The organism is Streptomyces abyssomicinicus (assembly GCF_008974245.1).
In the GTDB taxonomy this organism is placed as follows: domain Bacteria; phylum Actinomycetota; class Actinomycetes; order Streptomycetales; family Streptomycetaceae; genus Streptomyces; species Streptomyces abyssomicinicus.
In genome coordinates this window covers 434,370-549,146 of sequence record NZ_BBZI01000009.1, presented here as the reverse complement: position 1 = coordinate 549,146, position 114,777 = coordinate 434,370, and the positions used below count along the sequence as shown (strand labels likewise).

Sequence of the window (114,777 nt, the reverse complement as noted above, 5' to 3'; positions counted from 1 at the left end):
ACGGGCCGAAGACCGCGATGCCCACCGCGCGCACGGCGTCGGCGACGCCGGCCACCAGCGGGGCCTCCGGGCCGACGACCACCAGGTCGGCGTCCAGCTCCTGGGCGAGCGCGGCGACGGCGGGGCCGTCGGTGGCGTCGACCGCGCGCAGCTCCGCCACCTCGGCGATTCCTGCGTTGCCGGGGGCGCAGTGCAGCGCGGTGACGGCGGGATCGAGGGACAGGGAGCGGCACAGGGCGTGTTCGCGGGCACCGCTGCCGATGACGAGGACCTTCACGTGCTCAGCCTAACGGGCGAACCGGCCGCGCCTTGTAGGGCCCGCCCAGCATGGACGGCGGGCCGGCTCGTAGCTTCCTCCGAACCGGCCCGGGCCGTCACTCGTGGACGACCTCCTCGACCACCGTGGCGCCGAGCTCACGCACGATCAGCTCGTGGCCGGAGAGGGCCGACTCGTCCAGGTCGGGGTCGTCCGGGGCCGGCATGTCGTCCTCCGGCGCCACGATCCTCCGCGGCGCGGGAGCGGGCTCGGGCGCCTGCTGCCGCGGGGACGAGGACGGGCGGTCCTGCCGCGGGGCGGGCGCCGGGGACTGCTGCGCGGGGGACGCGGCGGAGGCGTGCTGGGGCGGCGCGGAAGCCTGATGGCCCGTGGCCCCGCCCCCGCCCGCACCGGCGCCACCGCCGAAACCGCCACCGGGTCCGCCGCCGAAACCGCCGCCCGGTCCGGCTCCGTGGCCGCCGCCCGGGCCTCCACCGCTGTGGCCCGCGCCGCCGTGACCACCACCGCCGTAACCGCCGCCCGCGGCCGGCGCCGCGGAGCCGCCGCTCGGGTCGACCACGGCGTCGATCCTCCACTGGACGTTGAACTCCTCGGCCAGCGCCGCCCGGAGCACGTCCTCGCTGCCGCTGCCGGAGAAGTTGTCCCGGGCTCCGGCGTTGACGAAGCCCACCTGGAGGGTGGTGCCGTCGAAGCCCGCCACGTGCGCGTTCTGGCTGAGCAGGATCCAGGTGAACCGGCGGCGGTTCTTCACCGCCTCGAGGATGTTGGGCCACAGGTTCCGCGGGTCGAGTCCGCCCGTCGGCGCGGTCTGCGCCGGTGGGGCGGCGGGGCCGCCGGAGGCCGCCGCGGCGGGAGCATGGGCGGGGCCCGGGGCCTGGGCCGGAGCCTGTGCGGGCGCGGACGGACGGGCCGCCGGGGCACCGCCCCCGGCCGCGGCCGCGGTGGGCCAGCCGCCGGGACGACGACCGCCGCCCGCCGGGGCGGCCGTGGGCCACGCGCCGGGCGCGGCGGAGGGCGCCGCCGCAGAAGCCGGGGCCGCGGGGGCCTGCTCCGGGGCGGGTGCCGGCACCGGCGGGGCGGCGGGCGAGGGCTGCGGGGAGACCGGCGAGGCCTGCGGCGCCGCGGCGGGTGCGGGGGCGGGTGCGGGTGCGGGAGGCGCCGCCGGGGCCGGGCCCGGTGCGGGGCCGCCACCGGCCTGCGGGCCGGCCCCGCCCGGCCGGACCGCCGCCCGGGCGGCGGCGGGACCGTGCGCGTCCGGCCCGGGGGCGTACCCCATGGCCGGTGCTCCCCCGCCGGCGGCGAAGCCGCCCCCGCGCTCTATCCGGTCCAGCCGCGCCATCAGCGACCGCTCGTCCCCGTACGCGGCCGGCAGCAGCACCCGGGCGCAGATCAGTTCGAGCTGCAGCCGCGGCGAGGCCGTGCCCCGCATCTCGGTGAGGCCCTCGTTGACGATGTCGGCCGCCCGGCTCAGCTCGGCCGGGCCGAACACCGATGCCTGGGCACCCATCCGCTCCAGCACATCGGCGGGGGCGTCGATCAGTCCCTTGTCCGCCGCGTCCGGCACCGCGGCCAGGATCACCAGGTCACGCAGCCGCTCCAGCAGGTCCGCGACGAAACGCCGCGGGTCGTTGCCGCCCTCGATGACCTGGTCGACCACCTCGAAGGCCGCCGCGCCGTCCCCGGTGGCGAAGGCCTCGACCACGGAGTCCAGCAGCGAACCGTCGGTGTAGCCGAGCAGCGAGGTGGCCATGGCGTACGTCACGCCGTCCTCGCCGGCGCCGGCGAGGAGCTGGTCCATCACCGACATCGAGTCACGCACCGAACCGGCGCCCGCGCGCACCACCAGCGGCAGCACGCCCTCCTCCACCGGGATCCGCTCGCGGCCGCAGACGTCGCCGAGGTACTCCCGCAGCGTGCCGGGCGGGACCAGCCGGAAGGGATAGTGGTGCGTCCGGGAGCGGATGGTGCCGATGACCTTCTCCGGCTCCGTGGTCGCGAAGATGAACTTGAGGTGCTCCGGAGGCTCCTCGACCACCTTCAGCAGGGCGTTGAAGCCCTGCGGGGTGACCATGTGCGCCTCGTCGATGATGTAGATCTTGTAGCGGCTCGACGCCGGGCCGAAGAACGCCTTCTCCCGCAGCTCACGGGCGTCGTCCACACCACCGTGCGAGGCGGCGTCGATCTCGATGACGTCGATGGAGCCCGGGCCGTTGCGCGCCAGGTCACGGCAGGACTGGCACTCGCCGCACGGGGTCGGCGTCGGGCCCTGCTCGCAGTTCAGGCAGCGGGCCAGGATGCGGGCGCTGGTCGTCTTGCCGCAGCCGCGCGGACCGCTGAACAGGTACGCGTGATTGACCCGGTTGTTCCGCAGCGCCTGCTGCAGCGGGTCGGTGACATGCTCCTGCCCGATGACCTCGGCGAAGGACTCGGGGCGGTAGCGGCGGTACAGCGCGAGAGACGACACGCATACGAGGTTATAGGCGAGCGCCGACATACCGGAGAGCCTGTGGACAGCCCCACAGAGACCCACAGCGGTCCACAGCGGTCCGGCGGGAAACCCGGGAACGCAAGCGCCCCCCACGCACCCGCCAGAGCCGACCTACCCTTGCTGCCTTCCGGCCCTGGGGGGTTTCAGTCAGATAGCGCCACGTGAGGGGCTCCGCACAGAGTACCTGATCCGACCGGGGAGAACGAGTTCGCGAGCACCCTTCGGAGTCATGTAATGTTCTTCCCGGAGGATTCGCCTAGAGGCCTAGGGCGCACGCTTGGAAAGCGTGTTGGGGGCAACCCCTCACGAGTTCGAATCTCGTATCCTCCGCAGCCGCCTGAACAGGCGAAACGAAGCGCCGGACCGTAATTCACGGTCCGGCGCTTCGGCGTGCCCTGGTCTCAATTCTGGTCTCATTCAGTTCAGGCATTCAACTCATTTCGCCCATCCCGCGCTCCTGGAGGAGCATCACCAGTCAAGGGCGGCAACGCCTTGCCCGGATAGATCCTCCCGCCGTGCAGGACGGTAGGGAGCATCGTGCACGATCGTCTGCGCCTGCTCGACACCGATCGGCACCGATCGACGACTGACGGTGCGCGAAGTGCGACCAGTACGAGCGGGCTCGCGTCCCCGGCGCCGGCTGAGCGCCCACTGGACAGCGCGAGCTGCCGACAGCCAGATGCGCCACTCGGGTGGGAAACGCAGTCCTGCCTTGAGATGGGGCCGGGCTGCCCGACACCATGCGGTGGTCGTCCCACTGTGAGTTCGGAGCGCCCATGCACTGTCGTGCCGCAGGAGTCGCCCTGACCTTGGCCGCAATGGCCGCCACCGTGGCAGCGACCCCGCCGCCCTCGACTCCGCCAGGTGTGAGTGACGCCGGCGTGTTCACCACCATGGCGGACCATGTCCACGTGTCGCGCACGTCCGGGCTGCCCGAGGCTTCGGCCCATGGCTGGTGGATGGGGAGGTCCGGCCACGCCGCAAAGCCCGGCGTAAGGGCTGTCGTAGCGGTCTGGCTCCAGGCCAAGAGCACACACGGCGGGTGGAAGCAGGTGGCGAAGGGCAGGAAGGCGGTGTTGTCAGGTGGTGGCAGCGGCAAGCGCGCAACGGCCAGAAAGGCATGCCGAGGAGCCGCCCGCACGGCATGGCGCAGCGTGATCGACGTTGATGTTCTCGGCGGAGCCGATTCATCACGGAAACTGACCACCGCGGCACAGAACCTCTCTTGTGGCGCGGGAATCTGAGGGCCGGGACCACCCCGGCCATGACCGGGCAGAGGCCCCGTCCGAAGAGTTGCTCGTGGCTCTGTACGGCCGGCACATGCCGCATCCCTGGCTGCCGGAACCGTCCGAAGATCTGTATTCGTTGGCGTTCAAACAAGCCGCGGCCTACGGCTGGTCGTTTCCCCTGAGCTCCGACCATGCACCCCCTGAAGGGCAGCGCTGGGCGCAGCACGAGGCCGGTGACGCCGCCCCCACCAATTCGGCAGGAACCAGCGAACTGGCCTGGCTCCAGGCATCGGCGCACTCGTTGCCCGGCCAGTCACTGCCCATCGTGCCCATGGCCGACGTCCTTCTGCGTGCCCTTGAGAGGCTCGGCGTCACCGTCCCGACCGGGCTCCTGGTTCTCGCCCCGCTGGGGAGCGGCGCATCGCACCCCGCCGGCCCCGGCTGCGGCACGCTTCTGCACGCGGACATCCTGGCCCTCGCGGATCCCAGCGCGGAGTCCGACCTCACCGTCAGTCTGGCTCTTCAGGACCCCGGCGCGGGCCCCGGCGCACTGTCGGCGATCAGGGAATGGGCACCGAGCGGGTCACAGGCCCTGCTCGGCGTGGCACCCCGGACAACCGGTGCCGGTCTCACACCGGCAGCCTGCTCGCGTGCCCGTACGTATGGGCTTGAGCCTGCCCTGACCTGCCGTATGCGCCTGACCGAGTGGTCCCTCGAAGCCGCTGCATGGCTCACCACTCATCTGGCCGAGTCCCTCCGCCCCGCAGATGTCGGAGAGCAGGTCTTGATCGAGGTGATCAAGGAGGCCGGTTGACAAGCCGCGGCCACTCGGAGCTGAGGAGCACACCAGAAACTCACCGGTACGGGGACGAGCACCCGGAGTATGGTGTCAAGTATGGCTACCAAGAAGGTGACCGTCACCATCCCCGAGGACCTCCTCGACGAGATCCGCAGCGAAGCATCGGAGCGGGGCCTGTCCGCCTACGTCGCCGAGGCCCTGCGGTTCAAGCGCGATCGCGACCGGCTGAGGGAATTGGCCGACTGGCTCCAGGAAGAGCACGGTCCCGTCACCGAGGACGAGCGCGCCGCCGCCCTTGCGGAGCTCGATGACCTCGACGCCGAGCACCTACGGCGCCACGGCGCCGGGCACCGGTCCGGAGAGGCCGCGTGAGCAAACTAAACAAGGCGAGCAAGCAGCAACAGCCACGCGTCTTCGTCCTGGACTCCGAGGCGCTGTCCTTGGCCGTGCGTGGCGATCGCAGGATGATCGCCTGGCTCGACCTCGCTGCCGGCGGAGAGGCAGAGGTGGTGACGTCGCCGTTGACGCTGGTCGAAGCCCATGACGGGCGCGTCACCGAACAGCGCTGGGACTGGGTCCTCTCCCGGCTCACCGTCGCCGACGTGGGCAAGGACGAGGCCCGCCAGGCACGCAGACTCCTCGCCGACGCCAAGCTGCACGGCCACAAGTACGCGATCGATGCGGTTCTCGCTGTCATCGCGCGGCAGCAGAAAGGGCAGGTCACCGTCTTCACCTCGGACACGGACGACTTGGAGCGGCTGGTCCCGGACACCATCGTCGTCAAGAAGGTCTGAGCAGGGGCCTTGGTCTCGCTTCTGGTCTCATTCGGCCCCGTCCGCGCCCGTCCGGACGAGGTCGCAGTGAAGTCTCCCCCGCAGGTCGGAACGCCCACGGCCTCCCCTGGACCATCGGACGAACACTTGGAAAGCGTGTTGGGGGCAACCCCTCACGAGTTCGAATCTCGTATCCTCCGCCAGTGCCTCACCGGGCACGATGTCGAAGGGCCCCGCTGCTTGCAGCGGGGCCCTTCGACGTGCCGCGGGGTGGTCAGGGCAGTGCCCTGAGCCGGCGCGGGCTCTCGCGCAGCAGCCGGTCGACGCCGGTGGCGGTGGCCTCGTCCGCGGGCAGGTAGACGAGCAACTGCTGGGCTTCGGCGGACAGTTCGAGCGTCTCGCGGGTGAACCGCAGCTCCTGCCCCGACGGGTGGTGGAGACGGAGGACACCGCGTGCGGGGACCAGGTGGCGGTTCAGGCGCCGGGTGAACTCCGCCCCGGCGAGGGGAGCGAGTTCCGCGCCGAACCACTCGGCGCTCTCGACGGACGGCCCGAACCACAGGTCGAAGGCCTGCTCGTCGGCGACGCCGTCCCAGTCGGCGAAGAAGGTCCTCGCGCGCGGGTCGGTAAAGACGTACCGGGTCAGGTTGGGCTCGTCGGCGTCCAGCAGTCCGCCGGCGCCCAGGACGGCCCGGTAGCCGGTGGTGTGGGCGAGGACGTCGCCCAGCCGGTTGGCCACCGCGGCGATCCCGGGTTCGAGCAGACGGAGCGTCTCCAGGACGGCCGGCCGGACCGTGCGGGCCGGTGGCGCGGGACGGGACCGGGCGGAGCACTCCCCTCCGGTGATCTTGGTGAGGTAGCGCAGGTGCTCACGCTCCGCCAGGTCGAGGCTGAGCGCGTCGGCCAGTGCGTGCACCACCGCGGGCGAGGGGTTGCGGTCACGCCCCTGCTCGAGCCGGGTGAGGTACTCGACGCTGATGCCGGCCCGCGCCGCCAGGTCCGAACGGCGCAGGCCGGGCGACCGCCGGCGCCCGTGGTCGGGCAGCCCCAGCGACTCCGGCTGGATGCTGTCGCGTTTGGCGCGGACGAAGTCCCCCAACGGTGTCCCCATGCCGAGGAGCCTAGGACGCGCAGCGCCGGCCGGGGAGTGCCGAAGGTGGCCCTGCAGGGGCCAGCCTGGGCACGGTCTGGCTCGGCCCCGGCGACGGGCCGATGGTGAGCGGCATGGAGAACACGCAGAAGCACAAGCTGGTGGTCGTCGTCGGAAGCGTCCGGGAGGGCCGGTTCGGTCCGGTCGTGGCCTCGTGGGTCGCCGAACAGGCCCGTGTCCACGGAGGTTTCGAGGTGGAGACCGTCGACCTGGCCGACGTCGACCTCCCCCTGGCGCTCCCCGCGGAGTCGCCGAGGTCCGCCGGGGCGTCCTACCCCCGCCCGGCCGGGATGGCGCCGCTGACCGCCGCCCTGGAGAGCGCGGACGCGTTCGTCGTCGTCACACCCGAGTACAACCACAGCTATCCCGCGTCGCTGAAGGCTGCCGTCGACTGGCACTTCACCCAGTGGACGGCCAAGCCCGTGGCCTTCGTCAGCTACGGAGGCGTGGCGGGTGGCCGGCACGCCGTCCAGCACCTGGAGAACGTGTTCGCCGAGCTGCACGCGGTGACCGTCCGCGACGGACTCGTCTTCCCCTCCTACTTCACGGCCTGGCGGGACGGCCGCCCGCTCGACCCCGAGACCCCCGGCCACGCCAGGACCATGCTCGACCAGCTCCGGTGGTGGGCGCACGCGCTGCGGTCGGCGCGCGACGCCGTTCCCTATCCGGCCTGAGACGCGGGAAGGGCCGCACGGCCCGTGGCGGGAGGCGGGAGGCGGAGGGCAGCGGGCAGCGGGCAGCGGGCAGCGGGCAGCGGGCGGAGCCGGCAGACGGAGGGCGGCAGGCGGCAGGCGGGTCGAGGGGCGGATGATCGGATCGGACCGCAGCGATCGGGTGCGGGAGGCGCGGCCCCTGCGAGGGTCGTAGGCGGAAGGAGGCCTCGTGATCTCGGCACTCAACAAGCTGGTCGACCTGGTCGAGGAGCACCTCGCGGACGAACTCGACGTCGACGCACTGGCCCGGCGGCTCGGCACCACCGGCTACCACCTGCGGCGGATGTTCTCGTCGCTGGCCGGAATGCCGCTGTCGGAGTACGTGCGGCGGCGCCGCATGACGGTCGCCGCGGCCGACGTCGTCCGGGGCGAGGGCGACCTGCTGGGCATCGCCGTCCGGCACGGGTACGGCTCGACCGAGGCGTTCGGCCGGGCGTTCCGGGCGGTGCACGGCGCAGCCCCCGGTGAGGTACGCCGCGACGGAGGCCCCCTTCGTACACAACCGCAGCTCAGGTTCCGCCTGACCGTCGAAGGGAGCACCCCCATGGACACCCGCCTCACCGACCGCCCCGCGTTCCGGCTGGTCGGCCACGCCGCCCGGGTCCCACTCATCCACCAGGGCGTCAACCCGCACATCCAGCGCCACATCGCCTCGCTGCCGATGGAGGAGCACGGCCGTCTGAAGGCCCTCTCCGCCACCGAGCCGGAGGGCCTGCTGCAGGTCACCGACGACGTCTCCCCCGACGCCGCGGAAGGCAGCGAGCTGACCTACCTGCACGGGGTCGCCGTCCCCGAGGGCACGGACGTCCCGGACGACCTCGACGTCATCGAGGTGCCGGGCGGCCGGTGGGTGGTCTTCCGCAGCTCCGGGCCGTATCCGCAGGCGCTCCAGGAGACCTGGGCGGCCACCGCGACCGACTGGTTCCCGTCCAACCCCTGGCGGCTGCGGCCGGGGCCCTCGATCGTCGCCGTCCTGGAGCGGGCGGACGACTTCTCCACCGCCACCTGTGAGCTGTGGATGCCGGTCGAGCCCGCCTGACGGACCGGCGGCGGCCGGGGGACCGGGCGGCCGAGGGACCGGGTGCCCGGGTGCCCGGGTGCCCGGGTGCCCGGGTGCCCGATGAGCTGGGCATCCTCTACAACCATCGGGTGAGGGCGCGTGTCGAACAGCCGGAACGCACCACACGCGCCCCCACAGACAGAGGAGCCCCTTTGCGCCCCACCCGCACCGCCGTCGCCGTGACAGTCGTCGCCGCGGCACTCACCGGCCCGTTGCTCGTCTCCGCCCCCGCCGCGGCGGCACCCGCCAAGCTGGCCGACGACTTCAACGGTGACGGTTACCGGGACCTGGTCCTGGCCGGCGGCTCCTACGGCCAGGACAGCCGGGTCACGGTCGTCTACGGCACCTCGACGGGCCCGGGCACCCGGGTCCAGACGATCCACCAGGCGTCGGCCGGCATCCCCGGCGCCGTGGAGGCGGGGGACGGCTGGGGCGACAGCGTCACCACCGCCGACCTCGACCGGGACGGCTACGCGGACCTGGTGGTCGCGTCGCCGGGCGAGAAGGTCGGCGATGTGGAGCTGGCCGGCGGCCTCACCGTCGTCTGGGGCGGCTCCGGCGGCCTCGGCTCCGGCACCGTCCTCCACTCGCCGATCGCCCCGGAGTACGCGAACTCCGGTGACTCCTTCGGCGAGCAGGTGGTGACCGGCGACTTCGACGGCGACGGTGACGCCGACCTGGCCGCGACCAGCAGCAGCACGGCGGGCGTCGTCCTGCTCAAGGGCCCGTTCACCCGGGCCGGCGGGCACGGCGGCTTCCAGTCGCTGGGCGGGAGCTACGGCTACTTGCACGCCTGGCGGCTGGCGGCCGGCGCGGTGAACTCCGACGGCGCCACCGACCTGTACGTCGTGGGCATGGACCTCACCGCCTCCGACATCAACCTGCGGGCCTTCTACCACCGCGGCGGCAGCGGCTTCGCCACCCGCGCGGCCTCGGTCGCGATCCCCGACGCCAGCCCGGAACACGGTCCCGGCCCCATCAGCGCCGCGATCGGCGACTTCGACAAGGACGGCTTCGGCGACCTGGCCGTCGGCCGGGGCGGCGAGACCAACGACGACAACGCCGGATACGTGGCCGTGCGGTACGGCGGCTCGAGCGGCCCGGACACCGCGCGCAAGCCGGTGAAGTTCACCCAGGACACGGCGGGCCTGCCGGGCGCCAGGGAGAGCGACGACCTGTTCGGCTACGCGGTGACGGCCGGGGACGTCAACGGCGACGGGTACGCCGACCTCGCGGTCGGAACCCCCGGGGAGGACCTGGCGGACAAGCGGGACGGCGGCGCGGTCACGGTGCTGCTCGGCCGGGCCGGCGGCCTCTCCGGCACCGGTGCGAAGGCGTACGACCAGAGCACCTCCGGCGTGGCGGGCTCGATCGAGACCGACGACAACTTCGGCGTCGACCTCAAGCTCACCGACTACACCCGCGACGGGCGCGCCGACCTGATGGTGGGCACGGACGACTGGGCGGGCGAGACCCTCGGCATGGCGCACCTGCTGAAGGGCTCCGCCACCGGCATCACCGGCACCGGCTCGAAGTCGTACACGGTGGGCTCCCTCGGCCTGTCCTACGGCGACCTCGGCACCCGGTTCTCCGCCTGACCGGCACCGCCCGTACCGTCCGAACCGCTCACCCCGCCCACACCGTCCACACCGCTCGCCCCGTGACCGGCGCCGTCCGCCGGTCACGGGACAGCCACAGGCCCGACGCCCCCGCGATCAGCAGGCCGAGCAGCATCGCCCGAGCCCCAGGGCGGGACCGGACGACCAGCGCACCGCGTCGCCACCGGCCGCCGGCGCCAGCGCGGCGGCCACCGCAGCGCCGGGCACCGAGAGGATCGCGGCACGGCTGCGGCGCAAGGTCGTCCTCGGCCAGGATGCCCAGCACGCCGACCCCGAGGGCCGACGCCCAGACGCCGCGCGCCTGGGCGTCGGCCCGGTTCATCTCCCACGGCACGAACCCGCCCCAGTAGCCGGGCAGGGACAGCAGACCGGCGCCGACGCCGGACCAGGAGGAGCCGAGCACCGCCGGCGCGGGCTCGGACCAGGCCGCAGCGGAAGCCGCACGACGCCCGGGAGGGTACGCGGCCGGCGGGCGTGCGGCAGCGCGGTGGCCACCGCCCACAGGGCGGCACGGTGACCACCACCCAGCCCGGGGAGTACAGGAAGCTGACGATCCCGCCGCCCCGGACCATCACCAGCGGGCGCCAGTTGAGCAGCGTCACCGCGCTCAGGCCCACCAGCGCCACCACCGTCGGCCACATCATGGTGCGCGCCTCCTCCCACCGCCGACAGCGGGCCGGCGCGAACAGGCCCGGTGCGGTGCCGAGCATCGCGGCGCCGGCCATGCCCTGGCCCAGCGGTTCGGGGACACCCAGGGCCCGAAGAGGGTGCCGGTGGCGTTCACGGCGACCAGCAGCAGCCCGTTGAGCAGGCTCACCACGGTCCGCGTCCGGCCGCGGCCGGTCCGCGCCCGACCCCCACTCCTACCTCCACCCCCGCTCGCGCCCCAACCCGCGCCCGCGCCCGCCCGACGGCACCATCCCGGCATTTGCGCACGGTCCCTTAAGGTGGCGGAGGCGGTTTTTACCTGCCCATTACACATACCACCCGGTACAAACCCGGACGAGCATGAGCGAAAGGGACTGCCGTGGGAATTCCACGTCTCAGCAGCACCCCCCTGCCAGGGATCGGAGTGCGGTACGACATGACGACGCGGGAGCACCGCTGCGTCTCGGTCGTGGCGCAGCGCGACGGCAGCCGCACCATCACCGCCTACCGCCAGGACGACCCGGACGCCGCCGAGATGTCGGTGCACCTCACCGCCGGTGAGTCGCAGGCGCTGGTCGACGCGCTGATGCCGGCCCACCACAGCCCCAGCCTGCTCTCCGCCAGCGACCTCGGCCTGGTCGCCGAGCGCATCGAACTCGCCGCCACCGCGCGCTGGAACGGCCGGCTGCTCGGCGACACGCAGATGCGTACGCGCACCGGGGCGTCGATCGTCGCGGTGATGCGCCGGGCCGAGGCGATCCCCTCGCCGACGCCGGACTTCCGTCTCGCGGGTGGCGACATCCTCATCGTGATCGGCACCCGCGAGGGCGTCGAGGCCGCCGCGACGATACTCGGACAGGAGTGATGTGGTGCATTCGACCGCGACGTTCCTGATCGAATTCGGCGCCATCATCCTCGGACTGGGCCTGCTCGGACGCTTCGCCGGGCGCTTCCAGTTCTCCCCGATCCCCCTCTACCTGCTGGCCGGACTCGCCTTCGGCGAGGGCGGGCTGCTGCCGCTGGGCGCCAGCGAGGAGTTCGTGGCGATCGGGGCCGAGATCGGCGTGATCCTGCTCCTGCTGATGCTGGGCCTGGAGTACACCGCCACCGACCTGGTCACCAACCTGAAGACGCAGTACCCGGCCGGTCTGGTCGACATGGTGCTCAACGCGCTGCCGGGCGCCGCGATGGCGCTCCTGCTGGGCTGGGGCCCGGTGGCGGCGGTGGTCCTGGCGGGCGTCACCTGGATCTCGTCCTCCGGCGTCATCGCCAAGGTGCTGAACGACCTCGGACGGGTGGGCAACCGGGAGACCCCGGTGATCCTGAGCATCCTGGTCCTCGAGGACCTCTCCATGGCGGTCTACCTGCCGATCATCACGGCCCTGCTGGCCGGCTCGGGCCTCGCGGCCGGCAGCGTGACGCTGGCGATCGCCCTGGGCGTCGCCGGGCTGGTGCTCTTCCTGGCGGTCCGGTTCGGCCGGCACATCTCCCGGTTCGTGTCGCACCAGGACCCGGAGAAGCTGCTGCTGGTGGTGCTGGGTCTGACCCTGCTGGTGGCGGGCGTCGCCCAGCAGCTCCAGGTGTCGGCGGCGGTCGGCGCGTTCCTGGTGGGCATCGCGCTGTCCGGCGAGGTCGCGGAGGGCGCGCACCATCTGCTGTCGCCGCTGCGGGACCTGTTCGCCGCCGTGTTCTTCGTCTTCTTCGGCCTGCACACCGACCCGGCCGAGATCCCGCCGGTGCTGCTGCCCGCGCTGGCGCTGGCCGTGGTCACCGCCCTCAGCAAGATCGCCACCGGCTACTGGGCTGCCCGGCGGGCCGGTGTCTCGGTCAACGGCCGGTGGCGCGCCGGCGGGACGCTGGTGGCGCGCGGCGAGTTCTCCATCGTGATCGCGGGGCTGGCGGTGACCTCCGGCATCGAGCCGCGACTGGGTCCGCTGGCCACGGCGTACGTGCTGATCCTGGTGATCGTCGGCCCGCTCACCGCGCGCTACACCCAGCCGGTGGCCCTGGCGCTGACCCGGGCGTCGGCCCGCCGTCGCGCGGCGGGCGCCAAGGCCGTGGCGCAGGGCGGCTCCGCGGAGGCGCCCGCGGCGGTACGGCTCGAGGCGGACCCCGTCGAGCGGTCCTGAGCGTCCCCCGCGGGGGCGGGGCGGGGGCCGGGGAGCGGGAAGTTCCGGCTCGCGGGATCATCGTCTGCATGGACGTCACCCTCCGCCTCGCCCAGGACCCCCCTGCCGACGAACTGCTCGGCCGCAGCCCGCTCGCCGCACTGGTCGGCATGCTGCTCGACCAGCAGGTGCCGATGGAGTGGGCGTTCAAGGGACCCCGCACCATCGCCGACCGGATGGGCGCGGAGGACCTGGACGCCCACGACATCGCCGCGTACGACCCCGAGGCGTTCGCGGCGCTGCTCTCGGAGAAGCCGGCCGTGCACCGCTACCCCGGCTCGATGGCCGGGCGCATCCAGCAGCTCTGCCAGTACCTGGCGGAGCACTACGACGGCGACGCCGAGGCGGTCTGGCGGGACGTCGCGGACGGCGGGGAACTGCTCAAGCGGCTGAAGGAGCTGCCGGGGTTCGGCGCCCAGAAGGCGCAGATCTTCCTGGCCCTGCTCGGCAAGCAGCTGGGGGTCGCTCCCCAGGGGTGGCGCGAGGCGGCCGGCTCGTACGGGGAGGAGGGCTCCTTCCGCTCGGTGGCGGACATCACGGGGCCGGAGTCCCTGGTGAAGGTGCGGGCCCACAAGCAGGAGATGAAGGCCGCGGCGAAGGCGGCGAAGGCCGCCAGGAACGCGTAGTGGCCGCCGCCCGGACCGCCACCGCGAGGTGGCCCCGCCGCAGGCCCGCCACCTTCGGGTGACCGCGCGGCCCCGTGACGGCGCAGCCCGGTGGCCGCGCCGCCCCGTGACCGCGCCGCCCCGTGTCCCGCAGCCGTGCCGTACGCGAGGGCGGCCCGGATGCGGGTGTTCGGGTCCCGGTGAGCGGTCCGCGCGGGTGCCGTCCCAGGGGCACCGGCGCCGCGCCGTCCTCCACGGGGCGGCGCGGGCCGGGAGGCCCGGTTCGTCGTCAGTGGCTGCGCCGAGGACACCACTCCCGGTAGGCTTTCCGTGTGATCTTCAAGCGCATCGGAAACGGCCGGCCGTACCCCGATCACGGCCGGGAAAGCACCCGGCAGTGGGCGGACGTCGCGCCGCGCCCGGTCCGCCTCGATCAGCTCGTGACGACCAAGGGGCAGCTCGACCTGGAGACCCTCCTCGCCGAGGACTCCACCTTCTACGGGGACCTCTTCGCGCACGTCGTGAAGTGGCGGGGCGACCTCTACCTGGAGGACGGCCTGCACCGCGCGGTCCGCGCCGCGCTCCAGCAGCGCCAGGTGCTGCACGCCCGCGTGCTCGAGATGGACTGATCGGCGGCACCCGTTGCCCCTTTCGGGTTGATTCCCGCCGGGATGATGATCGTCTTGTATGCATCACCGGCCGGGCGCACTACGCTGCGCTCATGAGCATGCTGACCCCACCCGGCATGGGCGGCCGGTACCGCGTCACGGGGAAGACCTACCCCCGCATGCGACGGCCCAGGAAGCGCGGCAGGATCGTCGCGCTGACCGCGCTCCCCGTCGCCCTGCTCGGTGTGCTCGGCTGGGGCACGCTGCAGCTCATCGACGTCTTCACCGGCGGCGACGAGGCGTCGGCGGCCGGCTCGAGCGCGGAGTGCGCCACCCGCCCGAGCCCCTCGCCCACCCCCGCCAAGGCATATCCCCGGCCCGACGGCATCACCGTCAACGTGCTCAACGCCACCACTCGCGGGGGTCTGGCCAAGAAGACCGCCGACGAGCTGAAGAAGCGCGGCTTCCGGATCGGCGAGGTGGGCAACGCGCCCGCGGAGTACGACAAGAAGGTGAAGGGCGCCGGGCTGTTGATGGGCGCGCCGGACACCGCCGACACCGTGCTGCCGGTGCTGGGCACTCAGCTCGCCGGAGCCGAGGTCAGGCCGGACGCCGCGCGGCGGCCGGACGGGAAGGCGAAGACCCCGGTGGTCGACCTGATCATCGGCGACGCCTTCAAGGACCTCGCCACGCCCGTCGACGCCGACAAGGCGCTCACCGCCCTGACCGCGCCGGCGCCGGACCCGAAGGCCACCAGGAAGGGCTGCTGAGCCCGCACGCGCACCGCGGGCCCGCAGGCACCGCAGGCCCGCCCGCAGGCCCGCCCGCGGGTCCGAACGCCGGAGCGCGCACAGCGCGACCCGCCCCCCGGGGCACGCCCGGAAACGACCTCGCCCTCCGGGGCGGCCCCGGCTCAGGCCAGGTCCGCGCCGGAGGGCGAGGTCGCCCCACCCGCCGAGCGGGCGGCCGTCACTCCGCCGAGCCGTACATGCGGTCGCCCGCGTCGCCCAGGCCGGGCACGATGTAGCCGTTCTCGTTGAGCCGCTCGTCGATCGAGGCGGTGACCACGGTGACCGGCACGTCCGCCAGCTCGCGCTCCATGACCTCCACGCCCTCCGGCGCGGCCAGCAGCACCACGGCCGTCACGTCGTCGGCGCCGCGCTCGATCAGCTCGCGGATGGCCGCGACCAGCGTGCCACCGGTGGCCAGCATCGGGTCCAGGACGTACACCTGACGCCCGGACAGGTCCTCCGGCATGCGGGTGGCGTAGGTGGACGCGGTCAGCGTCTCCTCGTTGCGCACCATGCCCAGGAAGCCCACCTCGGCGGTCGGCAGCAGGCGGACCATGCCGTCCAGCATGCCCAGGCCGGCCCGGAGGATCGGCACCACCAGCGGGCGCGGGTGGGACAGCCGGGTGCCGGTGGTGGTGGCCACCGGGGTCTCGATCTCGACCTGCTCGGTACGTACGTCACGGGTGGCCTCGTAGGCCAGCAGGGTGACGAGCTCGTCGGCGAGCCGACGGAAGGTCGCGGAATCGGTGCGCCGGTCGCGCAGGGTCGAGAGCTTGTGGGCGACCAGCGGGTGGTCGACGACGTGGAGACGCATTGCTCCACAGTAACCGGGCCCGGAAGCACGGTTCACCAGGCCGTCCGGTCCCCGCCGGCGCCCCGTCGCGGCATCCGGGCGGCATCGAATCCGTCGTCCGAGGGAAGGTGGAAGGAACACGGACAGACCGGACCGGGGTGGTGATGCTGTGCCCGACCGCCGCAGTTCCCGAGAGCAGGCGGCACGACGGCAGCCGTCCGGTGGACAGGCGCGGAAGCCACAGGTGGAGGAGCCTCCGCCGCCGCCTCCGCTCACGTCCGCCACCACGCGCCGCCGGAGCGCCGAGCCGCCTCCCCCGCCACGCCCGGCCAGGCCGCCGGAGACGGACGAGGAGCGGCGCCGCCGCCGGGCCCAGTTCCTGCGCGACCTGGCCGAGGCCCGGGAGCTGCGCGACCGCGTACAGCCCCGCCGCGCCAAGGCGGCGCGCCTGCGCCACGCCATGCGCATGCGCACCTTCCGCTGGTAGGAGCACCACGACGCGCCGTGCGCGGGAAGGGCTCCGGGGCCGGTCACGATCAAAAGAGCCAGACACAGGGAGTCGAAGACATCCCCTGCGAGCGAGGTTTCTGCCACGATTCCGAGTGGGCGGGAACCTCGGACACCTCGGTCCCCCGCCCGTGACCCCGCCGGGGGGAACCCCAACCGGCACACCTATGACCAGTGGGAGAGTCACGGTGTACTTCGCCGCACTGCTCGCGCGCACCGAAGACGGGTGGGAAGCGAGCGACACGGAGATCGACGATGTGGAGACCCTGGCGGACCTGGCCGATCTGGCCCGCGAAGCCTCGCCCGACGACGACACGGTTCTGGTGCTGATCGAGCAGGAGGACGCCTGGTTCGGCGTGGTGCGCGTGGACGGCGAGGACGACCCTCGCATCTACGTGTCCAACGCCGCGGCCGCCCGCCGCAGCTCGTACGGCGAGATCCTGCTCACCGACGATGTGCTCGGCCGCGAGCCGGAGGAGGACGACACCACCGACCTGGACGCGCTCGACCTGGACGGCACCGAGGACGGGGAGCCGCAGGACCTGCTCGACGATTCCGACGACGACGACGGCGTGGCCGGCGCCGGCGGCCCGGTGCCGCACGGACCGGTCGGCGACGGGGAGGTCCTCGAGGACCTCGGCGTCAGCGAGAAGGAGCTCCGCTCCCTGGAGCCGAACGACGCGCTGAACACCATCGCCGAGGCGGTCGGCGCCTCCGAGGTCCTGGAGACGGTCCGCTAACGTCCCCGTGTGACCACCGACCCCACCGCCCCGCGCCCCCTCCCGGGTGCGGGGCGGAGCCGTACCGACACCCCCGGCCCCGACACGCCCGGCCCCGGCGGCCCGGCCAGCCCCACCGGCCCTGTCGACCCCGTGCGCGACCCCTGGCGGCCCGTCATGGGCCTTGCGCTGGACCAGGCGCGGGCTGCGCTGCCGGGTGGCGACGTCCCGGTGGGCGCCGTCGTGCTCGCCCCCGACGGCGCCACGGTGCTGTCCGTCGGCCACAACGAACGCGAGGCCACGGGTGACCCCACCGCCCACGCCGAGGTGCTGGCACTGCGCCGCGCCGCCGCCGCGCGGGGTGAGTGGCGGCTGCCCGGCTGCACGCTCGTGGTGACCCTCGAACCGTGCGTGATGTGCGCGGGGGCGCTGGTGCAGGCCCGCGTCGACCGGGTCGTCTACGGCGCCCGCGACGAGAAGGCCGGCGCCGCCGGCTCGCTGTGGGACCTGGTCCGCGACCGGCGCCTCAACCACCGCCCCGAGGTGGTCGAAGGCGTCCTCGCCGACGACTGCGCGCGCCTGCTCACCGACTTCTTCCGCACCCGCTGAGCGCCTGCGGGGGCCCCCGCCCAAACGGATTTCTGCGCAGCGCCCACCGTGCTGTAAAGTCTCCCTCGGTAGCGTGTCCGAGCGGCCGAAGGAGCTCGCCTCGAAAGCGAGTGTGGCGCAAGTCACCGAGGGTTCAAATCCCTCCGCTACCGCTGGTAGATGAAGGGCCCGGTCCGTTGGACCGGGCCCTTCGTCCGTCTTCGTCTCCGTCTCGGTTTCCGTCGCAGCCGGCCGGTTCGGCCGACGAGGCCGCCCCGGTTCCTGCCGCCCGAGGAGATCGACACCCTGCCGATGCATCACTGTCGGAAGTGGGGTCTAGGTTCGGCCTGTGAACCACAGCCGTTCCCACGCCGGGGCACCCCATGAGCCCGGCCTGCCGCCCTACCAGGTAGTCCTGGCGGAGACCGATTGGGATGCGCTCGAGACGGCTTTCGGGAACGGTGGGGACCTTCCCAGGGTTCTCGCACGGCTGCTGGAACCCGATCCGAGGGTTCAGGTCTCCGCCCTGTCGGAGCTGGGTGAGCTGGTCCACCACCAGAACACCCTCTACGAAGCCACCGCCCCCGTCGCCGTGTATGTCGCCGGCATCCTCACCCACCCGGCGGCCATGACCCTCCGGCCCTATCGCAACGTCCCTGTCCGCGCGACGCTGTTGCACTGGTTGGCTTCCACGGCCTACGACGCCTCCGACGAGGCCGTCGGCCGCATACAGCAGTACGTTCCTGGCTTCCTCGCCCACGGCGGCCCCACGGGAGCCTTCCGGGACCTGCGCCCGATGCTGTACCGGGCCGTCGCGCCCTTCCTCCAGGACAGCCACGAGGACGTGCGCGAAGCCGCCGTCGTCGCCGCGCTCATCCTCGCCGAACACCCCGCGCTCGCCGGGCACCGGGACCGCCTCGCCGTGCACGCGCGCGCCATCCTGGACACCAGCGGCCACGCCACCGACCGGCGCGTTGCCTGGAAGGCACTCGAAGCATGGGGCCACGACGTCCCCGATCCTGAACCCCTCCGGGAGGAGCCCTGGGACGGGGGGCCACACAGCGATGTCCGTGGCGATCTCGAACCTCCCTTCTGACCGATGCGCGTGCGGCCCACCGGCACCCACGTGCCGTCTCGCCGAAGTCCTCACACCTCGCGCCGAGCCCACCCCCACTCGGCCAGCGCCTCCTCCTCCGCCCGACAGGCAGCAGCGGCCATGAGGGCGGACACCGCGAAGAAGAAGGTTGCTGCGGCGTCGAACCCTCGCACCCCTGACTTGAGTGCCGACTCGTACGTTGCGCGGCTCACCGGTTGCCGGTCCCCGTGATGGTTGAGGTAGTAGCCCTCCGCCGTGCGCTCCGGCTGCCCGCCGGCCGCACCTCCGCCGAGGGCGACACACAGCACCACGCCGGCGGTGAGAGTCCCTGCCGCAACCCGCACCCATCGGGGGGTGTCCCACAGCACGACGAGAACCTCTGGGCCCCGGGCCTGAACACCCGCTCGGTAACACCGCACCATCGCGCTCCCGAATACCGGGAACACCAGCCCGAACAGGGTGAGGCCGACAGCCTCAGGCACCACCGGCCTTCCTGGCAGCAGGGTCAGGACCACTGCGATCGCGGCCAGCCCGGCGAGGAGCATCGACACGCCTATCTGGACTTTGTAGCTGGTCGGCACGGCCATCCCTCTCATGCTGCGTGCGAGCAGTCTCGCTGATGGCACGCCGCTGGAGGAGTGCCGGTCACAGCGGGCAGGGGCGTCCGCCGGGCCGCCGCGGCGGGGCGGTCCGTGCGTCACCGGCAGTCCAGCGTCTCCACCGTCGCGGGGAAGTAGGCCCGCATGAACCGCTCGATGTCCGCGCGGTGACCGGCGTCCGGCGGGGCCACCTGCGGCAGGTACAGCTTCAGCGTGAAGTGCTTCCCACCCGCGGTGCGGCACGGCGTGGTGACGACCGCCCCGTTCTTCCCCACGACCGCCCCGTCACCGAGGTGCACGGGCTTCGTCCCGGTGAGCGCCTGGAATCCGGACGGGTCGTAGTCGGGCTCGGTCACCTGGGGTGCCCCGTCGGTCCAGTAGAAGAACAGGGCCAGTACCTGCTTGCCCTCCGCCCGGAGCGTGCAGGGCGCGGAGACCGCTTCCTTCCGGTCCACCCGGCTGTACTCGTCGAGGCCGTCCGTCGACGCCAGCAGCGGACGGACGAGACCAGGAGCGATCCGTGTCCCGCACACCGTCTCCGGCACGGCTCCGTCCTTCGGCCCTCCGGCGCAGGAAGTCGCCAGAACACCCAACGCAAGCAGCCCGATCCGCGCCAGCCGTCTCGCGAGTCTCACCCGCCCTGCTTTCCGGACACGCCTCGGGCGTGCTTGATCCCGTCCTCCGCGTACGCGTTGATGAGGTTCTTCACGCCCATGTCGCCGTCGGCCCCGAAGTCGTGGCCCTCCTCCCACTGCTCCGCGAGCGCCATCAGTTGCCGGTTTCTCGCCTCGTAGGCCGCGATGTCGCCCTCGGTCCGCTGTTCCTCCAGCCGCTTCTGCTCGTCCCCGAGCCACTGCTCGGTGACGTAGTCCACGGCCTGCTGGGCCGGTGTACTGACCACCGGCAGGTAGCCGATCGCCGTGTCGAGCACCGGCTTGCCGGCGAACTCCGCGACCTCCGGGTCGCCCTGGGCCTGCGTGCGGGCCTCCTCCAGGAAGCCGACCGTGCGGCCGGCCCGGATCAGGGACTCCCTCGACCCCGACACCCCGCTCGCCGCGTCGCTCTGCATGTCGGACACGATCGCCTGGTTCATCCCGGCGTTCAGCACGCTGTACGCGTCACGGTCCTTGGAGACCTGCTTGGCGACCTCGACGAGCTGGGTCTGGTCCAGCGGCGCCGCGCCCATGTCGACGTCGCTCATGGCCCGGTGCACGGTGTCCCCGTGGTTGGCCAGCATCGTCGCCATCGGTTCCCGCAGGGATGAGGGGAAGTCGTCCCCGCGGTCCGCGAAGTGCCTGAGCGCCGTCCTGAGGACGTCCTCGTTCCGGCCGGTGTGTTCGACGTGTCGCCCGTTCGGGTCGGACGGATCGATCCCGGTCGCCCCGGCGAGCAGCGCGGCGCCGAACCCGCGGCGGTCGTCGCCGTCGAGGCCGGACGCGTACGTGCTCGACTTCGCTCCCTCACGTTCGTGGAGGACGACGTCCCAGTCCCGTTCCTTCACCAGGTACGTCATGTTCCCGTCGTCGCTCAGGTACTGGGCCGCGGTCTCGGGGTCGCGGCTCATGATGCCGAGCATGCCGTCGACGGGGTCGTTGGCGAACCAGCCGTCCCGCTCACCGCTGTACTCGTGCTTGAGCTGCCAGATGCCCGGGTCCTTCCTCTCGGCCGCGATCATGTCGTCGGTGAGGTCCGACAGCATGCCGGCCGAGTAGCCGTCGCCCTGCCGCATCAACGTGACCAGCGACTGGTACCCGACGGCCTTGTCGAGACGAGCGCCGTGGAAGTCCGTGGCGTGGCGGTCGGCCCCCGCTTCGCGCAGGTCCGCGCGCCACTCCTCGTACCACCGCGACCCGGTGTCCCGCGTGGCCGAGGCCAGCGCGTTCGCCAGGCCGCTCCCGATCGCCTCGTAGTCCCCGACGCGGTCCCCGCCCCGCACGTGGACGAGGTCGTTCACCTCGTTGGCCAGCGTGACGGTCCCGCGCGCCCCGAGCCCGTCCAGGAGGGCGCGGGAGAACGCCGGGTCGTCCTGGTTGTCGCGGAAGGCGCGGTGAAGGCCCGCGATCTCCCCCGCGGACAGCCTCTCGCCCCTGCCCAGCCGCGCCAGCACCCGCTCCGCCGCCCGGCCCTCGTACGTCTCGACGTCGCCCCGCGCCTGCCCGTTGAAGCCGTTGCCTCCACGGACCGGGTCCGGGTCGACCATCACGGCGTCCAGAGCGACACGGACGCCCAGGTCGGCGTCCGTCGCGTGCCGGACGATCGTGTGCAGGCGTTCCTGCCATGAGCGGACGGTGTCCGCGGAGCCGGGGTCGTCGCGGGACGTCCCGTGCTCCCGGTCGGTCGTCCGCTCGGCGTCGGGGCTCACCAGGCCCTGGTCGGAGACCCTCATGCCCGCCTCGACGGCCTCCTGGCGTGCCGCCCCGAGCCGTCCCCGCACCTCGGCGAACTGGGTGTGCGCGTCCCTCAGCAGCGAGGCCACCGCCTTCGCCTCGGTCTGCGCGTGCCGGAACTCCTCCAGGGTGACGCGGAAGCGGCCGTTCGCGGCCTGGGCGCTCAGGCCCGACCAGCCCTTGCCCAGGGAGATGCCCTCCACGTCGCGCCGGTAGGCCTCCTCCTGCTCGGCGAACTCGGCGGCCATCGCGTCCCAGCTCTCCGCCGCGGTGGTGAGCGACGCGAGGTCGGTGTCCATGATCTCGTGGTAGGTCGGCATTCCTCTTCTCCTCCGGTTCCCCTGCGGCCGCTCAGAACCGGTCCAGTACGGAGATCTCCCGGGCCGTGCCGCCCACCGCGAGATCGGTGCCGGTCAGGACGTTGTCGCCGGCGCGCAGCGCGTCCTTCTCGGAGGCCAGCCGGTCCATCAGGTTCTTCAGCTGATCGCCCCAGACGGTCAGGGCCTTGGCCAGCGCCGTCGCGGTCGCCCAGCCGTCGCCGTCCTTGGCGCCGAAGGCCGTGACGGCGGTGCCGGTGTCCTCCGCCGCGCGGCGTCCGGCCCGCTGCGTGCCGGGCTCGATGTGCTGCTCGATGGCCCGTGCGGCGGCGTTCTTCTCCGCCGGGGAGGAGGCCAGGTCGGGGCTGCCCGGCCCTCGGCCCGATCCGGCCGGAGGCCGCCCCGGTCCCGTACCGACGGGTTGATCCGCCATCGCCCACGCTCCTCGTCCACGCCCGGTCCCGCGCGGGAGCCGGTCACGCCCCGCACCATCCTGTCGCGCAGCGTACCGGCCCCACTACACATGGTGACGCGCCGTTGACAGGGACGGGTCGCCCGCCGGGACGCCTCTGCGCGCGACGGCGGAAGGCGCGGGAAGCACGGTGTGCCGTCGGGGGAAGGCCCAGCTAGACTCCCCCGCGGCAGCAGATCGGCCGGCGGCACGGGGGAGGGACCGCGATGGCGGCGAACGCGAAGACGATAGTTCTGGGCATCGTCGTGGTGTTCGCCCTCTACGTCATCATCACCGATCCACACACCGCTGCCGGCTATGTCGAAATGGGCTTCGAGGGCATCTCCGCGGCCGCCTCCGCCGTCGGCGACTTCATGACGTGGGTCGCGCGGGGCGGCGGCGACAGCTGACGGCGAAGACCCTCGCGGCCCCCGCGCCCCGGGAGTTCCCGTGATCCGCCACCTGGTCCTCTTCAAGCTGAACGACGGCGTCGAGCGCGACGACCCGCGGGTCGTCGAGGGAGCGCGCGTCTTCGCCGCGCTCGGGGACAAGATTCCGGAGCTGCGCTTCTGGGAGTGCGGCTGGAACATCAGCGACCGCCCGATCGCCCACGACTTCGCCATCAACTCCGCGGTGGAGGACGCCGAGGCGCTCCGCACCTACATCGAGCACCCGGAGCACCAGGCCGGTGTCGCCCTGTGGCGCGAGTTCGCCACCTGGGTGATCGCCGACTACGAATTCTGACCGTTTCAGATCGCTTCTGGAGCCCCTCGCCGACCGCGGCGAGGGGCTCCTTCGCGGTCCGGGGAAGGCCTCACGAAGCCTCCGGAGGCCACCACGCCCGCCAACACGGCAAGGGGGGCGGTGCTTGCACCGCCTGTTCCGTCTTGTGATGCTATGACCGCTTTTGACGGATGTGTTGATGGATGACGAGGTGGAGTTGACCGTGCCGGCCAGTACTGCGCCTCCCGTGCCGTCCCAGGAACCCGCCCCACGCGCCGAGAGCACCGAGCGGTGCGCTCCCGTCGAACGGAGCGCTCCCGTGGAACGGCCCCGGCCCGCCGAACGGGCCGAGCCCGCCGAGCGCGCACGCGGCACCCGGGGGGCCGACACCAGGGCCCTGACACAGGTGCTCTTCGGGCAGCTCAAGCAGCTCCAGCCGGGCACCCCCGAGCACGACCGCGTGCGCGGCTCCCTGATCGAGGCCAACCTTCCCCTGGTCCGCTACGCCGCCGCCCGCTTCCGCAGCCGCAACGAACCGATGGAGGACGTGGTCCAGGTCGGGACCATCGGCCTGATCAACGCCATCGACCGCTTCGACCCCGACCGCGGCGTCCAGTTCCCCACCTTCGCCATGCCCACGGTCGTCGGCGAGATCAAGCGCTACTTCCGCGACAACGTCCGCACCGTGCACGTCCCGCGCCGCCTGCACGAGCTGTGGGTCCAGGTGAACGCGGCCACCGAGGACCTCACCACCGCCTTCGGCCGCTCCCCGACCACCTCCGAGATCGCCGAGCGCCTCCGGATCTCCGAGGATGAGGTCCTCACCTGCATCGAGGCCGGCCGTTCCTACCACGCGACCTCGCTGGAGGCCGCCCAGGAGGGCGACGGGATGCCCGGCCTGCTGGACCGGCTCGGCTACGAGGACCCCGCGCTGGACGGCGTCGAGCACCGCGACCTGGTCCGCCACCTGCTGGTGCAGCTGCCGGAGCGGGAGCAGCGCATCCTGCTGCTGCGCTACTACAACAACCTCACGCAGTCGCAGATCAGCGCCGAGCTGGGCGTCTCCCAGATGCATGTCTCCCGGTTGCTGGCCCGTTCCTTCCAGCGACTGAGGTCCGCAAACAGGATCGAGGCATAGCCCTCAAGGGGGATTCGACGGTGCGCCCCCCTTTGCAACGGTGAGCCGTGACGTGCCGTCACATGACCTCTGTGCTGCGCCGATTCACCGTATCCATGTCGACAAGTCACTACGGCGCGTTGCCGACTTGTGACATTCTTCGGGAAGCGTGTTTGCCGGGACTCAGGCTCCGGTATTCAGGTGAAGGCTGCGCTCCCCGACGGGGCGTCGGCCGCGACCGTCCGCGACCCAAAAGGGGGTGGCATGTCCGCAGACCAGGGCAGCTCGAAGGTGCTCACGCTCACGAAGAGCGCGTCCGCGCCCGACTCGCTCGACCATGTCCCGGGCCTCGACGAAGCACCGGTCCAGGCGCCCGCCGCCGCCCCGGCCGCCATCGACACCCGCACGCTGTCCCGTTCCCTCTTCCTGCGGCTCGCCTCGCTCGACGAGAACAGCCCGGAGCGCGCCTACGTCCGGGACACCCTGATCGAGCTGAACCTCCCCCTCGTGCGGTACGCGGCGGCCCGCTTCCGCAGCCGCAACGAGCCGATGGAGGACATCGTCCAGGTCGGCACCATCGGTCTGATCAAGGCGATCGACCGGTTCGACTGCGAGCGCGGCGTGGAGTTCCCGACCTTCGCTATGCCGACGGTCGTGGGCGAGATCAAGCGGTTCTTCCGTGACACCTCCTGGTCGGTGCGGGTGCCCCGTCGCCTCCAGGAGCTGCGCCTGGCGCTGACCAAGGCCGGCGACGAGCTCTCCCAGAAGCTGGACCGCTCGCCCACCGTCTCCGAGCTCGCCGCGGTCCTCGGCGTCTCCGAGGAGGACGTGGTCGACGGCCTCGCGGTGGGCAACGCCTACACCGCCTCCTCGCTGGACTCCCCCGCCCCGGAGGACGACGGCGGCGAGGGCTCGCTGGCCGACCGCCTCGGGTACGAGGACACCGCGCTGGAGGGCGTGGAGTACCGCGAGTCGCTGAAGCCGCTGCTGGCCAAGCTGCCCCCGCGGGAGCGCCGGATCATCACGCTGCGCTTCTTCGCCAACATGACGCAGTCCCAGATCGGCGAGGAGGTCGGGATCTCGCAGATGCACGTCTCCCGGCTGCTGACCCGCACGCTGGCGCAGCTGCGGGAGGGTCTGATCGCGGACTGACCGCCGGCCCGCGCAACCCGTCCGGCCCCGAAGCGGGCCACCGGGCAGCTGGGCCCCCGGGCAACTGGGCGTTCCGCCTCGGGCCGGGGGCCACCGCGAGCCACCCCGGTCCGGGCCTCCGGATCCGCCTCCGCGATCCGGTCCACCGGGCCGCCGAGGCTTCCAGATCCGGACCGGGTCGCCCAGGCCGTCCCGGTCCGGTCCGCCAGGGTCGGCCCACGGCACCCAGCCCGCACACCGGCGCACCGGGCCGTCCGGGTCCCGGTCCGCGAGCCGGTCCACCGGGTCCGGTCCAGGGGCCCGTCCGCCAGGTCCACTCCACGAACCGATCCACCGGACCCCATCCGCAACCGCAACCCGGCACCGGACCGGTCCACCGGGCCTCGCCCGCCGGGTCCGGTCCGCGGGCCGATCCGCGGGCCGATCCGCGGGCCGAGTCCGCAGGCCGATCTGCCGGACGCCGTCCGCACGCCGGTCCGCCGGACCCGATCCACGGGCCGATCCGCGGACCCCGTCCGCACTCCGTCCGCCGGGTCCGGTCCGGCCGATTCGCCGGGCCCCGTCCGCACTCCGGGCCATCGGGCTCCGAATCCGGTACGCAAGCCGGTACGCCGGACCCAGACCGCGGGCGATCCGCCGAACGCTGTCCGCACGCCGGGCCACCGGGCTCCGAATCCGGCCCGCAAGCCGGTACGCCGGACCCAGACCACGGGCGATCCGCCGAACGCTGTCCGCACGCGCCACCGGGCTTTCCGGATCCGGCCCGCGAGCCGGTCCGCCGGGCCCGGTTCACGGGCGGATCCACGGGATCTCATTCGCACACCGGTCTGCCGGCTCCAGTCCACGGGTCGGTCCGCCGGATCCGTCCCGCATGCCGAGCTGCCGGGTCCGGGCCGCCCGGTGCCGGTGCGCCCGTGCCGGTGCGTCCGGGGCCGGGCGCCCGGGCCGTGGGCCCGATCCGTGGTTGCGGGCCGTGACGACGACAGGCCGCCGGCCCCGGCGAAGGGGGTCGGCGGCCTGCTTGTCGTACGCGGCGCCCCGGGCCGCCGCCCGGTGCACCGTGTGTGTTCCTAGGAGAGCGCCAGCCACGCCACCGCGGCGACGACCACCACGACGGCGACGACGCCGAGGATCAAGCCGATCCGGGGTCCCGCGGGAGCCGCCTGCTGCTGACGCGCCTGCGGCGCCTCGTCGACGAACGCGCGGAACATCTGAGTGCTGCCGGCCGGGTCGTAATTGCCCTGGGGGCCCTGGGTGTTAGCCATGGTCCACGACCCTAGCGAATGGCGGGCACTCCCCCAAGTGCTGTCCGCAACCGGCCCGGAACCGACCCCCGGCCTGCCCGGAACCTCCCTCGGGCCCGCACGGCGCGCCCACCCGCCCGTCCGCCGACCGGGGCGGCAAGATCCGACGCGCACCCGGCCCGGCACCCGGCACCCGGTTCCGCCCCCGGCCCGGCACCCGGCAGCCGGTTCGGCACCCGGTTCCGCACCGGACCCGGGACCCGACCCGCCCTCGGATCCACCACCCGCCCCGGCCCCCGAAACCGGTGCCAACCCGCCCGAACCGGCCGTGACCTGCACTCTTACCGAACCTTCACTTTCGCCAATACTTGCCTTTGCCAAGTTTTGATGTAGGTAACACCGATTTCATTTGCCTACTGCAACCAACTACTCCTACGGTTGCGTATGGCAACGAATCGGCAGGGTCCCCGGGAGGCTGGATGGCCAGGCAGGCGCAGTTCGAGGAGCTGCTGAGACAGCTCAGCGCCGTCGGCGCCGTCAAACGGGAACTGGGGCGGCAGCTGCCCCCCGAGTGCCCGTCCGGATCGGCCGCCGTGCTGACCCTCCTGGACCGCCACGGGGACATGCGCCTGAGCCGGCTCGCCGAGCTGCTCGCGGTGGACATCTCCGTGTGCAGCCGGCACGTCTCGCACGTCGCCGACCGCGGATGGGTCGAGCGGCTGCCCGACCCGGACGACAAGCGGTCACGCCTGCTGCGTCTCACCGACGCGGGCCACGACCAGATCGCGGACCTGTCCCGCCGGTCGACCGCGCTGCTCTCCGAGTGGCTCGACGACTGGAGCGACGAGGACGTCACCCGGCTCACCGAGCTGATGACGCGCTTCCGGCAGAGCTTCGGCGACTGCCGTCGCACCACGACCACGCAGCACACCCAGTAGACGACCACCCAGTAGACGAAGGAAACGTATGGCAACCACCACACCAGCCGGTGTGCGGGCCAGCGCCGAGCACGGGGGAGGGACCTCCGGCGGCGTCCAGATGACGCACCGGCAGATCTTGGAGGCCCTGTCGGGCCTCATGCTCGGCATGTTCGTGGCGATGATCTCCTCCACCATCGTGGGCAACGCGATGCCGCGGATCATCGCCGACCTGGGCGGCGGGCAGTCCGCCTACACCTGGGTGGTCACCTCCTCGCTGCTGGCGATGACGGCGTCCACCCCGCTGTGGGGCAAGCTCGCCGACCTCTTCAACAAGAAGCTGCTGATCCAGATAGCCCTGGTCATCTTCGTGGTCGCCTCGGCGGGCGCGGGCTTCTCCCAGAACCCCGAGACGCTGATCGCCTTCCGCGTCTTCCAGGGCATCGGCGGCGGTGGCCTCGCGGCGCTGTCCCAGGTCATCCTGGCCTCGATCATTTCCCCGCGGGAACGCGGGAAGTACGCCGGCTACCTCGGCGCGGTGTTCGCGGTCGCAACCGTGGGTGGTCCGCTGCTGGGCGGTGTCATCACCGACACCGAATCGCTGGGCTGGCGCTGGTGCTTCTACGTGGGCATCCCGTTCGCCGTGGTCGCCCTGATCGTGCTGCAGAAGACGCTGAACGTCCCGACGGTCAAGCGGAAGGTGAAGGTCGACTGGCTGGGCGCCACCCTGGTCGCCGCCGCGACCTGCCTGCTCCTGCTCTGGGTCACCTTCGCCGGTGACAAGTACGAGTGGATCTCCTGGCAGACCTACGCCATGGTGGGCGGTTCCATCGCCCTGACCCTGCTCTTCCTGCTGGTCGAGTCGAAGGCCTCCGAGCCGATCATCCCGCTGCGGCTGTTCCGCAACCGCACCGTCGCGCTGTCCGCGTTCGCCTCGCTCTTCGTGGGCATCGGCATGTTCGCCGGCACCATCTTCTTCGCCCAGTACTTCCAGCTGGCGCGGGGCGAGTCGCCGACCATGTCCGGCGTGCTGACCATCCCGATGATCGGTGGTCTGTTCGTCTCCTCCACAGTCTCCGGCAACCTGATCACCCGGACCGGCAAGTGGAAGGCCTGGCTGGTGGCCGGTGGCTTCCTGCTCGCCGCGGGCCTGGGCCTGCTGGGCACCATCCGCTACGACACGCCGTACTGGCACGTCGCCGTCTTCATGGCCGTGATGGGCGTGGGCGTCGGCATGATGATGCAGAACCTGCTGCTCGCGGCGCAGAACCAGGTCGCCCCCAGCGACCTCGGCGCGGCCAGCTCGGTGGCCAACTTCTTCCGCTCGCTGGGCGGCGCGGTGGGCGTCTCCGCCTTCGGCGCGGTGCTGGCGAACCAGGTCACCGACTACGTCAAGGACGGCCTGGCCGACCTGCCGCCGAAGTACGCCGCGGCGATGGGCTCCGGCAACGCGAGCGACTCCATCCCGGACGTCTCCGCCCTGCCCGCCCCGCTGCGTGAGGTGATGGAGAGCGCCTACGGCCACGGCATCGCCGACATCTTCCTGATCTCCGCGCCGATCGCCCTGCTGGCGTTCATCCTGACGATCTTCATCAAGGAGGTCCCGCTGAAGACGCACTCCGCGATGGAGGAGGCCTCCGGTTCGGTCACCGCCGACCAGGCCGAGGCGCCCGGCACCGCTCCCGCGGGTCCGAAGCACGCCGCTCCGTCCGCCGGAGCCGTCGCCGCCACCACGGCCAACGCGGTCGCCGCCACGGCGGCCCCGGAGCGCCCGGGGCTTCCGGTCCACGGCCACGTCCGCAACGCCGACAACGCCCCGCTGCCGCACGCGGCGGTGACGCTGATCTCCCTCGAGGGCCGTCAGCTCGGCCGGGCCATCGCCCAGGCCGACGGCGCCTACGCGGTGGACGCCCCGGGTGTCGGCTCGTACGTGCTGATCGCCTCGGCCGACGGCTTCCAGCCGCAGGCCTCCACCGTCACGGTGAACGGCGAGCCGCTGTCGTACGACATCCTGCTCAGCGGCACCAGCGGCCTGACCGGCGTGGTCCGCTCGGCCGCCACCGGTGAGCCGGTGCCGGACGCCATGGTGATCGTCACCGACGTGCGCGGCGACCTGATCGCCACCGGCGCCACCGACGCGCAGGGCGAGTTCGCCTTCGGCGCGGTGGTCCCGGGCGACGTGACCGTCGCGGTCAACGCCGCCGGTTTCCGGCCGAGCGCGCTGCCGGTCCGGGTCGCCACCACCGGGGTCACCCGGGTGGAGGCCGCACTGGACGCGGGCTCGCAGCTCAAGGGCGTCGTGCGGTCCCCGCGCGGTCCGCTGACGGACGCCCGGGTCACCCTCCTGGACGCGGCCGGCAACGTGGTCTCCACCGCCACCACCGGCGAGGACGGCGCGTACGCCTTCGCCGACCTGGACAGCGGCGAGTACACGGTCATCGCCACGGGCTACCCGCCGGTGGCCACCACGCTGACCGTCCGGCAGGACGTCGAGGACCACACCGTCGAGCTCGCCCACCCCGGCGAATAGACGGTCCCGGCCGGTGGCAGGTCTCCTCGTGAGGCCTGCCACCGGCCGGTTCGTTTCCGCCAAGCAGACAACCTCTGTCTCTTTATGGTCAATTTGTAAGCCTTTTTAGGGAGAAAACGGGATGGCTTTGACCGCACGAGTCCGGACGCGGGACGGATGGGCCGTGTCGCACGCGGTCGTCACGCTCACCGACGCCCGGGGCGCGCAGGTGCTGCGCGCGGAGGCGGACCGGGAGGGCGCGGTGCGGGACGCGACCGTGCTGTCCCCCGGCGCGTACACGGTGATCGTCACCGCCGTCGGCTACGCCCCCGCGGCCGCCAGCGCCATCGTCACCGCCACCGGGAACGCCGAGGTCGGCTCCGTCACGCTGGCCCGCCAGGGCGGGGAGGAACTCCCGCCGCCCGGCCCGTGGACCATCGACCCGGCACACTCGACGGTCGGAGCGGTCGCCCAGCACCTGGGCATCTCCAGCGTGCGCGGCCGGTTCACCGAGTTCGCCGGCACGGTCGAGATCGCCCCCGACGACGTCGCCCGCTCCCGCGTGGACGCGGTGATCCGCGCCGGCTCGATCGACACCGGCAACCGGATGCGCGACGACCACCTGCGCTCCGACGACTTCCTCTCCGTCGAGAAGTACCCGGAGATCACCTACCGGTCCCACGCCCTCACCCCGGCCGGGCCGGACCGCTGGACCGTCCACGGCGAGCTGGCCATGCGGGGCGTGGTCCGCCCGGTCGACCTGGACCTCAGCTACCTCGGCACCGGCGCCGACCCGTGGGGCGGCACCCGCGCCGCCTTCCGGGCCACCGCGGAGCTGCGGCGGGAGGACTTCGCGATGAACTACAACCAGATCGTCCAGGCGGGCATCGCCGCCATCGGCACCACCCTGCGGGTGGAGCTGGACGTCCAGGCGGTGCACGGCACAGGGCTGCCGGCCGCCTGACGGCCTCCCGCGCCCTCGTTCCCGTTCTCCTCCTCGTCCACTTCCGACCGCAGCGGCGGCGGCGACGCGCACCGTACGGTGCGCGCGCCGTCGCCGTCGGCGCGTCCCCGCCGGGGCGGCTCCCGTCCGCGCGTCCCTCGCCCGGCGGCTTCCGTCCGCGCGCGTCCTCGCCCGGGCGGCTCCCGTCCGCGCACGTGCCGGAGCGTGTCCGCGGCCCCCGTCGGCCCCTAGGCTGCGGACCATGGCACCGAAGAACATCGCGACCAACACCTCCGTCTCGCTCGAGGAACTGCTCGACTTCGTCCGCCCCCGCCACCGCGCGATCCTGCTCACCCGCCGCGCCGACGGCGGCCCGCAGGGCTCGCCGCTGACCTGCGGGGTCGACGACGCAGGCCGCATCGTGATCTCCACGTACCCGGAGCGGGCCAAGACCCGCAACGCCCAGCGCGACGAGCGGGTCTCGGTCCTCGTCCTCAGTGACGACTGGAACGGCCCCTGGGTGCAGGTCGACGGCACCGCCGAGGTGATCGACGCCCCGGACTCGGTGGAACCGCTGGTGGAGTACTACCGGAACATCGCGGGCGAACACCCGGACTGGGACGAGTACCGGGCCGCCATGCTCAAGCAGGGCAAGTCCCTCATCCGCGTCACCCCGGTCAGCTGGGGCCCGGTCGCCACCGGCGGCTTCCCCGCCCGCCTGGCGGAGCAGGACTGACCGTCGCGCCCTGCGGACGGCCCGGCCGTCCGCAGGCGACGCCCCCGCGCCGGCCGCCGTTCAGAACAGCCCCGGCTGGTCCGTGGCCGGTCCACGGGCCGGGGCCCGCAGCGGCAGCGGCTCGCCCGCGCCGCGCTCGGGGGCCGCCGTGAGGGGCCACCCCGGCAGCAGCCGCGTGTCCAGCACCACCACCCCCCGGTCGGTGTCCAGGTGCAGGTCCGGTCCGGCGGCGGCCAGCAACCGCCCCTCCACCACCCCGCCCGGGACCAGCTCCCGCACCGTGCCCCGGGCAGCCGGCAGCCCCTCCAGCCCGAACACCGCGGCGTGATCGACCGGCGCCGACGGCTCCCGCTCCAACGCCTCCGGCCACCCTGTCAGCTCCGACGCCCGCGAGTGCAGCGCGGCCACCTCGACGGCCCGTTCCCCGGGCGTCGCGGGCAGCACGGCCCGCACGGCCCGTTTCGCGTCGTACGGGATCCGGTCCGGCACCCGCAGGGCCGCCCGCAGCAGTTCCTCGGTCCGCCGGGCCGCCATCAGCGGACCGCGTCCCAGCCAGGTGAACACCACCGCGCCCTGTTCCAGCAGCCGGGCCGGACCTCGTCGCACCGCGGTGATGCCCACCTTGGTCATCCCGGGGCCGAACCACGCCAGATAGACGTGGTACGGCTGCGGATCGTCGGCCCGGGTGTCGGCCGCCACCGAGTGCGCCCGCTCCAGCCGGGCGCACTCCTCGCAGCGCGCGGACGCCGACCGTGCGGGGACGGCGGCCGTCGTCGGGCACGGGTTGCCGCGGGCGCCGACGCAACGGCGGACCGCGTCACCGGGGACCGCCAGCACCACCCGCTTGCCCTGCGGCAGGGCGCTCTCCCGGCCGCCCTCCCAGCGCAGCAGCGGTCCGCCGGTGGTCCAGCGGAGTCCCTCGCTCCGCCAGGTGCGCGTGGTCAGGACGCCCGCTCCCCGTCTCCGCCGCCGCCCGGCACCGGCCCTTCGCCCGCCCCCGGGACGCGGCCCGCGCCCGCCGCCCGGCCCGTCCCCGGTCGCTTGCCGTCGTCGAAGCTCGCCCAGTACGCGGCGGCCATGTCCTCCCGCCCGCGCCCCTGCTCGACGGCACGGCGGAACCGCTCGGCGCTCGCCTCGGCGACGTCCAGCCGCACCCCGTGCCGCTTCCCAGCGCTCACGATCAGCCGCGCGTCCTTGGCCGCGGTCTCCACGGCGAAGGCGGCCGGGGTGAGACGGTCCTCCAGGATGAGCCCGGCCTTCGCCCGCAGGTACCCCATGTCGAGCGGACCGTCCGCGATGACGTCCAGGAACGCGCCCGGTGCGACGCCCAGCCCCTTGGCCAGCGCCAGCGTCTCCCCGGTCGCGCCGGTGACGGCCAGCACCCAGCTGTTGGCCACCAGCTTCAGCCGGGTCGCGTCACCCCGCGCGCCGTCCTCACCCGCCCAGACGGTGCGTGCGCCGACGGCGTCGAAGACCGGCGTGACCAGTTCCCGGCGGTCGGCCGGACCCGCCGCGAGGACGGTCAGCGTGCCCTCCTCGGCGGGCTGCCGGGTGCCGAGCACCGGGGCGTCGAAGAACACCAGCCCGTGCTGCTCGGCGAGACCCGCGAGCTCCGGCAGCGCCTCCAGCCCCGCCGTGGTCGACTGCGCCCACGCCGTGCCGGGCCGCAGCGCCGGCGCGGCCTGCCGCATCACCTCCAGGGCGGCGGGACCGTCGTACAGCATGGTCACGACGACGTCGGCGCCCTCCACCGCCTCGGCCGGGGTCGCGGCCACGCCCGCCCCCTCGGCGGCGAGCGGCTCCGCCTTCTCCCGGCTGCGGTTCCAGACTCTCAGCGGGTGCCCGGCCCGGGCGATGTTCCGGGCCATCGCGGCCCCCATGATCCCGGTGCCCAGCACGGCCACGGTGCGTGTGTCGGTCATGACCTCGGCTTCCTGTGCGGTGAACCTCTGCGTCGGTACCCGCCCCCACTATGACCCGCGGACCGCCCCCGCCCGGCCGGACCGCGCGAGAACCATTGACCTCCTCGATCGCCGGCCTCCACGATCACCCGATGATCACTCTTGCCGCTGGTTCGCCGACGTTCACGGCCTCGTTCGCGCTCGTGATCGGCCTGGTCTTCGTCGCGCTCGGCGCCTTCACCCGGACGGCCCGGGGCTCCGCCTGGCTCCGCGGCCGCGGGGGACCACCGCTCACCCGGTTCCTCCCGATCGGCTGGCTGGTCGGGGGGACCCTGTTCGCCCTCGCCGGTCTGACCGTGCTCGTCCTGGTGGATGACGATCCGGTCAGGGACCGCTGGGAGTCCAGGACCCCGTACGCCGGCTGCGGCGAGGTGCGCCTGCGCCAGGGGGAGCGGATGGAGACACACGCCGCGCGGGAGATCGACTGCCTGCGCCGGGCCGTGGAGGAGACCGCCACGGCGGAACTCGCCGTCACCTTCCCCACCGTGGAGGGCGACCCGATCCGCGAGTACTACCGCCTGACGCCGCAGGGCCGCCTCGAGGTCTACACCGACAGCACGGACGACCCCCACTCGGACCGGACGTGGTCGTTCTCCGCGTGCCACGCCCCCGAATGGCTGCCGGAGATCTCCTGCCCCCGACGCTGACACCCCGGCGCAGACCCCCCGGCGGTCACCGGGGAAGCCTGCCGGAACCAGGGCAAGGCCCGCCGACAACGCGAGAGGCCCCGGGATCATCTCCCGGGGCCTCTCATCTGTGTGCACTCGGCAGGATTCGAACCTGCAACCTTCTGATCCGTAGTCAGATGCTCTATCCGTTAAGCTACGAGTGCTTGTTCTGTTGTTGTCTCCGTTTCGGCTTCCTTTCGGCCCGTCCCGGCGACAGGAAGAACATTACATGACTGCCGCCGACATGTGAAATCCATTCGGCACACCCTGCCTGACCTGCGGAAACGCGGAATCTCCCGCACCCGGTCCTGGGTCCGTGAGCCGGCGTCCGGGCCGATCGACGGGAGAGCGGCACACGGCTCCCCCGGACCCGGTGAGGTGCGGAAAACACCTCGGGCCCCTGTTCCAGGAACAGGGGCCCGAGCGGGGCGGAGGCGGAGGGATTTGAACCCTCGATGGGCTTGAAGGCCCAAACCGCATTAGCAGTGCGGCGCCATAGACCGGACTAGGCGACGCCTCCAGCACAGCTCTCGCGCAAGCGCGAGCGGTGTGTGCAGATGATGACACAGACGAACGCCGCCTCACCAATTGGCCCCCACGGTACTAGGCGCGCGGCCCGCAGGGCAAAGGGCTTTCGGCGTGCCGGAGGAACGTGCCGGACGAATCGGCGGCGGAGGCGGGCCGACCGCACCCGCACCCGCACCCGCACCCGCACCCGGCGTACCCGCTACCGGCGCGCTCCCCCGCGCGTTGGGCAGGGCATGCCTCACGTGACCTCCCGCACCGCCGCCCGGCCCGCCGCCGCCTCCCGGGCCTCCCGGACCGTCCTCACCGTGGTCGGCGCGGTGACCGCCCTGGCCGCGGCCGCCGGGCTCGCCGTCCCGGCCGCCGGGTCCCCGCTCGGTGACCACGAGGTGCGGGACCGGCTGACCATCACCGTCCGGGACGCCGGGGTGGGCCTGGACGGCACGTTCCGGCTCCGTTGCCACCCCGGCGGCGGCGACCACCCGGACGTGGCGGCCGCCTGCGCCCGGCTCGACGAGCTGGGCCGGGCCGCCCGACCCGCCCCCGCCGGCCGGCCCGGCCGGCCCGGCCCGCCCGACCCGTTCACCGCCACCTCCCCGGCCGCCCCGCGGGAGTTCTGCACGATGCTGGACGGCGGCCCGGCCACGGCGCGGATCACCGGATGGTGGGACGGCCGCCGGGTGCACGTCTCGTACGACCGGCGCGACGGCTGCCGTACCGCGCGGTGGGACGCGATGGTGCCGGTCCTGCCGGGAATCCGGGCCGTTCGGTAGCCGCCGGGGCCCCGGTCGCGGAGCGGGAGGCTCCACATTTCCCTCGCACTCCGCGTCAACCTCTTGTGCGACCTCCCTCTCATCCGGCGCCGCCGGGGCGCACGGTGCCCGTAGACTCTGCCCGTGACACGTGCCGGGCCGGTTGGCAAGATGGCCCACACGGTCAGCACGGTGCGGTAACAGGGAGGAATGCGTCTCGTGAGCAGCAGGCCATCCCGAGGCGCTGCTCGCCTCGCAGCCATACTGGACGCGCTTCCCGACGCGCTGGTCCTGGTCAACGCCAACGGCACCGTCGTCAACGCCAACACCATCGCCCTGGACGCCTTCGAGACCCCGGGGACCGCGCTGGTCGGCCGTGGACTGCTCGATCTGCTCCCGGAGTTCGACTCCCGGCTGATCCCCGGCTCGATGCGGCGGCCCGGCGACTCGCTGCAGGCCGACGCCCGGACCAGGCCGACCCGGATGATCGCCCGCCGCACCGACGGCAGCGAGTTCCCGGTCGAGGTGACCAGCGCCAACCTGGAGAACGGCGGCCAGGCCCACGACGGCCACTCGCCGGCCTACACCGGTGACGAGCTGCTGATGCTGGTCGTCCGCGACCTCACCGGGACCGTCGACACCGAGGCCGAACTCGCCCGCTCGCAGCGGCAGACGGAGATGATCCTGCGGGCCGCCTCCGAGGGCGTGGTGGGCACCGACACCGACGGCCGCATCGTCCTGGTCAACCCCGCGGCCGCGCAGATCCTGGGCTACCGCGCGAGTGACCTCGGCGGTCGGGAGCTGCACGAGCTGATGCTCCACTCGCGCCCCGACGGCGCCCCGTTCCCCTACGACGAGTCCCCGCTCGCCGACACGCTGCGCTCCGGCCGGAAGCACCGGGTGCGCGGGCAGGTCGTGTGGTCCAAGAGCGGCGACAAGGTGCCGGTCGACCTGACCACGGCGCCGGTGCGCGACGGCGACCAGCTGGTCGGCGCGGTGCTGACGTTCACCGACCGCCGGCCCTTCGACAAGCTGGTCAAGGAGCGCGAGAACGCCGGGAAGCGGCACGAGGAGGAGCTGGAGAAGCTCTCCGAGGACCACGCCTCCGAGCTGACCGCCCTCCGCCAGGAGCACGTCGGCACGGTGGAGAAGCTGACCGAGGCGCACGCCGAGGAGGTCCGCGGGCTCACCGAGGCGCACGCCGAGGAGGTCCGCGGGCTCACCGAACAGTCCGCCGAGGCCGCCGCCGCCGCGCAGGAGCGGTACGCCGCAGCCGAGGAGCGGTACGCCGAGCTCGCCGAGCAGGACAAGGCCCGTCACGACGAACTGGCGGCCCGTCACGACCAGTTGCTGATGCTGCTCGGGCGCTCGCTGCGCGGCCCGCTGGACGAGCTGCGGCGGGAGCTGTCGGTCCTCGCGGCGGACGACGCCGGGCAGCTGTGGCCGGAGGCCAACCAGGTGCTCCACCACCTGTCGGCCGGCTACTCCCGGATCACCCAGATGATCGACAACGTGCTGGGCTACCAGTCCCTGGCGGCCGGGCAGACGGAGCTGAACCGGGCCAGGGTCATGCTGGACGCGGTGGTCGCGGCCGGCGTCGACGGCGCGGTGGAGCTGATCGGCCCCGGCCGGGTGCAGTTCGCCGTGCACGCCCCGCCCATCGAGGCGGAGGTCGACCCGCAGCGCCTGGCCACCGCGCTGGCGCACCTGGTGGCGGACGTCGCCGGGGTGGACGCGACCGGCAACGCGCCCGTCTCCACGGGCGGTTACATGGACAACACGGTCGTCGTGGCGGCCGCCCAGCGCGGCGAGGTGGTGCGCATCGAGGTGCGCGGCCCCTACTCCGGCGGGGACCCGGTCCACGGGCCGGTCGTGCAGGGCATCGTCCGGGCCCACGGCGGCGTGCTGCAGACCCACGAGGTGCCCGGGATGAGCGGCAGCGCGTTCGTGCTGGAGGTGCCGCTGGGGGCGGGCGCGGGGGTCGTCGAGGTCCCGGCCCCGGCCGACACGGCGGCTCCCGCGGCCGCCCCGGCTTCCGAGGCCGCCCCGGCCTCCCCGGGCAACGGCACCGGCCGGCGGCGCGCGCGGCGGTCCTCGGTGGACGCCTTCCTCGACGACTCGCGCGGGCCCGCCGCGGCCCCGGAGGGCACGGAGGCCACGGCCGCCGCCGCGGCCGCCGCGGCCGCTGCCACGGACGGCTCGGTGGCCGCCGAAACAGCGGTGACCGCAGGGTCCGCGGAGCCCACTGGGGCCGATGGGGCCACCGAGGCCGCGGGCGGGGAGCAGGCGTCCTCCGCGGCGCCGACCGGGCGCCGGAGGCGCCGGGCCGCCGCGGCGGACGACTCGGCGGACATCGCCGTCCCGGTCCAGGGCACGGCGGCGGGCGTCGAGGGCTCCGGCACCCCGGTTCCGGCCGCCACCGGGACGGGCCGCCGCCGGCGCGGACGGCCGAGCCCGGAGGAGAACGGCGCGGCGCCGGTCGCGCCCGGACAGCCGGGGTCCGCGGTGCGGGCCGTGGCGACCGGCGCGATCGTGACGGCTGCCGAGCACGCGGCGGGGTCCGCGGCCACCGCCGAGGGACTGGGCGGGACGGTGCCGCCGCAGGGCGTGCCGGTGCCCGCCGCGGGGCGTGCCCCCGAGGCGCAGGCCGCCGCGGCGCTGCCGGCCGCGCTGCCCGCGGCGGCGGGCGACGCCGCTCAGGGCGACCGGACGGACGCGCAGCAGCCGTCCGGGAGGCGTCGCCGTGCTCTGGCCGCCGCCGAGGCGAACGCCGCCGCGCAGGAGGCCGCGCCGCGGTCCCCCTTCGCGCTGCCGCCGGCCGACGCGGACCGTACGACCGAGGGCGCCGGGCGTGACCTGGCCTCGGCGGCCGGTGCGGGCGGTGCTGCCACTGGGGCTGACGCGGCCGGTACGGCCGGTGCGGCGCAGGCGGCGCCTCGGCCGGTTCCGCAGCAGGCTCCGCAGCCGGTGCCCCCGGCCGCCGCGCAGCACGCTGTACGGCCGCTGGGCGCGCCCGGTGCCGTGGCCTCTCCCGTGCCGGGCCGGTCGGCCGTGCCACCCGGTGCGGCGCCCCAGGCCGCCCCGGCGGGGACTCCCGCGACGGGGGCGCAGCCGCTGCCGGTGCCGCCGCAGGGCACGGCGCCCGCCGCGGCGCCCGCCCAGCCGGTCCCCGCGCAGCAGCCTCCCGCGCAGCCGGTGCCGCCGCAGCAGGCCGTGCCCGGGCAGGCCGTGCCCGGGCAGGCCGTGCCCGGGCAGGCCGTGATGGTGCCGGCCCAGCAGCCGATCGCCGCCGCGCCTGCCGCCACGCCCGTCGCCGCGCAGCCGGTTCCGCCCCAGCAGCCCGTGCCCCCGCAGGTGGCCACGGTGCCGTCGCAGGGCGGCCCGCAGGACGTTCCGCAGCCGGTGCCCGCGCAGGTCCCGGCCGGCGCGGCCGTGGCGCAGGTGCCCGGGCCCGCTCCGGTGTGGCCGGGCGCCGCCCTGCCCGGCGCCCCCGCCTCGCCCGCGCCGCAGGCCCCGCAGGCCCCGCAGGCCACGGAGGGAGCGGTTCCGGCAGCCCCGACGGCGGCGCAGCCCGCGGCCCCCGTGGCGGCGGGGACACCGGCCGAACCCCCGGTGCAGCCCGCCGCGGCCGCGCCGACGCCGGGGGCGGGCACCGCGCTGCCGCCGGAGCAGCCCGCGCAGCCGTCCCGGCCGCAGACCCAGCCGCCGCAGCCCATGCTGGCCCAGCCGCTGCCCGCCGAGTCCACGCCCACGCCTGCCCAGGCCGCCCCCCGGCCGCCGGCACCGCAGCCGCCTCAGGCACCGCAGCCGCCGGCGCCCGCGCAGCCCGCCCCGGCGCTCCCGCCCGCGGCCGCGATCCCGGGGGAGAGCACCAACAGCACCCAGGGCCGGGCGTTCAGCGTGCGCACCCTCGGGCAGGGCGTGCCGTTCGCCCACCGTCCCGGTCAGGGCCAGCCGACGCCCCCGCCGGCCGGGGCGGCCGCCAACGGCCGACGCCGCAAGCTCGGCAACCGTGCCGCCGAGGCCGACGCCACGCCCGCGGCTCCCGCGCCGGGTGGCGTCCCGGCGCTGCCTCCGGTGCCGTCCGTCGGCCTGCCCCGGCCGTCGGCGCCCGCCGCACGACCGGGCCCGGCCCCCGACCACACCGTCGGCCGTTCCTACGCCATCGGCGCGCCGGACGCCGACGCCGCCGAGGGTCCGGAGCCGCTGGACGGTCCGGGCGGTGCCGTGGAGATCTCCGACCAGCCGCAGCCGCGCCCGATGGACGACGAGCTGCCCCCGGAGCCCTTGGACAACCCGCGCCGGCTGCTGGTCTGGCCCGCACCGGACCCGACCACCCAGCAGGCGCTGAACGACCGCGGCTACCGCCCGGTGGTGGTCAACTCCCGCGAGGAGGTCGCCGCCCAGATCGCGGCGTTCCCGGCCGCGCTCTTCGTCGACCCGCTGACCGGACCGATCACCCGGACCGCCCTGCAGTCGCTGCGGGAGGCCGCGGTGGCCGCCGAGGTGCCGGTGATGGTGACGGCGGGGCTGGCGCAGGCGTCCCGTGAGGAGGCGTACGGGGCCGACCCGGCGGTGCTCTTCAAGGCGCTGGCGCCGCGGGACAGCGAGCAGCACCCGCCGCGGGTGCTGCTGATCGAGGGGCGCGACGAGATCGCCCTGGCGATGACCGCGTCGCTGGAGCGGCGTGGCATGCAGGTCGGGCGGGCCGTCGACGACACCCAGGCCGCGGCGGTCGCCGCGCAGATACTGCCCAACCTGGTGGTGATGGACCTGATGCGGATGGACCGGAGCCGGGCCGGCATCCTCGACTGGCTCCGGGCGAACGGCCGTCTCAGCCGCACCCCGCTGGTGGTCTACACGGCGCCCGTGGAGCCGGCCGCGCTGCCGGGGCTGGCCTCGGGGGAGTCGGTGCTGTTCCTGGCCGAGCGGTCCACCGAGGAGGAGGTCCAGCAGCGTCTGGTCGACCTGCTGGCGCGCATCGGCACCAATTGACCCGAGCGGGCGGAAGGGGCTCCCCGCGGCCGGTCCGCGGGGCGCCCCTTCGCGTCGTGTGCTCCGGACGTCAGAGGGTGGTCACGTCCAGCTCGCCGTCCGCGTACTGCTTGCGCACGACCTTCTTGTCGAACTTGCCGACGCTGGTCTTGGGCACCGCCGTGATCCGCGTCCACCGCTCCGGCAGCTGCCACTTCGCGATGCCGCCCTCGGCGCCCAGGAAGTCGCGCAGTTCCTCGAAGCCGGTCGCGGCTCCGTCCTGGAGGACCACCGCGGCCAGCGGGCGCTCGCCCCACTTGTCGTCCGGCACGGCCACCACGGCGGCCTCGGCGACCTGCGGGTGGGCCATCAGCGCGTTCTCCAGCTCCACCGAGGAGATCCACTCGCCGCCGGACTTGATGACGTCCTTGGCCCGGTCGGTGAGGGTCAGGAAGCCGTCGGCGTCGATCACGCCGACGTCACCGGTCTTCAGCCAGCCGTCCTCGCTGAACTTGTCGTCGGGGCGCAGTGGCGCGCCGTCGGGGCCGTTGTAGTAGGCGCCCGCGATCCACGGGCCGCGCACCTCCAGCTCGCCGGCCGAGACGCCGTCCCAGGGCAGGCGCTCGCCGTTCGGGCCGGTGAGGCGGGCCTCCACGCCCGCCGGGAAGCGGCCCTGCGTGGTGCGGTAGGCGAACTCCTCGTCGGAGCCCGGCTCGACGTGGGCCGGCGGGCGGGCGACCGTGCCCAGCGGGGAGGTCTCGGTCATGCCCCAGGCGTGGACGACCCGCATGCCGAACTCGTCGAAGGCCTTCATCAGCGCGGGCGGACAGGCGGCGCCGCCGATGGTGACCTGGGTGAGCGTGGAGACGTCGCGCGGGTTGGCCTTGAGCTCGGCCAGCAGGCCCTGCCAGATGGTGGGGACGGCGGCGGCGTGGGTGGGCCGGACCGTCTCGATCATCTCGGCGAGCGGGGCGGGCTGCAGGAAGCGGTCCGGCATCAGCATGTTGACGCCGGTCATGAAGGTGGCGTGCGGGATGCCCCAGGCGTTGACGTGGAACTGCGGGACGACGACCAGGGAGGTGTCGCTGTCCGTCAGGGCCATCGACTGGCTCATGTTGACCTGCATGGAGTGCAGGTAGATCGAGCGGTGGGAGTAGACGACGCCCTTGGGGTCGCCGGTGGTGCCGGAGGTGTAACACATGGCGGCGGCCTGCCGCTCGTCCAGCCGGGGCCAGTCGTAGCTGCCGGGCTTCCCCGCGATCAGCGCCTCGTACTCGTGGACCCGGACGCCCGCGCCGTCCAGCACGGAGGTGTCGCCGGGGCCGGCCACCACGACGTGCTCGACGGTGGGGAAGTGCGGCAGCAGCGGGGCGAGCAGCGGCAGGAGGGTGCCGTTGACGATGATCACCTTGTCGGCGGCGTGGTTGACGATCCAGGCCAGCTGCTCGGCGGGCAGGCGGAGGTTGAGGGTGTGCAGCACCGCGCCCATCGACGGGATGGCGAAGTAGGCCTCCACGTGCTGGCAGTTGTTCCACATGAGGGTGGCGACCCGGTCGTCGTCGCGGACCCCCAGGTCGTCCCGCAGGGCGTGGGCGAGCCGGGCCGCCCTGCGGCCCACCTCGGCGAAGGTACGGCGCTCCGGGGCCCCCTCTCCGGTCCAGGTGATGACCTCCGAACGACCGTGGACGGTCGTGCCGTGGGCCAGGATTCGCGAGACCGTCAGCTCGACGTCCTGCATCGTGCTCTGCACCGGTGCCTCCCCGGGGAACGCGCGTCATTACGCGTGGGTAAGTTTCCGCAGATTCTGCCTAGCGGGAGGCGCTCCCGTCACTACCCGGCGGGATGCAATTCGGGGTCTTTCCGCAGCTTGACCAGTGCGCGGGAGAGTGCGGACTTCACGGTGCCCACCGAGACACCGAGCAGTTCGGCCGTGCGGGCCTCGCTGAGGTCCTCGTAGTAGCGGAGCACCACGATGGCGCGCTGCCGGTCCGGGAGGCGCAGGACGGCCCGCCACAGGGCGTCGCGCGTCGCCTGCCGTTCGGCCGGGTCGACCGGTCCGGCCGCTCCGGCGATGGCGTCACGGGGCTCGGGCAGGGTGTCGCTGGGGAACTCGTCGACACGGCGACGGCGCCACTGGGAGGTGCGGGTGTTGACCAGAGCACGGCGGACGTAGCCGTCGAGGGCCCCGTGGTCGGCGATGCGGTCCCAGTGGAGGTAGGTACGGGCGAGGGCGGTCTGGAGCAGGTCCTCCGCGTCCCCGGGGTCGTTGGTCAGCGACCGGGCGGTGCGCAGCAGCACCGGCCGACGGGCCTGGACGTACGACGAGAAGGAGGCGTAGGAGGTCGCGCGCGGCGGTGGCGGTGACGTCCTGGCGGTCATGTACTCACGCTAGGAGCGGACGGCACGCGGCGGATCGGCCACAGGGCCCGGGCATCGTCCCCCGCAGGGCGGAGAGAGGGGGGCGGCCCACCTCCTGAAGACTGAGGGTGCTCTAAGGGTTCCCCCAGGGATGCCGGGCGCGGGCCCATGGGCGGGCGGGCCGGTGACGTCGCCGTCCGCGCGGCACAGGTGCGGCAGACGCGCGTCACGTCCGGCGGTGTGCGGCACGTAGGGCACACGCAGGGCGGACAGACGGCACACGCGGGGCGGGCGGACGGCACACGTGCGCGCGACGGTGTCCGAGGCACCGTCGCGCGCACGCGAATCCCCATGAAGCACGCTCCGTCCGCGACCGCCGGGCCCTAGCGCTCCGGCGGCCGCGGCACCCTCACCACAGACCTCCCCGGCCGGCCTCGTATCCCTCGGTGGACCGCGTGCCCACCGGGGGACCGCCGCCGCGCGCCGCCGCGTCGCATACGCGGGCCGTGCGGGTGGATGCCATCTGGTTCCTCCTTAGTGGGTGGGCCGACACGAACACCGAGTCACGAGAAGGGCTGATTCCCTCCGGGCCGGCGAACCGCCCCGTCGGACGGGGCGGTTGACCGGACCGTCCCGCTGCTGCGTTCCTCGCCCCCAGACATGCCCAGCACATCCCGGGCGAACCGCCCGGTGCGGGCGGTTCGCTCGCAAGCGTGACGGGCCGCCGATAAACCCCCGAGCGGGAACATTCCTCCGTGGCCGCACCGCTCCGCCGACCGTCACGTGCGCCCATGCCGCGTCCCCCGCGGTCCACGGGACGGGAGGGGGGTTCGCCGGCGGGCGCCGACGGGTGCTGCCCCCACCCGAAGTGTCGCGTCACCACCAGTGAGGCCGCGCGTGCGGACCGCTTGGCTACAGGGAAGACAGGACGTCCTGGGAGGGGCCATGCATCGCACGCGGAGAACCGCAGCCGTCCTACTCGCCGCCGCCGTCGCCGTGGTGGTCGGCATCGCGCCCGCCGGCGCCGCGGCGGGGGGCCGCACCGGGGGCGACCCGAGCCCCGTACAGCGGGAGTTGACGGCCCTGGTGACCGGGACGGGGGTGCCGGGGGCGGTCGCGCACACCGGGCACGGCCGCCGGGGTGAGACGTACACCGCGGGGACCGCCGAACTCGGCAGCGGGCGGCCGATGGTGGGGGCGGAGGGGCGTTTCCGGATCGCCAGCGTCACCAAGTCGTTCACCGCCGCGGCGGTGATGCGTCTCGTCGCGGACGGCGACCTGCGGCTCGACGACCCGGCGGGGCGCCACGTCCCGCAGCTCGCGGAAAGCGGCGTCACCGTGCGGCAGTTGCTGAAGCAGACCAGCGGTCTGGCGGACTTCGGTGAGCTGGTGGACTGGACCCGGCCGGGTGGCTACACCCCGGAGGAGTTCCTGGAGCTCTCCCTGCGCCTGGGACAGGAGTTCGCCCCCGGGACCGACTGGGGCTACTCCAACACCAACTACCTGGTGCTCGGCCTGGTGATCGAGCACGTGACGGGCGAGGACTTCCGCGTCCACGTCGAGCGGACCGTCATCGAGCCGCTGGGCCTGCGCGACACGTACTGGCCGGCGCCCGGCGAGCTGGGGCTGCGCGGCCCCCACGCGCGCAACTACGGGTACCACCCGGCCCGTCCGCAGGACGGCGTGGTGGACGTCACCGAAATGCCGGGGTACGAGTTCGGGGCCTCCGGCGGTCTGGTGTCCACCCCGGAGGACCTCAACACCTTCTGGGACGGGCTCCTCGGCGGTCGGCTGCTGCCCGGCTGGGCGGTCCGGCTCATGACGCGGGACACGACCGACGTCAGCGACCACGGCTATCCGGAGGGCAGCCGTTACGGGTACGGGGTGCGGAGCAATCCGCTGAGCTGCGGCGGCGAGTACTGGGGCCACCTGGGCGACCTGCCGGGCGACTCGGTGGTCGCGGGCCGCGCGAGCGGTGGGCGCGGCGCGGCGACCGTCTACATCACCTCCCACCATGCCCTGGACCCCGCTCGCGGTGAGCACCTGCTGGCGGCGGTGGACGCGGCGCTGTGCGTCAAGGGCCACCCGAACCGCCCCTGACGCGGTCCGTCCGACGCCGCGCCCCGCCAGGGCCGTACGGCACGCCCCCGCGGTGTCACCGCGGCGATCACCCGGCGGAGCCGCCGCGGGCGCACCGCGAGGCCGCCGCCACCCTCACCGCATGGCCGCCTACCTGTTCAAACTCCTGTGGGGACTCGCGGTGTTCGTCGGCGGCAGCCTCCTCGCCTCGAACGTCGGCGGGGTGGCCGACCGCTACCGCACCGAGTTCCATCTCTACGGTCGACTTCCCCCGAGTTCGTTCGTCACCCGCGTCCTCGGGGGCGTCTTCTCCCTTGCCGGTGCAGCTGTACTGATCTCCTGTACGTGACCGACAGCCGACCGCAGGGCCGGTCGAGGCCGCCCCTGCCGGTGCCGGTGCCGGTGGGCGGGGACGGTCATGCGCGGCGCGGTCGCGTGCCGGCGGGCCCGCGCGCGGACGACCGGCCCCGTCGGCGCAGGACCACGCCGGTACAGGCCGCGACGACGGCAAGGCCGGCCAGCACGCGGACGAGCGCGTCGACCGACGGGGAGAGGTACTCCGACGTCGCGCCGTCCGCGTAGACGCAGGCGTTGCGCAGGGGCCAGTACTCCTGCTCGATGCGTGCCAGGCCGGCGCCGGAGGCGCTCCGGCTCTCGCACATCTCCGGGAACGGGCCGCCCAAAGTGACGGACAGCCAGCCGTAGCAATACACGGCTGCCGCCAGGGAGCCGAAGACGACGGTGAGAGCCGCACAGAGCCTGGACGGGGGCAGGGGCGGGAACCTCAGCATCACGACGACGACCACGATGCCCGCCACCGCGGCAGCCAGACCGATGAGCAGCAGCACGCCCGCCGAAGGCACCATCACCCTGCCCCCTCCTCGTCCGGATCACGAAGCCTGTCGATGCAGGCGATCGTGCCCCACCCGCGCCCGGTCCGACGGAGAATCACGAAGAACACCGGATGACCACGGACCACGGACCACGGCCTGCGGACATGAGAGCGGCCCCCGACCCGGGATATCCGGGTCGGGGGCCGCTCTCGCTGTCTCAGCGCGAACACATCAAGGAGTTCGGCACAGCCGAGGACGGCCGCCTCTTTCGCGCCGCGGGGCGGCCACCTGCTGTCGAAGGAGTACGGCGACCTCTGGAAGGCCGCGCGACGCACCGTCCTCAGCGAACCCGAGGCCGCCTCACCACTGGCGAGCGTGCCGTACTCCCTGCGCCATGCCGGCGTCTCCCTGTGGCTGGAGTCCGGCGTCTCCCCGGCCGAGGTCGCCCGCCGCGCGGGCCACAGCATCGCGGTGCTGTTCCGCTTCTACGCCAAGGCCATCCACCGCAGCCAGGACCAGGCGAACTGGCAGATCGAGCAGGCGCTCGCGTCGGCGCATCGACCGTGAGGCCTGTCAGGCATCTGACCGAAGCTCTTCCGCTGAGCTCCAGTCCGAGGCCGACATCACTGGGCAGTTGGCGGATGTGTACTCGTCCGCGACGCTGAAGACACTCCCGCAGCGCGGGCATTCCGCTCGGCCGAAGAGATGGGTGATGCCCTCGGCCAGAGTGGCCTGCGCGTCGCGGACGCATATGTCGTGCATCCATCGGCCGGTGCCCGAAAGTTCTTCAGCAGGCGCCGGCCTCAGGTCGCGCCGGTCCACGTCGCCCAGGTCCCAGTCCCTGATCGCGGAGTAGCGCCCGTAGCCGCCGATGGCGATCGTCACCGCCACGGCGCAGTGCGGGCACACCACCTCGTAGAAGTCGTCCGCGAAGTCGCCCACGACGGCACTCCAGTGGTACTGCCCTTCCGTCGCGAGCAGGCCGAGGAAGGTCACGAGATAGTCGTCCGGCCGTGACCGCAGGTGCCGGTCCAGCACGCCCCGAAGTTCAGCGATCGCATCGGCACAACCTTCCAGCAGAGCGTCACAGCCATAGCTCCCCGCCGCACACCGGACGATCACCGCGGCCAGACTCCGTGCCCGCGCGTTTCGCTGCGCGAGACGGATTAGGCGGGGCAGCGCGGCAAAGCTGGCGGGGAACACCATGCTGTCCTCGAGGACGAGCCGGCGGTCCAGCTCTTCCCATGCCTCCGCGTCGTCCTCGCGCTCCACTCGCGCCAGCAGTTCGGGGACGCGATCGACATCCCCGAAGCAGTCATGCACCTGCGCCCAGTTCACCACCCGCGCATTCAACCGCCACTGGACCGTCTGCGGGCGCGGGACCGAGATGTGGTCCACTCCTGGTCCACCAGCCCTGGTCAACGCTGGGACACCGGCGGATCACGGTGAGACAGCCCGCACGCAGAAGGGGTACCCCGACGACCGGGACACCCCTTCTGACCTGTGCTGTCTATGACCTCGGCGGAGGCGGTGGGATTTGAACCCACGGTGACATCGCTGCCACGACGGTTTTCAAGACCTTTCGCGCCTCAGCGCCCCGCAGGACATCAGGCGAGGTCAGGCGCCTGCCGGAGCCTCCACCGGGCCGTCATCGTCACCATCGTGCCCCTTGCGTGCCCCAAGGTCATCGCCGTGCCCGTTGAACCAGGCGTCCGAGGCTACCGCCACCTGGTCGTCGCGGCCGGCCACCGGGCGAGCGTAGTGTCGGGTCGTCACACTCGCGTTGGAGTGGCCGAGGCGGCGAGCCGCGGTCATCACGCCGTACTTGTCCGCCACCCATGTGCCGTGTGAGGCCCGCAGGTCATGCGGAGTGATGTCGGTGAGGCCAGCTGCGGCAACGGCCGGATCGAAGTACGCCTTGCGCCACTGGTTGTACCGCAACGGCTTCCCGGCCGTGGTGGTGAACAGCAGGACGTCCTCACCGGGAGGCAGAGTCACCAGGTAGGCGGTCAACCGTTTGATGAGCGAGGGGGCGACCCGGATCAGCCTCTTCTGGTGAGACTTCGGGGTGTCGAAGACGAGGGAGCCGTTCGCTTCCGACAGGTTCTCGTCCACCAGGACCAGGCCGCCGGCCTCGTCGACGTCTCCCCGTCTCAGCGCAAAGGCTTCCCCGACCCGCAGACCGGCGAAGGCGAGCAACGCGATCAGCAAGTCATGCGGAGGCCGGGCGCTCCGAATGATCCGGAGAGCCTCGACCGGGGTCACAATGTGCGGCTCGGTCTGCGGCATGCGCGGCAGGCGCACTCCCCGACACGGAGACTGCGTGATCAGACCATTGTCGACCGCAGCGGTCATGATCTGCGATAGGACTCGGTACGCCTGGCGGATACGCGAGGCACTGAGCCCCTTGGTGCGCATGCTCGCTACCCACTCGGTCACCGTGATCGGCCGCAGGCTGGTCAACGCCCTGTCCCCTAGGACGGGCACGATCTGCGACCGGATCAAGGAGCGGTACGACGCCTGAGTCTTGTGCTTCAACTGCGGAGCCACGGCGGCCAGCCATCGGTCCGCCCAGTCCCGAACGACGGTTTGGCCGGCCTCAGGATCGATCCAGCGGCCCTCCTCGATCTCGATGCGCTTCCTGGCCAACCAGAGATCTGCATCCGTGGAGGTGGCGAACGTCCGGTCGGCCGGACGCAGGATGCCGTCAGGCCCCGGGTAGCGGGCCTGGTAGCGGCCCGAGGGGAGCTTTCGGATCCGCCCAAAGCCACGGCGTCCGGCGCGTCGACGTGGAGGCATCAGGCAGCCCTCCTCAGCCCGGTACGGCCCAGGGTGACCGGCTGGACAGTGTGCTCGGTGATGAAGGCCGACACCGCACTCTCGGGGATGCGGACATGGCGGCCCACCTTCACGAAGGTGATCCGCCGTTCTTCGATCAGCCGTCGTGGGAAACGCACGGTGGTGCCGAGCCGTTCGGCCACTTGCTGGACGGTGAGCAGTCGGTCCACGGGTCACCACTCCCCTTCGGTGTGGTCGGGCAGGTTGGCGAGTTCTTCGCGGGCTGTCGTGCGGTTGTCTCGGATCTCGTGGGCGATGGATGCGGCGAGCCACGACTCACCGGGGGTGTGGCCCTGCCCGGCGTAGGTCCAGTGGGCGAGGACGAGCGTGGAGCCCTCCGAGTCGTCGCCGAGTTCGGGCAGGCCGCGTTCGCGGCGTTCCTGCCGGGCTCGGTAGTCGGCGCGGGTCTGGCGCAGGGCGCCGAGGGTGGTGGAGTAGCGGCGGGACTTGGTGGAGAAGTGGCCGCGGAAGCCGAGCATGTGGGCCCAGCGGGCGAGGAGCCGGTCCGGGTAAGCGGCGTCGAGCGTCCAGCAGGCTTCGATCAGCCGCCGCGTGTGCAGGGGCAGGCCGGGAAGCTTGTCCAGCTCCGCCAGCTCGCCGATGCGGCGGTCGACGGTGCCTGTGGTCTCGGCGGCTTTGGTGGCGTACTTGGCGACGTAGGAAGCCACGGCCTCTTCGGTCAGTTCCTCCCGACCAAGAGCACCGATGGGCTGCACGTCCACCTGCGATCCCCACCGCAGGGACCGGGCAGGCTGGTCATCGGCAGCGGGGACCAGGACCACGACGCGGGCAGCCGCAACACGGATCGCGGCATCGAGGAGGGCGACCGTCGCCCACACCGGCGGAGGCGAGTCCGGGCCGCCGGGGCCGTCGAGGCGGACGACCGCATGGAAGTGCACCGCCCCGCGCTTCTGGAACTCGGCGACCTTGCCGAAGGAGACCCGGCACAGCTCCCGCAGCTCCGCCTGGGTGATGCCAGCGAGGCGGGCGACCTCACGGCGCAGGTAGATGGTGAAGCGCCGCCACAGGTCCCCGGCGTGGTTGTTCCATAGCACCGCCGACGCGTAGTCGTACCGGCCGGGGTCGAGGGCGGTGCCGAGGAGCGGGTCACCCTCCGGATGGGCAGCACTGCAGCGGCAGCGGCCGGAGTCGGGCCGGTTGTGGACCGGACCGAACGAGGGGGCGGTGAGCGTGGCGAAGACCCGCGGATGCTCCCTCACCCCGACAGACACGTACTTGCGCTCGTCGCCGGTGATCCCGGCCCGGATCAGGTGGTAGGTGTCCCCTGCGTAGGTCCAGGCGCAGGAGGGGCAGCGGGAGGCCCGCCGGTTGCCGCAGGCGACCCGAAGGCGTCCGCCGGGCTCGTCCTGCGTGCTGTAGGAGTACAGGACATCGCCGGTCTTGGCGTCGCGAGTGACCGTCGAGCCCGTCAGATGGATCGGATTGGAGCAGCCGCCGGTACGGCGAATCTGCTCCTGCCAGCGGTCGAAGCCCGGAGTGTTCACCACCCGCAGTAGATCGGCCAGGGTGAGCGGATCGGTTCCCACGGCCGCCGCCACATCAGCGACGGCAGCCGGGGGAACGGGCAGGTGGGTCACGCGGCCACCGCACCAGCGAGCGCGGCCAGCGGCTTACCCGTCTCCCAGTCGAAGGGCACCGCCACCGGGCAGCACTCCTGACCGCGGGCGTTGTGGACCAGGACACCAGTCCCGTCGATCTTGGCCCAGTGGGCACCACCGGGCACACCGCACGCCTGGCACGGCGAGGGGACGACTACGGCGTCATCACTGCGGGACAGAGGGGCGGACAGCGGAGCCGGATGCGAGACAACGAGCGTCACGGGCATGATGGAAGTCCCTTCGTGGGAGCGAAAGCGGCGACTTGACTTGGCGGTTGGGCGCCGCTTTCTGCTGCGCGAAGAGGGGATGACCCTCTTGCTCAACTTGTTGGTACAAGAAGTCTGAGGGGCGCCGAGGTCAGCGTCAAGCGATTCGGCGACACATGTACCAACAAGTTGACCGAGTAAGTCATGATGGAGGCATGAGCAAGCAGCCGAAGTACCAACAAGTGGCCGACGCCCTGCGCCGGGAGATCGACAACGGCACCTACGGGCCCGGCTCGCGGCTGCCCTCTGAAGCCGAGCTGTCGGCCCGCTTCGATGCCTCGCGGAACACGGTCCGCTCAGGACTCAACCTGCTAGTGAGCCAGGGCCTCATCTCCTCGAGCCAGGGACTCGGGTACGCGGTGCGGAAGCACGAGGTCTTCAAGCTCAACGCCTCCCGCTTCGAGAACCTGAACTTCCCGCAGAACGGCGACGCGTACTCGACGGACGTCACAAGCGCCGGCCGCCGTCCTCATCAGACGTTCCGCGTGGAGGTGACCACCACTCCAGGGCACATTGCCGAGCAGCTGAAGGTGGAGCCGGAATCCCGCGCCGTACTGCGGTTCTGCCACCGCTTCGTGGATGACGTCCCGTGGTCGACCCAGGCGACCTACTACCCAGACTGGCTTGTCCAGGAGGCCCCGCGGCTGACCGAGCCCGGAGATATAGCGGAGGGCACCACCCGGTACCTCTCCAGCCTCGGCATCGAGCAGGTGGGTTATGCCGACGAGATCCTTACGCGGATGCCCACCCCCGAAGAGGCCCGCTTGCTGGAGATCGGCGCAGGCGTGCCAGTGCTCATCTGGACCCGCACGGGCTACTCAGGAGAGCAACCCATCAGGTACACGATCACGACCTTCCGTGGTGACCTCAACCGCATGAACTACGAGATCGGCGATCTTTCCGCCCGAGACGAGAACGAAGCCAAGTGAGGATCACCAGCGCCACACCTGCCGACCTTGACCGACTGCTGTCCTTCCGCAGGGAGGCAGCGTCCTGGCTCAGTACGCTCGGCAGCGACCAGTGGAGCCGCCCTTACCCGGCGGATCGTCTGCTGGCCACGATCAATGCGGGGACGGTCTTCATGCTCCGGGACGGAGAGCACACCGCCGCGACGATCACCCTCACAGCAGAAGCCGAAGACGGGCTGTGGTCGGAGGCCGAGCTGGGAGAGCCGTCGATGTTCGTCAACAAGCTGACCGTGACTCGGGATTACGCCGGCCGGAACCTCGGCGGCAGGCTCTTGGACTGGGCCGGTGATCGTGCCTACCGGGCCTCCGCCAAGTGGCTTCGCCTGGATGCATGGACGACCAACACAGGGCTTCAGCAGTACTACTTGGATCAGGGCTTCGAACATGTGAGGACTGTCCTCGAAGGCAACGCCGTCAACGGCGGACCGAGAGTCTCCGGGTGGCTTGCCCAACGTCCTACACGGCCAGCCGAGCACGGTTTCACCGACGAGACGCCCAGCCCCGAAGCGCTGACCATTTGAGCTGTTACGGGTTTCTCTACCTCATCAAGCACCCGCGCACAGCGCGGGCGCGCGCCGCCTTTGCGGCGCGGCCTGCCTCCTGTCTTCGCCCCGGCTGGCCGCGCCCGGCGGCGCGCTGCGTGCATGCGGGCAAGTTGAGGAAGTCATCCGTAGCTAAAAGACATGCCTCCGGCGGGGGATCGGCCGACGCCGGGATGGCGGGGGCGCCGCTGCCGAGTGCCGGCCGAGTGTGGCGAGCGTAGGGAGCTCCCATCCCGTGTGCCGTCGACCCAGGCAGAGCCGAGCAGACACGGCACCTGGCGTCCAGGTCGTTCGTACAGTGGCGCGCTCCACCTGGACGCCAGGCACCGCGCCTGCTCCACGGAGTGTGGGTCGACGGCACACGGGATGGGAGCTGGAGGTAGTGGGTGGTTGAGGAATCCACGCGTCGAACGCACGCTGCTGGAGAGCGAGTTGGCCCGCACGTTAGCGCTAGCTGCTACGCTTCTCATCAGCCAAACACAGAAACGCCGAAATACCGTGGAGTGTTCACCCGGCCAAGGGCTCCACGGTTCGGCTTCATCCCCAGGAGATCAACATGTGCGATCACGCACCTGCCGACAAACCCGGAAGTGACTACAACCTACCCGCTAACATCTTGCAGTGCAATATGGATGAGAGTGGGGTGTGCTTTTCTTGCCGGCACACAGCCGAAACGGCAGGTCCGACCCTCAACCCCCGCACTCAGCGGGCTGTGGCGATCCTTCGAGTGGTCGGAACAGTCGCTGTGCCACTCCTCCAGTGCGCTGCACTCGTGATCCCGCTGCTGTAGTCACCTAGATCGTGTGCCCCCTCCGTGCCCCAACGGTCGGGAAGCCACGGGGAATGGCAGTCACCTACGGGTGTACGAGCAGAGCAACGGCCCCTGACCGTACTTGCTGGTCAGGGGCCGTTCTCACTGCTCATTGGGCGGAGGCGGTGGGATTTGAACCCACGGTGACATCGCTGCCACGACGGTTTTCAAGACCGTTCCCTTCGGCCGCTCGGGCACGCCTCCCCGCGTCGGGCACGCCCGGCGCGGGGACAAGAGTAACGGGTCCGCGAGGGGGCCGTGTCAGGTCAGTTGTCCCCGACGCGGGAGCCGAGGGTGACTTCGACGGTCTTCTCCCTGCCGTCGCGCTCAAAGGTCAGCTCGACCTTGTCGCCCGGCTTGTGGGTCCAGATCTCGCCGATCAGGGCCGGCCCGCTGTCGATGGCCTTGTCGTCGAAACGGGTGATCACGTCGCCGGGCTCCAGGCCCGCCTTGGCGGCCGGGCCGCCGGGCTCGACCGCGCTGTCGCTGTCGCCGACGATCCGCGCGCCGCCCTCGCCCTCGGTCATGGTGACCGAGGCGCCGATCTTGGCGTAGACCGGCTCGCCGGTCTTGATCAGCTCCTGGGCGACGAACTTGGCCTGGTTGATCGGGATGGCGAAGCCGAGGCCGATGGAGCCCGCCTGGCCGGTGCCGAAGCCGCCGCTGGCCGACTGAATGGCGGAGTTGATGCCGATCACCGCGCCGTCCGCGTTGAGCAGCGGGCCGCCGGAGTTGCCGGGGTTGATGGAGGCGTCGGTCTGCAGGGCGCTCATGTAGGAGGCCTTGCTGCCCGCGCCGCCGTCGCTGGAGGCCACGGGGCGGTTCTTGGCGCTGATGATGCCGGTGGTGACGGTGTTGGACAGGCCGAAGGGCGCGCCGATGGCGATGGTCGGGTCGCCGACCGCCACCTGGTCGGAGTCGCCCAGCGCCAGCGGCTTCAGGTCGGACGGCGCTTCCTTCAGCTTGATGACCGCGACGTCGTAGCCCTGGGCGTGGCCGACCACCTCGGCGTCGTACTTCTTGCCGTCGGGGAAGGTCGCGGTGACCTTGCCGTTGTCGACGGCCTCGGCGACGACGTGGTTGTTGGTGACGATGTGGCCCTCGGTGTCGAAGACGAAACCGGTGCCGGTGCCGCCCTCGCCGCCGGAGTTCTGGGCGTCGATGGTGACCGTGCTGGGCAGTGCCGCGGCGGCCACGCCGGCCACCGATTCGGGGGCGCGCTGCACGCTGCCGCCGCCCGCGGAGACGACGGTCGAGCCGCTCGAGTCTGAGCCGGCGAGGCCGAAGCCGATGCCGCCGCCGATGCCACCGGCGACCAGCGCGGCCACCAGCACGGCTGCGATCAGGCCGCCGCGGCCCTTCTTGCGGGGCTGCTGCGGGACGGGCTGCTGCAGGGGCGCGGTACCGCCCCAGCCGCCGTCGTTCGCGTAGCCGGGAACGGCCGGCGGGGGCCAGGCCCCGACGGCCTGCTGCGTGGGCGCGGGGTACGGCTGGCCGTCCTGCGGGTGACCGGGGTGCGGCTGGCCCGCGTACGGGTGACCGGCCTGCGGGTGAGCCGCTGCCGGCTGGCCTGCTGCCGACTGACCCGCTGCCGGCTGGCCCGCGTGCGGCTGCGCCGCGTACGGGTGACCGGCCTGCGCCCCCTGAGCGCCCTGCGCCGCGTCGGGCGCGGGCGGAGGCGGGGAGGCGGGAGCCGCGGCGGGCTGCTCGGTGGGGACCGGCGGCAACTGCTCCGTCGGGGCGTTCGCCGCGGGCGGGGCCGCCGGGACGGGCGGCACGGGCCGGTCGGCTGCCGGAGGAGCAGCGGGAGTCTCCTCCGACGCCGGCGGGGCGGACGGGACCGGCGAAACCGCAGTGCCCTCGTTCTCGCTGCTCACAGCTCTTCTCCTCGATCCAGGCTGGTGTTCGGGTGGGATGCGTGGCATCCATCCGTCAGCTTTTCCCACAGGGCGTCAGAGCACGATAAGCCGTGCTCGGCCTGGGCCCGGCATTCTTTACCACGGACATTCGTCACAAATGGGATGAGCATTCCATATGTATGCCTGATCGCGCTCCTCCGAGCGGCTCCCGCCCGCCCGCCGGGGGTGTCACCATGGCGCCGTGACGAACGCATCGCAGCAGCGCATCCAGGTCGTCGCCCACCGCGGCGCGTCCGAGGCGGCACCCGAACACACCCTGGCGGCCTACCGTAAGGCCATCGAGGACGGCGCCGACGCGCTCGAGTGCGATGTGCGTCTCACCGCCGACGGTCACCTGGTCTGCGTGCACGACCGCCGGATCAACCGCACCTCCAACGGCCGCGGCGCGGTCTCCGCGCTGGAACTGGCCGATCTGGCCGCCCTGGACTTCGGCTCCTGGAAGAACCCCGAACAGTGGCACGGCCACCCGGAGGCCCCCGAGTGGGAGCACCGGCCGGAGGACCGGGAGGCCACCTCGGTCCTCACCCTGGAGCGCCTGCTGGAGCTGGTGAGCGATGCCGGGCGGCGCGTGGAGCTGGCGGTCGAGACGAAGCACCCGACCCGCTGGGCCGGGCAGGTCGAGGAGCGGCTGCTGCGGCTGCTCAAGCGGTTCGGTCTGGACGCCCCGGCCTCCCCGGAGGAGTCGCCGGTGCGGATCATGAGCTTCTCCGCCCGGTCGCTGCACCGGGTGCAGGCCGCCTCTCCCACCCTGCCGACCGTCTACCTGATGCAGTTCGTCTCGCCGCGACTGCGCGACGGCCGGCTGCCCGCCGGGGTGGGGATCGCGGGGCCGTCCATCCGGATCGTCCGCTCCCATCCGTCCTACGTCGAGCGGCTGCGGCGATCCGGTCACCGGGTGCACGTCTGGACCGTCGACGACCCCTCCGACGTGGCACTCTGTGCCGATCTCGGGGTGGACGCGGTGATCACGAACCGGCCGCACGCCGTGCTGCGACAGCTCGGCCGCTGACCCGTTCCCAGGCCCGGGAACGGCCTCCGGGAACCCGTGGCGGAGGCCTTCCGGGGAGTGCACCGGCGCACCCGTCATGTCGCCGGTCGGGATGAATGCGTCGCCCTGGACGTACCGGGCGGTTTCCGCCGCAGATCAAGGGGGCATCCACACCCTGGCGTGGGGAGAAGGAGGTCTCGGGGGTGGCGTTGATGGTGGCACAGGAGGTGCCCACGTCGTCGAGCATGGCCGTTCCGCACGGTCCGGCCGGCGTGGGCAGGGCCAGACACCGGATGCGGGACCAGTTGCGCCGGGGCGGAGTACCCGAACCGGTCATCGACGACGCGGTGCTGATCCTGTCGGAGTTGTTGAGCAACGCCTGCAAGCACGGGCGGCCGCTGAGCGGTCCCGCGGACGGCCAGGTGCGGGTCTCCTGGCGGATCGACACGAGCGGCGGACTGACGCTGGAGGTGACCGACGGCGGCGGCCCGACCCGCCCCCGTCCGGCCACACCGTCGGTCACGGCCCACGGCGGCCGGGGGCTGAACATCATCACCTCGCTGGCCGACGACTGGGGTGTGCGGGACGGGATGGCCGGCGAGGTCACGGTCTGGGTGGTGGTCCACCGGGACGTCCACGATCCCGACGCGGGCCGTCACCGGGAGGACTTCGCCGCCCGGGTCGCCGCGCCGCGCCTTCCGGCGGTCGCCGGGCTCGCCGACCTCGACCTGGCCTTCCCGGACCCCTTCGACGAGCTTCCCTGAGGCACTGTGCCACGGCCATCTGCTACGCGCGTCGACCAGTGGCATATGGCATGCGGGGGTGCAGGCGTGCCGCGTACGGGCCATGACGCCCCGTCGGCGGCCGTGGCGGGACGGAGAACGGTTAGGCTCGCGGCCGAAGCACGAGCAGACCAGCCGCACCCGGGAGACACCCCATGGCCAAGAAGCGTCCCCAGACGAAGGGCGCGCGCCCGCAGCGCGCGGCCGGATCCCAGGTCGACGACGGGAACGTCCCGGTCGTCGGCGCCCGTGAACCCTGCCCGTGCGGCAGCGGCCGCCGCTACAAGGCCTGCCACGGCCGGGCCGCGGCCCAGGCGGTGACCGAGCTGGTGCAGCGTCCGTTCGAGGGACTGCCCGGCGAGTGCGACTGGGTGGCGCTGCGCGAACTGGTGCCCGCCGCCACCGTCGAACTGACCCTCAAGGGCGGCCTGCCGGAGGGCGTCCCGTCCGTCACGCTGGCCACCGTCCTGCCGATGGCCTGGCCCGCGCTGCGCCGCGACGACGGCTCGGTCCTGATCGGCCTGCAGAACGACACCTCCTCCGGCGACCTCAGCCGCGACCTGGCCGATGTCCTCGGTCAGGCCCTGGAGACCGCGCCGGGCAACCCGGTCACCGGCCGTCGCGCCCTGGCCGGCGGTCCGCGCCTCCAGGACCTGCTCGACCTGGACGCCCCGTTCGAGCCGGTGGTGCACACCGGCTTCGAGTTCTGGGTGCCGGACGCCTCCGCCGCCACGACCGAGGTCAAGGCATCCCTGGAGCGGGCCAACGAGGCCGCCGTGCCGACGGTCAAGCTGACCGGCGTGGACGCGGCCTACTGGTGCGAGACCCCGGACAAGAACCACCTGCGCTGGGTCATGCCGCACGAGGAGGAGCACCTGCTGGACGCCCTGGCCCGGCTGCACGCGGCCCGTCGCACCGACATCGGCGAGGGAACCCGCCTGGTCGGCTCCTTCCGCGCCCACGGGCTGGTCGTACCGGTGTGGGACCTGCCGACCGGGGTCACCGCGGAGGACGTCGAGAAGCCCGCCGCCGAGTTCGCCGAGCGGCTGGCCGAGGCGCTCGCCGACGACTCGCCGCTGAGTGCCGACGAGCGCCGGGCCCGCGGTGGACTGACCAACCGTCAGGTGACGCTGAGCTAGCGCGGTACCGCGCCGTCGCGGGACGCCCGGCCGGGCGTCCCGCGGCATTTCCGGGGCGGCCGAAAGCACCGCGACCGAATTTGCCAACGGGCGATCTCTTGTTAACGTTCGAGTAGCCCGGTTGCTGGTGCATCCCCCGTCGCCAGCAACCGGGTCTTCGCATGTGAGGCCCGCTCCAGGAGCACCGCCGGGGCGGCGCCCCGCGAGGGCGGACCCCGGGCGCCTACGCGTCGGGCGCGCCGACACCCGGCCGGGTGAGCGCGGTGACCGCGGCCCCCACCACCCGCTCCACGTCCGGCAGCCACGGCGCGGCATCGCCCGGCTCCGGTTCACGCACCCAGCGCACCCGGCCCTGACCGGTCACCGACGGCGGCAGCGCCAGGTAGCCGCCGTGCCCGTGGAAACGGAGCGAGCCGGGCACCATGTCCTGGGCGTAGAGGAGTTCACCCAGCCGCTCCAGCGAGTACGGCCGCACCAGCAGCGCCCACCGGGTGGGCGAGGCGACGACGGGACCGAGCCGCACCCCCTCGCGGTCCAGCTCCGCCACCGCACGGGCCGCCGCCACCGCGGGAAGACTCACCGCGCAGGGCGCCGCGCCCTGCCCCGTGGCCAGCAGCACCGGGGCGTTCGGCCGCTCACCCCACCACCAGCCCACCATGCGCGCGTCGTGAGTGGCCGCCAGCAGCCCGGGCTCGAAGGGGTGCGCGCCCGGGAACGGGCAGTCCGGGTCGGGGCAGGAGCATCCGCCGCGGCCCCGCGGGCCGGGAACCGCACCGGGGACAACCGGCCAGCCCCAGCGGGCGAGGCCGGCGGCCGCTTCGGCCGTCGCGGCCTTCCCGCCCGTGGCGGCGGGCCGTCCGGCGCCGTTCCCCCCACCGCCACCCGGCCGGCGTCCCGCCGCGGCCGGGCCGCTCCCGGGGAGCAGGCCGGACAGGAGCGACAGAAGCCTGCGTCGCTTTCCGAGGATCTCGCGCATGGGCGCTCGTTCCTTTCCGTTGCACGCTGGCAACACCGAGGACTGCATCACACCATGTGTCGATCACTGCACTGTGCTTACGTAACCGCCGTGCTTACGCAACTGCCGTGCGCACGTGACTGCCGTGCATACGTAGCTGCCGTGCATGCGTAACTGCCTGTGCACACGTAACTGCCGTGCTCGCGTACCTACCGCGCGTTCGTTCCCGTGCGTGCCTGCGGCACCTCACCGGCCCTGGCATGGGCAGGGAGCGCACGCCGAGCAGTTGCTGCTCCGCGGCCGTGGTGCGCCCATCACAAGCATGGGCATGGCGCGGGGTGGCGAATGTCGGTTTCGCCGTTCCTCGTCGCTTCGGTTACGCGCCTGTCGGTCGCGCACGTACGGGTGTTGCTCCGCCGCGGCGAATGCCACGGCAACGCCACTTTCGGACACCGGTTCGACCGTCAACCATGACCACGCGAAGAACGGGTCACCGGGTTCCACGCCGCCCGCTCCGCGCCTCCGGCTCTCTCACCAGTAGGTACCCCACAACTCCGAGGTGACGCGCCGCGGGGCGCATCCCTATACGACCGCACCCCTGGAGGGCCACGGCGTTTTCCGGACAGAGTTCCTCATGACCCCTCCCGTCACGCCCGTAGCAGGCGCACCACGGGCACCATGAGGGCTACGGCAGGACACCGGCACTCCGAGCGGGACAATACTGGACATCTCGTCATGAGTCCGTTACTTGTGGGGGGACCGTCGGCTGCGCGGAACCACATGGGGGTTTGCGATGCTTTTGCACGCTACGCACCGACCCGAGAGCCGGACGCCATGAGCGCCCCTCATCTGCCGAAAGTGGCCGGAATCGATTCACCCGTGCCCCCGACCTGTCCCGCGCCCCCCACAGTGCCGCCCGCGGCGGAGGCACCGCCACCCTCACCGGTCTCCCGCACCGTCACCGCGCCCGCGGCCGGCCTCGCCCCGCTGCACGAGGTCACCGAACGCCTGATCCGCGCCGGAACCGTCCCCGAAGCGCTGCGCGAGCTCCTGGGCGCCGGCGCCCGTCTGCTGGGCGCCCGGCGCGGCATGGCCGTCCTCCACCCGGCCGGGGCCGAGGACCGGTGGTGCTCCGTCGGCCCGCACACCCCCCTCGGGCTGGGCCTGACGCACGAGGAACTCGGCCAGCTCGACACCGTGCCGCCCGCCGACCGCCCGCAGGACCCGCTGGCCGCGGACCTCTCGCTCACCGAGGTCGTCCGCCCGGACCTGGCCGCCGAACCCGGCCTCGCCCCGCGCCACCGCGAGGTGGCGGAACGGCTGGGCTACGCCGCCGCCTACGCCCACGCCCTGGACCCGCTCAGCGGCCCCCGGCTGGGCGCGGTGGTCTGGTTGTACGACACCCCCGCCGCGCCCGACCGGGCCGCCCGCCGGACGGTCGCGCGCTACCTGGGCCTCGCCGCCGACCACCTGGCCCGGCTGCTGGAGGTGGAGCGGGCCCGCGCCCGCCTGGCCTCCCTCACCGAGGGCCTGCTGCCCTGCCGCCTGCCCCGGGTGCCCGGCGTCCGCCTCGCCGTACGTCACCGCACCGGCCCGCTCGGGGGCGGCGACTGGTACGACGCGCTGCCGCTTCCAGACGCCGCGCTGGGGCTGTCGGTCGGCTCGGCGGGCGGGTCGGGACCGGCCGCCGTGGCCGCGATGGGGCGGCTGCGGGCCGCGCTGCGCGCCTACGCGGTGATGGAGGGCGAGGACCCGGTCGCCGTCCTCTCCGACCTGGAGCTGATGCTGCGCCTCACCGAGCCCGGCCGCGCGGCGACCGCCCTGTTCGCCCACTGCCGCCCCGCCGGGCGGCGGATCACGCTGGCCGGAGCGGGGCACAACCCTCCGCTGGTGGTCGGCGACCGGCGCGCCGAGTTCGTCGAGACCGGACTCTCCGCGCCGCTGGGCGTGCTCGGCTGCTGGGAGGCGCCCGGCGCCGAGGTCCGCCTGGAGCCCGGGGAGACGGTGCTGCTGTGGACCGACGGGCTGCTGCGCCGTACCGGTGACCCGGTCGACCGGGGCTACGCGCGGCTCCACCGCGCCGCCGCGGGCGTCCCGCGGCGGCTGCGCGACGATCCCGAGGCGCTCGTCGACCACGTGCTGGACGCGGTGCTGCCGGGCGGGCGGGACACGGCGGACAGCCCCGACGACGTGGTGCTGCTGGCGGCCCGCTTCGACTGAGCGGCCGTCCGCCGCACCGGGGCGAAGAAGGGCGGGCGGCAGGGAGGCCGCGCGGCAGCGACGGACCGGCGACAACGACGGACTGCCGGACTGCCGGACTGCCGGTCAACGACGGACGGCCGGCAGCGACGGACGGCGGCGCGGTCACCGGGCCGCACCCGCCGCCGAAGGCCCCCCGCTCCGGCACGTGCTCCGCGTCACCCGCTCCGGACCGTCCGCCCCTGGGGGCGCGTTTCCCTCGAAACGTACGATGGTGAATACATCTGTACCTGAGGAGGACGACGTGGCCGAAGAGCTGCCGGAGACCCCGGACACCGAAGCCGAAGAGCCGATCAAGCAGCGCAAGAACGGCCTGTACCCGGGCGTGTCCGACGAGCTCGCCGAGAACATGAAGTCCGGCTGGGCCGACACCGAGCTGCGCGACCTGGAGCCGATCGCCCAGGCCGGGGAGACCGCCCGCCGCCGCGCCGCCCTCTCCGCCCGCTTCCCGGGCGAGCGCCTGGTCGTGCCCGCCGGCAACCTCAAGACGCGCTCCAACGACACCGAGTACGCCTTCCGCTCCTCGGTGGAGTACGCCTACCTCAGCGGCAACCAGACCGAGGACGGCGTCCTGGTCCTGGAGCCGACCGCGGACGGCCACCGGGCCACCCTCTACCTGCTGCCGCGCTCCGACCGGGAGAACGGCGAGTTCTGGCTCTCCGGCCAGGGAGAACTGTGGGTCGGCCGCCGCCACTCCCTCACCGAGGCCGAGCTGCTGTACGGCGTCCCCTGCTCCGACGTGCGCGAGCTGGCCGACCGGCTGCGCGAGGCCACCGGCCCGGTCCGCGTGGTCCGCGGCTACGACGCCGGCGTCGAGGCGGCGCTGACCGACAAGGTCACCGCCGAGCGCGACGAGGAGCTGCGGGTCTTCCTCTCCGAGATGCGCCTGGTCAAGGACGACTTCGAGGTCGCCGAGCTGCAGAAGGCCGTCGACTCCACCGTCCGCGGCTTCGAGGACGTGGTGAAGGTCCTCGACCAGGCCAAGGCCACGTCCGAGCGCTACATCGAGGGCACCTTCTTCCTGCGCGCCCGCGTCGAGGGCAACGACGTCGGCTACGGCACCATCGCCGCCTCCGGTCCGCACGCCTGCACCCTGCACTGGGTCCGCAACGACGGCCCGGTCCGCTCCGGCGACCTGCTGCTCCTCGACGCCGGTGTGGAGACGCACACCTACTACACGGCCGACGTCACCCGCACCCTCCCGGTCGACGGCCGCTTCAGCGAGATCCAGCGGAAGATCTACGACGCGGTGTACGAGGCCCAGGAGGCCGGCATCGCCGCCGTGAAGCCGGGCGCCAAGTACCGCGACTTCCACGACGCCGCCCAGCGGGTGCTCGCGGAGAAGCTGGTCGAGTGGGGCCTGGTCGAGGGCCCGGTGGAGCGCGTCCTGGAGCTGGGCCTCCAGCGCCGCTGGACGCTGCACGGCACCGGCCACATGCTCGGCATGGACGTCCACGACTGCGCGGTCGCCCGCACCGAGACCTACGTCGCGGGCACCCTGGAGCCGGGCATGTGCCTCACGGTCGAGCCGGGCCTCTACTTCCAGGCCGACGACCTCACCGTGCCGGAGGAGTACCGCGGCATCGGCGTGCGGATCGAGGACGACATCCTGGTCACCGAGGACGGCAACCGGAACCTGTCCGCCGCCCTCCCGCGCCGCGCCGAGGACGTCGAGGCGTGGATGGCGCGCCTCAACGGCTGACGCCTGCCCGTCCGAGGGCCCCGGACCGCTGGAACCGAGTCACCGGTCCGGGGCCCTCGTCGTGCTCCGTTCAGACCGCGGCGGTCAGCGGGGCGTTCTCGCGCCACTTGAGGAGCTTGTCGAAGCTGACGACCGCGCCCCCCGCGCCCGGCAGGTTGTCGACGCGCACGTGGTCGGCGAGCTTCTGGATCAGCATCAGCCCGCGCCCGCTCTCCGCCTCCGCGCCGGGCTCGGCGACGAACGGGTACAGCGCGCCGCCCGCGAAACCCGGGCCCGAGTCCGACACCTCGATCCGGCAGCGCTCGCCGTCCAGGTAGGCGGTCACCTGGTAGGCGGCCGCCGCGCCGGCACCCTGGCCGCCGTGCTCCACGGCGTTGGCACAGGCCTCGCTGAGGGCCACCGACAGGTCGTAGCAGATGTCCGGGTCGACGCCCGCGGTCTCCATCGCACCCAGCAGCAGGCGGCGGGCGAAGGGAACGCTGGCAGCCTCACGCCGCAATTGGAGTGACCACAAGATGCTCATGCTCCTGCCTCCAGGCCGCGGCTCGGCTCGACATACCGTTACGTATTGCCCTCGCTGCGTCCGCGTAAGCGCTCGGTTGACGTGAGAACGCCCATACGGCGGCGGACCATACGGCAGTACTCGGCGCATTACGGACCTGGTCTGGGATGAGGAAGGGACCAGTGGGATGATGGGGCGGCCATGACTGCCCTCCACCAGCGCACGGTGCACACCGGAGACTCGCTCCGGTATCCGCGGGCCGCGGCCTTCGCCGCGGTCTGCGTCGTGCTGGCCGGCGGGGGCCACGTTCTCGCGTCCTCGTCCTCGGTGCCCTCGGTGCCCGCCGCAGCGGCCTCCGTGGCCGCCGCGGCCGCGCACCCCGCCGTGCCGCCCTGGTGGACCTGGGTCGCGGGCTTCGTCGTCGTCCTGGCCGCGGCCCTGCCGCTCGCCGGGCGCAGCCGGTCGCTGCCCGGGATCGCCGGACTGCTGATCGCCTGCCAGTTGGTGCTGCACACCCTCTTCGTCCTGGGCCCGCAGGCCGTGGCGGCCGCCGTGGCCCACGCCCCCGCGGGTGCCGGAGCGGACGGGACCGGCGTCTCCGACGCCGCCCTGATGGCGCGGGCCTCGCAGTTCGTCTGCGGGGCGCACCTGCTGAACGCGGAGCAGGCCCGGCAGATACTGGTCGACGCCGGCGTCGGCATCGACCTCACGGATTTCGGGCGGGCGGGCACCGTCGCGGCCGGGGGCGGTTCCCCCGCCCACGGACACGCGGCCTCCGCCGACGCCTGGCTCGCCGTGCTCCCGTCGCTGCCGATGCTGCTGGGCCACGCCCTCGCCGGGCTGGCGGCGGGCTGGCTGCTGCGCCGGGGCGACCTGGCGCTGCTCCGGCTGGTACGGCTCGCCGGACAGGACCCCGCCGACGCCCCGGCGGTGCTGCGCCCGCTGCGCAGCGCCCTGACACTGGCGCGGGCGCTGTGCGCGGGGCTGCCCGGGACTCCCGGGCGTCTGCCGGCCGTGCCGCGCGCCGCCTTCGGCGACGTACCGGCGCCGCCGACGGCGCCTCTCCTGCACACGGTGATCAGGCGCGGCCCGCCCGCCCGCGCGCACGTCTTCGCTCTCGCCGCCTGACGCGACGTCCTCTCCGTCTTCCGCCGGGTCCCGCCCGGTCCGCTTGGATCCCTGGATCCGCCGGGACCACGGGCACCCGGACCCTTGAGGTCTATCAGGACCTGACGACCTGACGGGCCTCAGCGCCTGAAGGGCCTGAAGGGCCTGAAGGGCCTGCCCTTCCGCACCACCGGAACCGGACCGGACGCCGCCGTCGCGCGGCCCGGCGCGCCCGCGCGCCGTCCGACCGAATCCCCGTGTGACATCCGGAAGTGGAGTCCCCCATGAAGGCAACCCGAATCGCCGCCGCCCTCGCCGCGGCCGGCGCGTCCGTCCTGCTCCTGTCCTCCCCGTCCTTCGCGCACGTCAGCGTGCAGCCGGAGGGCGCCGCGGCCAAGGGTGGCTACGCCACCGTGGCCTTCAAGGTCCCCAACGAGCGGGACAACGCCTCGACCACCAAGCTCGAGGTCAACTTCCCGGCCGACCACCCGCTGGCGTCAGTGATGCCCCAGCCGGTCCAGGGCTGGGACGTCGAGGTGACCAGGAGCAAGCTCGACAAGCCGCTCGACCTGCACGGCCGCAAGGTCGACGAGGCCATCACCAAGATCGTCTGGACCGCCGAGGACGAGAAGAAGGGCGGCATCCAGCCCGGCTTCTTCCAGAAGTTCCCGGTCTCGGTCGGCCCGCTGCCCGAGGACTCCGACGAACTCGTCTTCAAGTCGCTGCAGACGTACTCGAACGGCGAGGTCGTACGCTGGATCGAGCTCCAGGAGGGCGAGGAGGAGCCTGAGAAGCCCGCCCCGGTGCTGCAGCTCTCCGCCGCGGCCGAGAACGGGCACGGCACCGCCAAGGACGACGACTCCGCGGCCTCCGGCAAGAACGCGGAGGAGGCCCACGAGGACGACGTCCACGAGAGTGCCGCCGGCGCCACGGACACCGCGGCCCGGGTGCTCGGCGTGGTGGGCATCGTGATCGGCGTGGCCGGTGTCGCCTTCGGCGTCCTCGCCCGTCGCCGTACCGCCTGACCGACCCATCCAGCCCTACGGCCGTCGCCGGGACGCGTCCTGACGCGTCCCGGCGACGGCCGGGTCCACCCCCCTGGGACACGAAACTCCATGCGCAACAAGATCTGCACCGCGGCCGCCCTGCTCGCCGCCGCCTTCACGCTCTCCGCCTGCACGTCCGGTGAGCCCGCTCCCGACAAGCCGGGTACCGCGGTGACCGAGGTGACGCCCGACGACAAGGCGGCCACCGTGCTCGACACGCCGTTCGAGAAGCCCGACCTGGTGCTCACCGACACCCACGGCAAGGAGTTCGACCTCCGCGAGCAGACACAGGGCAGGCCGACGCTGATCTACTTCGGCTACACCAACTGCCCCGACGTCTGCCCGCTGACCATGAACAACCTCGCCGTGGCCAAGAAGCAGCTTCCCGAGGAGCAGCAGGACGACCTGCGGATCGTCTTCGTCACCACCGACCCCGAGCGGGACACCGCCGGGGAGCTCGGCGCCTGGCTCAAGGGCATCGACACCGACATCATCGGCCTGACCGGCGACTTCGCCACCATCCAGGCCGGCGCCCGCACCCTGGGCATCACCATCGAGGAGCCGGTGAAGGAGAAGGACGGCACCGTCGTCTCCACCCACGGCACCCAGGTCGTCGCCTTCTCCCCCAAGACCGACCAGGGGTACGTCCTCTACGGCGAGGACACCACCGTCGACGACTACACCGCGGACCTGCCCGCGCTGATCAAGGGCGAGAAGCCGTGAGCGGACCGGACCGGGGGCGCGCCCGTACGGCCCGGGCGCGCCGGGGCCGTGGGCGCCTGACGTCCGCCGTCGTCGCCGTGCTCGCCCTGCCGCTCGCCGCCTGCGGCGGGCCGGACGGGCCCGAGCTGTCGGTGCGGGACGCCTACATGCCCCAGCCGGTCTCCGACTCGCTGGCCGCCGGTTTCCTGACCGTGGTCAACGAGGGGGACCGGCCGGCCGAGCTGACCGGCGTCTCCAGCGACCTGGCCGCCTCGGTCACCGTCCACGAGACGGTGGACGGGGCGATGCGCCCGACGGACTCCGTCGACGTGCCCGCCGACGGGCGGCTGACGCTCGAGTCCGGCGCCACCCACCTGATGTTCGAGGGCCTGACCCGCAGGCCCATGGAGGGCGAGACGGTCACCGTCGAGCTCCGCTTCGAGGACGCCGATCCGGTCACCGTCGAGATGCCGGTCGAGTCGGCCACCTACACACCGTCGCACCAACGGCACTAGGGAGGGACCACCGTGACGCCGACCATCGCACCCCGCGCCGCAACCGCCGCGAGTACGCGGACCGCTCGTGTCCTGGCACTGCTGCTGCTCGCCGTGGCCGCGCTGATGCTGGCCGGGGCCGGTCCGGCGTCCGCGCACGCCGCGCTCACCGGCAGCGACCCCCAGCAGGGAGCGGTGGTCGAGCAGGCCCCCGAGCAGGTGACGCTCACCTTCTCCGAGAAGGTCGCCGTCTCCGCCGACTCCCTCCGGGTGCTCGACCCCAAGGGCAACCGCGTCGACACCGGCAAGGCGCCCTCGGTCGAGGGGACCACGCTCACGGCGGAACTGACGCCGGGGCTGCCGGAGGGCACCTTCACGGTGGCCTACCAGGTGGTCTCGGAGGACAGCCACCCCGTCTCCGGCGCGTACACCTTCTCGGTGGGCGCGCCCTCCAAGACCTCGGTGACCGTTCCGGAGGAGACCGCGGGCGGCGGGGTCGTCGGCACGCTCTACGGCGTCGCGCGGTACGTCTCCTACGCCGGGTTCACGGTGCTGGTGGGCGGCGCGGCGTTCGTGCTGGTCTGCTGGCAGCGGGGCGCCGGGGTCCGCGCACTGCAGCGGCTGGTCGTCGGCGGCTGGCTGGCGCTGACCACGGGAACCCTGGCGCTGCTGCTTCTGCGGGGTGCGTACATCGGCTCCGGCAAGGTGGGCGACGTCCTCGACATGGGCCGGCTCGCGGAGGTCCTGCAGAGCCGTACGGGTGCGGCACTGGTGTGCCGGCTGCTGCTGCTCGCGGTGGCCGCGCTCTTCGTGGCGGTGCTGTTCGGCACCTACCAGCGGCGGGCGGACGGCGAGGAGAAGCGGGACCTGTCGTTCGGGCTGGCACTGGGCGGTGTGGTCGTCTCCGCGGGCCTCGCGGCCACCTGGGCCCTCTCGGAACACGCCTCCGCGGGGCTCCAGCCGGGGATCGCGATGCCGGTGGACGTGGTCCACCTGCTGGCCGTGGCCCTGTGGCTGGGCGGGCTGGCGGCCCTGCTGGTGAGCTTGTACCGGGGATCCGGGCAGGACGCGGTGGATCGCCGGGCGGTAACCCGGTTCTCCCGGGTGGCCTTCGCCTCGGTGGCGGCGCTGGCGGTCACCGGCCTCTACCAGTCCTGGCGGCAGGTCGGCTCGTGGGACGCCCTCACGGGCACGTCGTACGGCCGGCTGCTGATCGTCAAGGGAGGCCTGATCGCCGTCCTGGTGGGCGTCGCGTGGATATCCCGCCGGTGGACCCAGCGGCTCGGCGACGCGACGGCGGACGGCGCGCCCGCCGGTGCGGAACCGGACGCGAGCGGTGCGGTGACCGCCGCCGGTACCGCGCCGGCCGCCGAGGCCGACGCCACGGTCGGCACGTCGGCGGCTGCCGGGAGCCGGACCTCCGCAGGCGAGGCCGTCGGGGCTGCGACGGGCCCCGGCGGACCGACCGCGGCTTCGGACCGCACGGGAGCGGGTCCCACGGCGGACGGCGGGACGACCTCCGGCACCGGCGGCACCACGGCGGGCGCCGCCGCGGGTGCCGCCGGTGAGGCCTCGGCTGCGGACACCGGGGCCGGTGTCCGGGCCGGGGACAAGGCCGAGGCGGGGGCCAAGGCCGAGACCGGCACCAAGGCCGAGGCCGGGGATGCCGCGACCGAACTGGGGTCCACGAGCACCATGGGGTCCGTCGGCGCCGCGAGCGCCGCGGCAGCCGTCGGATCCGCCGGTGCGGCCGCCGCTGTGGCCCACCTGGCAGGTGCGGTCCCCGCCCAGAGCACGGGCGGTGGCGACGAACCCGGCGACCCGCGCCGTGCCGCACAGCTGGCCCGGCAGCGCGCAGCGGTCGATGCCGCCCGCCGCCGCAAGGAACGTGACGCCGACGCCCCGCGGGCCGGGCTGCGCCGCTCGGTGCTCACCGAGGCCGTCATCGCCGTCCTCGTCCTGGCCGTCACCACCGCACTGACCGGCAGCGAGCCCGGACGCACCGAACGGGAGGCCCGGGCGGCGGCCACCTCGCTCCCGGCGATCACGACGGGCCCCGTCACCCTGGAGCTGCCCTTCGACACCGGCGGCCCCAACGGCAAGGGCGCGGTGCGCCTGGAGTTCGAGCCCGGCCGGGTCGGCGACAACTCCGTGCACATCTTCGCCGAGGACCCGCAGGGTGCTCCGTACGACCTCCCGGAGATCAACGTGGCACTGACCCTGGAGGCCAAGGACCTGGGCCCGCTGCCTGCCGCGCCGGTGCATGCCGCCCCCGGTCACTGGTACGCCGGAAGCCTCCAGGTGCCCATCGCGGGTGACTGGAAGGTCTCGGTCACCGTACGGACCTCCGACATCGACCAAGCGACCGTCCACAAGAACGTAAAGATCGGCTGACGTTCAGATGCACGACCTGATGCACGACCCTGCCTCCACCGAGGAACCCGCCCGCACCGTCTCGCGTCGGCGCCTGCTCGGCACGGCCGGTGCCACCGGCCTGGCGCTGGGTGTTGGCGGCGCGGCAGCCGGCTACGCGGCCGGGCACACGGCGGCCGCGGGGGCCGCGGGAGACCACGCCCCCGCGGCCCTGCTGAGCTCCCTGGGGACGAACCGGGCAAAGTTTCACGTGAAACATCAGCCGGGCATCCTCCAGGCGGCCCAGGCGCACGGCCACCTGGTCGCCTTCGACCTCGCTCCGGGCGGGGGTCGCACGGAGGCCGCCGCACTGCTCCGGCGTTGGTCCGCGGTGGCCGAACGGCTGATGGCCGGGGATCCCGCCCCGCACCAGGACACCGGGGTGGCCCGCGACGCGGGCCCCTCCGGTCTGACCGTCACCTTCGGCTTCGGCCACAGCTTCTTCGCCCGGACGGGTCTGGAGAAGCAGCGCCCGGCGGCCCTGGACCCGCTGCCCGAGTTCTCCTCGGACCGGCTGGAGAAGGCCCGCAGCAACGGTGACCTGTGGGTCCAGATAGGCGCCGACGACGGCCCCGTGGCCTTCCACGCCCTGCGCGCCGTCCAGAAGGAGGCCGGAACGGCGGCCCGCGTCCGCTGGCACATGAGCGGCTTCAACCGCTCGCCGGGCGCCACCGCCCGCACGATGAGCGTCCGCAACCTGATGGGCCAGGTGGACGGCACCAACAACCCGAAGCCCGCCGAGCCGGACTTCCAGGGGCGCGTCTTCGTCCCGTCCGGCGGCGAACCCGCCTGGATGGCCCACGGTTCGTACGCGGTGGTGCGCCGCATCCGCATGCTGCTGGACGACTGGGAGCAGCTTCCGCTGCGTGACCAGGAGGCGGTGATAGGGCGCCGCAAGTCCGACGGGGCCCCGCTCAGCGGCGGTACCGAGACCACCGAGATGGACCTGGAGAAGACGGACGCCTCGGGCGGACCGGTGGTGCCCATGAACGCCCACGCCAGGATCACCCGCCCCGATCAGAACGGCGGCGCCGCCATGCTGCGGCGCTCGTTCTCCTACCACGATGGCTTCGCCGACGACGGCGCACCGGACGCCGGCCTGCTCTTCGTCAGCTGGCAGGCCGATCCGCTGCGCGGCTTCGTGCCGGTGCAGCGCAAGCTGGACCGCGGAGACGCCCTTTCCGCCTTCATCCGTCATGAGGCCAGTGGTCTCTTCGCGGTACCCGGCGGGGCGTCGCAGGGCGAGTACGTGGGGCAGGCGCTCCTGGAAGGGTGACGTCCTGGGGGCGCGGCCAAGGCGTCGTCACGGCGTCCAGGCGGCCGACCGGGACGCCGTCCAGGAGGCCGGGCCGTCCAGGAGACGCCCGGAAGTCCGTCCGGGAGACGCCTGGGAGGCGGACAGGACGGTCGGTGAACCCATGGCCATGCGGGTCCGCGATCCGGACCGGGCCGGGGCGGTGCCGTCCGAGGACTACTGTGGGCTGCATGCCAGCGAGTTACGCCTATCTCGGCCCCGAAGGCACCTTCACCGAAGTCGCCCTGCGCACCCTGCCGGAGACGGCCACCCGGGAGCTGCTTCCCATGGTCTCCGTGCCGGCCGCGCTGGACGCCGTGCGCGCCGGGGAGGCCGAGGCCGCGTTCGTGCCGATCGAGAACTCCGTCGAGGGCGGGATCACCACCACCCTGGACGAGCTGGTCGCGGGCGAGCCGTTGATGATCTACCGCGAGGTCCTGCTCTCCATCGCCTTCGCCCTGCTGGTCCGGCCGGGCACCCGGCTGGAGGACGTCAAGACGGTGACCGCGCATCCGGCCGCCCAGCCGCAGGTCCGGAACTGGATGAAGGCACACCTCCCGGATGCCCTCTGGGAGTCCGCGGCCTCCAACGCCGACGGCGCCCGGCTGGTGCAGGAGGGCCGGTACGACGCGGCCTTCGCCGGAGAGTTCGCCGCCGCCCGGTACGGCCTGGTCCCCCTGGAGACCGGGATCCACGACGCGGAGAACGCGCAGACCCGGTTCGTGCTGGTCGGCCGCCCCGCCCGCCCCGCCGCACCCACCGGCGCGGACAAGACCTCGGTCGTGATCTGGCAGCGCGACGACCACCCGGGCGGCCTGCGCGATCTGCTGGGCGAGTTCGCGGTGCGCGGCGTCAACCTGATGCTGCTGCAGTCCCGCCCGACCGGAGAGGGAATCGGCAACTACTGCTTCGCCATCGACGCCGAGGGCCACATCTCCGACCGCCGGGTGGCGGAAACCCTGATGGGCCTCAAGCGTTCGTGCCTGAAGGTGCGCTACCTGGGCTCCTATCCGCGTGCCGACGCCTCTTTCAAGGCGGCCCGGGAATCCCTGCCGGGCACCTCCGACCCTGAGTTCGTCGAGGCCGCGGAGTGGGTGGTCCGGTGCCAGGACGGACGCTTCCCGGGCTGACCCCGGCCGAGGGCCTTCACCGAAGCCTTGACCAGAGTTATCCACAGAACTTGTCCACAGGCTGACACAGCCTCGGTGCCACACTCTGGGGACAACTCGTCGTCAATGCGGGATGCCGTCGACGAATCAGCCGCGCGGGGATCTTCCGTCGTAGTTTCGGGCAACCCACCCTCATTCACCCTTTTCCATGGAAACTCTCATTGACGTGTCCTCTTTTCGCTCGAAAGGGGGAAACATTGCTCCGCCCGACCCCATTTCCCGGGGTTCCGAGACGTCGAATGTCCCATTCGGAGCGATCCGCTCCGTTGTCCACAGACTCGACCCGCAGCCTGTGGATAAACAGGCCCCCAGGGTGTGGATTTCTGTGGACAACCCAGGTCCCGGCCGCCACCCGAATGCCGGGGAATACTGGGTCGTGACCGCTCCGCGCGCACCGGTAGCCTGGTGCCGTGATTGACCTTCGCCTGCTTCGTGAGGACCCTGACCGAGTGCGCGCCTCCCAGCGCGCCCGTGGAGAGGACGTCGCCCTCGTCGACTCCCTCCTGTCTGCCGACGAGCGGCGCAGGTCGTCCGGCGTCAGCTACGACGAACTGCGCAACGAGCAGAAGTCGCTCGGCAAGCTGATCGGCAAGGCCTCCGGCGAGGAGAAGGCCGAACTGCTGAAGAAGGCCGGCACGCTCGCCGCGGACGTGAGGGCCGCCGACGCCGAGCGTGACGAGGCCGCCGCCGAGACGCAGCGCCTCCTCCTCCAACTGGGCAACCTGGTGCACCCCGAGGTCCCGGTCGGCGGCGAGGAGGACTTCGTCACCCGCGAGACCCACGGCACCATCCGCGACTTCGCGGCCGAGGGCTTCGAGCCCCGCGACCACCTGGAGCTCGGCCAGCTGCTGGGCGCCATCGACGTGGAGCGCGGCGCCAAGGTCTCCGGTTCCCGCTTCTACTTCCTTACCGGCGTCGGCGCCCTGCTGGAGCTGGCCCTGGTCAACGCGGCGATGGCCCAGGCCACCGCGGCCGGTTTCACCCCGATGCTGACCCCGGCGCTGGTCCGACCGCAGTCGATGGCCGGCACGGGCTTCCTCGGCCAGGCCGCCCAGGACGTCTACCACCTCCAGGACGACGACCTGTACCTGGTCGGCACCTCCGAGGTGGCGCTCGCGGCGTACCACATGGACGAGATCCTGGACGCCGACCGGCTCCCGCTGCGCTACGCCGGCTTCTCGCCCTGCTTCCGCCGCGAGGCCGGTTCGCACGGCAAGGACACCCGCGGCATCTTCCGGGTCCACCAGTTCGACAAGGTGGAGATGTTCTCCTACGTCGCTCCGGAGGACTCGCAGGCCGAGCACCAGCGCCTGCTGGAGTGGGAGAAGCAGTGGCTGACCTCGCTCGAGCTGCCGTACCGGGTGATCGACGTGGCCACCGGCGACCTCGGCTCCTCGGCGGCCCGCAAGTACGACTGCGAGGCGTGGATCCCGACCCAGGGCAAGTACCGCGAGCTGACCTCGACCTCGGACTGCACCGAGTTCCAGTCCCGCCGCCTGCAGATCCGCATGCGTGACGAGAAGGGCACCCGCCCGCTGGCCACGCTGAACGGCACGCTCTGCGCGGTGCCGCGCACCATCGTCGCCATCCTGGAGAACCACCAGCAGGCCGACGGCTCGGTGCGCGTCCCCGAGGTCCTGCGCCCCTACCTCGGAGGCCGTGAGGTCCTCGAGCCGGTGGCCAAGTGACGAGGTCGTTCCCCTACCGGCTGATCGCCACCGACCTGGACGGCACGCTGCTGCGCTCCGACGACACGATCTCGGAGCGCACCCGTGACGCGCTCGCCGCGGCCACCGCGGCGGGCGCGGCCCACATCGTGGTGACCGGGCGCGGCGTGCCGTGGACCCGGGACGTGCTCGACGACCTGGGCTACCGGGGCATCGCCGTGTGCAGCCAGGGCGGCCAGGTGTACGACGCCGGCGCGCGTCGCCTCCTGACCTCGGTGACGCTGGACCGCAGGATCGCCGAGCTGGCACTGGCGAAGATCGAGGCGGAGACCGGGCCGCTGTTCGTCGCCGCGGCCCGCGACGGTCTCGACGGGAACGTGCTGGTCGCCGACGGTTACCGCTCGGTGGGCAACCTGCCGGCCGTTCCGCTCACCGACCCCGCCGACCTGTGGGCGGCGCCGCTGAGCAAGCTGTACATCCAGCACCCGACCATGGGCGACGACGAGCTCACCGAGACGGCCCGGAGGATCGCCGGCGGGTTCGTCACGGTGGTGATGGCGGGCGCGGGCATCGTGGAGCTGCTGCCGCTGGGGCTGACCAAGGCCACCGGCCTGTCGCTGGCCGCCCGGCGGCTGGGCGTGAAGGCCGCCGAGACCATCGCGTTCGGGGACATGCCCAACGACATACCGATGTTCCGGTGGGCGTCCTGGGGAGTGGCCATGGCCGAGGCGCACGCCGAGGTCAAGGCGGTCGCGGACGAGGTCACCACGTCCAACGACACGGACGGCATCGCGGCCGTCCTGGAGCGCCTGCTCGGCTGACGTCACCCCGTGCCGCGGGGGTGGTTCCGGGCGGGGCGGCCCGCGCGGGGCTGTGCACCCGCGCGCTCGAAGCGGCCGCCCCGGGCGGCTCCCGGCGGCACGTACGCGGCGGGGTAACGAATCCCACCGGCGTCGGCGCGGGCCTGCCATGTCGGGGGCCGGGGCCTTTCCTCCCCGTCCCCGCTCCCGGACCACGGCGCGCCCGAGATGTCCCGGCGCGCCGTCCTTCACTGTGCCCGGTCGGGCCACCGTGCCGCCACCGAATTAGCGGGCCGGCGCGCCGCCCTGGACGCTCACTTCCGCCGCCACCTGCGGCGTCGGGCCTTGCTGAAGAACCAGCCGGCCGGCGGCTCGTCCGCCCGCCAGGGCTCCGGCTCCGGCGGCTCCCGCCGCCAGCGCGCCGCCAGCATCCTCGCCCGCCCGGACGGCTCCTGGACCGTCGCGCCGCGGACGAAGTCCTCGTCCAGGACCAGCCCGTCCCAGTCGTCCGACCCCGCCGTCCCGTCCGGCTTCGCCGCCATCTCCCCGTACCTCCCGGACCGGCTTCCCGGCTCCCCCGAATTCCTCTGACGCCCAGTGTGCCGGGGCGGAGGGGAAACCGGAATCCAGTTCGAGAAGAAGGGCGGCGGTTCGGCAGTCGCCCCGGCGGACCCCCGCGCCGTGACCGGAGCGGGGCACGGACCGACCGCGACGCGCAGGCGCGCCCGCCGCGTCGCGGTCAGCGTGGCGGGCGGCCCCGCCCGCCACGTGCCGAGGACGTCACTCCTCGGTGGCCGGCGTCAGGCTGCGCAGCCGGCGGACCCCGTACCAGGTGGCCACGACGGTGACCACGGTCAGCAGCACCGCGCCGGTGCCCATGTCGACCTCCGAGGTGATCAGCTTCCCCTCGGCCAGGTCGCCGCCGACCGCCAGCGCCCACTGCTGGACGCTGAGCGAGCGCGCTCCCGCCACGTAGGAGCCGAGCAGCGTCTCCCAGATCAGCGTGTACACCAGTCCGACGACCACCGCGTGCCGGGTGAGGGTGCCCAGCATCAGGAACAGCGAGGCGTAGGCGACCGAGGCCACCAGCGCCGCCACCGTGTAGGCGACGGCGATCCCGTCCGCGGTGCCGACGAGGATCAGTGCGGCGATCAATGTGGGGACGGCCGAGAAGACCATCGTGACCGCGATCGCCACCACCAGCTTGGTGAGCAGCACGGTCCGCCGCTGCACCGGCTTGGCCAACAGGTACATGACCGAGCCGTCGTCGATCTCCGGACCGATCGCCCCGGTCCCGGCGATCACGCCGATGATCGGCACCATCGCGGCCAGCGCGAACCGGCCGAGCACGTCGGTGGAGCTCCGCGGGTCACCGTCGGCCAGCAGCCGCACGGCGACGGCGATCAGCACCAGCAACGACGGCAGGATGCCCAGGACGAGGGCCCGGCGCCGGCCGAGCAGGGCCCGGTAGGTGAGCCGGGCCACCGTGGGATGGAACACTGTGAACATCGTGAAGCCTCCTAGGCCGCTTCGCCGCTACGCCGCGACAAGGTACGAGAAGACGGACTCGAGGGACTCGTCCGACGGCGACACCGTGTAGAGCCGGATGCCGTGTTCCCGCGCCACCTTGGGCAGCAGTTCGGTGAACCGGCCGAAGTCGGCCGCCTGGATCACCAGGGCGTCCTCGGCGGCGTCCACCTCGATGCCGGAGGTCGACGGATCGGCGATCAGCGCCGCCGCCAGCGCCCGGTCGTCGCTGGAGCGGACCAGGTAGCGGTGCGGGCGGTCGGTCATCAGGCGGCGGATGGAGCGGAAGTCGCCGCTGGCCGCGTGACGTCCGGCGACCACCACCTCGATGTGCGAGGCCACCTGCTCGACCTCCTCCAGGATGTGCGAGGAGAACAGGACGGTGCGGCCCTCGTCCCCCATTCGGCGCAGCACGTCCATCAGCTGCATCCGCTGGCGCGGGTCCATGCCGTTGAACGGCTCGTCGAGCAGCAGCACCGAGGGGTCGTGCACCAGCGCGGAGGCCATCTTCACGCGCTGCCGCATGCCCTTGGAGTAGGTGCCGATCTTGCGGTCCTGCGCGTGCTCCATCTCCACGAGGGCCAGCGCCCGCTGCGCCTCCGCGGCGCCCAGCCCGTGCAGCTCGGCGTTGGCGACGACGAACTGGCGGCCGGTCAGGAAGTCGTACATCGCCTCCCGTTCGGGCACGATGCCTATCTCCCGGTAGACGCTCTCGTTGCGCCACACCGGGCTGCCGTCGAGGGTCACGGACCCGGCGGACGGGGCGAGGAAGCCCGCCATCATGTTGATCAGGGTCGACTTCCCGGCGCCGTTGGGCCCGAGCAGGCCGGTGACGCCCGGTCCGACGTCCACGGTGATGTCGTTGACGGCGACCACGTTGCCGAACCAGCGGGAGACGTGGTCTAGCTGGATGGTGGTCACAGCCCGGCCTTTCGGTAGCGGCGGATCAGGAGGCCGTAGGAACCGGCGATCAGCACGGCCACGACCAGCAGGTAGACGATGCCCTGGGTGGTGGACGGCCCGGCGTCGCCCGGGAAGGGTGCGCCGTCGCCGAGGAACGCGTGCTGCAGTCCGTAGATCAGCGTGCTCGGCGAGAACAGGCCGAGCCAGGACACCGCTCCCTTGGCGTCGTTGAGGTCCGCGGCCACCTGCAGCGTGGAGACCGCCGCGAAGGACAGCATCATCACGGCGATCACGGCGGCGACGCCGAAGCCCCGGCGCGGCGTGAGGGCGGCGACGACCAGGCCGATGCCCGAGTAGAGCAGGGCGAGCACGGCCGCCCCGGCGAGGCCCTCGGCGAAGGCCGAGGTCTGGTTCGCGAAGTCGAGCTTGGCCAGCAGCGCACCCGCGTAGAGGACCACCTGCGGCAGCGCGGTGAGCATGAAGACCGCACAGGCCATGGCCAGGTACTTGGCGCGGACGTAGTCGGAGAATGCGATCGGGCGGGAGAAGTACAGGGGCATGGTCCGGTACCTCAGGTCCAGGGAGACCGCCTGGGGAGCCTGCGCGGCGAGGAACAGGGTGATCACCATCTCGAAGCCCGCCGTGTACTCCACGTAGGTCATCGGCAGTTCCGCGGCGCCGCTCATCATGGTGACCGCCACCGCGATCACGGCGGGCAGCGTCATCACGCAGGTGATGAGCACCGGCACGATCTTGGAGCGGGCGGAGCGGCCGAGGCCGAAGGCGCCGCGCAGCGACTGCGCGAACAGGGAGCGGCGGGCGTAGGCACGGCCCAGGCGGGGGCCGTCGTAGCCGCGGTAGCCGATGTCGTGGATCCGGCTCTCAGGTGCGGCGCCGTTCCCGGGACGCGCCGTCCCTCCGGGCCCGCCGGACGGCGTGAGGCTATCGGTCGTCATGGCGGAAGACCTCCGAGATGTGGTGCCGGCGCTGTTCCATGCGCACGAGGCCGAGGCCGAGGCCGGCGACGGTGTCGCGGATCAGGTCGTAGGTGTCGTCGCCGTCCGCGGTGAGCAGCAGGATGCGGCCCGCCCCTGGCAGCCCGGCGCCGCCGTCCTCGGTGCGCACGCCACGGGCTCCCAGGGCCTTGCGGAGCGCGTCGATCCCGTCCGGGTGCTCGTCGCTGTCGGTGACCTCCACGGCGAGGGTGGCGGTGGACCGGGTGAAGTCGGTGGTGGAACTGGAGCGCAGCAGGGTTCCGCCGTCGATGACGACGACGTGGTCGCAGGTGCGCTCGAGCTCGCCCAGCAGGTGCGACGTGACCAGGACCGAGATGCCGAAGTCGCTGTGGATACGGCGGATCAGGTCCAGCATGTCGTCCCGGCCCGCCGGGTCCAGGCCGTTGGTCGGCTCGTCCAGCAGCACCAGGTCCGGGTCGTGGACGAGGGCCTGGGCGAGCTTGACCCGCTGCTTCATGCCCGTGGAGTAGCCGCCGATGGGGCGGTAACGCTCCTCGTACAGACCGACATGGCGGAGGGTGTCGGCGGTGCGCTCACGGGCGGCGGTCGGCGGCAGGCCGGACATGCGCGCCATGTGGACGACGAACTCGGTGGCCGAGACGTCGGGCGGCAGGCAGTCGTGCTCCGGCATGTAGCCGACCCGGGCGCGGATCGCGGACCCCTCGGTCCCGACGTCCAGGCCGAGCACCTCGGCGCGCCCCTCGGTGGCGGGGGCGAGACCCAGCAGGATCTTGATCAGGGTCGATTTGCCGGCGCCGTTGGCGCCGACCAGACCGGTCACACCGGACCCGATGTCCAGGGTGAGCCGGTCGAGGGCGGTCACCCGGGGGAACCGCTTGCTCAGGCTTTCGGTCAGGATCACAGTCACGGAGATGACGGTAGGGGCATGACGCGCACACGTCGTCCACCAGGAGGGGTCTCCCCGCTCAGCCTCCAGGTGTAGGGGACGTATAAGGGTCATCCCCGAAGGGGAGACGCGGGCCACGTCTCCTCCGGGGACGGGGCGTTGACGCGGTGTCCGACGGCTGCCAGATTCACAGGCCTGGGCGGCGGCCACGGCGACGGCGACGGCGGCTTGGGCGACGGCCACGACGGCGGCGGGCGGGACGGCGGCCGCCAACGACGACGGTCGGTGGCAGCAGCAGCCGAACGACGGCAGGGGTGGAGGACGGATGGCACTCAAGGGCGCGCGCGAACGCATGGTGCGGTCGGGGAAGGTCGACCTGTGCGTCGCGGAGCTGGGACCGGCCGACGGCGAGCGGCCGACGATCGTCCTGCTCCACGGCTATCCGGACACCAAGGAGATATGGAGCGAGGTGGCCGCGCGGCTCGCCGAGCGGTTCCACGTGGTGGTCTACGACGTCCGCGGACACGGCGGTTCCACCGCTCCGCGCCCACCGCGCGGCGGCTACACCCTGGAGCGGCTGGGCGACGACTTCCTGGCCGTCGCCGAGGCCGTGAGCCCCGGCCGCCCGGTGCATCTGGTCGGGCACGACTGGGGATCGGTGCAGAGCTGGGACTTCGTGACGCGGCCCCGGACGGCGTCCCGGATCGCCTCGCTCACCTCGATCTCGGGCCCATCCCTGGACCACTTCTTCCTCTGGATACGGCGAGGGCTGACCCGGCCGGCCCCGCGCCGGACCGTCCGGGTCCTCGGCCAGGCGGCCAGGTCCTGGTACATGGCCGCCCTGCACGTCCCCGTGGTGCCCGAACTGCTCTGGCGGGGCACGCCTGCGCTCACCCGTACCTGGCGGGCGATGCTCAAGAAGTTCGAGGGGGTGGAACCCGAGGGGTATCCCACGGCCAGCCTGGGCACCGACGGCGCCCGAGGAGCCTGGCTCTACCGGGACAACGTCCCGTCCTCGCTGCGGACGCCGCGCGTCGACGCGTACACCGATCTGCCGGTCCAGCTGGTCGTCGCCCTGCGGGACCCGTTCCTCTCACCTGCCCTCTACGACGGCCTCGAGCGCTGGGCTCCGAAGCTGGTGCGGCGCACCCTGCCTGTCGGGCACGCGGTGCCGCTGACCCGGCCGGACCAGCTCGCCCGGTGGGTCGACGGCTTCGTCACCGACGTGGAGGCCGGACGGACGCCCACGCCCCGGCGGCCCGGGCCCGCGGCGGAGCGCTTCGCCGGACAGCTGGTCCTGGTCACGGGCGCGGGCGGCGGGGCCGGGCGGGCCACCGCGCTGGCCTTCGCGCAGGCGGGCGCCCGGGTGGTGTGCGTGGACGCGGACGGCGAGGACGCGGCAGCCACCGCGGCGGCGGCCCGCGCCGCCGGCGCACCGAGCGCCTGGTCGGAGACGTTGGACGTTGCGGACGCCGACGCGGTGGGACGGCTGGCCGAACGGGTCCGGGCCGGGCACGGCGTGGTCGACGTCCTGGTGCACTCCTCGGCCGCCCTGCCGGGGTCGCTGCTGGACACTCCGCCCGGCATGTGGGAACGCGCCCTGGGTGCCGGGATCGGCGGCGCGGTCCATGTGGCGCGGGCCTTCGCGCGCCACATGGTCGACCGGGCTCAGGGCGGCCATGTGGTGCAGCTCGCCGGAGTCGGTGCGGGCGCGGCCGGGACGGCGGCGGTGAGCGAGGCGCTGCGGACGGAAGTGGCGGTGCGCGGCGGCGGCATAGGCGTCTCCACGGTCCTCCCGGCGCGGACCGGCCGTCGGATCCCCCCGGAGCGGCTCGCCGCGGCGGTGCTCGACGCGGTGCTCCAGGGACGGCCGGAGGTCGAGGTGGCTCCCGAGCCTCCTGGTGCGCGTGTGCTCGCACGGGTGGTCAGGCGGGTGCGCCAGGACCGCTCACCGTCCGCATAGCGGCGAAGTTGTCCACAGGTTGGTCGCGTTTTCCTGTGGAGAACCGTAATTCGCTGTGGATCAAACCCCGAATACGTGAGACTTGGCCCACATGAACACCTCTTCGGAAGGCGCCGGCATCGACGACCGGCGCATGGTCAAGGTCTCGAAGTACCTCTCCCGCCATCTGCGACATCAGCCCGACCGGATCGGCATCACCCTCGACCCAGGCGGCTGGGTGGACATCGAGACTCTGCTGACGGCCGCCGCGGCCCACGGATTCCCGATCGGCCGGGACGAACTCGACCACGCCGTCTCCGCCAACGACAAGCGCCGCTTCGCCATCGACGGCACCCGCATCCGCGCCAGCCAGGGGCACACCGTGGAGGTGGATCTCGGCCTGGCACCGGTCGCACCGCCGCCGTTCCTCTACCACGGCACGGTGGCCCGGAACCTGGAGCCGATCCGCACCGAAGGGCTGCGGCCGATGGCCCGCCACGACGTCCACCTCTCGGCGGACCGTGAGACGGCCACCCGGGTGGGGGCCCGCCGGGGCCGGCCCGTGATCCTCACGGTCGATTCCGGAGCGATGCACCGGGACGGGCACGTCTTCCACCGCAGCGCCAACGGCGTCTGGCTGACCCGTGCGGTACCGCCGGAGTACCTGCGCTTCCAGGAGGGCCGAGCAGGCGAGGGGTGAGAGGGAGCGAGGGGCGGGGTTGAGCGGAGGTGGCATGTTTCACGTGAAACGTCCCGGCCTTAGGCTCGCTTCATGAGCTTGCGTCTGAGCACCGTGATTCTGCCCTACCGTCGCTGGCACGAGGGTGGGCGAGCCGCCTGGGAGCGGGCCGAGGGGCTTGGCTTCCACACCGCCTACACCTATGACCACCTGTCCTGGCGCAGCTTCCGGGACGGCCCGTGGTTCGGCGCCGTGCCCACCCTGACCGCTGCCGCCGCCGTGACCTCCCGCCTCCGGCTGGGCACCCTGGTCACCTCCCCGAACTTCCGCCACCCGGTGACTCTCGCCAAGGAGCTGATCTCCCTGGACGACATCTCCGAAGGCCGCATCACCCTGGGCATCGGCGCCGGAGGCACCGGTTTCGACGCGACCGCCCTGGGCCAGGAGCCCTGGACACCACGTGAGCGGGCCGACCGGTTCGCCGAGTTCGTTCCGCTGCTGGACCGGCTCCTCACCCAGGGCTCGGTCTCCTTCACCGGCGACCACTACTCGGCACACGAGGCCCGCAACATCCCGGGCTGCGTCCAGCGACCCCGGCTGCCCTTCGCGGTGGCGGCCACCGGCCCCCGGGGGATGCAGCTGGTCGCCCGCCACGGACAGTCCTGGGTGACCACCGGCGACCCGACGATCTTCGAGACCGGCACGCCGGAGGAGTCCGTGGCCGCCATCCGCCGCCAGACCGAGCGCCTGGCGGACGCCTGCGCGGCGATCGGCCGGGACGCGCAGGAACTCGGCAAGGTTCTGCTCACGGGCTTCACCCCTGACCGCAACGTCCCACTCGAGTCCGTGGACGCCTTCGTGGACTTCGCCGGCCGGCACGCGGAGCTGGGCTTCTCCGAGCTGGTGATCCACATGCCGATCCCCGACTCGGACTTCGACGTGGACGAGAAGGTCTTCGAGCGCATCGCCACCGAAGCACCGGCGCAATTGAGCTGACGCCTGGCCGGGGGCTGACCGCAGGCGCCCCCGGCCAACCCGGCATATCCGGGGGAATCGAGCATTCAGTGGTCGATTCTCACTCAGATGTGCGGGCATCCGCACGCACGTGCTGGCATATGCGCGAGAATGGCGGGGTGACCTCAGCTCTCGAAGCGCCCGCGACCCGGGCCCACGCTGCAGTTCCGCCCCGGCTGATCGCCACCGACCTGGACGGCACTCTGCTGCGGGACGACAAGTCCGTCTCGCCCCGCACCGTCGCCGCGCTGGCCGCCGCCGAGGCCGCCGGGATCGAGGTCTTCTTCGTCACCGGCCGGCCGGCCCGCTGGATGGAGGTCGTCAGCGATCACCTGCACGGGCACGGGCTGGCCATCTGCGGCAACGGCGCCGCCGTGGTCGACCTCCACGAAGGCCCGGGCCACCACCGTTTCACCATGGTCCGCGAGGTCGGTCACGCCAATGCCCGGGAGACCGTGCGGCTGCTGCGCGAGGGGGCCCCCGGCACCGTCTTCGCCATCGAGCAGACCTACGCCTTCCACCAGGAGCACGCCTACCCGAGCATCCACGTGGAGCGGCCCGACTCCTACGGGGACGCCGACGAGCTGCTGGCCCCCGGTGGGGCCGCCGCCCGGTTGCCGGTGCTCAAGCTGCTCGCCTTCCACCCCGCGCTGGAGCCGGACGCCTTCCTGTCCCTGGCCCGCACCGTGGTCGGCGACCGGGTCACGGTCACCCGGTCCAGCCCCACCGCCCTGGTGGAGATCAGCGGTCCCGGCGTCTCCAAGGCCAGCACCCTCGCCATGTGCTGCGCCGTGCGCGGCATCTCGCCCGAGGAGGTCGTGGCCTTCGGGGACATGCCGAACGACATCGAGATGCTCACCTGGGCCGGCCAGGCGTACGCCATGGGCAACGCCCACCCCGACGCCCTGCGTGCGGCGGGCCGCCGGACGGCGGCCAACAACGAGGACGGGGTGGCGGTCGTCATCGAGAAGATCCTGGCCGAGCTGCCGTAGCTCCGCGGCGCGGCTGCGGCCGACGGGTCAGCCCAGCGGGACACCGCGTGCCGACAGCCAGGGAACGGGGTCGAGCGCCGAGCCCGTCCCGGGGCCGACCCGCACCTCGAAGTGCAGGTGAGGTCCCGTGGAGTTGCCGCTGGTCCCCGACTGAGCGATCCACTGCCCCGCCGCCACCCGCTGCCCCTGGTCCACGCCGACCGCGGCCAGGTGGGCGTACTGGGTGAAGTGGCCGCCAGGGTGCTCGAGCACCACCTCGATGCCGAACGGGCCTCCGCAGGACACCTTCACCACCCGGCCCTCACCCACCGCGCGTACCGGGGTGCCGATCGGTACCGCGAAGTCCTGCCCGGTGTGCCGGCTGGCCCACCGGGCGCCGCCCTGCCCGAACCCGGCCGACAGCGTGTAGCTCTCCACCGGCGCCACCCACGGTCCCGCGGCCGGCCGACCGGGCTGTTCCAGCGGCACCGCTCCCCGGCAGGACCCGGCAGCGACCGAGGCGTCCGCCCGGCTCTGCAGCAGTCCCTGGGCCTCCTCCAGCGTGCTCTGGATCTCCCGGCGCATCCCGGCCAGCTCGGTGGACCGTTTCTCCAGCCGCTGCCGCCGCTCCGCGGCCTCCCGCCGCTCCGTGGAGAGCCGCCGTTCCACCCGGCGGCTCCTCTCGATGACGTTGTTCACTGCCAGGTCCGCCCGCCACACGGCGCGGTGACTGTTCATCAGCGCCTCGGGATCGTCCGCCAGCAGCAACTGGGCCGAGACCGGAAGGCCCCCGCCCGCCCGGTACTGCGCCCTGGCGTACCGGCCGAGGTCGGCACGCAGCACCTCGGCCTCCCGCCGGTTCACGGCCAGCAGGCGGTCCAGCGCGCCGGCCCGTACCCGCTCCTTCTCCAGCCGGCGGGTACCGGCCTCGTACTGCGAGGTGGCCCGGGCAGCCTCCTGGTAGAGGTGCGCCACCCGGGTACTGAGGCCGCCGTCGTCGGGTGGCGCGGCAAGCGCCTGCTCCCCCTCGGCGGCCGCGGGACGCACGGCCAGCGCGACCAGGGTGCACAGCAGGACGGGAAAGAGGGGCAGGGAGCGGCGAGGTGAGGGCATGTCAGTGATCGTCGTGCCGTCACCGGCGCACGGCCCGTCGAGGGCGTACGGCCGGGGGAACCCCTGCGGCAGCCGGGTGAGCGCGGGACGGCGCCCTCCTCCGGCACCGCCGCCCTGGGGGTGCGCCGGTTCAACCCCCTGGCCTCGACGCGCGGCCACGTACCCTTCACGCCACCCGGTCCCGCCCGGGCGTGCCAGTCACGGCACCAGGCGCACCCAGGGCAGCAGGGCAGCAGGGCACGAGCCGGGCCGGAGCCATGCACGAGCCCGGCACGAGCCCGGCAACGTGGTCGCGCGCGGCCCGCCCGCCGCCACCCCCCTCACGCGGCCCCCGCCGAGGCGGGACGGCCGGCGAGGGACTCCGCCGTCTCCTCGCGGGCGACCATCGCGCGGAACGGGCCGTCGACCCGGACCAGTTCCGCGTACCCGCCGCGCTGCACCACCCGGCCGCCGTCCAGGACCATCACCTCGTCCACCGCCTCCAGTCCCGCCGTACGGTGGGTGATCAGCACGGTGGTGTGCCCCTCGGTGGCGGCGAGCAGGTCCGCGGTGAGCGCGTCGGCGGTCGGCAGGTCCAGATGCTCGGTGGGCTCGTCCAGCACCAGCACGGGGAAGTCCGCGAGCAGGACGCGGGCCAGGGTCAGCCGCCGGTGCTGGCCCCCGGACAGCCGGGCACCATGCTCGCCGATCAGGGTGTCCAGGCCGTCGGGGAGGGCGTCTGCCCACTCCAGCAACCGCACCCGCCGCAGGACCGTGCGGAGCTCCGCCTCGGTGGCGTCCCTGCGGGCGATCAACAGGTTCTCCCGGATGCTGCTGTCGAAGAGGTGGGCGTCCTGGGCGCAGAGCCCCACCACCCGGCGTACCTCGTCGCCGTCCATCGCGCGGATGTCGACCCCTCCCAGGGCGCAGACCCCGGCCTCCGGTTCCACGAACCGCAGCAGCACCTGCGCCAGGGTGGTCTTGCCCGCACCGGAGGGCCCCACGACGGCCACCCGGCGGCCCGGCTCCAGCCTCAGGTCCACACCGCGCAACGCGGCGCTCGCCCCGCCGGGATGACGGGCCACCAGCCCACGGACTTCCAGGGGGAAGGGCGAGGCGGGTACCGGACGAGGGGACTCCGGCTCGCGCACGGGGTCCGGCGCGTCCAGCACGTCGAAGACCCGCCCGGCGCCACGCCGCACCCGCTGCCGGTGCTGGGCGGCGAGGGGCAGGCCGAGCACGGCCTCGAAGGCGGCGAGCGGTGTCAGCACGACCACCGCGGTGAGCAGCCCGTCCAGCCTCCCGGCGGCCACCGCGGGGACGGCGGCCAGCGCCATGGCCGTCGCCGTGAGGCCACCGATCAGCGCGGTCAGTCCGTCGCCCAGTGCGCTCGCGGAGGAGGTGCGGGCGGCGATCCGCGTGAGGACGGAGTCCGCGGCGCGGGCATCGGCGAGCCGGGCGGGCAGCGCGCCGGCGACCGTGGACTCGGCCGTCCCGGTGAGCAGGTCGGCGACCCGGGTGGCCAGGACACCGCGGGCCGGGGCCAGCCGGGCCTCGGCCCGCCGCGCCACCGCCGCCGTCAGCACGGGCACCCCCACGCCGGCCGCCAGCAGCCCCACGGCCAGGACGGCGCCCGCCTCGGGGAGCAGCCAGGCGGTGAACGCCACGGAGCCGGCGGAGACGACCGCCGCCGCTCCCACGGGCAGCAGCCAGCGCAGCCAGTAGTCCTGCAGCGCGTCCACGTCGGAGACGAGACGGGACAACAGGTCACCGCGGCGTGCGGTGCGCAGCCCGGCGGGCGCCAGGCGCTCCAGCCGCGCGAAGACGGCGACCCGGGTATCGGCGAGCATGCGCAGCACGGCGTCGTGCGAGACCAGGCGCTCGGCGTACCGGAAGACGGCGCGGCCCATGCCGAAGGCGCGGGTCGCGGTCACCGCGATCATCAGGTACAGCACCGGAGGCATCTCGGAGGCACGGGAGATCAGCCACCCGGAGGTGGCCATCAGCCCCACCGCGCTGCCCAGCGCGAGACTTCCCAGCACCAGTGCGAAGACCAGCCGCCCTCGCCGCGCCCCGGACAACGCCCGCACCCGCCGCAGCACGCCGAGCGTGCCACCCGGCATGGTGTCGGCCTCCTGCGCGTCCGCCCGGGCCGGGACGCCCTGCCCGTCCACGGTCGTCCCCCGGACCATCGGCCCCGTGGCCTGACCGGGGGTTGCCGGGTCGGTGTCGTCGGAGCCGAGCAGGCCCTCCCGTCCGCTCCCGACGACGCCGAGGGCGGCAGCCGCCACGGTGCCCGGGGCGCCTTCTCCATGGGCGACGTGGCCGGAGGCACCGCCCCGGCCCAACCGGCCGGAGGTACCGCCCCGGCCCAACCGGTCGGGGGCACCACCCCGTCCCAACCGGTCGGAGGTACCTGCGGGACCAAGCCGGTCGGGGCCGCCTTCCGCACCCAGCCCGCCGGACGCATCGGCCAGGCCCAGCCGGACCACACGGTCGGCCACCGACAGCAATGCGGGGCGGTGGACCACCAGGATCACCGTGCGCCCGGCCGACAGCCGCCGCACCGCCTCCGTGACCTCCGCCTCCGTCGCACCGTCCAACGCCGCCGTGGGCTCGTCGAGCAACAGCACCGGACGGTCGGCCAGAAACGCGCGGGCCAGCGCGATCCGCTGCCGCTGCCCGGCCGACAGCCCGACGCCGTCCTCCCCCAGGATCGTGGCGGCCCCCTCCGGGAGGGCGTCCACGAAATCCAACGCCCCCGCGTCGGCCAGCGCCCGCCGCACCTCGGCGTCGTCGGCCTCCGGGCGGGCCAGCCGCACGTTCTCCGCCACGCTCCCCGCGTACAGGTGGGGCCGCTGCGGCACCCACGCGATCCGTGACCGCCACGCCTGCGGATCGATCTCCGTGAGGTCCACACCGCCCACCCGCACCCGCCCCCGGGACGGCCGCGCGAACCCGAGCAGCACCCGCAGCAGCGTGGACTTGCCCGCGCCGCTGGGACCCGTCAGCGCCACCACCGCACCGGGCTCCACCGTGAAGGAGACAGCGGCGACCGCGTCCTCCGTACGCCCCGGATACCGCACGGCGAGGTCCTCGACCGTGATCGTCGTGTCCGCCGGCACCGGCCGGGTGCCCGCCTCCGGCAGCGGGGTCTCCAGCACCGCGAAGACCTCCTCCGCGGCCGCCAGCCCTTCGGCCGCCGCGTGGTACTGCGTCCCCACCTGCCGCAACGGCAGATAGGCCTCCGGCGCCAGAATCAGCACCACCAGGCCGGTGTAGAGGTCCATCTCCCCGTGGACCAGCCGCATGCCGACGGTCACCGCGACCAGCGCCACCGACAACGTGGAGAGCAGCTCCAGCGCGAACGACGAGAGGAAGGCGATACGCAGCGTGCGCAGGGTGGCCCGCCGGTATGCGTCGGTGATCCGGCGGATCGACTCCGCCTGGGCCTTGGCCCGCCCGAACACCTTCAGCGTGGGCAGTCCGGCGACCACGTCGAGGAAGTGACCGGAAAGCCGCGACAGCAGCCGCCACTGCCGGTCGGTGTGGGCCTGGGTGGCCCAGCCGATCAGCGCCATGAAGAGGGGGATCAGTGGCAGGGTGCCCACGATGATCGCTGCGGAGACCCAGTCACCGGTGACGATCCGGGCCAGCACCGCCACCGGCACCACCACGGCCAGGCCCAACTGGGGCAGGTACCGGGCGAAGTAGTCGTCGAGGGCGTCCACCCCCCGGGTCGCCAGGTTCACCAGCGATCCGGTGCGCTGCCCGTCCAGCCAGGAGGGACCGAGGGCGGCTGTCCGTGCCAGCAGCCGCCCTCGGAGTTCGGACTTGACCGCCGCGCTCGCGCGGTGCGCCGCGAGCCCGGTCAGCCAGGCGACCACTCCTCGCCCGCAGGCGACGGCGGTCAGCCACAGCAGTGGGGTGACCAGCTCGCCGGTGGACAGCCCCTTCTGGAAGGCACCGACCACCACCTCCGCGATCAGCGTCGCCTGGACGACGACCAGGCCCGCACCCACCAGGCCCAGGGCCACCACCGCGGCCAGGAAGACACGGGTGGCGCGCGCGTACCGCACCAGTCGGGGATCCACCGGTTTCACGTGAAACCTCGTCCGTCAGTGGCTCGCGGCGATGTGCCGCGTGCCGATCCGCTTGCGGAACACCCAGTAGGTCCACGACTGGTACAGCAGCACCACCGGCGTGGCCGCGAGGGCGCACCAGGTCATGATCTTCAGGGTGTAGGGGCTGGAGGAGGCGTTGGTGACCGTGAGGCTCCAGTTCTCGTCCAGCGTGGAGGGCATGACCTCCGGGAAGAGCGACAGGAAGAACACCGCCACCAGCGCCACCACGCTCAGGCCGGAGCAGACGAACGACCATCCTTCGCGGCCGGCCCGTCCGGCCAGCATCGCGCCGGCCAGCGCGGCGAGAGTGATCACCGCCGCGACCAGGCTCGGCAGGTCGCCCCGCGAGAGCAGCGTCCAGACCAGGAAGCCGACCAGCGGCAGGGCGGTGACCACGCCGAGCCGCACGGCGAGCCCGCGTGCCCGGTCCCGGATCTCCCCCTCGGTCTTCAGCGCCGCGAAGACCGCACCGTGGAAGGTGAAAAGGGTCAGCGTCACCGCACCACCCAGCAGGGCGTAGGGGTTGAACAGGTCTCCCAGGGTGCCGACGTACTCCAGGTCCCGGTCGATCCGCAGTCCCCGGACGATGTTGGCGAAGACCACACCCCAGAGGGCCGCGAGGAGCAGCGAGGTCCAGAAGATGGCCGACTCCCAGTTCCGCTGCCACCTCTCGCCGGACCGCTTCACCCGGTACTCGAAGGCCACTCCGCGCAGGATCAGGCAGAGCAGGATCACCAGCAGCGGCAGGTAGAAGCCGGAGAACAGGGTGGCGTACCACTCGGGGAACGCGGCGAAGGTGGCGCCGGCGGCGGTCACCAGCCAGACCTCGTTACCGTCCCAGACGGGGCCGATGGTGTTGATCAGCACCCGCTTCTCGGTCCGGTCCCGGGCCAGCAGCCTGGTGAGCACGCCTATGCCGAAGTCGAATCCCTCCAGGAAGAAGTAGCCGGTCCACAGGACGGCGATCAGGACGAACCAGAGGTCGTGCAGTTGCAGTTCCATGCGAGGCGACTCCCTGCCCGCTAGTACGAGAAGGCCATGGGCTTGTCGGCGTCGCGCGGGTCGCCGCCGATCCTGGTGGGCGGGTTGAGGTCCGCCTCGGTGAGCTCGGGCGGGCCGGCTTTCACGTACTTCACGAGCAGCTTCACCTCGACGACCGCGAGGACCGCGTAGACCACCGTGAAGAGGAGCATCGAGGCGAGGACCTCGCCCTGGCCGACGCCGGGGGAGACGGCGTCACGGGTCTGGAAGACGCCGAACACCACCCAGGGCTGACGGCCCATCTCGGTGAAGATCCAGCCCCATGCGTTCGCGATCAGCGGGAAGGCCATGGTCCAGGTGGCCACCCGCCAGTAGAGCCGGGTCGCCCGGGGGCCGAGGGCCTTGCCGCGCGGCAGCAGGACCAGGTGCGGCACCTCGTCCTCGCCGGTCCGCAGGCGCTGGGGGAGCAGGAACCTCTTGCGGGTCAGCCACAGGCCGAGCACACCCACCCCGAGGGAGGCCATGCCGAAGCCGATCATCCAGCGGAAGCTCCAGAAGGCGACCGGGATGTTGGGCCGGTAGTCACCGGGGCCGTACGTCTCCTGCATCTCCTCGTTGATGTCGTTGATGCCCGGCACGTAGTGGTCCAGGTCCGAGTCGGCGAGGTACGAGAGCAGCCCGGGGATCTCGATGGCCACCGTGTTGTGACCCTTGTCGACGTCGCCGTAGGCGAAGAGCGAGAACGGAGCCCCGCGCTCGCCCTCCCAGAGCGCCTCCGCCGCCGCCATCTTCATCGGCTGCTGCTCGAACATCACCTTGCCCAGCACGTCACCGCTGACCGCCGTCAGCAGGCCGCCGACCGCCACGGTCATCAGGCCCAGCCGCAGGGAGGTGCGCATCTCCGCGATGTGACGGCCCCGGGCCAGGTGGTAGGCGGCGATCCCGACCATGAAGGCGCCACCGGTGAGGAAGGCGGCGGCCAGGCTGTGGAACACCTGGGCGAGCGTGGTGTTCTGGGTCAGCACCAGCCAGAAGTCGGTGAGTTCGGCGCGGCCCTTCTCCTCGTTGATCCGGTAGCCGACCGGATGCTGCATCCAGGAGTTGGCCGCCAGGATGAAGTAGGCCGAGAGGATGGTGCCGATGGAGACCATCCAGATGCAGGCCAGGTGGATCTTCTTCGGCAGCTTGTCCCAGCCGAAGATCCACAGGCCGATGAAGGTGGACTCGAAGAAGAAGGCGATCAGGGCCTCGAAGGCCAGCGGCGCCCCGAAGACGTCACCCACGAAGCGCGAGTAGGCGGACCAGTTCATGCCGAACTGGAACTCCTGCACCAGGCCGGTGACCACGCCGAGCGCGATGTTGATCAGGAAGAGCTTGCCCCAGAACTTGGTGGCTCTGAGGTACTTCTCCTTGCCGGAGCGCACCCATGCCGTCTGGAGCCCGGCCGTGAGAGCGGCCAGCGAGATCGTCAGCGGGACGAACAGGAAGTGGTAGACGGTCGTGATGCCGAACTGCCAGCGCGCGAGCGTCTCGGGGGCCAGGGCGAGGTCCACGTGTTCTCCTTCACAGCGGTGCCTCGAGGCGGAGGTTTGTTCCACCAGATCCGCACATGGGGGCATGAACATGCGCGCTTGTGAAAGCGTTCACATTCACAAGCTATTATCAGCATGTAGGCCGAACGGCCGTACAGGGGGGTACCCCCTTCGGTCCAGGACGGCCGAAACCCGCCCATCCGTCCGGCTCCGCCCTCCGCCCTCCGCCCTCCGGCCTCGCGCCCGGTTCTGCGGCCGGTTCCGGGCCGGTTCCCGCCCGGTCCGACGGCCGGCTCCGCGCCCGGAAACCGCGACGGCCCGGCGGCTCCCCGAAGGGGCCACCGGGCCGAAAGGACGGACGCCGCGGGCGGGATCAGACGGAGCGGCAGAACTCCTCAGCCGTCTTGACGAAGATGTCGTTGGCCTCCGTCTCGCCGACCGTGACCCGCACACCCTCCCCGGCGAACGGCCGGACCACCACGCCCGCCTGCTCGCAGGCCGCCGCGAACTCCATGGTCCGCTCATCGAGCCGCAGCCAGACGAAGTTGGCCTCGGTGTCCGGCACGGTCCACCCCTGCTCGCGCAGGGCCGCGACCACCCGGTTGCGCTCGCACACCAGGGAGCCCACCCGGCCGAGGAGTTCGTCCTCCGCGCGCAGCGAGGCGACCGCCGCGTCCTGGGCGAGCTGGCTGACACCGAACGGCACGGCGGTCTTGCGCAGCGCGGCAGCCACCGGCTCATGGGCGATGGCGAAGCCGACCCGCAGCCCGGCCAGGCCGTACGCCTTGGAGAAGGTGCGCAGCACACAGACGTTGGGGCGGTCCCGGTAGAGCTCCACGCCGTCCGGAACGTCCTGGTCCCGGATGAACTCCCGGTAGGCCTCGTCCAGCACCACCAGCACGTCGCCGGGCACCCGGTCGAGGAACCTCTCCAGTTCGGCCCGGCGCACCACGGTGCCCGTCGGGTTGTTGGGGTTGCAGACGAAGATCAGCCGGGTCCGCTCGGTGATCGCGTCGGCCATCGCGTCGAGGTCGTGGACCTCACCCGGCGTGAGGGGCACCTCCACCGGGGTGGCGCCGCTGATCCGGGTGATGATCGGGTACGCCTCGAAGGAGCGCCAGGCGTAGATCACCTCGTCGCCCGGACCGCTGGTGGCCTGCAGCAGCTGCTGCGCGACGCCCACCGAGCCGGTGCCGGTGGCCACGTGGGAGGCGGGCACACCGAAGCGCTCCGCCAGCTCCTCGGTCAGGCCGGCGCAGGCCATGTCCGGGTAGCGGTTGAACGAGGCCGCGGAGGCCACCACGCTCTCCAGCACGCCGGGCAGCGGCGGGTAGGGGTTCTCGTTGGAGGACAGCTTGTAGGCGACCGGACCCGACCCCGAGGCCGGGCGGCCCGGCTTGTAGGAGGGCACTCCCTCAAGCTCGGCACGCAGTTTGGGGCTCGTCTCGCTCACCGCAGTCCTCCTCATGACGGCCGGCGGCTCACTTCGCCGACGGCACCGATGGCTATCAGCCTAAGAGCCGCACCCCGCCGCGGGACCGGCCCGGCCAGGGCGCGGCACCCGGTCGCAGCCGGCCCGGGGCAACCAGGGGCGCGGCCGGTGAAATCACGCGCGCCGGTGGCTTGCGCCGTGGCGCGCATCACCCGTGCAGGTGAGTTGCACCCGGTCCGGAACCTTGTCCTTGCACGCCGCATTCACCCGCCGGGACGCCCGGTCCATTGACCGAAGGTGCCTGTGCCCTTTGTTTCCAAGGCTTTTCTCGTCAGATGACCATGGAGAATCGTCCCTGTCAATGGCCGCATATGCATCGAATCCGGCCTGCCTCCTGAGCCCTACTATCGGCTCGCCATGACAGCAGCAGGGAAGCACCAGGTGAACCGGGCTGAGATCACCCGCCGGGGCAGCCGATCGGGCCGGGCGGGGATCCGGGACGTGGCCGCCGCGGCCGGGGTCTCCATCACGACCGTCTCCGACGCCCTCAACGGCAAGGGCCGACTGCCCGATGCCACCCGACGCCATGTCCGTGAGGTGGCCGACCGTCTCGGTTACCGCCCCTCGGCCGCGGCCCGAACCCTCCGTACGGGCAAGTCCGGCCTCATCGGCCTGACGGTGACCACGTACGGGGATGAACCTTTCACCTTCACCGAGTTCGCCTACTTCGCCGAGATGGCCCGGGCGGCCTCCTCGGCGGCGCTGGACCGCGGTTACGCCCTGGTGATCCTGCCCGCGACCTCACGGCACGACGTGTGGTCCAACGTGGCGCTGGACGGCACCGTGGTCATCGACCCGTCGGACCACGATCCGGTCGTCGCCGAACTGGCCCGCCAGGGTTTACCGGTGGTCTCCGACGGCCGCCCCAACGGCGCCCTTCCGGTGACGGCATGGGTGGACAACGACCACGAGGCCGCCGTCCTGGGCATCCTGGACCACCTGGCCGCGGCCGGCGCCCGGCGCATCGGGCTCCTCACCGGCACCAGCACCGACACGTACACCCGGCTGTCCACCACCGCCTACCTGCGCTGGTGCGAGAGTGTCGGGCAGGAGCCGGTCTACGAGTCCTATCCGGCCCACGACCCGTGCGCGGGAGCCGTGGCCGCCGACCGGCTGCTGGCCCGGCCGGACCGGCCCGACGCGGTGTACGGCCTCTTCGACCCCAACGGCACCGACCTGCTCGCCGCCGCCCGGCGGTACGGGCTGCGGGTGCCGGAGGACCTGCTGCTGGTGTGTTGCAGCGAGTCCTCGGTCTACGCGTCCACCGAACCGCCGATCACCACGCTCTCCCTCAAGCCGCGCCGGATCGGCACGGCCGTGGTGCAGCTGCTGATCGACGCCATCGAGGGAATCGCCTCGGACCAGCCGGTCGAGCAGGTCATACCGACCGAGCTGATCGTCCGCGCCTCCTCCCAGCGCCGCCCGACCCGCACCACCGTGAGTCCGCCGCGCAACCCGGGTACCGGTTGATCCCTGCGCCGCCTGGATCCCGCGCGCCGGAGGAGGGGCCGGTACGCGGGCCGGGCTGGTACGCAGGCCGGTACGCGTACCGGGCCTGGCGGGGGTGTCCGGCGCCATGACCTGACGGCTCAACGGGGGGCGGGTGGCCAGGACGGCAGGGGCGGCAGCACCTGGGAGGGTGACCTCACCGGAACATGCGGCCCCAGCTGGACGGGCGGCCCCAACCGGGCGGGCGGCCCCAGCGGGACGGGCGGCTGCGGGGCCGGGCTGACCCGTGAGCTGGGTCGCTTGCCCGGCTGGCGCTGGGTCTACCTCCGACCGGCGCGGGCTCCCTCCGACCGGCGCGGGCTCCCTCCGACCGGCAGGGTCTCCGCCAGACCGGCAGGGTCTCCGCCAGACCGGCAGGGTCTCCGCCAGACCGACGGGGTCTCCGCCTGACCGACGGGGCGTCCCTGGCAGGGGGGTGACCTTCGGGCGATGAGGGAAGGGGCTGTGCGCTCGGACGGGAGGCCGGGCCGGCGGCGCCGCGGGAAGGCCGCGCTGAGCAGCCCCGGGAGACGGCCCCGAGAGGCGGCCCCGGGCCGGACGGTGACGTCCAGGGGCGCGGGAGCGTGGCCGGTGCGCCGCCCGTGGTCGAGGCGGGCACGAGCGACGGTTCGGGCGGGTCGTCCGGACGGGGGGTCAACCCCCGCACACCGCGCGATTCGGACGAAATCCAGCACGCCATCGGCCATCCCCGCCGGATTCACCACCCCTGGGTCGTCACACGGCGCGATCCGCGTTCCTATGATGGGCGCACGACACCGCGGGCCGCTGCCACCAGGCAGTCCGATGCGGTGCAGACGCGGCGCGATGGTGGAGGGGTCGATGACTCAGGGGGCCGGTCGGGGACCCGAGGTGGAGCGTACGGCGACACTGCGCGACTTCCGGGTGCCGGCATACGTCCACGAACCCGCGCCGCACGTCGCGGCCGGCCCTCCTCCTGCGGCCCCGCCGCCGGTGGCGCGCACCGAGCCGCCCGCCTCCCCGCGCCCGGAGCCCCATCCCGGGTCCGTGCCCCCGGAGGCCTTCCCGGACGGGCCGCCCGACGGGTACACCCCGACCGAGCGGAACCTTCCGGTGATCCGCCGCGGAGACACCCTGCAGCTCACCCCGTCGGCGGTCACCGCTCCGGCCGCAGCGGAGGCGCAGGCCGCCGGACAGCCCGCTCCCGGCCCGCTCTACGTCGTGGGCGACGTCCACGGCTACCTCGACGAACTCCTCGACGCGCTGCGGGGCCAGGGCATCGTCGACGAGAACGGCAACTGGTCGGCGGGCAACACCCGGTTGTGGTTCCTGGGCGACTTCACCGACCGGGGCCCGGACGGCGTCGGCGTGATCGAGCTGGTGATGCGGCTGTCGGCCGAGGCCGCGGCGGCCGGCGGATACTGCAAGGCGCTGCTGGGCAACCACGAACTGCTCCTGCTCGGCGCCAAGCGGTACGGCGACACCCCGGTCAACTCCGGTGCCGGGACCGCCACCTTCCAGGCGGCCTGGCTGCTCAACGGCGGCCAGAAGACGGACATGGAGCGCCTCCAGGACCACCACCTCCAGTGGATGGCCCGGCTGGCCGCGATGGAGGAGGTCGACGGCCACCTGCTGGTGCACTCCGACACCACCGCGTACCTGGAGTTCGGCGGCTCCATCCAGGAGGTCAACGACACCGTGCGGGAGACCCTGACCCGCAACGACGCGGACGAGGTCTGGGACCTGTTCCGCAAGTTCACCAAGCGGTTCGCCTTCCGCGACTCCGGCGGTGTGCAGGCCGCCCGTGAACTCCTCGACGCCTACGGCGGCACCCGGATCGTCCACGGACACAGCCCGATCCCCTACCTCACCGGTGAGGCCGGCACGGAGGACGGCGAGTCCGGCCACGGCCGCCCGCTCATCGACGGCCCGCACATCTACGCCGACGGACTCGCCGTCGCCATGGACGGCGGAGTCACCATGGCCGGCACCCTCCTGGTGCGCCGCCTGCCGATCGTCTGAGGACGAGCGCCGACGAAGCGCACGGACCCGGGCGAGTGGTCCGGGCCTGACGCGTGCCTGCCGTGCTCCTGCCGCGTGCCTGCGCCCACGACTGGCCAGGCAACGCCAAGTCCCTTGTGCCACACGGCAGTTCACGCGTCACGTCAGCTGCCGGATCCGGCGCTCGTCCGGCGGCGAAAACGTGAAACCTCCCGTAATCCCCTTGTCATCACCCGCCGCCGCGGCACTACCATCGGACTATCCGTAGCAGGCTCCCCTCCGTCCCAGCCAGACGGCTCGTCGGCATGCCGAGCCACAGCCCTACGGAGCATCGGGGGATGCACATGACCAGCCACCCGCAGCAGCTGCGGTACGAGGACCGCCCCGATTTCGAGCGAGCCCTGGACGAGGCCCTGCGCTCGACCCCGCGGTACGACGACCCGGCGGGGCCCGCCGGCCGCCCGAACAGCGAGCAGCTGCGCACGCTCGCCCTGGAGCGCGCCGACGAGATCATGGAGGCGGCGGCCGCCGAGTACGGCCACTACCGCGACCTCCGCGAGGGCCTTCGGCACCTCGCCGACGCGGGACGGGAATCGTCCTCCGAGGCGGGCACTCCCTCCGCCCGGGCGGACGCCGACGCGACCGGTCCCGGAGCCGCCGCCGTGGCGGTCGTCCTGGCCCCGCTGCTGGCGGGGGCGTCGGCGGCCGTCCTGCTGCTGATCGGCTACGTCCTGAAGATGCTCACACCGGAGCCGGCCATGGCCGCGGCCCTGCTGACCGCCGGCTGGACGTTCGGCGCGCTGGCGGCCGCCGCGCTGCTGGCCGCCGCGGCCGGGCTGCTGATCACCGCCGTGCGCAACGGCTCCCGCGCGTACCACGTCGCGCCGCGGCACCGCCCGGACGCGGACCTGGAACGGGCCCGCGACGAGTGGCTGGAGGCGCTGCGGGAGCGTGGGATCCGTCCCTTCCTCCAGGAAGCGGCGACCTGGCCCCCGCAGGTCTCCCCGACCACGGGCGGCCGACCTGCGGAGCCGGGCGGCCACGACGGCTACCCCGGCACCGGCACGCACCGGGAACCCGGCCGGCTCGCCGGCCCGCGCTTCAGCAGCCCGGGGTACAGCAGCCCGGACTTCTCCAGCCGGACCCGGCACACGGACTGACCGGCCGGCACCGCACGGCACCAGCCATCAGCCACCGGCCGGCACCGTCTGGCACGGGCCGGCGCCGGATGACACCGGCCGGGCGCACACGTCACCCGGCCGGCCTCCACGGCGCCGGTGCCCACCGACGCGGCCCGGTGCGGGCAGGGCACGGGCAGGACACGGCCAGGACCGCCCCGTCCACGCCCGGACCGCCCCGTCCGCGCCGCGCCCGGCCCGGACAAGGTGACGCGGCCCGAGCCGGCCCCACGGCGGCCCGAGCCGGCCCCACGGGCGGCCCGTACCCCGCATCGGTGCGCACCGATGCGGGTGACGGACCACCGCTCGGCGCACGGCCGTCAGCGGTACGTCACGCCGCTGCGTGACGTGCAGCCGCACGTCACGCAGCCGTACGTCACGCCGCGGTCCGGCGCGCCCCGCGTCAGTCCGCCACGGCCTCGACGGGCGGCTCCGCACGCTCTGCCCGCTCCGCCAGCGGCAGGTACACCCGGTTGCCGCCCGCCGCGAACTCCTTGGACTTCTGGAGCATGCCCTCGGCGATCGCCTCCGCGGAACCCGCCGCCGCATCCCCGCCGAACCGCTCGTTGATGTCCCGGCTGATCCGCATCGAGCAGAACTTCGGCCCGCACATCGAGCAGAAGTGCGCCGTCTTCGCGGGTTCGGCCGGCAGCGTCTCGTCGTGGAACTCCCGCGCGGTGTCCGGGTCGAGGGAGAGGTCGAACTGGTCCTCCCACCGGAACTCGAACCGCGCGTCTGAGAGCGCGTCGTCCCACTCCTGGGCGCCCGGATGCCCCTTGGCCAGGTCGGCGGCGTGGGCGGCGATCCGGTACGTGATCACGCCCGTCTTGACGTCGTCCCGGTCGGGCAGGCCCAGGTGTTCCTTGGGGGTGACGTAGCAAAGCATCGCCGTACCCCACCAGGCGATCATCGCCGCGCCGATGCCGGAGGTGATGTGGTCGTAGCCCGGAGCGATGTCCGTGGTCAGCGGGCCGAGCGTATAGAACGGAGCTTCATCGCAGATCTCCTGCTGAAGGTCGATGTTCTCCTTGATCTTGTGCATCGGGACGTGGCCCGGGCCCTCGATCATCGTCTGCACACCACAACGCTTGGCGATCCGGTTGAGTTCCCCGAGCGTGCGCAACTCCGCGAACTGGGCTTCGTCGTTGGCGTCGGCGATCGACCCCGGGCGCAGGCCGTCGCCCAGCGAGTAGGTGACGTCGTAGGAGGCCAGGATCTCGCTCAGTTCCTCGAAGTTCTCGTAGAGGAAGCTCTCCTTGTGGTGCGCCAGGCACCAGGCCGCCATGATCGATCCGCCCCGGGAGACGATACCGGTCTTCCTCCCGGCCGTCAGCGGCACGTAGGCCAGCCGTACGCCGGCGTGCACGGTCATGTAGTCCACGCCCTGCTCGGCCTGTTCGATCACCGTGTCCCGGTAGATCTCCCAGGTCAGCTCCTCTGCCTTGCCGTCCACCTTCTCCAACGCCTGGTAGAGGGGCACGGTCCCGATCGGGACGGGGGAGTTGCGCAGCACCCACTCACGCGTGGTGTGGATGTTGCGGCCGGTGGAGAGGTCCATCACCGTGTCGGCGCCCCATCGGGTCGCCCAGGTCATCTTCTCCACCTCCTCCTCGATGGAGGAGGTCACCGCGGAGTTGCCGATGTTGGCGTTGACCTTCACCAGGAAACGCTTGCCGATGATCATCGGCTCGATCTCCGGATGGTTCACGTTGGCGGGCAGCACGGCCCGCCCCGCCGCGATCTCCTCCCGCACGACCTCCGGCGAGACGTTTTCCCGGAGGGCGACGAACTCCATCTCGGGCGTGATCTCGCCCCGCCGGGCATAGGCGAGCTGGGTCGCCGGCCGCCCCTCCAGGCTGCGGCGCGGACGCCGCGGGTCGCCCGGGAAGACCGCGTCCAGGTTACGCAGTCCGCCGCGCGGTGAGGTGTGGCGGATGCCGTCGTCCTCGGGTCGGACCGGCCGGCCCGGATACTCCTCGGTGTCGCCGCGGGCGATGATCCAGTTCTGCCGCAGCGGCGGCAGACCCCGGCGCACGTCGGTGACGACCGCCGGATCGGTGTACGGGCCGGAGGTGTCGTACAGCGACACCGAACGGCCATTGGTGAGGTGGACCTGACGTACTGGCACGCGGATGTCGGTCCGCGAGCCTTCCACGTAGCTCTTGTGCCAACGAGCAGGCGTGCGTGCGTCCTTGTCGGTCATGAGACCTACTCCCTACGCCGGCATTACCCGGTAACAGGTTCGGCGGTCGACGCAGCGGTCTCCGGTGCGATGTTTCCCGTGAAACATCGTCTGTCCGCCCTGGGACAGGGCGGAACGGAAGTCAGCGTCCTCTCAGCCCGGTGCTCCGAGCTCCCGCGTGTGCAAAGGTGACCCCACGCTAGCGTCCCGCCGGGCGCGGTGAACAGTAGGCCTCTGTCACTCTTGGGATGATCTGTCCGTGAGCACCATGCAACCGCCTCCCGAACCGCCGCGTCCCCCCACCGGCGCACACGTGCCTCACGGCCACCCGCAGGGTCCCGGTCACGCCCATGGACACGGCCCCGGCCAGGGCCAGGGACACCCCCGTGACCCCGGACACCGCCAAGGGCCCCCACCCGACCAGGGCTCCGGCCACGGCTCCGGTAACGGCCACGGATCCGGCCACGGCTCCGGTCCCGGTGACGGCCACGGTCACGGCCACAGCCACGCTCACGGGCCCGCCGCGCCGGCCTCCCGCCGACTGCGGAGGATCATCACCGCCGTCCTGGTCCCGTTCGCCGCCGCGGTGGTCGTCGGCCTGCTCGTGCTCTGGCCCGGCGGGGCACCGGGGCACGAGCGCTCCGGTGTGGGCTTCGACCGGCACACGGAGCAGGCCACCGTGACCCAGGTGGAGAAGACGTCCTGCGGCCAGGGGAACCAGAAGAGCCGGCAGTGCACGCTGGCGACCGTTCGCATCGACACCGGCAAGGACCAGGGAAAGACCTTCGTCGAGACGGTCCAGCGTGACCAGTCCCGGCAGTTGGCGAAGGGCGACTCGGTGATCGTCGCCTACGAGCCGACCGCGCCGAAGGAACTCCAGTACTCGGTCATGGACATGGACCGGAAGTTCCCGCTGGCCCTGCTGGCGGCCATCTTCGCGGTGGCGGTCGTGGTCGTGGGCCGGCTGCGGGGCCTGATGGCGCTCATCGCCCTGGCGGTGAGCTTTCTGGTGCTCACCCTGTTCATCCTCCCGGCCATCCTGCAGGGCTCGAATCCGCTGCTGGTGGCGGTGGTCGGGTCCAGCGCCATCATGCTGATCGCGCTCTATCTCTGCCACGGGCTGTCGGCCAGAACATCGGTGGCGGTCCTGGGCACCCTGGTGTCGCTGGTGCTGATCGGCATCCTGGGCTCGGTCTTCATCGGATGGGGCGACCTGACCGGCAACACCGACGACAACACCGGACTGATCCACGGCCTGTACCCGCAGCTCGACATGAGCGGTCTGCTCCTGGCGGGGGTCATCATCGGTTCACTGGGCGTCCTGGACGACGTGACGGTCACCCAGACCTCGGCGGTATGGGAACTCCACGAGGCCAACCCCTCGCTCGGTCCGCGCGGGCTCTACCGGGCCGGTCTGCGGATCGGCCGGGACCACATCGCCTCGGTGGTCAACACCCTGGTCCTGGCCTACGCCGGTGCGGCACTGCCGCTGCTGCTGCTCTTCTCGATCGCCCAGAGCAGTGTGGGCTCGGTCGCCAACAGCGAGCTGGTCGCCCAGGAGATCGTGCGCACCCTGATCGGTTCCATCGGCCTGGTGGCCTCGGTACCGGTGACCACCGCGCTGGCCGCCCTGGTGGTCGCCGCGGACCGCCCGGGGCCGGACGGACCCGGCGCCGGCTCCACGGCGGGGCGGGGCGTTGGCCGTTCCGGAGGGCGGGCGGCGGGTCAGTCGGGTCAGGGTCCCGGCCGAGCCCTCGGCGGGCGCGGAACGCGGGGGCGTCGCCGCCGCCGCTGAGCCCCGGTGCGTCCGGTCCCCGCACGGGACACGAACGGGGAGACGCGGCGGGAGTCACGCGGGGGCGGGGAGTCGGTGTCCGGAGTGCGGCGGGGAAGGACCGCTCGCTCTCCGGACACCTGGCCGAAGCGTTCCTTCACACATCCGGAACGGGTGGCGGTGGCAAGGTCAGCCGGCGCTCTGTTCCTCGGCCAGGATGCGGTCGAGCGCCTCGTCGAGGTGGGCGTCGAAGTCCGCCAGCGCGCCCTCCTGGCCGAGCGGCACCAGCTTGTCCGTCCGGTCGAGGAACGCCACCAGCGGAGCGGCCCCGGACCGGAACAGCGCCTGGTCGCGTCCGACCTGGAGCCGGATCAGCACCTCGCCCAGCATGTCGGGGTCGGCGGGCGACACCCGTACGTCGCCGTCCCCGCAGGGCCGCCCCACACCGTCGATCAGCAGCTCCCGACCGAAGGCCCAGGTCACCGGCGCGTCACCAGGAAGGTGAAAGGTCAGTCGCACGGCGAACGGATCAGAGGTCTCGTAGCGCAGCTCGACCGGAATGCGGAACGAGAGCTCGTCCGAGACGAGAAAGTTCATCATGACCTCTGCCTGCACCGACTCGCGCATCGCCTACCCCGTCTTTTGTCCTCGGGTTTCCGGGACTCATCCTGCTGACCCTGCGCGCCATCTTGCTGAACGTACACGGCGAATCACAAGGAGTGATTTTTCAGATACTGAAAGACAGGGCCAGGGCCGCGGGCTCGCGCCCGATCTCGGCCTGGAGCCGGCGGGCCGTGGGGAGCAGGTGGTCGGCCTGGTGAACGGGGAGGGAGACGGCCACCGCGGCGACGATGGTCCCGATCCTGATGGGGATCGCGGCGCACACCGTGCCCAGCGCGTATTCCTGACGCTCGATCACTGGCTCCCCATGACGGCCCGCCGCCAAACGCCGCAGGAGCGCGGTCTCGTCCTCGACCGTGTACGGGGTCAGTGACCGCACCGGATGACGGGCCAGGTGGTCCCGCCGGTCCTCCTCGTCGAGCTGGGAGAGCAGACACTGCCCGATGGCGTGCGCGTGGCCGGTGGACCGGAAATCGGCCCACTCGTCGACCGCGGGGTGCTCCTGGGAGTCCGCGACGCCGACGACCTCGATCTCTCCGTCGCGGTACCGGGCGCAGTAGAGCGGCGCCCCGACGACGCCGTGCCAGTGGGCCAGTGTGTCGGTGACGGCGCTGTGACGTCTCTGCCGGGCCACCCTGCGGCTCAGCCGCTCGGCGGCGTCACCGAGGTGGAAGAGCCCGCTGTCGCGGCGCAGATAGCCCTCGTGGACGAGGGTCCGCAGGAGGTGGTACGTGGTCGGCAGGGCCAGCCCGGTCTGCCGGGCCAGTTGCTTGGCCGGCGCCCCCTGTTCGTGCGCGGCGACCGTCTCCAGCAGCCGCATGGCCCGCTGGACCGATCCGATGAGCGTCGCCGGCTGTCCCTGGCCCGGCCGTCCGGCGGACCCGCCCCCTCTGCCTCCTCCGCGTTCCTTCGCGGCAGCGGCCGGGGCATGGTCTGCCTGGGTCGGCTGGGCGGGCACGGTGGGGGCGCGTCGTGAGGCGGACGCGGTGTCGGCCGTGGCCAAGGGTCACTCCCGGAGCGCGAGGAGGCTGCCCGTGCCGGGGCAACACGGGCGATTGCGGGCCGCCCGCGGGGGTTCTGGCTCCCCCACGTCGAGCTCCGGACTCTAACTGCCCGTCACCGTCCGCATACACCCCGCGGGCGAAGCTTCCCTCTCACGGGGGATCGGCCCCTTGCGCTCCCGGGAGCGGCTACCACTTCCGTTCGGAGGACGCGGAGGACGATCCCTTGGCCTTCCGCACCAGGAAGATCAGACCCCCCACCAGCGCCACGAAGACCAGCACCTTGAAGAGCAGACCCACCAGGAAGCCGAGCACGCTCGCTATCAGGCCGCCGAAGACGACCAGAGCGATCACCGGGATCGCGATCCACTTCACCCACCACGGCACGTCCGCGAAGATCTCACGCATCGCCCAGCCCTTTCCCTGTAAGTCGTCCGCTACGTCTTCGATGCTAGGCGTGCGAGGGGCCCGGCAGGGCCTCCGAGCACCCTCGTTCGTCCCTGACCGCCCCCCTAGGGGTCGCGTCGGCCGACACCCGGACACGGCCGGTCCCGGCGCTCCCCCGGCTCCTCCGGGGCCGTCGGCGCCCTCCGGCGCAGTCAGCCCTCGGGCGGCGAGAAGACCACCATCACGCGAAGGTCCTCGCTGATGTGGTGGAACTTGTGCGGGACGTTGGCCGGAACGTAGACCACGCTGCCGCGCGCCACCTCGGTGGTCTCGGTCCCCACCGTGAGCCAGCCGCGCCCGCTCACCACGAAGTACACCTCGTCCTGGTGATGCGGCTGCTGCGGGTCCTGCGCACCGGCGTCCAGCGCGTAAAGACCCACCGACATGTTCCGCTCCCGCAGGAACTGCAGGTACGCGCCCTCGTTGGCGGCCCGCTCCGCTTCCAGTTCATCCAGCCGGAATGCTTTCATCGCCCCGTTCACCCTCCGGGTCAGGACCAGAATCGATCTCTTCTGCCACGATCAGATACATGATGAATTTCCTAGTCAAGACGCTCGCCAATGCCGGTGCCCTGGCGGTCGCCGTGTGGCTGATCGACAAGATCAACCTGGACGGCGGCAGCACCGGCGAGAAGGCATGGACGCTGGTCGTGGTGGCGTTGATCTTCGGCCTGGTGAACCTGCTGGTGAAGCCGGTCGTCCTGCTCCTGACCCTGCCGTTGTTCATCCTCACCCTGGGCCTGATCACCCTGGTGGTCAACGCCCTGATGCTGCTGCTCACGTCCTGGATCGCCGGCGAGCTCGACCTGAGCTTCCACGTCGAGGGCTTCTGGACCGCGGTCCTGGGCGGCCTGGTCATCTCGGTGGTCTCCTGGGCCCTGAACCTGGTCCTGCCCGACAAGGACTGAACTCGCCCGGCGTCCGGTGCGGAGCCCGGCGTCCCGTCCCTGACCTGCCCGTCCGCACCCACCCGTGCGCCCGCCGGTCCGGCCGCCCTGAGACAGTGAGGGCGGCGGGCCCCTACCGGCCGCCACCGGACGTGAGCAACAGGAAGGACGGGCCGCATGAACGACTCCGCCGCCGAGCCCTCGGCACAGGACACCGGCGCACGGAACGCCGCCCCGGACGGCACGGGTCCCACCGGCTGCGGGACGGGCGACGGCACCCGCGCGGTGCGCGCCGGTCTGCCGGAAGCCGTGAAGTACGAGCCGACCCTCCCCGGCCCCGTCTTCGCCGCCCACTTCCACCTCCCGGGTGAACCCACCGGCCCCTACACGTACGGCCGCGACGAGAACCCCACCTGGACGTTGCTGGAGAACGCCATCGGTGAGCTCGAGGCTCCCGGGCGGGACGACGTGGAGACCCTGGTCTTCCCCTCCGGCATGGGCGCGATCTCCGCGGTGATCTTCTCCCAGCTCCGCTCCGGTGACACGGTGGTCCTGCCCAGCGACGGCTACCAGGTGTTCCCCCTGGTCCGGGCCCAGCTCGAGGCGTTCGGCGTCGAGGTGCGCACCGCGCCCACCGGTGGTGACGCCCAGCTCGAGGTCCTCGACGGGGCCACCCTGCTCTGGATCGAGACGCCCTCCAACCCCGGCCTGGACGTCTGCGACGTGCGCCGGCTCGCCGAGGAGGCGCACGCCCGGGGCATCCTGGTGGCCGTCGACAACACCCTGGCCACGCCGCTCGGCCAGCGGCCCCTGGAGCTGGGCGCGGACTTCTCGGTGGCCAGCGGCACCAAGCAGCTCACCGGCCATGGGGACGTGCTGCTCGGCTACGTGACCGGCGCCCGCGGCGAGGCGATGGACGCGGTCCGGCGGTGGCGGAAGATCGTCGGGGTCATCCCCGGTCCCATGGAGGCGTGGCTGGCGCACCGCTCGATCTCCACCCTCCAGATGCGGGTGGACCGGCAGGCGGCCACCGCCCTCACCCTGGCCCGGACGCTCAAGGAGCGCCCGGAGGTCACCGACCTGCGCTACCCGGGGCTGCCCGACGACCCGTCGTACGCCGTGGCCTCCCGCCAGATGCGCCGCTTCGGCTGCGTCGTCTCCTTCACCCTCCCCGGCCGCGAGCACGCGGAACGCTTCCTGGAGGCACTGCGCCTGGTGGACGAGGCGACCAGCTTCGGCGGCGTGCGGTCCAGTGCGGAGCGGCGCGGTCGCTGGGGCGGGGACGCGGTGCCCGCCGGCTTCATCCGTCTCTCGGTGGGCGCGGAGGACCCGGAGGACCTGGTGGCGGACGTGCTGCGAGCCCTCGACGAGGCCGCGCGGCCGGTCTCCGGGAGCTGATCCCCCGCCCGCTGTCGGGCCTGCCCGACAAGCACGCCAACGGCCCGGTCCGAGCCTCCCCCCTCGTGGCTCGGACCGGGCCCCCGGCCTGCCGCACGACCACCCGGTCGCACCGCGCGACCAAGGCTAGTTGACTCTGTGTCAGTGTCCAATCACTGGAGCGACAGAGACCTATCGACATATTTATAGTTGTACGCTTCCGGCGGGCCGCCGCGGGCGGTCCGTACCGTCCTGGAATGCCGAGGGGGGCGTCCATGGATCTGGCCTTGCTCCGTACCTTCGTGGCGGTGCACCGGGCCGGCTCCTTCACGCGCGCCGCCGCGCTCCTGGGGCTCTCCCAGCCCGCCGTGACCTCGCAGATCCGCACGCTGGAACGCCAGCTCGGACGTCCGCTCTTCCTGCGGCGGGCCCGCGGAGTCGTTCCCACCACCATCGGCGACGAACTGGCCCACAAGGCGGCACCCCACCTGGACGCCCTGGTGGGGATCGCCGAGACAGGCCTCGACGAGCACATCTCCCGGACCCTCCACCTGGCCGGACCACCCGAGTTCGTGGCGGAGCGCCTCCTGCCCGCGCTGATCGGTCTCACCGGCGAGGACGGCCCGCCCCCGCCCCTGCGCGCCTCGTTCGGCAACGACGAGGAGATCCTCGAAGGGCTGGCCGCGGGGCACTACGACCTCGCCGTGACCACCGCCCGCCCCCGTGGCGCCCTGCTGAACGCCACACCGCTGTGCGACGAGGAGCATGTGCTGGTAGCCGCTCCCGACCTGGCCGCCGTGGCAGGCACGACCGACGCCGCACGGCCCGGCACCGGACCGGCCGACGGCCCCACCAGGGCGTCCGGCGACCCCGTCAGGACGTCCGGGGGTCCTGCCGGAGCCTCCGGGGGGCCTGGCAGGGCGTCCGGGCATCCCGCCAGGACGTCCGACGACCCTGCGGTGCCGTCGGTGCCTGCGGTGCCGTCGGTGACGTCGGTGCCGCTGTCACCGGAGGAGATCCGCGCCAGGCTGGACCGGCTGCCCGTGGTCGAGGTGCACGAGTCGCTCCCGTTCGTCTCGCGCTTCTGGTCCTCCGTGTTCGACGCCCGGCCGGCCGCCGCCTCCGGCGCGGTGGTGGTGCCGGACCTCAGGGCCGTGCTGGCCTGCGCCGTGCGGGGCGCCGGGCTCGCCGTCCTGCCGCGGTATCTCTGCGCTCCCGCCCTCGACCAGGGCACCGTGGTCTGCCTGTACGAGCCCGATGTGCCCCCGCTGCGCACGTACTTCCTGGTGGTGCGTACCGGAACCCTGGGCCTGCCCCACATCGGACGGGTTCACGAGCGGCTCCAGCGGGCTGCTGCGGCCTGGTCCTGACGGCCGCGGTCCCGGGCGAATGGCCGTGGGCGATGTTTCACGTGGAACATCGCGGGCCAGATTCCCCCCATGACCGTCCGCCCCGTGGTCAAGCGCACCGCCCGCGCCGTCCTGCTGGACGGCCCCGATCTCATCCTGATCAAGCGAACCAAGCCTGGCGTCGACCCCTACTGGGTCACTCCCGGAGGCGGGGTGGAGCCCGAGGACACCACCGTCGTCGAGGCGCTGCACCGCGAGGTGCACGAGGAGCTCGGCGCCAAGATCACGGGCGTCATCCCGTGCTTCGTGGACACGGTGGAACACATCGGCCCGGACGAGGCGTCGACCGGCGTGAAGGTGCAGCACTTCTTCGTCTGCCGACTGGAGTCCATGGATCCCGCCCTCCGCCACGGCCCCGAGGTCGAGGAGCCGGCCGGGGAGTACGAGATCGTGCGGGTGCCGTTCACCCGGATCGGCATCGCCTCCGTCCATCTCGTGCCGCTCTCCCTGCGGCACTACCTGGACGGCAACATCGAGGGCGTCCGCGCCCTGCACGCCGCGGACCTGGTCTGAATCCGGGCGACGGCTCGCCGCCGACGCCCTAGGGTGCCGTCATGGACGACCTCCTCATACGCCCGGCCGAGACGGACGACGTGCCGGCCATCGTGGCCCTGTACGCCGACGACCCGCTCGGCGCCCACCGCGAGACCCCGGACGACCTCGCCCCCTACCTGGCCGCACTGAAGCGGCTCACGGACGACCCGAACCAGCACCTGATGGTGGCCGAACGCTCGGGGAGGGTCGTCGGCACCCTGCAACTGTCCGTGATCCCGGGCCTGTCGCGCCGTGGCACCACCCGGTCGGTCATCGAGGGCGTCCGGGTGCACTCCGCCGAGCGCGGTGGCGGCCTGGGCAGCCACCTCGTCCGGTGGGCGATCGAGGAGTCCGGGCGGCAGGGGTGCCAACTGGTGCAGCTGACCTCCGACGCCACCCGGACCGATACCCGACGGTTCTACGAGCGCCTCGGCTTCACCGCCTCGCACATCGGTTTCAAGTTCCAGCTCTGACGGGAGATCACCCCTCCTGCCTGAGCCCGCGCCACCCCTCCTCGTCCACGCCTCCCGGAACCGGGGCGGCGGGGTCGTAGGCGGTGCGGGTGAAGACGAAGGAGCCCAGGTCGAGATGGGTCACGGTGCCGTCCGGCGCTCGGACCGCGCGCAGGGTCTCCCCCGCGTAGTAGCCCTCCAGGCCGATCCAGGAGCCGTCACCGGCGGCCCGGAACCGGGACCGCCGGCCAGGGGCGCCCATCGGGTCGAGGGAGACCCCGCCGTCGGCCGTCATGCGCAGCACGAAGGGCGAGGTGCCCCAGTACCAGGGCCCGGTGAGCGCCAGCACGGCCGGGTCGACCTCCGGGAGGGGCCGCCAGGGTTCGGGGATCCGCGGCTCGGCCTCCGCCACGATGCGCACCAGGTCCGCGCCGACCGTGGAGATGGAGAGGCCGGAGGTGCAGTTGACCAGCACCACCGAGGCCACGTCGTCCTCGACGGCGATGGACAGGTTGGCCAGGTAGCCGGGAAGCGAGCCGGAGTGCCCGACCAGCCTGCGTTCACCCCACTGCTGGACCTGCATCCCCAGCCCGTAGCCGGACCCCGCCGCCAGGTCGCCCGGCTCGGGCGGCGCGGCGGGGGTGCGCATCTCCACGACGGAGGACGCGCTCAGCACCCGGTCGTCGCCACGGGCGAGGAAGACGGCGAAGCGCGCCAGGTCCTCGGTGGTCGACCACAGCTGCCCGGCGGGCGCCATCCGGCCCAGGTCCTCGACCGGTTCGGGGAGCAGCACGTCGGCCCACGGGTGGACGGCCCAGCCGCCCGCGTGCGGGGCCACCGGGTCCGGGCCGGTGCGACGGAGCCCGAGCGGTTCCAGCACCTCACGGCGCAGCACCCGCTCCCAGGGCTCCTGCCGCAGCTCCTCCACCAGAGCGCCCAGCAGCGTGTAACCGGGGTTGGAGTAGTGGAAGCGGCGTCCGCCCGGGTGCAGCAGCGGATCCTCGCCGAGGACGTCGGCCAGTCCGGGACGCAGCGATCCGGGCGTCCGCTCCCACCAGGGACCGGGCGACTCGGCTGCCAGGCCCGCGGTGTGGGCGAGCAGCTGGGCGATGGTGGCCCCACCGGCCGAGGTGCCCGGGAGGTGCTTCTCCAGAGGGTCCTCGAGCGAGATGCGTCCCTCGTCGCGCAGCCGCAGCACGAGGACAGCGGTGAAGGTCTTGGTGATCGAGCCGATCCGGTACTGGACGTCGCCGTCGGGCGCGTGCCCGTTGACCGAGGTCCGCGACCCGGTCCACACGATCTCCCCGCCCCTCACGACCGCGGCGGTCAGTGACGGGGCCCGGCCCTCGGCCTGTGCGACGGCGATCCGGTGCAGCAGCGCGCGACGGGTGGCGGGGAGCAGGGCGTGCTCTTCCTGAGGTGTCGTCATGGCACTCAGTGGATCAGACGGATCCGGGCGACGGGACCACCGCGGAACGTCGCGCGGACGCCACGGGAGCCCCAATGCGCGCACGAGCGGCAGATCACGGGTCGCGGCCGCACGTCGGCCGTAATTCGATTGACCTGGGGGTGGTGCCGGTACTGCACTGTGGCGGGCGCCACGGTCGTGGTGCCGGTATCCCGGGGAGGCACCGCCAGCGATGGAGATCCGTTCCACGACCGACCAGGACCTCGACGTCTTCGTCGACACCCTCCACGTCGCGTTCGGGGTCGTCCCGGACACCCCGGCCGACGGCAGGGGCGCCTGGTGGTCGGCGTTCGAGATGGACCGCGGCCTGATCGCCGAGACGGACGACGGGCGCCCGGTCGGCACCGCGGGCGCCTACTCCTTCGAGCTCACGCTGCCCGGCGAGGTCCTCGTCCCGGCCCCCGGGGTGACCGCGGTCGGCGTGTTGCCCACGCACCGGCGCCAGGGTGTACTCACCGCGATGATGCGGCGGCAGCTCACCGACCTGAAGGCCCAGGGAGAGGTCCTCGCCGTGCTGCTGGCCTCGGAGGCCCCGATCTACGGCAGGTTCGGCTACGGGCCGGCCACCTACACGCAGCGGCTGACGGTGCCGCGCCACCAGGCCGCCTGGTCGCTCCCCCGGGCACGCGGGACGGGTAACGGCGCGAACACCGGCTCGGGCTCCGGCTCCGGATCGGGCTCCGGAGTCGGCTCCGGATCGGGCTCCGGAGTCGGCTCCGGATCGGGCTCCGTGGAGGTGCTGCGCCGTTCCCGGTGCGGAGAGCTCCTGGAGGAGGTCTACGACCGGTACCGCCGCGCACAGCCCGGCGCGCTCTCCCGGCCCCACCGCTGGTGGGAACGGGGCGCGGGGCAGCCCCCCGTCTCCGAAGCGCCCCGGTACGTCGCCGTCCACCGGGACGCCGACGGTGTCCCGGACGGCTACGCCAGCTACTCGCTGGCGGACCAGGTCCTGACGGTCGACGAGACCATCGCCGCCGACGACGCGGTCTTCACGGACCTCGCCAGGTTCGTCCTCGGCCACGACCTGGTCGAGAAGGTCGTGTTCAAGCACGTCCCGCCCGGACACCCGCTGCGCTGGCAGCTGACCGACCACCGCGCCGGCGAGGTCGGCCACGTCACCGACTGGCTCTGGGTGCGCCTGCTGGACGTCCCCCGGGCGCTGACCTCCCGCGGCTGGTTCACCGACGGCGAGCTGGTCCTCGACGTCGACGACCCGTTCCTCGGCGAGCGGGGACGCCACCTGCTGACCGTCCGGGACGGGAAGGCGGACTGCGTCCCCACCGACCTCGACCCCGACCTGTCACTGGACGTGCAGGACCTTGGCGCCGTCTACCTCGGCGGCACCTCGGTGAGCACCCTGGTGCGAGCGGGACACATCCGGGCCCACCGCCCGGGCGCGGCCGCCCTCGCGGACGCCCTCTTCCGCGCCGAGCGTCCTCCGCACTGCCTGCACTGGTTCTGACGCCGTCGCGTCCGCGGGGTCCCCGCGGACGGGTACAGGGTCTGGGCGAGCCGGATCGCGCGCCGATGAGTTCCCCGGGCCACGCTGGTCTCCACACCGGACACGGACGGAAGGCTCGGCCATGCGGAAACTGATCTACGGCATGAATCTGACCCTGGACGGCTACATCGCCGCGGCCGGCGACGACATCGGCTGGAGCGGACCGCCGAGCCACGAGCTGTTCCAGTGGTGGCTCGACCACGAGCAGGCGACTGGCCTGTCGCTGTACGGGCGCAAGCTCTGGGAGGTGATGAGCGTCTACTGGCCGACCGGCGACCAGCAGCCCGACGCCACCCCGGCCCAGGTCGAGTTTGCGCGGAACTGGCGGGACACGCCGAAGGTCGTGTTCTCCTCGACGATCGACAAGGTCGACTGGAACGCCCGCCTGGTCACCGGCGACGCGATCGCCGAGATCACCCGGCTCAAGGCCGAGGACGGCGGCCCGATGAGCATCGGCGGCGCGACGCTCGCCGGGGCGGCCATGCGCGCCGGGCTGATCGACGAATACGTGATCGCCACCCATCCGGTCCTGGTGGGCGGCGGCACGCCGTTCTTCGCCGCGGTGGACAGCTGGGTGAACCTGAACCTGGTGGAGACGCGGACGCTTCCCGACGGCGTGATCCTGACCAGGTACGAGACAAGGCGCTGAGCAGCGTCCCGCCGGCCCCTAGCTTGGACGGGTGCCCCTCACCGGCGCGCACCCTCGCGGCCGTCTCCCCCGCCGGACGCTTCCGAACCCACGAGCGATGTCCCGCGAGCCCACGGTGTCGGGGGCACCACCGGGCACCACCCGGGCACCACCGAGGCGCCACCGTCGGAGCCCGATCACCCGTACCGGTGGGCGGCTCGACCTACCGGTCTCCGATCCGCGTCAGCTCTGGGCCATGTCCACGAAGCGCGAGTAGTGGCCCTGGAAGGCGACGGTGATGGTGGCCGTCGGACCGTTACGGTGCTTGGCCACGATCAGGTCGGCCTCACCCGCGCGCGGGGACTCCTTCTCGTAGGCGTCCTCGCGGTGCAGGAGGATGACCATGTCGGCGTCCTGCTCGATGGATCCGGACTCACGCAGGTCGGAGACCATCGGCTTCTTGTCGGTCCGCTGCTCGGGGCCTCGGTTCAGCTGGGAGAGCGCGATCACCGGGATCTCCAGCTCCTTGGCCAGCAGCTTGAGGTTACGGGACATGTCCGAGACCTCCTGCTGGCGGCTCTCGGCGCGCTTGGATCCGCCGGACTGCATCAGCTGGAGGTAGTCGATGACGACCAGCTTGAGGTCGTTGCGCTGCTTCAGCCGACGGCACTTGGCCCTGATCTCCATCATCGACAGGTTCGGGGAGTCGTCGATGTAGAGCGGCGCGGCGGAGACGTCGGGCATCCTGCGCGCCAGCCGCGTCCAGTCGTCGTCGGTCATGGTGCCGGACCGCATGTGGTGCAGGGCCACCCGCGCCTCCGCGGAGAGCAGTCGCATGGCGATCTCGTTGCGGCCCATCTCCAGGGAGAAGATCACACTGGGCAGCTGGTGCTTGATCGACGCCGCACGGGCGAAGTCCAGCGCCAGGGTCGACTTACCCATGGCCGGACGGGCGGCGATGACGACCATCTGACCGGGATGCAGACCGTTGGTCAGGGCGTCGAAGTCGGTGAAGCCGGTGGGGACGCCGGTCATCTCTCCGCTGCGGGATCCGATCGCCTCGATCTCGTCGAGCGCGCCCTCCATGATGTCGCCGAGCGGGAGGTAGTCCTCGCTGGTGCGCTGCTCGGTGACGGCGTAGATCTCGGCCTGGGCGCGGTTGACGATCTCGTCGACGTCGTCGTCCGCCGCGTATCCCATCTGGGTGATCCGCGTTCCGGCCTCCACCAGGCGGCGAAGCACGGCCCGTTCGTGGACGATCTCCGCGTAGTACTCGGCGTTGGCCGCGGTGGGGACCGTCTGGACCAGGGTGTGCAGGTAGGCGGCGCCACCCACCTTGTTGATCTCGCCCCGCTTGGTGAGCTCGGCGGCGATGGTGATCGGGTCGGCCGGCTCGCCCTTGGCGTACACGTCCAGGATGGCCTGGTAGATCAGCTCATGGGCCGGCTTGTAGAAGTCGTGGCCCTTGAGGACCTCCACCACGTCCGCGATGGCGTCCTTGGACAGCAGCATGCCGCCGAGCACGGACTGTTCGGCGTCGAGGTCCTGCGGCGGCACCCGTTCGAAGGGGGAGACCTCCTGGTCGGCCCACCTTCCTTCCCCGGAACGGTCCCCACGACCGCCGGAACGGCCCGGACCGGAGTCCTCACGGCGGCGCGACGCGGGCAGACGATCACTGGGACCGCTCTCGGCCCAGGGGTCGTCCAAGGGCTCGGAAATGCTCACCGAGCGACCCTCCTCCCGTCCGCCGTGCGGACCTCGCCGTGCCTACCAGTTGTACGACACGGCTCTGACAGATCGAGCTGCTCGCCTACCCTTGAGATGTGCCGGTTACGTGGGGGTATTTCCACTCGGCGCGGGGGTGAGCACCGCACCACGCTAAGCCCGCAGGCACCCTCAGCCAATCTGGTTATCCACAGGCCATGTGGAAGACCGGCCGTATGCTGTGGACAACTCCTCGAATCCTGTGCACGAGTCGGTGGACAGCGCTGTGAACAAGCCCGCAGGATTCCTGTCGCCATCTCGTTGACCTGCGCTTACGTCGCCCAGGGGTTGTGCAGAAGAAAAAAATCGGCCGCCCGGTCAAGATCTCCCGGAACGCTGTGCGAGAGGCCACGTCAGCCCCGGCGAAGTAAGCGCCACAACTGCGTTGCGCCACTTACCTGTGGAAGATTAGATTGGTGCTTATGACACAGGCTTCCGCTATCGGTCGGACGGGCCGCCGCCGACATGACCGCGAGATCATCGCGCTGGCTCTCCCGGCCTTCGGGGCCTTGGTCGCCGAGCCCCTTTTCATCCTCGCGGACAGCGCCATCGTCGGGCATTTGGGCACCGCGCAACTGGCCGGTCTCGGCGTGGCGTCGGCTCTGCTGACGACTGCGGTCAGCGTCTTCGTCTTTCTCGCCTATGCGACCACCGCCGCCGTTGCCCGGCGGGTCGGTGCCGGTGACCTCGGCGCCGCCATCCGACAGGGCATGGACGGCATCTGGCTGGCGCTTCTCCTGGGCTGCGCGGTGATCGCTGTCGTGCTGCCCACCGCCCCGGACCTGGTCGGGCTGTTCGGCGCTTCCGACACCGCTGCCCCGTACGCCGTCACCTATCTGCGGATCTCCTCGCTCGGCATACCCCCGATGTTGATCGTCCTCGCCGCGACCGGCGTGCTGCGAGGACTGCAGGACACCAAGACACCCTTGCGGGTGGCCATCGCCGGATTCGTGGCCAATGCTGTCCTCAATGTGGTGCTGGTCTACGGCGCCGGCATGGGGATCGCGGGTTCCGCCTGGGGCACGGTGATCGCCCAGTGCGGCATGGCGGCCGTCTACCTGGTCGTGGTCGTGCGCGGGGCCCGGCGCCATGGGGCGTCACTGCGTCCGGATGCGGCCGGGATCCGGGCGTCCGCTCAGGCCGGCGTCCCACTGCTGGTCCGCACCCTCTCCCTGAGGGCAATTCTGATGATCGCCACTGCGGTCGCGGCCCGGCTGGGCGACGCCGACGTGGCAGCCCACCAGATCGTCCTCTCCCTGTGGAGCCTGCTGGCCTTCGCCCTGGACGCCATCGCCATCGCCGGGCAGGCCATCATCGGGCGCTACCTCGGAGCCGGAGATGCTCAGAAAGCCCGCGAGGTCTGCCGCCGCATGGTCGAGTGGGGGATCGCCGCGGGCATCGCCCTCGGACTCCTGGTGGTAGTGGCGCGCCCCCTTCTGTTGCCGTTGTTCACCGGCGACGCCACGGTCCATGATGCGGCGTTCCCGGCTCTGATCGTCATCGCATTGGGCCAGCCGCTCTGCGGGGTCGTCTTCGTACTGGACGGCGTGCTCATGGGCGCGGGCGACGGCCCCTATCTGGCCTGGGCCATGCTCGCCACGCTCGTCGTCTTCACGCCCGCCGCACTTCTGGTGCCCGCCATGGGTGGCGGTCTTACCGCGCTCTGGGGAGCGATGACGCTGATGATGGCCGTGCGACTGCTGACTCTCTGGTGGCGCGCCCGATCCGGACGGTGGATCGTCACCGGCGCGACCCGCTGACGGCGGCCGGCGCACCCGCAACCAGCGACCCCCAAGGGGAGCCCGCCGCCGTTTCACGTGAAACAGCGCAGCGGCAGGGGGCAGGACGACAAGAAGGGCCGCACCCTACGGGGTGCGGCCCTTCTTGGTGGTCGTGAGCGTCAGCTCAGTCCCGAGCCGAGGCTCAGGCGGAGACGACCTCGACGCTGACCTTGGCAGCGACCTCGGGGTGCAGACGCACCGAGGTCTCGTGCGAGCCCAGGGTCTTGATCGGGGCGCCCAGCTCGATGCGGCGCTTGTCGACCTCGGGGCCACCGGAAGCCTTGATCGCGGAAGCGATGTCGGCCGGGGTGACGGAGCCGAAGAGACGA

The 114,777-nt window shown here is 72.7% G+C and carries 103 protein-coding genes, 5 tRNA genes and 1 other RNA gene (1 of these 109 cut by a window edge); 64 read left to right on the top strand and 45 right to left on the bottom strand.

From position 1 onward, the window contains the following. The 3 genes from purD to ffs form a co-directional block, all read right to left on the bottom strand. Positions 1-277, bottom strand: the 5' portion of a protein-coding gene (gene purD / locus GBN72_RS22825) for a phosphoribosylamine--glycine ligase (RefSeq protein ID WP_151773714.1). Its footprint begins 977 nt before the window's first position; the window shows 277 of its 1,254 coding nt (coding positions 1-277); the start codon lies at positions 275-277; the stop codon falls past the left edge of the window. Positions 278-374: 97 nt separating this feature from the next. After that, positions 375-2,741, bottom strand: coding sequence for a DNA polymerase III subunit gamma and tau (locus GBN72_RS22820; RefSeq protein WP_151773713.1), 2,367 nt, complete (start codon positions 2,739-2,741; stop codon positions 375-377). A gap of 99 nt (positions 2,742-2,840) precedes the next feature. Further along, positions 2,841-2,939, bottom strand: an RNA gene (gene ffs, locus GBN72_RS22815) — signal recognition particle sRNA small type. 71 nt (positions 2,940-3,010) lie between these two features. On the opposite strand from ffs, the gene GBN72_RS22810 reads away from it, so the two are divergent. The 5 genes from GBN72_RS22810 to GBN72_RS22790 all read left to right on the top strand — a co-directional run bounded on the left by GBN72_RS22810 (position 3,011) and on the right by GBN72_RS22790 (position 5,587). After that, positions 3,011-3,095 (top strand) — tRNA-Ser (locus tag GBN72_RS22810). Positions 3,096-3,646: 551 nt separating this feature from the next. Next, a complete protein-coding gene (locus GBN72_RS22805; protein ID WP_151773712.1) occupies positions 3,647-4,009 on the top strand; it encodes a hypothetical protein in 363 nt (120 codons plus the stop codon). A 55-nt stretch (positions 4,010-4,064) separates the two neighbouring features. After that, positions 4,065-4,808 (top strand): hypothetical protein, encoded by a 744-nt coding sequence (locus tag GBN72_RS22800; RefSeq protein WP_151773711.1) that lies wholly within the window; start codon positions 4,065-4,067, stop codon positions 4,806-4,808. 81 nt (positions 4,809-4,889) lie between these two features. Further along, positions 4,890-5,165 carry a ribbon-helix-helix domain-containing protein gene (locus tag GBN72_RS22795; protein WP_151773710.1) on the top strand — a complete coding sequence of 92 codons (276 nt, stop codon included), beginning with the start codon at positions 4,890-4,892 and terminating at the stop codon, positions 5,163-5,165. Further along, on the top strand, positions 5,162-5,587 hold the full coding sequence (locus tag GBN72_RS22790) for a type II toxin-antitoxin system VapC family toxin (RefSeq protein WP_151773709.1): 426 nt from the start codon (positions 5,162-5,164) through the stop codon (positions 5,585-5,587). Before GBN72_RS22795 ends, GBN72_RS22790 begins: the two co-directional genes overlap by 4 nt. A 253-nt stretch (positions 5,588-5,840) precedes the next feature. Here the strand turns inward: GBN72_RS22790 and GBN72_RS22785 are convergent, their stop codons facing one another. Beyond that, on the bottom strand, positions 5,841-6,677 hold the full coding sequence (locus tag GBN72_RS22785; RefSeq protein ID WP_151773708.1) for a helix-turn-helix domain-containing protein: 837 nt from the start codon (positions 6,675-6,677) through the stop codon (positions 5,841-5,843). A gap of 113 nt (positions 6,678-6,790) precedes the next feature. On the opposite strand from GBN72_RS22785, the gene GBN72_RS22780 reads away from it, so the two are divergent. The 3 genes from GBN72_RS22780 (at position 6,791) to GBN72_RS22770 (ending at position 10,087) form a co-directional block, all read left to right on the top strand. Then, positions 6,791-7,390 (top strand): NADPH-dependent FMN reductase, encoded by a 600-nt coding sequence (locus tag GBN72_RS22780; protein WP_151773707.1) that lies wholly within the window; start codon positions 6,791-6,793, stop codon positions 7,388-7,390. 208 nt (positions 7,391-7,598) lie between these two features. Next, positions 7,599-8,468: an AraC family transcriptional regulator gene (locus tag GBN72_RS22775; protein WP_151773706.1), complete on the top strand. Its 870-nt coding sequence runs from the start codon at positions 7,599-7,601 to the stop codon at positions 8,466-8,468. Between the two features lie 173 nt (positions 8,469-8,641). Then, complete coding sequence (locus GBN72_RS22770; RefSeq protein WP_151773705.1) at positions 8,642-10,087, top strand: FG-GAP and VCBS repeat-containing protein; 1,446 nt, start codon at positions 8,642-8,644, stop codon at positions 10,085-10,087. Between the two features lie 28 nt (positions 10,088-10,115). On the opposite strand, the gene GBN72_RS22765 is transcribed toward GBN72_RS22770, so the two are convergent. Next, positions 10,116-10,511 (bottom strand): hypothetical protein, encoded by a 396-nt coding sequence (locus GBN72_RS22765; RefSeq protein ID WP_151773704.1) that lies wholly within the window; start codon positions 10,509-10,511, stop codon positions 10,116-10,118. A 624-nt stretch (positions 10,512-11,135) separates the two neighbouring features. Between GBN72_RS22765 and GBN72_RS22760 the strand changes: the two genes are divergently transcribed. From GBN72_RS22760 to GBN72_RS22740, 5 genes are all read left to right on the top strand, one after another. Then, positions 11,136-11,621, top strand: coding sequence for a cation:proton antiporter regulatory subunit (locus GBN72_RS22760; protein WP_501207495.1), 486 nt, complete (start codon positions 11,136-11,138; stop codon positions 11,619-11,621). A gap of 4 nt (positions 11,622-11,625) precedes the next feature. Next, positions 11,626-12,885, top strand: a complete 1,260-nt coding sequence (locus GBN72_RS22755; protein WP_151773702.1) for a cation:proton antiporter — start codon at positions 11,626-11,628, stop codon at positions 12,883-12,885. Positions 12,886-12,953: 68 nt separating this feature from the next. After that, on the top strand, positions 12,954-13,550 hold the full coding sequence (locus GBN72_RS22750; RefSeq protein WP_151773701.1) for an HhH-GPD-type base excision DNA repair protein: 597 nt from the start codon (positions 12,954-12,956) through the stop codon (positions 13,548-13,550). 311 nt (positions 13,551-13,861) lie between these two features. Next, positions 13,862-14,158, top strand: a complete 297-nt coding sequence (locus GBN72_RS22745; RefSeq protein ID WP_009067182.1) for a type II toxin-antitoxin system VapB family antitoxin — start codon at positions 13,862-13,864, stop codon at positions 14,156-14,158. Positions 14,159-14,274: 116 nt separating this feature from the next. Continuing rightward, positions 14,275-14,907, top strand: coding sequence for a LytR C-terminal domain-containing protein (locus GBN72_RS22740; RefSeq protein ID WP_151773810.1), 633 nt, complete (start codon positions 14,275-14,277; stop codon positions 14,905-14,907). A 199-nt stretch (positions 14,908-15,106) separates the two neighbouring features. On the opposite strand, the gene upp is transcribed toward GBN72_RS22740, so the two are convergent. Beyond that, entirely contained in the window at positions 15,107-15,742 is a 636-nt protein-coding gene (upp, locus tag GBN72_RS22735) for a uracil phosphoribosyltransferase (RefSeq protein WP_151773700.1), read from the bottom strand. 223 nt (positions 15,743-15,965) lie between these two features. Here upp and GBN72_RS34255 point away from each other — a divergent pair, with 223 nt between their 5' ends. The 5 genes from GBN72_RS34255 to GBN72_RS22715 all read left to right on the top strand — a co-directional run bounded on the left by GBN72_RS34255 (position 15,966) and on the right by GBN72_RS22715 (position 18,631). Next, a complete protein-coding gene (locus tag GBN72_RS34255) occupies positions 15,966-16,208 on the top strand; it encodes a hypothetical protein (protein ID WP_218956869.1) in 243 nt (80 codons plus the stop codon). A gap of 208 nt (positions 16,209-16,416) precedes the next feature. Next, positions 16,417-16,968: a tRNA adenosine deaminase-associated protein gene (locus GBN72_RS22730; RefSeq protein ID WP_151773809.1), complete on the top strand. Its 552-nt coding sequence runs from the start codon at positions 16,417-16,419 to the stop codon at positions 16,966-16,968. Between the two features lie 156 nt (positions 16,969-17,124). Beyond that, positions 17,125-17,556, top strand: coding sequence for a tRNA adenosine(34) deaminase TadA (gene tadA, locus GBN72_RS22725; RefSeq protein ID WP_151773808.1), 432 nt, complete (start codon positions 17,125-17,127; stop codon positions 17,554-17,556). A 67-nt stretch (positions 17,557-17,623) separates the two neighbouring features. Next, positions 17,624-17,708 (top strand) — tRNA-Ser (locus tag GBN72_RS22720). 176 nt (positions 17,709-17,884) lie between these two features. Beyond that, positions 17,885-18,631 (top strand): hypothetical protein, encoded by a 747-nt coding sequence (locus tag GBN72_RS22715; protein ID WP_151773699.1) that lies wholly within the window; start codon positions 17,885-17,887, stop codon positions 18,629-18,631. A 50-nt stretch (positions 18,632-18,681) separates the two neighbouring features. Here the strand turns inward: GBN72_RS22715 and GBN72_RS22710 are convergent, their stop codons facing one another. The 4 genes from GBN72_RS22710 to GBN72_RS22695 all read right to left on the bottom strand — a co-directional run bounded on the left by GBN72_RS22710 (position 18,682) and on the right by GBN72_RS22695 (position 22,367). Beyond that, on the bottom strand, positions 18,682-19,218 hold the full coding sequence (locus GBN72_RS22710) for a hypothetical protein (protein ID WP_246212770.1): 537 nt from the start codon (positions 19,216-19,218) through the stop codon (positions 18,682-18,684). 110 nt (positions 19,219-19,328) lie between these two features. Continuing rightward, positions 19,329-19,775 carry a hypothetical protein gene (locus GBN72_RS22705; protein ID WP_151773698.1) on the bottom strand — a complete coding sequence of 149 codons (447 nt, stop codon included), beginning with the start codon at positions 19,773-19,775 and terminating at the stop codon, positions 19,329-19,331. An 86-nt stretch (positions 19,776-19,861) separates the two neighbouring features. Then, positions 19,862-21,937, bottom strand: coding sequence for a hypothetical protein (locus GBN72_RS22700; protein WP_151773697.1), 2,076 nt, complete (start codon positions 21,935-21,937; stop codon positions 19,862-19,864). A 31-nt stretch (positions 21,938-21,968) separates the two neighbouring features. Further along, complete coding sequence (locus GBN72_RS22695; RefSeq protein WP_246212768.1) at positions 21,969-22,367, bottom strand: hypothetical protein; 399 nt, start codon at positions 22,365-22,367, stop codon at positions 21,969-21,971. Positions 22,368-22,612: 245 nt separating this feature from the next. Between GBN72_RS22695 and GBN72_RS22690 the strand changes: the two genes are divergently transcribed. From GBN72_RS22690 to GBN72_RS22675, 4 genes are all read left to right on the top strand, one after another. Then, positions 22,613-22,795, top strand: coding sequence for a hypothetical protein (locus GBN72_RS22690; protein ID WP_151773696.1), 183 nt, complete (start codon positions 22,613-22,615; stop codon positions 22,793-22,795). A gap of 40 nt (positions 22,796-22,835) precedes the next feature. Continuing rightward, complete coding sequence (locus GBN72_RS22685; RefSeq protein ID WP_151773695.1) at positions 22,836-23,129, top strand: Dabb family protein; 294 nt, start codon at positions 22,836-22,838, stop codon at positions 23,127-23,129. Between the two features lie 178 nt (positions 23,130-23,307). After that, positions 23,308-24,246 carry an RNA polymerase sigma factor SigF gene (locus GBN72_RS22680; RefSeq protein ID WP_174887179.1) on the top strand — a complete coding sequence of 313 codons (939 nt, stop codon included), beginning with the start codon at positions 23,308-23,310 and terminating at the stop codon, positions 24,244-24,246. Positions 24,247-24,489: 243 nt separating this feature from the next. Beyond that, positions 24,490-25,377, top strand: coding sequence for an RNA polymerase sigma factor SigF (locus tag GBN72_RS22675; RefSeq protein WP_151773693.1), 888 nt, complete (start codon positions 24,490-24,492; stop codon positions 25,375-25,377). A 1,070-nt stretch (positions 25,378-26,447) separates the two neighbouring features. Here the strand turns inward: GBN72_RS22675 and GBN72_RS22670 are convergent. Beyond that, positions 26,448-26,642, bottom strand: a complete 195-nt coding sequence (locus tag GBN72_RS22670) for a hypothetical protein (RefSeq protein ID WP_151773692.1) — start codon at positions 26,640-26,642, stop codon at positions 26,448-26,450. A gap of 458 nt (positions 26,643-27,100) precedes the next feature. On the opposite strand from GBN72_RS22670, the gene GBN72_RS22660 reads away from it, so the two are divergent. The 4 genes from GBN72_RS22660 (at position 27,101) to GBN72_RS22645 (ending at position 31,726) form a co-directional block, all read left to right on the top strand. After that, a complete protein-coding gene (locus tag GBN72_RS22660) occupies positions 27,101-27,559 on the top strand; it encodes a MarR family winged helix-turn-helix transcriptional regulator (protein WP_151773691.1) in 459 nt (152 codons plus the stop codon). A 100-nt stretch (positions 27,560-27,659) separates the two neighbouring features. Then, a complete protein-coding gene (locus GBN72_RS22655) occupies positions 27,660-30,068 on the top strand; it encodes an MFS transporter (protein WP_151773805.1) in 2,409 nt (802 codons plus the stop codon). Positions 30,069-30,189: 121 nt separating this feature from the next. Then, positions 30,190-31,011: a YceI family protein gene (locus GBN72_RS22650; protein ID WP_151773690.1), complete on the top strand. Its 822-nt coding sequence runs from the start codon at positions 30,190-30,192 to the stop codon at positions 31,009-31,011. A 241-nt stretch (positions 31,012-31,252) separates the two neighbouring features. Beyond that, positions 31,253-31,726: a PPOX class F420-dependent oxidoreductase gene (locus tag GBN72_RS22645; protein ID WP_151773689.1), complete on the top strand. Its 474-nt coding sequence runs from the start codon at positions 31,253-31,255 to the stop codon at positions 31,724-31,726. 60 nt (positions 31,727-31,786) lie between these two features. On the opposite strand, the gene GBN72_RS22640 is transcribed toward GBN72_RS22645, so the two are convergent. Together GBN72_RS22640 and GBN72_RS22635 are read right to left on the bottom strand one after the other, a co-directional pair. Beyond that, entirely contained in the window at positions 31,787-32,671 is an 885-nt protein-coding gene (locus tag GBN72_RS22640) for a DUF2797 domain-containing protein (RefSeq protein ID WP_151773688.1), read from the bottom strand. Next, the gene (locus tag GBN72_RS22635; protein ID WP_151773687.1) at positions 32,668-33,648 is read right to left on the bottom strand and encodes an NAD(P)-dependent oxidoreductase; all 981 of its coding nucleotides are present in this window, start codon (positions 33,646-33,648) and stop codon (positions 32,668-32,670) included. The genes GBN72_RS22640 and GBN72_RS22635 overlap by 4 nt, the downstream gene beginning before the upstream one ends. A gap of 131 nt (positions 33,649-33,779) precedes the next feature. On the opposite strand from GBN72_RS22635, the gene GBN72_RS22630 reads away from it, so the two are divergent. Beyond that, positions 33,780-34,334: a hypothetical protein gene (locus GBN72_RS22630; RefSeq protein WP_151773686.1), complete on the top strand. Its 555-nt coding sequence runs from the start codon at positions 33,780-33,782 to the stop codon at positions 34,332-34,334. A 112-nt stretch (positions 34,335-34,446) separates the two neighbouring features. On the opposite strand, the gene GBN72_RS22625 is transcribed toward GBN72_RS22630, so the two are convergent. After that, positions 34,447-34,519: transfer RNA gene (locus GBN72_RS22625), tRNA-Arg, on the bottom strand. Positions 34,520-34,784: 265 nt separating this feature from the next. Beyond that, positions 34,785-34,875: transfer RNA gene (locus GBN72_RS22620), tRNA-Ser, on the bottom strand. Between the two features lie 241 nt (positions 34,876-35,116). Between GBN72_RS22620 and GBN72_RS22615 the strand changes: the two genes are divergently transcribed. Both GBN72_RS22615 and GBN72_RS22610 read left to right on the top strand, forming a co-directional pair. Continuing rightward, positions 35,117-35,653 (top strand): subtilase-type protease inhibitor, encoded by a 537-nt coding sequence (locus tag GBN72_RS22615; protein ID WP_151773685.1) that lies wholly within the window; start codon positions 35,117-35,119, stop codon positions 35,651-35,653. 198 nt (positions 35,654-35,851) lie between these two features. Next, entirely contained in the window at positions 35,852-40,627 is a 4,776-nt protein-coding gene (locus GBN72_RS22610; protein WP_164540805.1) for a hybrid sensor histidine kinase/response regulator, read from the top strand. Between the two features lie 70 nt (positions 40,628-40,697). Here GBN72_RS22610 and GBN72_RS22605 read toward each other — a convergent pair whose 3' ends face one another. Both GBN72_RS22605 and GBN72_RS22600 read right to left on the bottom strand, forming a co-directional pair. Beyond that, complete coding sequence (locus GBN72_RS22605; RefSeq protein ID WP_164540803.1) at positions 40,698-42,356, bottom strand: long-chain fatty acid--CoA ligase; 1,659 nt, start codon at positions 42,354-42,356, stop codon at positions 40,698-40,700. Positions 42,357-42,436: 80 nt separating this feature from the next. After that, positions 42,437-42,985 carry a SigE family RNA polymerase sigma factor gene (locus GBN72_RS22600; protein WP_151773683.1) on the bottom strand — a complete coding sequence of 183 codons (549 nt, stop codon included), beginning with the start codon at positions 42,983-42,985 and terminating at the stop codon, positions 42,437-42,439. Positions 42,986-43,909: 924 nt separating this feature from the next. Between GBN72_RS22600 and GBN72_RS22595 the strand changes: the two genes are divergently transcribed. Then, positions 43,910-45,064: a serine hydrolase domain-containing protein gene (locus GBN72_RS22595; protein WP_151773682.1), complete on the top strand. Its 1,155-nt coding sequence runs from the start codon at positions 43,910-43,912 to the stop codon at positions 45,062-45,064. 121 nt (positions 45,065-45,185) lie between these two features. After that, on the top strand, positions 45,186-45,392 hold the full coding sequence (locus tag GBN72_RS22590; RefSeq protein ID WP_246212764.1) for a hypothetical protein: 207 nt from the start codon (positions 45,186-45,188) through the stop codon (positions 45,390-45,392). Positions 45,393-45,459: 67 nt separating this feature from the next. On the opposite strand, the gene GBN72_RS22585 is transcribed toward GBN72_RS22590, so the two are convergent. Then, positions 45,460-45,909 carry a hypothetical protein gene (locus tag GBN72_RS22585; protein WP_151773681.1) on the bottom strand — a complete coding sequence of 150 codons (450 nt, stop codon included), beginning with the start codon at positions 45,907-45,909 and terminating at the stop codon, positions 45,460-45,462. Between the two features lie 342 nt (positions 45,910-46,251). On the opposite strand from GBN72_RS22585, the gene GBN72_RS35915 reads away from it, so the two are divergent. Next, positions 46,252-46,443 carry a site-specific integrase gene (locus GBN72_RS35915; RefSeq protein WP_281371853.1) on the top strand — a complete coding sequence of 64 codons (192 nt, stop codon included), beginning with the start codon at positions 46,252-46,254 and terminating at the stop codon, positions 46,441-46,443. 6 nt (positions 46,444-46,449) lie between these two features. Here the strand turns inward: GBN72_RS35915 and GBN72_RS22575 are convergent, their stop codons facing one another. The 5 genes from GBN72_RS22575 to GBN72_RS34250 all read right to left on the bottom strand — a co-directional run bounded on the left by GBN72_RS22575 (position 46,450) and on the right by GBN72_RS34250 (position 50,458). Continuing rightward, entirely contained in the window at positions 46,450-47,274 is an 825-nt protein-coding gene (locus tag GBN72_RS22575; protein ID WP_151773680.1) for a hypothetical protein, read from the bottom strand. Between the two features lie 219 nt (positions 47,275-47,493). Continuing rightward, positions 47,494-48,675 carry a tyrosine-type recombinase/integrase gene (locus tag GBN72_RS22570; protein ID WP_151773679.1) on the bottom strand — a complete coding sequence of 394 codons (1,182 nt, stop codon included), beginning with the start codon at positions 48,673-48,675 and terminating at the stop codon, positions 47,494-47,496. Then, on the bottom strand, positions 48,675-48,884 hold the full coding sequence (locus GBN72_RS22565; RefSeq protein ID WP_151773678.1) for an excisionase family DNA-binding protein: 210 nt from the start codon (positions 48,882-48,884) through the stop codon (positions 48,675-48,677). The genes GBN72_RS22570 and GBN72_RS22565 overlap by 1 nt, the downstream gene beginning before the upstream one ends. Positions 48,885-48,887: 3 nt before the next feature. Further along, positions 48,888-50,261, bottom strand: coding sequence for a replication initiator protein RepSA (gene repSA, locus GBN72_RS22560; protein WP_174887177.1), 1,374 nt, complete (start codon positions 50,259-50,261; stop codon positions 48,888-48,890). 47 nt (positions 50,262-50,308) lie between these two features. Further along, positions 50,309-50,458: a hypothetical protein gene (locus tag GBN72_RS34250; protein ID WP_164540801.1), complete on the bottom strand. Its 150-nt coding sequence runs from the start codon at positions 50,456-50,458 to the stop codon at positions 50,309-50,311. A 296-nt stretch (positions 50,459-50,754) separates the two neighbouring features. On the opposite strand from GBN72_RS34250, the gene GBN72_RS22550 reads away from it, so the two are divergent. Beyond that, complete coding sequence (locus GBN72_RS22550) at positions 50,755-51,528, top strand: GntR family transcriptional regulator (protein WP_151773675.1); 774 nt, start codon at positions 50,755-50,757, stop codon at positions 51,526-51,528. Further along, a complete protein-coding gene (locus GBN72_RS22545) occupies positions 51,525-52,088 on the top strand; it encodes a GNAT family N-acetyltransferase (protein ID WP_151773674.1) in 564 nt (187 codons plus the stop codon). Before GBN72_RS22550 ends, GBN72_RS22545 begins: the two co-directional genes overlap by 4 nt. A gap of 949 nt (positions 52,089-53,037) precedes the next feature. On the opposite strand, the gene GBN72_RS22540 is transcribed toward GBN72_RS22545, so the two are convergent. Next, positions 53,038-53,124, bottom strand: a tRNA-Ser gene (locus GBN72_RS22540). Positions 53,125-53,186: 62 nt separating this feature from the next. Continuing rightward, a complete protein-coding gene (locus tag GBN72_RS22535; protein ID WP_151773673.1) occupies positions 53,187-54,797 on the bottom strand; it encodes a S1C family serine protease in 1,611 nt (536 codons plus the stop codon). 223 nt (positions 54,798-55,020) lie between these two features. Between GBN72_RS22535 and GBN72_RS22530 the strand changes: the two genes are divergently transcribed. From GBN72_RS22530 to GBN72_RS22520, 3 genes are all read left to right on the top strand, one after another. Next, complete coding sequence (locus GBN72_RS22530; RefSeq protein ID WP_151773672.1) at positions 55,021-55,848, top strand: glycerophosphodiester phosphodiesterase; 828 nt, start codon at positions 55,021-55,023, stop codon at positions 55,846-55,848. A gap of 95 nt (positions 55,849-55,943) precedes the next feature. Further along, positions 55,944-56,591: an ATP-binding protein gene (locus GBN72_RS22525; protein WP_151773671.1), complete on the top strand. Its 648-nt coding sequence runs from the start codon at positions 55,944-55,946 to the stop codon at positions 56,589-56,591. Between the two features lie 173 nt (positions 56,592-56,764). After that, a complete protein-coding gene (locus GBN72_RS22520; protein WP_151773670.1) occupies positions 56,765-57,748 on the top strand; it encodes a DUF5926 family protein in 984 nt (327 codons plus the stop codon). Positions 57,749-57,971: 223 nt separating this feature from the next. On the opposite strand, the gene GBN72_RS22515 is transcribed toward GBN72_RS22520, so the two are convergent. Beyond that, on the bottom strand, positions 57,972-58,724 hold the full coding sequence (locus GBN72_RS22515) for a bifunctional DNA primase/polymerase (RefSeq protein ID WP_151773669.1): 753 nt from the start codon (positions 58,722-58,724) through the stop codon (positions 57,972-57,974). Between the two features lie 759 nt (positions 58,725-59,483). Here GBN72_RS22515 and GBN72_RS22510 point away from each other — a divergent pair. Together GBN72_RS22510 and GBN72_RS22505 are read left to right on the top strand one after the other, a co-directional pair. After that, a complete protein-coding gene (locus tag GBN72_RS22510) occupies positions 59,484-60,923 on the top strand; it encodes a PP2C family protein-serine/threonine phosphatase (RefSeq protein WP_246212762.1) in 1,440 nt (479 codons plus the stop codon). Positions 60,924-61,206: 283 nt separating this feature from the next. Continuing rightward, positions 61,207-62,664 carry an aminopeptidase P family protein gene (locus GBN72_RS22505; RefSeq protein WP_246212760.1) on the top strand — a complete coding sequence of 486 codons (1,458 nt, stop codon included), beginning with the start codon at positions 61,207-61,209 and terminating at the stop codon, positions 62,662-62,664. 70 nt (positions 62,665-62,734) lie between these two features. Here GBN72_RS22505 and GBN72_RS22500 read toward each other — a convergent pair whose 3' ends face one another. Then, a complete protein-coding gene (locus GBN72_RS22500; RefSeq protein WP_151773666.1) occupies positions 62,735-63,187 on the bottom strand; it encodes an ATP-binding protein in 453 nt (150 codons plus the stop codon). 180 nt (positions 63,188-63,367) lie between these two features. On the opposite strand from GBN72_RS22500, the gene GBN72_RS22495 reads away from it, so the two are divergent. From GBN72_RS22495 to GBN72_RS22455, 9 genes are all read left to right on the top strand, one after another. Further along, entirely contained in the window at positions 63,368-64,294 is a 927-nt protein-coding gene (locus GBN72_RS22495) for a hypothetical protein (RefSeq protein ID WP_151773665.1), read from the top strand. 263 nt (positions 64,295-64,557) lie between these two features. Further along, the gene (locus tag GBN72_RS22490; protein ID WP_151773664.1) at positions 64,558-65,298 is read left to right on the top strand and encodes a YcnI family copper-binding membrane protein; all 741 of its coding nucleotides are present in this window, start codon (positions 64,558-64,560) and stop codon (positions 65,296-65,298) included. 90 nt (positions 65,299-65,388) lie between these two features. Continuing rightward, positions 65,389-66,042 (top strand): SCO family protein, encoded by a 654-nt coding sequence (locus GBN72_RS22485; protein ID WP_151773663.1) that lies wholly within the window; start codon positions 65,389-65,391, stop codon positions 66,040-66,042. Then, positions 66,039-66,536, top strand: coding sequence for a copper chaperone PCu(A)C (locus tag GBN72_RS22480; RefSeq protein ID WP_439959796.1), 498 nt, complete (start codon positions 66,039-66,041; stop codon positions 66,534-66,536). The genes GBN72_RS22485 and GBN72_RS22480 overlap by 4 nt, the downstream gene beginning before the upstream one ends. 12 nt (positions 66,537-66,548) lie before the next feature. Further along, the gene (locus GBN72_RS22475) at positions 66,549-68,909 is read left to right on the top strand and encodes a copper resistance CopC/CopD family protein (RefSeq protein WP_439959795.1); all 2,361 of its coding nucleotides are present in this window, start codon (positions 66,549-66,551) and stop codon (positions 68,907-68,909) included. A 19-nt stretch (positions 68,910-68,928) separates the two neighbouring features. Further along, on the top strand, positions 68,929-70,203 hold the full coding sequence (gene efeB / locus GBN72_RS22470; protein WP_151773800.1) for an iron uptake transporter deferrochelatase/peroxidase subunit: 1,275 nt from the start codon (positions 68,929-68,931) through the stop codon (positions 70,201-70,203). 209 nt (positions 70,204-70,412) lie between these two features. Further along, positions 70,413-71,351 (top strand): prephenate dehydratase, encoded by a 939-nt coding sequence (gene pheA / locus GBN72_RS22465; protein WP_151773662.1) that lies wholly within the window; start codon positions 70,413-70,415, stop codon positions 71,349-71,351. Between the two features lie 449 nt (positions 71,352-71,800). Continuing rightward, a complete protein-coding gene (gene serS, locus GBN72_RS22460) occupies positions 71,801-73,078 on the top strand; it encodes a serine--tRNA ligase (RefSeq protein WP_151773661.1) in 1,278 nt (425 codons plus the stop codon). Further along, a complete protein-coding gene (locus tag GBN72_RS22455) occupies positions 73,075-73,878 on the top strand; it encodes an HAD family hydrolase (protein WP_151773660.1) in 804 nt (267 codons plus the stop codon). The genes serS and GBN72_RS22455 overlap by 4 nt, the downstream gene beginning before the upstream one ends. Before the next feature lie 293 nt (positions 73,879-74,171). Here the strand turns inward: GBN72_RS22455 and GBN72_RS22450 are convergent, their stop codons facing one another. From GBN72_RS22450 to GBN72_RS22430, 5 genes are all read right to left on the bottom strand, one after another. Continuing rightward, on the bottom strand, positions 74,172-74,399 hold the full coding sequence (locus GBN72_RS22450) for an SGM_3592 family protein (RefSeq protein ID WP_151773659.1): 228 nt from the start codon (positions 74,397-74,399) through the stop codon (positions 74,172-74,174). A 238-nt stretch (positions 74,400-74,637) separates the two neighbouring features. After that, the gene (locus tag GBN72_RS22445; protein ID WP_151773799.1) at positions 74,638-75,357 is read right to left on the bottom strand and encodes an ABC transporter permease; all 720 of its coding nucleotides are present in this window, start codon (positions 75,355-75,357) and stop codon (positions 74,638-74,640) included. Positions 75,358-75,393: 36 nt separating this feature from the next. After that, complete coding sequence (locus tag GBN72_RS22440) at positions 75,394-76,305, bottom strand: ABC transporter ATP-binding protein (RefSeq protein ID WP_151773658.1); 912 nt, start codon at positions 76,303-76,305, stop codon at positions 75,394-75,396. Beyond that, positions 76,302-77,243: an ABC-2 transporter permease gene (locus GBN72_RS22435; RefSeq protein WP_170315366.1), complete on the bottom strand. Its 942-nt coding sequence runs from the start codon at positions 77,241-77,243 to the stop codon at positions 76,302-76,304. Before GBN72_RS22435 ends, GBN72_RS22440 begins: the two co-directional genes overlap by 4 nt. Next, the gene (locus tag GBN72_RS22430) at positions 77,230-78,165 is read right to left on the bottom strand and encodes an ABC transporter ATP-binding protein (RefSeq protein ID WP_246212793.1); all 936 of its coding nucleotides are present in this window, start codon (positions 78,163-78,165) and stop codon (positions 77,230-77,232) included. Before GBN72_RS22430 ends, GBN72_RS22435 begins: the two co-directional genes overlap by 14 nt. A gap of 310 nt (positions 78,166-78,475) precedes the next feature. Here GBN72_RS22430 and GBN72_RS22425 point away from each other — a divergent pair, with 310 nt between their 5' ends. From GBN72_RS22425 to GBN72_RS22410, 4 genes are all read left to right on the top strand, one after another. Then, positions 78,476-80,113 carry an SDR family oxidoreductase gene (locus tag GBN72_RS22425; protein ID WP_151773656.1) on the top strand — a complete coding sequence of 546 codons (1,638 nt, stop codon included), beginning with the start codon at positions 78,476-78,478 and terminating at the stop codon, positions 80,111-80,113. Positions 80,114-80,231: 118 nt separating this feature from the next. Beyond that, positions 80,232-80,792 carry an RNA 2'-phosphotransferase gene (locus GBN72_RS22420; protein ID WP_151773797.1) on the top strand — a complete coding sequence of 187 codons (561 nt, stop codon included), beginning with the start codon at positions 80,232-80,234 and terminating at the stop codon, positions 80,790-80,792. A gap of 72 nt (positions 80,793-80,864) precedes the next feature. After that, positions 80,865-81,767, top strand: a complete 903-nt coding sequence (locus tag GBN72_RS22415) for an LLM class flavin-dependent oxidoreductase (RefSeq protein WP_151773655.1) — start codon at positions 80,865-80,867, stop codon at positions 81,765-81,767. Positions 81,768-81,886: 119 nt separating this feature from the next. Beyond that, positions 81,887-82,777 (top strand): Cof-type HAD-IIB family hydrolase, encoded by an 891-nt coding sequence (locus GBN72_RS22410; protein ID WP_151773654.1) that lies wholly within the window; start codon positions 81,887-81,889, stop codon positions 82,775-82,777. Between the two features lie 27 nt (positions 82,778-82,804). Here the strand turns inward: GBN72_RS22410 and GBN72_RS22405 are convergent, their stop codons facing one another. The 5 genes from GBN72_RS22405 to hisC form a co-directional block, all read right to left on the bottom strand. Next, the gene (locus GBN72_RS22405; RefSeq protein WP_151773653.1) at positions 82,805-83,869 is read right to left on the bottom strand and encodes a M23 family metallopeptidase; all 1,065 of its coding nucleotides are present in this window, start codon (positions 83,867-83,869) and stop codon (positions 82,805-82,807) included. Between the two features lie 320 nt (positions 83,870-84,189). Further along, entirely contained in the window at positions 84,190-87,951 is a 3,762-nt protein-coding gene (gene cydD, locus GBN72_RS22400) for a thiol reductant ABC exporter subunit CydD (protein ID WP_151773652.1), read from the bottom strand. 15 nt (positions 87,952-87,966) lie between these two features. Next, a complete protein-coding gene (gene cydB, locus GBN72_RS22395) occupies positions 87,967-88,968 on the bottom strand; it encodes a cytochrome d ubiquinol oxidase subunit II (RefSeq protein WP_151773796.1) in 1,002 nt (333 codons plus the stop codon). Between the two features lie 26 nt (positions 88,969-88,994). After that, positions 88,995-90,506: a cytochrome ubiquinol oxidase subunit I gene (locus tag GBN72_RS22390; protein WP_151773651.1), complete on the bottom strand. Its 1,512-nt coding sequence runs from the start codon at positions 90,504-90,506 to the stop codon at positions 88,995-88,997. 352 nt (positions 90,507-90,858) lie between these two features. Then, positions 90,859-91,938, bottom strand: a complete 1,080-nt coding sequence (gene hisC / locus GBN72_RS22385) for a histidinol-phosphate transaminase (RefSeq protein WP_151773650.1) — start codon at positions 91,936-91,938, stop codon at positions 90,859-90,861. Positions 91,939-92,334: 396 nt separating this feature from the next. On the opposite strand from hisC, the gene GBN72_RS22380 reads away from it, so the two are divergent. From GBN72_RS22380 to GBN72_RS22370, 3 genes are all read left to right on the top strand, one after another. Beyond that, a complete protein-coding gene (locus GBN72_RS22380; RefSeq protein ID WP_151773649.1) occupies positions 92,335-93,447 on the top strand; it encodes a LacI family DNA-binding transcriptional regulator in 1,113 nt (370 codons plus the stop codon). Positions 93,448-94,305: 858 nt separating this feature from the next. Beyond that, positions 94,306-95,466 (top strand): metallophosphoesterase, encoded by a 1,161-nt coding sequence (locus GBN72_RS22375; protein ID WP_164540798.1) that lies wholly within the window; start codon positions 94,306-94,308, stop codon positions 95,464-95,466. A gap of 317 nt (positions 95,467-95,783) precedes the next feature. After that, positions 95,784-96,605 (top strand): hypothetical protein, encoded by an 822-nt coding sequence (locus GBN72_RS22370; RefSeq protein ID WP_151773648.1) that lies wholly within the window; start codon positions 95,784-95,786, stop codon positions 96,603-96,605. A 421-nt stretch (positions 96,606-97,026) separates the two neighbouring features. Here GBN72_RS22370 and thiC read toward each other — a convergent pair whose 3' ends face one another. After that, entirely contained in the window at positions 97,027-98,826 is a 1,800-nt protein-coding gene (thiC, locus tag GBN72_RS22365; RefSeq protein ID WP_151773647.1) for a phosphomethylpyrimidine synthase ThiC, read from the bottom strand. A 247-nt stretch (positions 98,827-99,073) separates the two neighbouring features. On the opposite strand from thiC, the gene GBN72_RS22360 reads away from it, so the two are divergent. Continuing rightward, positions 99,074-100,600, top strand: a complete 1,527-nt coding sequence (locus GBN72_RS22360; RefSeq protein ID WP_164540813.1) for a YibE/F family protein — start codon at positions 99,074-99,076, stop codon at positions 100,598-100,600. A gap of 168 nt (positions 100,601-100,768) precedes the next feature. Here GBN72_RS22360 and GBN72_RS22355 read toward each other — a convergent pair whose 3' ends face one another. From GBN72_RS22355 to GBN72_RS22340, 4 genes are all read right to left on the bottom strand, one after another. Further along, positions 100,769-101,206, bottom strand: coding sequence for an SsgA family sporulation/cell division regulator (locus GBN72_RS22355; protein ID WP_108956397.1), 438 nt, complete (start codon positions 101,204-101,206; stop codon positions 100,769-100,771). A gap of 100 nt (positions 101,207-101,306) precedes the next feature. Continuing rightward, on the bottom strand, positions 101,307-102,203 hold the full coding sequence (locus tag GBN72_RS22350) for an IclR family transcriptional regulator (RefSeq protein ID WP_281371852.1): 897 nt from the start codon (positions 102,201-102,203) through the stop codon (positions 101,307-101,309). 187 nt (positions 102,204-102,390) lie between these two features. After that, entirely contained in the window at positions 102,391-102,609 is a 219-nt protein-coding gene (locus GBN72_RS22345; RefSeq protein ID WP_151773645.1) for a DUF5326 family protein, read from the bottom strand. A gap of 191 nt (positions 102,610-102,800) precedes the next feature. Beyond that, a complete protein-coding gene (locus tag GBN72_RS22340) occupies positions 102,801-103,118 on the bottom strand; it encodes a cupin domain-containing protein (protein WP_151773644.1) in 318 nt (105 codons plus the stop codon). A gap of 59 nt (positions 103,119-103,177) precedes the next feature. On the opposite strand from GBN72_RS22340, the gene GBN72_RS22335 reads away from it, so the two are divergent. From GBN72_RS22335 to GBN72_RS22310, 5 genes are all read left to right on the top strand, one after another. Continuing rightward, positions 103,178-103,555 (top strand): phage holin family protein, encoded by a 378-nt coding sequence (locus GBN72_RS22335; protein ID WP_151773643.1) that lies wholly within the window; start codon positions 103,178-103,180, stop codon positions 103,553-103,555. A 156-nt stretch (positions 103,556-103,711) separates the two neighbouring features. Further along, the gene (locus GBN72_RS22330; RefSeq protein ID WP_151773642.1) at positions 103,712-104,932 is read left to right on the top strand and encodes a cystathionine gamma-lyase; all 1,221 of its coding nucleotides are present in this window, start codon (positions 103,712-103,714) and stop codon (positions 104,930-104,932) included. Positions 104,933-105,186: 254 nt separating this feature from the next. Beyond that, on the top strand, positions 105,187-106,281 hold the full coding sequence (locus GBN72_RS35450; protein WP_246212759.1) for a LysR family transcriptional regulator: 1,095 nt from the start codon (positions 105,187-105,189) through the stop codon (positions 106,279-106,281). Between the two features lie 69 nt (positions 106,282-106,350). Beyond that, positions 106,351-106,833, top strand: a complete 483-nt coding sequence (locus tag GBN72_RS22315) for an NUDIX domain-containing protein (protein ID WP_151773641.1) — start codon at positions 106,351-106,353, stop codon at positions 106,831-106,833. A 41-nt stretch (positions 106,834-106,874) separates the two neighbouring features. Next, positions 106,875-107,327 (top strand): GNAT family N-acetyltransferase, encoded by a 453-nt coding sequence (locus tag GBN72_RS22310; RefSeq protein ID WP_151773640.1) that lies wholly within the window; start codon positions 106,875-106,877, stop codon positions 107,325-107,327. A 7-nt stretch (positions 107,328-107,334) separates the two neighbouring features. Here the strand turns inward: GBN72_RS22310 and GBN72_RS22305 are convergent, their stop codons facing one another. After that, positions 107,335-108,735, bottom strand: coding sequence for a serine hydrolase domain-containing protein (locus GBN72_RS22305; protein ID WP_151773639.1), 1,401 nt, complete (start codon positions 108,733-108,735; stop codon positions 107,335-107,337). A gap of 211 nt (positions 108,736-108,946) precedes the next feature. On the opposite strand from GBN72_RS22305, the gene GBN72_RS22300 reads away from it, so the two are divergent. Next, positions 108,947-110,236, top strand: coding sequence for a GNAT family N-acetyltransferase (locus tag GBN72_RS22300; RefSeq protein ID WP_151773638.1), 1,290 nt, complete (start codon positions 108,947-108,949; stop codon positions 110,234-110,236). Between the two features lie 121 nt (positions 110,237-110,357). Then, the gene (locus GBN72_RS22295) at positions 110,358-110,924 is read left to right on the top strand and encodes a dihydrofolate reductase family protein (RefSeq protein WP_151773637.1); all 567 of its coding nucleotides are present in this window, start codon (positions 110,358-110,360) and stop codon (positions 110,922-110,924) included. Between the two features lie 222 nt (positions 110,925-111,146). On the opposite strand, the gene dnaB is transcribed toward GBN72_RS22295, so the two are convergent. Continuing rightward, positions 111,147-112,628: a replicative DNA helicase gene (dnaB, locus tag GBN72_RS22290; RefSeq protein ID WP_151773636.1), complete on the bottom strand. Its 1,482-nt coding sequence runs from the start codon at positions 112,626-112,628 to the stop codon at positions 111,147-111,149. Between the two features lie 452 nt (positions 112,629-113,080). Here dnaB and GBN72_RS22285 point away from each other — a divergent pair, with 452 nt between their 5' ends. Continuing rightward, positions 113,081-114,427 carry an MATE family efflux transporter gene (locus GBN72_RS22285; RefSeq protein ID WP_151773635.1) on the top strand — a complete coding sequence of 449 codons (1,347 nt, stop codon included), beginning with the start codon at positions 113,081-113,083 and terminating at the stop codon, positions 114,425-114,427. A 163-nt stretch (positions 114,428-114,590) separates the two neighbouring features. Here GBN72_RS22285 and GBN72_RS22280 read toward each other — a convergent pair. Next, on the bottom strand, positions 114,591-114,777 hold a 187-nt coding region (locus GBN72_RS22280), incomplete at its 5' end, for a 50S ribosomal L9 C-terminal domain-containing protein (RefSeq protein ID WP_281371851.1).

Excerpts from the sequence above, each read along its gene's own strand:
- GBN72_RS22795 (WP_151773710.1), top strand. The coding sequence starts at position 4,890 with ATGGCTACCAAGAAGGTGACCGTCACCATCCCCGAGGACCTCCTCGAC.
- GBN72_RS22785 (WP_151773708.1), bottom strand. The coding sequence starts at position 6,677 with ATGGGGACACCGTTGGGGGACTTCGTCCGCGCCAAACGCGACAGCATC.
- GBN72_RS22780 (WP_151773707.1), top strand. The coding sequence starts at position 6,791 with ATGGAGAACACGCAGAAGCACAAGCTGGTGGTCGTCGTCGGAAGCGTC.
- GBN72_RS22750 (WP_151773701.1), top strand. The coding sequence starts at position 12,954 with ATGGACGTCACCCTCCGCCTCGCCCAGGACCCCCCTGCCGACGAACTG.
- GBN72_RS22740 (WP_151773810.1), top strand. The coding sequence starts at position 14,275 with ATGGGCGGCCGGTACCGCGTCACGGGGAAGACCTACCCCCGCATGCGA.
- upp (WP_151773700.1), bottom strand. The coding sequence starts at position 15,742 with ATGCGTCTCCACGTCGTCGACCACCCGCTGGTCGCCCACAAGCTCTCG.
- tadA (WP_151773808.1), top strand. The coding sequence starts at position 17,125 with ATGGGCCTTGCGCTGGACCAGGCGCGGGCTGCGCTGCCGGGTGGCGAC.
- GBN72_RS22710 (WP_246212770.1), bottom strand. The coding sequence starts at position 19,218 with ATGGCCGTGCCGACCAGCTACAAAGTCCAGATAGGCGTGTCGATGCTC.
- GBN72_RS22700 (WP_151773697.1), bottom strand. The coding sequence starts at position 21,937 with ATGCCGACCTACCACGAGATCATGGACACCGACCTCGCGTCGCTCACC.
- GBN72_RS22695 (WP_246212768.1), bottom strand. The coding sequence starts at position 22,367 with ATGGCGGATCAACCCGTCGGTACGGGACCGGGGCGGCCTCCGGCCGGA.
- GBN72_RS22690 (WP_151773696.1), top strand. The coding sequence starts at position 22,613 with ATGGCGGCGAACGCGAAGACGATAGTTCTGGGCATCGTCGTGGTGTTC.
- GBN72_RS22680 (WP_174887179.1), top strand. The coding sequence starts at position 23,308 with ATGGATGACGAGGTGGAGTTGACCGTGCCGGCCAGTACTGCGCCTCCC.
- GBN72_RS22675 (WP_151773693.1), top strand. The coding sequence starts at position 24,490 with ATGTCCGCAGACCAGGGCAGCTCGAAGGTGCTCACGCTCACGAAGAGC.
- GBN72_RS22670 (WP_151773692.1), bottom strand. The coding sequence starts at position 26,642 with ATGGCTAACACCCAGGGCCCCCAGGGCAATTACGACCCGGCCGGCAGC.
- GBN72_RS22660 (WP_151773691.1), top strand. The coding sequence starts at position 27,101 with ATGGCCAGGCAGGCGCAGTTCGAGGAGCTGCTGAGACAGCTCAGCGCC.
- GBN72_RS22655 (WP_151773805.1), top strand. The coding sequence starts at position 27,660 with ATGACGCACCGGCAGATCTTGGAGGCCCTGTCGGGCCTCATGCTCGGC.
- GBN72_RS22650 (WP_151773690.1), top strand. The coding sequence starts at position 30,190 with ATGGCTTTGACCGCACGAGTCCGGACGCGGGACGGATGGGCCGTGTCG.
- GBN72_RS22645 (WP_151773689.1), top strand. The coding sequence starts at position 31,253 with ATGGCACCGAAGAACATCGCGACCAACACCTCCGTCTCGCTCGAGGAA.
- GBN72_RS22635 (WP_151773687.1), bottom strand. The coding sequence starts at position 33,648 with ATGACCGACACACGCACCGTGGCCGTGCTGGGCACCGGGATCATGGGG.
- GBN72_RS22630 (WP_151773686.1), top strand. The coding sequence starts at position 33,780 with ATGATCACTCTTGCCGCTGGTTCGCCGACGTTCACGGCCTCGTTCGCG.
- GBN72_RS22615 (WP_151773685.1), top strand. The coding sequence starts at position 35,117 with ATGCCTCACGTGACCTCCCGCACCGCCGCCCGGCCCGCCGCCGCCTCC.
- GBN72_RS22600 (WP_151773683.1), bottom strand. The coding sequence starts at position 42,985 with ATGACCGCCAGGACGTCACCGCCACCGCCGCGCGCGACCTCCTACGCC.
- GBN72_RS22595 (WP_151773682.1), top strand. The coding sequence starts at position 43,910 with ATGCATCGCACGCGGAGAACCGCAGCCGTCCTACTCGCCGCCGCCGTC.
- GBN72_RS22590 (WP_246212764.1), top strand. The coding sequence starts at position 45,186 with ATGGCCGCCTACCTGTTCAAACTCCTGTGGGGACTCGCGGTGTTCGTC.
- GBN72_RS22585 (WP_151773681.1), bottom strand. The coding sequence starts at position 45,909 with ATGGTGCCTTCGGCGGGCGTGCTGCTGCTCATCGGTCTGGCTGCCGCG.
- GBN72_RS22570 (WP_151773679.1), bottom strand. The coding sequence starts at position 48,675 with ATGCCTCCACGTCGACGCGCCGGACGCCGTGGCTTTGGGCGGATCCGA.
- GBN72_RS22550 (WP_151773675.1), top strand. The coding sequence starts at position 50,755 with ATGAGCAAGCAGCCGAAGTACCAACAAGTGGCCGACGCCCTGCGCCGG.
- GBN72_RS22525 (WP_151773671.1), top strand. The coding sequence starts at position 55,944 with ATGCGTCGCCCTGGACGTACCGGGCGGTTTCCGCCGCAGATCAAGGGG.
- GBN72_RS22520 (WP_151773670.1), top strand. The coding sequence starts at position 56,765 with ATGGCCAAGAAGCGTCCCCAGACGAAGGGCGCGCGCCCGCAGCGCGCG.
- GBN72_RS22515 (WP_151773669.1), bottom strand. The coding sequence starts at position 58,724 with ATGCGCGAGATCCTCGGAAAGCGACGCAGGCTTCTGTCGCTCCTGTCC.
- GBN72_RS22510 (WP_246212762.1), top strand. The coding sequence starts at position 59,484 with ATGGGGGTTTGCGATGCTTTTGCACGCTACGCACCGACCCGAGAGCCG.
- GBN72_RS22500 (WP_151773666.1), bottom strand. The coding sequence starts at position 63,187 with ATGAGCATCTTGTGGTCACTCCAATTGCGGCGTGAGGCTGCCAGCGTT.
- GBN72_RS22495 (WP_151773665.1), top strand. The coding sequence starts at position 63,368 with ATGACTGCCCTCCACCAGCGCACGGTGCACACCGGAGACTCGCTCCGG.
- GBN72_RS22490 (WP_151773664.1), top strand. The coding sequence starts at position 64,558 with ATGAAGGCAACCCGAATCGCCGCCGCCCTCGCCGCGGCCGGCGCGTCC.
- GBN72_RS22485 (WP_151773663.1), top strand. The coding sequence starts at position 65,389 with ATGCGCAACAAGATCTGCACCGCGGCCGCCCTGCTCGCCGCCGCCTTC.
- efeB (WP_151773800.1), top strand. The coding sequence starts at position 68,929 with ATGCACGACCCTGCCTCCACCGAGGAACCCGCCCGCACCGTCTCGCGT.
- pheA (WP_151773662.1), top strand. The coding sequence starts at position 70,413 with ATGCCAGCGAGTTACGCCTATCTCGGCCCCGAAGGCACCTTCACCGAA.
- GBN72_RS22450 (WP_151773659.1), bottom strand. The coding sequence starts at position 74,399 with ATGGCGGCGAAGCCGGACGGGACGGCGGGGTCGGACGACTGGGACGGG.
- GBN72_RS22435 (WP_170315366.1), bottom strand. The coding sequence starts at position 77,243 with ATGACGACCGATAGCCTCACGCCGTCCGGCGGGCCCGGAGGGACGGCG.
- GBN72_RS22425 (WP_151773656.1), top strand. The coding sequence starts at position 78,476 with ATGGCACTCAAGGGCGCGCGCGAACGCATGGTGCGGTCGGGGAAGGTC.
- GBN72_RS22415 (WP_151773655.1), top strand. The coding sequence starts at position 80,865 with ATGAGCTTGCGTCTGAGCACCGTGATTCTGCCCTACCGTCGCTGGCAC.
- GBN72_RS22410 (WP_151773654.1), top strand. The coding sequence starts at position 81,887 with ATGCGCGAGAATGGCGGGGTGACCTCAGCTCTCGAAGCGCCCGCGACC.
- GBN72_RS22405 (WP_151773653.1), bottom strand. The coding sequence starts at position 83,869 with ATGCCCTCACCTCGCCGCTCCCTGCCCCTCTTTCCCGTCCTGCTGTGC.
- GBN72_RS22380 (WP_151773649.1), top strand. The coding sequence starts at position 92,335 with ATGACAGCAGCAGGGAAGCACCAGGTGAACCGGGCTGAGATCACCCGC.
- GBN72_RS22375 (WP_164540798.1), top strand. The coding sequence starts at position 94,306 with ATGACTCAGGGGGCCGGTCGGGGACCCGAGGTGGAGCGTACGGCGACA.
- GBN72_RS22370 (WP_151773648.1), top strand. The coding sequence starts at position 95,784 with ATGCACATGACCAGCCACCCGCAGCAGCTGCGGTACGAGGACCGCCCC.
- thiC (WP_151773647.1), bottom strand. The coding sequence starts at position 98,826 with ATGACCGACAAGGACGCACGCACGCCTGCTCGTTGGCACAAGAGCTAC.
- GBN72_RS22360 (WP_164540813.1), top strand. The coding sequence starts at position 99,074 with ATGCAACCGCCTCCCGAACCGCCGCGTCCCCCCACCGGCGCACACGTG.
- GBN72_RS22355 (WP_108956397.1), bottom strand. The coding sequence starts at position 101,206 with ATGCGCGAGTCGGTGCAGGCAGAGGTCATGATGAACTTTCTCGTCTCG.
- GBN72_RS22345 (WP_151773645.1), bottom strand. The coding sequence starts at position 102,609 with ATGCGTGAGATCTTCGCGGACGTGCCGTGGTGGGTGAAGTGGATCGCG.
- GBN72_RS22340 (WP_151773644.1), bottom strand. The coding sequence starts at position 103,118 with ATGAAAGCATTCCGGCTGGATGAACTGGAAGCGGAGCGGGCCGCCAAC.
- GBN72_RS22335 (WP_151773643.1), top strand. The coding sequence starts at position 103,178 with ATGATGAATTTCCTAGTCAAGACGCTCGCCAATGCCGGTGCCCTGGCG.
- GBN72_RS22330 (WP_151773642.1), top strand. The coding sequence starts at position 103,712 with ATGAACGACTCCGCCGCCGAGCCCTCGGCACAGGACACCGGCGCACGG.
- GBN72_RS35450 (WP_246212759.1), top strand. The coding sequence starts at position 105,187 with ATGGATCTGGCCTTGCTCCGTACCTTCGTGGCGGTGCACCGGGCCGGC.
- GBN72_RS22315 (WP_151773641.1), top strand. The coding sequence starts at position 106,351 with ATGACCGTCCGCCCCGTGGTCAAGCGCACCGCCCGCGCCGTCCTGCTG.
- GBN72_RS22310 (WP_151773640.1), top strand. The coding sequence starts at position 106,875 with ATGGACGACCTCCTCATACGCCCGGCCGAGACGGACGACGTGCCGGCC.
- GBN72_RS22305 (WP_151773639.1), bottom strand. The coding sequence starts at position 108,735 with ATGACGACACCTCAGGAAGAGCACGCCCTGCTCCCCGCCACCCGTCGC.
- GBN72_RS22300 (WP_151773638.1), top strand. The coding sequence starts at position 108,947 with ATGGAGATCCGTTCCACGACCGACCAGGACCTCGACGTCTTCGTCGAC.
- GBN72_RS22295 (WP_151773637.1), top strand. The coding sequence starts at position 110,358 with ATGCGGAAACTGATCTACGGCATGAATCTGACCCTGGACGGCTACATC.